This window comes from Aureimonas glaciei, assembly GCF_014643375.1.
Lineage (GTDB): Bacteria > Pseudomonadota > Alphaproteobacteria > Rhizobiales > Rhizobiaceae > Plantimonas > Plantimonas glaciei.
Genome location: NZ_BMJJ01000016.1, coordinates 1 through 112,951, shown reverse-complemented (window position 1 = coordinate 112,951; position 112,951 = coordinate 1). Strand labels below are relative to the sequence as shown.

At 64.5% G+C, this 112,951-nt stretch carries 99 protein-coding genes, 1 tRNA gene and 12 pseudogenes (1 of these 112 cut by a window edge); 65 read left to right on the top strand and 47 right to left on the bottom strand.

The genetic code is table 11. From position 1 onward, the window contains the following. Positions 1–450, bottom strand: the 5' portion of a protein-coding gene (locus IEX88_RS24310) for a UxaA family hydrolase (protein WP_188855066.1). The gene continues 1,083 nt to the left of window position 1, outside the view; the window shows 450 of its 1,533 coding nt (coding positions 1–450); its start codon is at positions 448–450; its stop codon lies beyond the left edge, outside the window. 242 nt (positions 451–692) lie between these two features. Here IEX88_RS24310 and IEX88_RS24305 point away from each other — a divergent pair, with 242 nt between their 5' ends. The 4 genes from IEX88_RS24305 to IEX88_RS24290 are packed head-to-tail and all read left to right on the top strand — an operon-like array spanning position 693 to position 3,699. Then, complete coding sequence (locus IEX88_RS24305; RefSeq protein WP_188855065.1) at positions 693–1,376, top strand: amino acid ABC transporter permease; 684 nt, start codon at positions 693–695, stop codon at positions 1,374–1,376. A 49-nt stretch (positions 1,377–1,425) separates the two neighbouring features. Continuing rightward, a complete protein-coding gene (locus IEX88_RS24300) occupies positions 1,426–2,076 on the top strand; it encodes an amino acid ABC transporter permease (protein ID WP_188855064.1) in 651 nt (216 codons plus the stop codon). Beyond that, complete coding sequence (locus tag IEX88_RS24295; protein WP_373289662.1) at positions 2,076–2,849, top strand: amino acid ABC transporter ATP-binding protein; 774 nt, start codon at positions 2,076–2,078, stop codon at positions 2,847–2,849. The genes IEX88_RS24300 and IEX88_RS24295 overlap by 1 nt, the downstream gene beginning before the upstream one ends. 46 nt (positions 2,850–2,895) lie before the next feature. Then, complete coding sequence (locus IEX88_RS24290; protein WP_188855062.1) at positions 2,896–3,699, top strand: transporter substrate-binding domain-containing protein; 804 nt, start codon at positions 2,896–2,898, stop codon at positions 3,697–3,699. Positions 3,700–4,083: 384 nt separating this feature from the next. On the opposite strand, the gene IEX88_RS24285 is transcribed toward IEX88_RS24290, so the two are convergent. The 5 genes from IEX88_RS24285 to IEX88_RS24265 form a co-directional block, all read right to left on the bottom strand. Beyond that, complete coding sequence (locus tag IEX88_RS24285; protein WP_188855061.1) at positions 4,084–5,088, bottom strand: ABC transporter substrate-binding protein; 1,005 nt, start codon at positions 5,086–5,088, stop codon at positions 4,084–4,086. A gap of 69 nt (positions 5,089–5,157) precedes the next feature. Then, positions 5,158–5,889 carry a GntR family transcriptional regulator gene (locus tag IEX88_RS24280; protein ID WP_188855060.1) on the bottom strand — a complete coding sequence of 244 codons (732 nt, stop codon included), beginning with the start codon at positions 5,887–5,889 and terminating at the stop codon, positions 5,158–5,160. A gap of 31 nt (positions 5,890–5,920) precedes the next feature. Further along, positions 5,921–6,778, bottom strand: a complete 858-nt coding sequence (locus tag IEX88_RS24275) for an ABC transporter permease (RefSeq protein WP_188855059.1) — start codon at positions 6,776–6,778, stop codon at positions 5,921–5,923. Continuing rightward, entirely contained in the window at positions 6,775–7,590 is an 816-nt protein-coding gene (locus IEX88_RS24270; protein WP_188855058.1) for an ABC transporter ATP-binding protein, read from the bottom strand. The genes IEX88_RS24275 and IEX88_RS24270 overlap by 4 nt, the downstream gene beginning before the upstream one ends. Continuing rightward, positions 7,587–8,615: an ABC transporter substrate-binding protein gene (locus tag IEX88_RS24265; RefSeq protein WP_188855057.1), complete on the bottom strand. Its 1,029-nt coding sequence runs from the start codon at positions 8,613–8,615 to the stop codon at positions 7,587–7,589. The genes IEX88_RS24270 and IEX88_RS24265 overlap by 4 nt, the downstream gene beginning before the upstream one ends. 295 nt (positions 8,616–8,910) lie before the next feature. On the opposite strand from IEX88_RS24265, the gene IEX88_RS24260 reads away from it, so the two are divergent. Together IEX88_RS24260 and IEX88_RS24255 are read left to right on the top strand one after the other, a co-directional pair. Next, positions 8,911–9,600: a fumarylacetoacetate hydrolase family protein gene (locus tag IEX88_RS24260; RefSeq protein ID WP_188855056.1), complete on the top strand. Its 690-nt coding sequence runs from the start codon at positions 8,911–8,913 to the stop codon at positions 9,598–9,600. Between the two features lie 81 nt (positions 9,601–9,681). Then, complete coding sequence (locus IEX88_RS24255) at positions 9,682–10,356, top strand: RraA family protein (RefSeq protein ID WP_188855055.1); 675 nt, start codon at positions 9,682–9,684, stop codon at positions 10,354–10,356. 527 nt (positions 10,357–10,883) lie between these two features. Here IEX88_RS24255 and IEX88_RS24250 read toward each other — a convergent pair. The 3 genes from IEX88_RS24250 to IEX88_RS24240 form a co-directional block, all read right to left on the bottom strand. Continuing rightward, positions 10,884–11,762 (bottom strand): urea carboxylase-associated family protein, encoded by an 879-nt coding sequence (locus IEX88_RS24250; protein WP_210319334.1) that lies wholly within the window; start codon positions 11,760–11,762, stop codon positions 10,884–10,886. A 202-nt stretch (positions 11,763–11,964) separates the two neighbouring features. Continuing rightward, positions 11,965–12,693: a site-2 protease family protein gene (locus tag IEX88_RS24245; protein ID WP_188855054.1), complete on the bottom strand. Its 729-nt coding sequence runs from the start codon at positions 12,691–12,693 to the stop codon at positions 11,965–11,967. Positions 12,694–12,790: 97 nt separating this feature from the next. Further along, complete coding sequence (locus tag IEX88_RS24240; protein WP_188855053.1) at positions 12,791–13,258, bottom strand: Ros/MucR family transcriptional regulator; 468 nt, start codon at positions 13,256–13,258, stop codon at positions 12,791–12,793. A 230-nt stretch (positions 13,259–13,488) separates the two neighbouring features. Here IEX88_RS24240 and IEX88_RS24235 point away from each other — a divergent pair. From IEX88_RS24235 to IEX88_RS24225, 4 genes and pseudogenes are all read left to right on the top strand, one after another. After that, positions 13,489–14,657 (top strand): IS3 family transposase gene (locus tag IEX88_RS24235; RefSeq protein ID WP_188855052.1). Its coding sequence is split into 2 segments (ribosomal slippage): positions 13,489–13,753 and positions 13,753–14,657, totalling 1,170 coding nucleotides; the frame shifts between segments, so codons are not numbered across the junction. A gap of 547 nt (positions 14,658–15,204) precedes the next feature. Further along, positions 15,205–15,870, top strand: a complete 666-nt coding sequence (locus IEX88_RS24230) for an aldo/keto reductase (protein WP_244640475.1) — start codon at positions 15,205–15,207, stop codon at positions 15,868–15,870. Continuing rightward, the gene (locus IEX88_RS26975; RefSeq protein WP_244640481.1) at positions 15,785–16,204 is read left to right on the top strand and encodes an aldo/keto reductase; all 420 of its coding nucleotides are present in this window, start codon (positions 15,785–15,787) and stop codon (positions 16,202–16,204) included. The genes IEX88_RS24230 and IEX88_RS26975 overlap by 86 nt, the downstream gene beginning before the upstream one ends. Before the next feature lie 471 nt (positions 16,205–16,675). After that, positions 16,676–17,026, top strand: a pseudogene (locus tag IEX88_RS24225) (transposase); the annotation flags it as partial. 436 nt (positions 17,027–17,462) lie between these two features. Here IEX88_RS24225 and IEX88_RS24220 read toward each other — a convergent pair. Together IEX88_RS24220 and IEX88_RS24215 are read right to left on the bottom strand one after the other, a co-directional pair. After that, positions 17,463–18,212, bottom strand: a complete 750-nt coding sequence (locus IEX88_RS24220) for a PspA/IM30 family protein (protein ID WP_188855051.1) — start codon at positions 18,210–18,212, stop codon at positions 17,463–17,465. Beyond that, positions 18,209–18,640, bottom strand: a complete 432-nt coding sequence (locus IEX88_RS24215; protein ID WP_188855050.1) for a YjfI family protein — start codon at positions 18,638–18,640, stop codon at positions 18,209–18,211. Before IEX88_RS24215 ends, IEX88_RS24220 begins: the two co-directional genes overlap by 4 nt. Positions 18,641–18,736: 96 nt before the next feature. On the opposite strand from IEX88_RS24215, the gene IEX88_RS24210 reads away from it, so the two are divergent. From IEX88_RS24210 to IEX88_RS24195, 4 genes and pseudogenes are all read left to right on the top strand, one after another. Beyond that, a complete protein-coding gene (locus IEX88_RS24210; protein ID WP_188855049.1) occupies positions 18,737–19,414 on the top strand; it encodes a DUF2491 family protein in 678 nt (225 codons plus the stop codon). A gap of 114 nt (positions 19,415–19,528) precedes the next feature. Further along, a complete protein-coding gene (locus IEX88_RS24205; RefSeq protein WP_188855048.1) occupies positions 19,529–19,930 on the top strand; it encodes a DUF350 domain-containing protein in 402 nt (133 codons plus the stop codon). 11 nt (positions 19,931–19,941) lie between these two features. Further along, positions 19,942–20,514 carry a DUF1190 domain-containing protein gene (locus IEX88_RS24200; protein ID WP_188855047.1) on the top strand — a complete coding sequence of 191 codons (573 nt, stop codon included), beginning with the start codon at positions 19,942–19,944 and terminating at the stop codon, positions 20,512–20,514. A 2-nt stretch (positions 20,515–20,516) separates the two neighbouring features. Continuing rightward, positions 20,517–21,981, top strand: a pseudogene (locus IEX88_RS24195) (glutathionylspermidine synthase family protein); the annotation flags it as partial. 13 nt (positions 21,982–21,994) lie between these two features. On the opposite strand, the pseudogene IEX88_RS24185 reads toward IEX88_RS24195, so the two are convergent. Then, positions 21,995–22,156: pseudogene (locus tag IEX88_RS24185) on the bottom strand (4-hydroxythreonine-4-phosphate dehydrogenase PdxA); the annotation flags it as partial. A 528-nt stretch (positions 22,157–22,684) separates the two neighbouring features. On the opposite strand from IEX88_RS24185, the gene IEX88_RS24180 reads away from it, so the two are divergent. From IEX88_RS24180 to IEX88_RS24130, 11 genes are all read left to right on the top strand, one after another. Beyond that, a complete protein-coding gene (locus IEX88_RS24180; protein WP_188855045.1) occupies positions 22,685–24,307 on the top strand; it encodes an ABC transporter ATP-binding protein in 1,623 nt (540 codons plus the stop codon). A gap of 197 nt (positions 24,308–24,504) precedes the next feature. Then, entirely contained in the window at positions 24,505–25,032 is a 528-nt protein-coding gene (locus IEX88_RS24175; RefSeq protein ID WP_244640474.1) for a MarR family winged helix-turn-helix transcriptional regulator, read from the top strand. Beyond that, complete coding sequence (locus tag IEX88_RS24170; protein ID WP_188855044.1) at positions 25,029–25,724, top strand: SDR family NAD(P)-dependent oxidoreductase; 696 nt, start codon at positions 25,029–25,031, stop codon at positions 25,722–25,724. Before IEX88_RS24175 ends, IEX88_RS24170 begins: the two co-directional genes overlap by 4 nt. A gap of 1 nt (position 25,725) precedes the next feature. Further along, positions 25,726–27,057: an NAD(P)/FAD-dependent oxidoreductase gene (locus IEX88_RS24165; protein ID WP_188855043.1), complete on the top strand. Its 1,332-nt coding sequence runs from the start codon at positions 25,726–25,728 to the stop codon at positions 27,055–27,057. 62 nt (positions 27,058–27,119) lie between these two features. Further along, positions 27,120–28,781, top strand: coding sequence for a peptide ABC transporter substrate-binding protein (locus IEX88_RS24160; RefSeq protein ID WP_188855042.1), 1,662 nt, complete (start codon positions 27,120–27,122; stop codon positions 28,779–28,781). A gap of 83 nt (positions 28,782–28,864) precedes the next feature. Continuing rightward, positions 28,865–29,815 (top strand): ABC transporter permease, encoded by a 951-nt coding sequence (locus tag IEX88_RS24155; RefSeq protein WP_188855041.1) that lies wholly within the window; start codon positions 28,865–28,867, stop codon positions 29,813–29,815. A gap of 13 nt (positions 29,816–29,828) precedes the next feature. Beyond that, the gene (locus IEX88_RS24150; RefSeq protein ID WP_188855040.1) at positions 29,829–30,716 is read left to right on the top strand and encodes an ABC transporter permease; all 888 of its coding nucleotides are present in this window, start codon (positions 29,829–29,831) and stop codon (positions 30,714–30,716) included. Between the two features lie 8 nt (positions 30,717–30,724). After that, positions 30,725–32,047 (top strand): NAD(P)/FAD-dependent oxidoreductase, encoded by a 1,323-nt coding sequence (locus IEX88_RS24145; protein ID WP_188855039.1) that lies wholly within the window; start codon positions 30,725–30,727, stop codon positions 32,045–32,047. A 543-nt stretch (positions 32,048–32,590) separates the two neighbouring features. Beyond that, positions 32,591–33,496: a tyrosine-type recombinase/integrase gene (locus IEX88_RS24140; RefSeq protein ID WP_188855038.1), complete on the top strand. Its 906-nt coding sequence runs from the start codon at positions 32,591–32,593 to the stop codon at positions 33,494–33,496. 5 nt (positions 33,497–33,501) lie between these two features. Beyond that, a complete protein-coding gene (locus tag IEX88_RS24135) occupies positions 33,502–34,740 on the top strand; it encodes an IS91 family transposase (RefSeq protein WP_188855037.1) in 1,239 nt (412 codons plus the stop codon). 737 nt (positions 34,741–35,477) lie between these two features. After that, entirely contained in the window at positions 35,478–36,329 is an 852-nt protein-coding gene (locus IEX88_RS24130) for a pirin family protein (protein WP_188855036.1), read from the top strand. A 23-nt stretch (positions 36,330–36,352) separates the two neighbouring features. On the opposite strand, the gene IEX88_RS24125 is transcribed toward IEX88_RS24130, so the two are convergent. Then, positions 36,353–37,252, bottom strand: a complete 900-nt coding sequence (locus IEX88_RS24125; RefSeq protein WP_188855035.1) for a LysR family transcriptional regulator — start codon at positions 37,250–37,252, stop codon at positions 36,353–36,355. A gap of 157 nt (positions 37,253–37,409) precedes the next feature. On the opposite strand from IEX88_RS24125, the gene IEX88_RS24120 reads away from it, so the two are divergent. The 5 genes and pseudogenes from IEX88_RS24120 to IEX88_RS24105 all read left to right on the top strand — a co-directional run bounded on the left by IEX88_RS24120 (position 37,410) and on the right by IEX88_RS24105 (position 41,480). Beyond that, complete coding sequence (locus IEX88_RS24120) at positions 37,410–38,528, top strand: NAD(P)-dependent alcohol dehydrogenase (protein WP_188855034.1); 1,119 nt, start codon at positions 37,410–37,412, stop codon at positions 38,526–38,528. A 33-nt stretch (positions 38,529–38,561) separates the two neighbouring features. Beyond that, positions 38,562–39,641, top strand: a complete 1,080-nt coding sequence (locus tag IEX88_RS24115; RefSeq protein ID WP_188855033.1) for an MBL fold metallo-hydrolase — start codon at positions 38,562–38,564, stop codon at positions 39,639–39,641. A gap of 125 nt (positions 39,642–39,766) precedes the next feature. Next, positions 39,767–40,186, top strand: coding sequence for an aldehyde dehydrogenase family protein (locus IEX88_RS27120; protein ID WP_274604641.1), 420 nt, complete (start codon positions 39,767–39,769; stop codon positions 40,184–40,186). Between the two features lie 35 nt (positions 40,187–40,221). Continuing rightward, positions 40,222–41,193, top strand: a pseudogene (locus IEX88_RS24110) (aldehyde dehydrogenase family protein); the annotation flags it as partial. Next, positions 41,190–41,480 carry a putative antibiotic biosynthesis monooxygenase gene (locus IEX88_RS24105; RefSeq protein WP_188855032.1) on the top strand — a complete coding sequence of 97 codons (291 nt, stop codon included), beginning with the start codon at positions 41,190–41,192 and terminating at the stop codon, positions 41,478–41,480. The pseudogene IEX88_RS24110 and the gene IEX88_RS24105, both read left to right, overlap by 4 nt. Before the next feature lie 15 nt (positions 41,481–41,495). Here IEX88_RS24105 and IEX88_RS24100 read toward each other — a convergent pair whose 3' ends face one another. From IEX88_RS24100 to IEX88_RS24085, 5 genes are all read right to left on the bottom strand, one after another. After that, on the bottom strand, positions 41,496–41,870 hold the full coding sequence (locus IEX88_RS24100) for an MDR/zinc-dependent alcohol dehydrogenase-like family protein (protein WP_188855031.1): 375 nt from the start codon (positions 41,868–41,870) through the stop codon (positions 41,496–41,498). A gap of 610 nt (positions 41,871–42,480) precedes the next feature. Further along, entirely contained in the window at positions 42,481–44,232 is a 1,752-nt protein-coding gene (locus tag IEX88_RS24095; protein ID WP_188855030.1) for a monovalent cation:proton antiporter-2 (CPA2) family protein, read from the bottom strand. A 292-nt stretch (positions 44,233–44,524) separates the two neighbouring features. Further along, the gene (locus tag IEX88_RS26675; RefSeq protein ID WP_373289665.1) at positions 44,525–44,758 is read right to left on the bottom strand and encodes a CPBP family glutamic-type intramembrane protease; all 234 of its coding nucleotides are present in this window, start codon (positions 44,756–44,758) and stop codon (positions 44,525–44,527) included. A 48-nt stretch (positions 44,759–44,806) separates the two neighbouring features. Continuing rightward, positions 44,807–45,142: a hypothetical protein gene (locus IEX88_RS26670; protein ID WP_210319331.1), complete on the bottom strand. Its 336-nt coding sequence runs from the start codon at positions 45,140–45,142 to the stop codon at positions 44,807–44,809. Positions 45,143–45,271: 129 nt separating this feature from the next. Then, a complete protein-coding gene (locus tag IEX88_RS24085; protein WP_244640473.1) occupies positions 45,272–45,733 on the bottom strand; it encodes a nuclear transport factor 2 family protein in 462 nt (153 codons plus the stop codon). A 213-nt stretch (positions 45,734–45,946) separates the two neighbouring features. Between IEX88_RS24085 and IEX88_RS24080 the strand changes: the two genes are divergently transcribed. The 3 genes from IEX88_RS24080 to IEX88_RS24070 all read left to right on the top strand — a co-directional run bounded on the left by IEX88_RS24080 (position 45,947) and on the right by IEX88_RS24070 (position 49,139). Next, entirely contained in the window at positions 45,947–46,855 is a 909-nt protein-coding gene (locus tag IEX88_RS24080; protein ID WP_244640479.1) for a LysR family transcriptional regulator, read from the top strand. Positions 46,856–47,488: 633 nt separating this feature from the next. Beyond that, positions 47,489–48,493: a zinc-dependent alcohol dehydrogenase family protein gene (locus IEX88_RS24075; RefSeq protein WP_188855029.1), complete on the top strand. Its 1,005-nt coding sequence runs from the start codon at positions 47,489–47,491 to the stop codon at positions 48,491–48,493. 235 nt (positions 48,494–48,728) lie between these two features. Beyond that, a complete protein-coding gene (locus IEX88_RS24070) occupies positions 48,729–49,139 on the top strand; it encodes an FMN-dependent NADH-azoreductase (RefSeq protein ID WP_210319330.1) in 411 nt (136 codons plus the stop codon). A gap of 324 nt (positions 49,140–49,463) precedes the next feature. Here the strand turns inward: IEX88_RS24070 and IEX88_RS26965 are convergent, their stop codons facing one another. From IEX88_RS26965 to IEX88_RS24045, 6 genes and pseudogenes are all read right to left on the bottom strand, one after another. Then, positions 49,464–49,709, bottom strand: a complete 246-nt coding sequence (locus IEX88_RS26965) for a pirin-like C-terminal cupin domain-containing protein (RefSeq protein ID WP_244640472.1) — start codon at positions 49,707–49,709, stop codon at positions 49,464–49,466. A gap of 50 nt (positions 49,710–49,759) precedes the next feature. After that, positions 49,760–50,224 carry a pirin family protein gene (locus tag IEX88_RS26960; RefSeq protein ID WP_244640471.1) on the bottom strand — a complete coding sequence of 155 codons (465 nt, stop codon included), beginning with the start codon at positions 50,222–50,224 and terminating at the stop codon, positions 49,760–49,762. Positions 50,225–50,353: 129 nt separating this feature from the next. Then, positions 50,354–50,617, bottom strand: coding sequence for a GNAT family N-acetyltransferase (locus IEX88_RS24060; protein ID WP_188855027.1), 264 nt, complete (start codon positions 50,615–50,617; stop codon positions 50,354–50,356). 5 nt (positions 50,618–50,622) lie between these two features. After that, positions 50,623–51,453, bottom strand: a pseudogene (locus tag IEX88_RS24055) (alpha/beta fold hydrolase). Between the two features lie 62 nt (positions 51,454–51,515). After that, positions 51,516–51,812, bottom strand: coding sequence for a putative quinol monooxygenase (locus IEX88_RS24050; protein WP_188855026.1), 297 nt, complete (start codon positions 51,810–51,812; stop codon positions 51,516–51,518). 75 nt (positions 51,813–51,887) lie between these two features. Beyond that, positions 51,888–52,529: a hydrolase gene (locus tag IEX88_RS24045; protein WP_188855025.1), complete on the bottom strand. Its 642-nt coding sequence runs from the start codon at positions 52,527–52,529 to the stop codon at positions 51,888–51,890. A 361-nt stretch (positions 52,530–52,890) separates the two neighbouring features. On the opposite strand from IEX88_RS24045, the gene IEX88_RS24040 reads away from it, so the two are divergent. Continuing rightward, entirely contained in the window at positions 52,891–53,160 is a 270-nt protein-coding gene (locus tag IEX88_RS24040) for a hypothetical protein (RefSeq protein WP_188855024.1), read from the top strand. A gap of 69 nt (positions 53,161–53,229) precedes the next feature. On the opposite strand, the pseudogene IEX88_RS24030 reads toward IEX88_RS24040, so the two are convergent. After that, positions 53,230–53,787: pseudogene (locus IEX88_RS24030) on the bottom strand (IS630 family transposase); the annotation flags it as partial. A gap of 583 nt (positions 53,788–54,370) precedes the next feature. Continuing rightward, positions 54,371–54,499 (bottom strand): annotated as a pseudogene (locus IEX88_RS24025) (IS3 family transposase); the annotation flags it as partial. Positions 54,500–54,620: 121 nt separating this feature from the next. On the opposite strand from IEX88_RS24025, the gene IEX88_RS24020 reads away from it, so the two are divergent. Continuing rightward, positions 54,621–55,043, top strand: a complete 423-nt coding sequence (locus IEX88_RS24020) for a hypothetical protein (protein ID WP_188855021.1) — start codon at positions 54,621–54,623, stop codon at positions 55,041–55,043. Between the two features lie 295 nt (positions 55,044–55,338). Here the strand turns inward: IEX88_RS24020 and IEX88_RS26955 are convergent. Then, positions 55,339–55,689: pseudogene (locus tag IEX88_RS26955) on the bottom strand (IS3 family transposase); the annotation flags it as partial. Between the two features lie 472 nt (positions 55,690–56,161). Between IEX88_RS26955 and IEX88_RS24015 the strand changes: the two are divergent. The 3 genes from IEX88_RS24015 to IEX88_RS24005 are packed head-to-tail and all read left to right on the top strand — an operon-like array spanning position 56,162 to position 57,777. Continuing rightward, positions 56,162–56,446 carry a hypothetical protein gene (locus IEX88_RS24015; RefSeq protein WP_188855020.1) on the top strand — a complete coding sequence of 95 codons (285 nt, stop codon included), beginning with the start codon at positions 56,162–56,164 and terminating at the stop codon, positions 56,444–56,446. Positions 56,447–56,450: 4 nt separating this feature from the next. Next, positions 56,451–57,176, top strand: coding sequence for a P-loop NTPase family protein (locus IEX88_RS24010; protein WP_188855019.1), 726 nt, complete (start codon positions 56,451–56,453; stop codon positions 57,174–57,176). A 10-nt stretch (positions 57,177–57,186) separates the two neighbouring features. After that, positions 57,187–57,777, top strand: coding sequence for a hypothetical protein (locus tag IEX88_RS24005; RefSeq protein WP_188855018.1), 591 nt, complete (start codon positions 57,187–57,189; stop codon positions 57,775–57,777). A 24-nt stretch (positions 57,778–57,801) separates the two neighbouring features. Here the strand turns inward: IEX88_RS24005 and IEX88_RS24000 are convergent, their stop codons facing one another. The 4 genes and pseudogenes from IEX88_RS24000 to IEX88_RS23985 all read right to left on the bottom strand — a co-directional run. Beyond that, positions 57,802–59,490, bottom strand: coding sequence for a type IV secretory system conjugative DNA transfer family protein (locus IEX88_RS24000; protein WP_188855017.1), 1,689 nt, complete (start codon positions 59,488–59,490; stop codon positions 57,802–57,804). A gap of 137 nt (positions 59,491–59,627) precedes the next feature. Next, a protein-coding gene (locus IEX88_RS23995; RefSeq protein WP_373289659.1) for an IS5 family transposase occupies positions 59,628–60,385 on the bottom strand; the annotation gives its coding sequence in 2 pieces (ribosomal slippage) (positions 59,628–60,064 and positions 60,064–60,385; 759 coding nt in all). Between the two features lie 112 nt (positions 60,386–60,497). Continuing rightward, the gene (gene mobF / locus IEX88_RS23990; protein ID WP_188855015.1) at positions 60,498–63,167 is read right to left on the bottom strand and encodes a MobF family relaxase; all 2,670 of its coding nucleotides are present in this window, start codon (positions 63,165–63,167) and stop codon (positions 60,498–60,500) included. A gap of 132 nt (positions 63,168–63,299) precedes the next feature. Then, a pseudogene (locus tag IEX88_RS23985) lies at positions 63,300–63,458 on the bottom strand (IS110 family transposase); the annotation flags it as partial. A gap of 246 nt (positions 63,459–63,704) precedes the next feature. On the opposite strand from IEX88_RS23985, the pseudogene IEX88_RS23980 reads away from it, so the two are divergent. After that, a pseudogene (locus IEX88_RS23980) lies at positions 63,705–63,983 on the top strand (7-cyano-7-deazaguanine synthase); the annotation flags it as partial. Between the two features lie 33 nt (positions 63,984–64,016). On the opposite strand, the gene IEX88_RS23975 reads toward IEX88_RS23980, so the two are convergent. Then, entirely contained in the window at positions 64,017–64,889 is an 873-nt protein-coding gene (locus IEX88_RS23975) for a LysR family transcriptional regulator (RefSeq protein WP_188855014.1), read from the bottom strand. 92 nt (positions 64,890–64,981) lie between these two features. Here IEX88_RS23975 and IEX88_RS23970 point away from each other — a divergent pair, with 92 nt between their 5' ends. The 6 genes from IEX88_RS23970 to IEX88_RS23945 are packed head-to-tail and all read left to right on the top strand — an operon-like array spanning position 64,982 to position 71,294. After that, the gene (locus IEX88_RS23970; protein WP_188855013.1) at positions 64,982–65,962 is read left to right on the top strand and encodes a 2-hydroxyacid dehydrogenase; all 981 of its coding nucleotides are present in this window, start codon (positions 64,982–64,984) and stop codon (positions 65,960–65,962) included. Between the two features lie 10 nt (positions 65,963–65,972). Then, positions 65,973–67,160, top strand: coding sequence for an enolase C-terminal domain-like protein (locus IEX88_RS23965; protein ID WP_244640470.1), 1,188 nt, complete (start codon positions 65,973–65,975; stop codon positions 67,158–67,160). An 11-nt stretch (positions 67,161–67,171) separates the two neighbouring features. Beyond that, entirely contained in the window at positions 67,172–68,266 is a 1,095-nt protein-coding gene (locus tag IEX88_RS23960) for a maleylacetate reductase (RefSeq protein WP_188855012.1), read from the top strand. Positions 68,267–68,305: 39 nt separating this feature from the next. Then, on the top strand, positions 68,306–69,382 hold the full coding sequence (locus IEX88_RS23955; RefSeq protein WP_188855011.1) for a TRAP transporter substrate-binding protein: 1,077 nt from the start codon (positions 68,306–68,308) through the stop codon (positions 69,380–69,382). Between the two features lie 11 nt (positions 69,383–69,393). Then, positions 69,394–70,011, top strand: a complete 618-nt coding sequence (locus IEX88_RS23950) for a TRAP transporter small permease subunit (RefSeq protein ID WP_188855010.1) — start codon at positions 69,394–69,396, stop codon at positions 70,009–70,011. Continuing rightward, the gene (locus IEX88_RS23945; RefSeq protein WP_188855009.1) at positions 70,008–71,294 is read left to right on the top strand and encodes a TRAP transporter large permease; all 1,287 of its coding nucleotides are present in this window, start codon (positions 70,008–70,010) and stop codon (positions 71,292–71,294) included. The genes IEX88_RS23950 and IEX88_RS23945 overlap by 4 nt, the downstream gene beginning before the upstream one ends. A 231-nt stretch (positions 71,295–71,525) precedes the next feature. On the opposite strand, the gene IEX88_RS23940 is transcribed toward IEX88_RS23945, so the two are convergent. Both IEX88_RS23940 and IEX88_RS23935 read right to left on the bottom strand, forming a co-directional pair. After that, positions 71,526–73,334, bottom strand: a complete 1,809-nt coding sequence (locus IEX88_RS23940) for a DUF6538 domain-containing protein (protein WP_188855008.1) — start codon at positions 73,332–73,334, stop codon at positions 71,526–71,528. A gap of 85 nt (positions 73,335–73,419) precedes the next feature. Further along, positions 73,420–73,496 (bottom strand) — tRNA-Ile (locus IEX88_RS23935). A gap of 154 nt (positions 73,497–73,650) precedes the next feature. Between IEX88_RS23935 and IEX88_RS23930 the strand changes: the two genes are divergently transcribed. Then, on the top strand, positions 73,651–74,382 hold the full coding sequence (locus IEX88_RS23930) for an SIMPL domain-containing protein (protein ID WP_188855007.1): 732 nt from the start codon (positions 73,651–73,653) through the stop codon (positions 74,380–74,382). 243 nt (positions 74,383–74,625) lie between these two features. Here IEX88_RS23930 and IEX88_RS23925 read toward each other — a convergent pair whose 3' ends face one another. After that, a complete protein-coding gene (locus IEX88_RS23925) occupies positions 74,626–74,952 on the bottom strand; it encodes a hypothetical protein (RefSeq protein WP_188855006.1) in 327 nt (108 codons plus the stop codon). Positions 74,953–75,250: 298 nt separating this feature from the next. Here IEX88_RS23925 and IEX88_RS23920 point away from each other — a divergent pair, with 298 nt between their 5' ends. Beyond that, positions 75,251–76,768: a putative bifunctional diguanylate cyclase/phosphodiesterase gene (locus IEX88_RS23920; RefSeq protein ID WP_188855005.1), complete on the top strand. Its 1,518-nt coding sequence runs from the start codon at positions 75,251–75,253 to the stop codon at positions 76,766–76,768. A 100-nt stretch (positions 76,769–76,868) separates the two neighbouring features. On the opposite strand, the gene IEX88_RS23915 is transcribed toward IEX88_RS23920, so the two are convergent. The 6 genes and pseudogenes from IEX88_RS23915 to IEX88_RS23895 all read right to left on the bottom strand — a co-directional run bounded on the left by IEX88_RS23915 (position 76,869) and on the right by IEX88_RS23895 (position 82,481). Further along, positions 76,869–77,357: a hypothetical protein gene (locus IEX88_RS23915; protein WP_188855004.1), complete on the bottom strand. Its 489-nt coding sequence runs from the start codon at positions 77,355–77,357 to the stop codon at positions 76,869–76,871. 163 nt (positions 77,358–77,520) lie between these two features. Then, on the bottom strand, positions 77,521–79,509 hold the full coding sequence (gene rpoD / locus IEX88_RS23910; protein ID WP_188855003.1) for an RNA polymerase sigma factor RpoD: 1,989 nt from the start codon (positions 79,507–79,509) through the stop codon (positions 77,521–77,523). Between the two features lie 348 nt (positions 79,510–79,857). Further along, positions 79,858–81,813: a DNA primase gene (dnaG, locus tag IEX88_RS23905; RefSeq protein ID WP_188855002.1), complete on the bottom strand. Its 1,956-nt coding sequence runs from the start codon at positions 81,811–81,813 to the stop codon at positions 79,858–79,860. A 100-nt stretch (positions 81,814–81,913) separates the two neighbouring features. After that, positions 81,914–82,051: pseudogene (locus IEX88_RS27355) on the bottom strand (type II toxin-antitoxin system RelE/ParE family toxin); the annotation flags it as partial. A gap of 107 nt (positions 82,052–82,158) precedes the next feature. After that, a pseudogene (locus IEX88_RS27350) lies at positions 82,159–82,209 on the bottom strand (hypothetical protein); the annotation flags it as partial. After that, positions 82,206–82,481, bottom strand: coding sequence for a ribbon-helix-helix domain-containing protein (locus tag IEX88_RS23895; protein ID WP_188855001.1), 276 nt, complete (start codon positions 82,479–82,481; stop codon positions 82,206–82,208). The pseudogene IEX88_RS27350 and the gene IEX88_RS23895, both read right to left, overlap by 4 nt. A gap of 160 nt (positions 82,482–82,641) precedes the next feature. On the opposite strand from IEX88_RS23895, the gene IEX88_RS23890 reads away from it, so the two are divergent. Both IEX88_RS23890 and IEX88_RS23885 read left to right on the top strand, forming a co-directional pair. Continuing rightward, a complete protein-coding gene (locus IEX88_RS23890) occupies positions 82,642–82,998 on the top strand; it encodes a CidA/LrgA family protein (protein ID WP_188855000.1) in 357 nt (118 codons plus the stop codon). Then, the gene (locus IEX88_RS23885; RefSeq protein ID WP_188854999.1) at positions 82,988–83,710 is read left to right on the top strand and encodes an LrgB family protein; all 723 of its coding nucleotides are present in this window, start codon (positions 82,988–82,990) and stop codon (positions 83,708–83,710) included. Before IEX88_RS23890 ends, IEX88_RS23885 begins: the two co-directional genes overlap by 11 nt. Positions 83,711–84,042: 332 nt before the next feature. Here IEX88_RS23885 and IEX88_RS23880 read toward each other — a convergent pair whose 3' ends face one another. Further along, positions 84,043–84,498 carry a GatB/YqeY domain-containing protein gene (locus tag IEX88_RS23880; RefSeq protein WP_188854998.1) on the bottom strand — a complete coding sequence of 152 codons (456 nt, stop codon included), beginning with the start codon at positions 84,496–84,498 and terminating at the stop codon, positions 84,043–84,045. A 293-nt stretch (positions 84,499–84,791) separates the two neighbouring features. On the opposite strand from IEX88_RS23880, the gene carA reads away from it, so the two are divergent. Continuing rightward, the gene (gene carA, locus IEX88_RS23875; RefSeq protein ID WP_188854997.1) at positions 84,792–85,973 is read left to right on the top strand and encodes a glutamine-hydrolyzing carbamoyl-phosphate synthase small subunit; all 1,182 of its coding nucleotides are present in this window, start codon (positions 84,792–84,794) and stop codon (positions 85,971–85,973) included. A gap of 100 nt (positions 85,974–86,073) precedes the next feature. Here the strand turns inward: carA and IEX88_RS27115 are convergent, their stop codons facing one another. Beyond that, complete coding sequence (locus IEX88_RS27115; RefSeq protein WP_274604640.1) at positions 86,074–86,208, bottom strand: hypothetical protein; 135 nt, start codon at positions 86,206–86,208, stop codon at positions 86,074–86,076. Between the two features lie 271 nt (positions 86,209–86,479). On the opposite strand from IEX88_RS27115, the gene IEX88_RS23870 reads away from it, so the two are divergent. The 4 genes from IEX88_RS23870 to IEX88_RS23855 all read left to right on the top strand — a co-directional run bounded on the left by IEX88_RS23870 (position 86,480) and on the right by IEX88_RS23855 (position 92,416). Further along, on the top strand, positions 86,480–86,785 hold the full coding sequence (locus tag IEX88_RS23870) for a helix-turn-helix domain-containing protein (protein WP_188854996.1): 306 nt from the start codon (positions 86,480–86,482) through the stop codon (positions 86,783–86,785). A 163-nt stretch (positions 86,786–86,948) separates the two neighbouring features. After that, entirely contained in the window at positions 86,949–90,380 is a 3,432-nt protein-coding gene (carB, locus tag IEX88_RS23865) for a carbamoyl-phosphate synthase large subunit (RefSeq protein WP_188854995.1), read from the top strand. A 284-nt stretch (positions 90,381–90,664) separates the two neighbouring features. Continuing rightward, a complete protein-coding gene (gene greA / locus IEX88_RS23860) occupies positions 90,665–91,138 on the top strand; it encodes a transcription elongation factor GreA (protein WP_188854994.1) in 474 nt (157 codons plus the stop codon). A 195-nt stretch (positions 91,139–91,333) separates the two neighbouring features. Next, the gene (locus IEX88_RS23855; protein ID WP_188855083.1) at positions 91,334–92,416 is read left to right on the top strand and encodes a glycosyltransferase family 4 protein; all 1,083 of its coding nucleotides are present in this window, start codon (positions 91,334–91,336) and stop codon (positions 92,414–92,416) included. Here the strand turns inward: IEX88_RS23855 and IEX88_RS23850 are convergent. Then, positions 92,356–93,171 (bottom strand): glycosyltransferase family 25 protein, encoded by an 816-nt coding sequence (locus IEX88_RS23850; protein ID WP_188854993.1) that lies wholly within the window; start codon positions 93,169–93,171, stop codon positions 92,356–92,358. The two genes, IEX88_RS23855 and IEX88_RS23850, sit on opposite strands and share 61 nt — an antisense overlap. Before the next feature lie 232 nt (positions 93,172–93,403). Here IEX88_RS23850 and trxB point away from each other — a divergent pair, with 232 nt between their 5' ends. The 4 genes from trxB to IEX88_RS23830 all read left to right on the top strand — a co-directional run bounded on the left by trxB (position 93,404) and on the right by IEX88_RS23830 (position 99,947). Next, positions 93,404–94,387 carry a thioredoxin-disulfide reductase gene (trxB, locus tag IEX88_RS23845; protein ID WP_188854992.1) on the top strand — a complete coding sequence of 328 codons (984 nt, stop codon included), beginning with the start codon at positions 93,404–93,406 and terminating at the stop codon, positions 94,385–94,387. A 314-nt stretch (positions 94,388–94,701) separates the two neighbouring features. Next, complete coding sequence (gene mprF, locus IEX88_RS23840) at positions 94,702–97,341, top strand: bifunctional lysylphosphatidylglycerol flippase/synthetase MprF (RefSeq protein WP_188854991.1); 2,640 nt, start codon at positions 94,702–94,704, stop codon at positions 97,339–97,341. Positions 97,342–97,388: 47 nt separating this feature from the next. Continuing rightward, on the top strand, positions 97,389–98,744 hold the full coding sequence (locus tag IEX88_RS23835; RefSeq protein WP_244640469.1) for a virulence factor family protein: 1,356 nt from the start codon (positions 97,389–97,391) through the stop codon (positions 98,742–98,744). 306 nt (positions 98,745–99,050) lie between these two features. Continuing rightward, the gene (locus tag IEX88_RS23830; RefSeq protein ID WP_188854989.1) at positions 99,051–99,947 is read left to right on the top strand and encodes a LysR family transcriptional regulator; all 897 of its coding nucleotides are present in this window, start codon (positions 99,051–99,053) and stop codon (positions 99,945–99,947) included. 395 nt (positions 99,948–100,342) lie between these two features. Here the strand turns inward: IEX88_RS23830 and IEX88_RS23825 are convergent, their stop codons facing one another. Further along, positions 100,343–101,548 (bottom strand): pyridoxal phosphate-dependent aminotransferase, encoded by a 1,206-nt coding sequence (locus IEX88_RS23825; protein ID WP_188854988.1) that lies wholly within the window; start codon positions 101,546–101,548, stop codon positions 100,343–100,345. Between the two features lie 235 nt (positions 101,549–101,783). Here IEX88_RS23825 and IEX88_RS23820 point away from each other — a divergent pair, with 235 nt between their 5' ends. The 4 genes from IEX88_RS23820 (at position 101,784) to IEX88_RS23805 (ending at position 104,559) form a co-directional block, all read left to right on the top strand. After that, complete coding sequence (locus IEX88_RS23820; protein ID WP_188854987.1) at positions 101,784–102,410, top strand: glutathione S-transferase family protein; 627 nt, start codon at positions 101,784–101,786, stop codon at positions 102,408–102,410. A 117-nt stretch (positions 102,411–102,527) separates the two neighbouring features. Then, positions 102,528–103,067 carry a DUF1499 domain-containing protein gene (locus IEX88_RS23815; protein WP_188854986.1) on the top strand — a complete coding sequence of 180 codons (540 nt, stop codon included), beginning with the start codon at positions 102,528–102,530 and terminating at the stop codon, positions 103,065–103,067. A gap of 147 nt (positions 103,068–103,214) precedes the next feature. Continuing rightward, positions 103,215–104,105 carry a DMT family transporter gene (locus IEX88_RS23810; RefSeq protein WP_188854985.1) on the top strand — a complete coding sequence of 297 codons (891 nt, stop codon included), beginning with the start codon at positions 103,215–103,217 and terminating at the stop codon, positions 104,103–104,105. A gap of 70 nt (positions 104,106–104,175) precedes the next feature. Continuing rightward, positions 104,176–104,559, top strand: a complete 384-nt coding sequence (locus tag IEX88_RS23805; protein ID WP_188854984.1) for an acyl-CoA thioesterase — start codon at positions 104,176–104,178, stop codon at positions 104,557–104,559. A 63-nt stretch (positions 104,560–104,622) separates the two neighbouring features. Here the strand turns inward: IEX88_RS23805 and IEX88_RS26950 are convergent, their stop codons facing one another. Then, on the bottom strand, positions 104,623–106,017 hold the full coding sequence (locus IEX88_RS26950) for an extensin family protein (RefSeq protein WP_244640468.1): 1,395 nt from the start codon (positions 106,015–106,017) through the stop codon (positions 104,623–104,625). Positions 106,018–106,250: 233 nt separating this feature from the next. On the opposite strand from IEX88_RS26950, the gene IEX88_RS23795 reads away from it, so the two are divergent. Continuing rightward, a complete protein-coding gene (locus IEX88_RS23795) occupies positions 106,251–107,228 on the top strand; it encodes a LysM peptidoglycan-binding domain-containing protein (RefSeq protein ID WP_188854983.1) in 978 nt (325 codons plus the stop codon). A 237-nt stretch (positions 107,229–107,465) separates the two neighbouring features. Here IEX88_RS23795 and IEX88_RS23790 read toward each other — a convergent pair whose 3' ends face one another. Continuing rightward, the gene (locus IEX88_RS23790) at positions 107,466–107,999 is read right to left on the bottom strand and encodes a DUF1097 domain-containing protein (protein WP_188854982.1); all 534 of its coding nucleotides are present in this window, start codon (positions 107,997–107,999) and stop codon (positions 107,466–107,468) included. Between the two features lie 665 nt (positions 108,000–108,664). Here IEX88_RS23790 and IEX88_RS23785 point away from each other — a divergent pair. Both IEX88_RS23785 and uvrB read left to right on the top strand, forming a co-directional pair. Next, positions 108,665–109,561: a LysR substrate-binding domain-containing protein gene (locus IEX88_RS23785; protein ID WP_188854981.1), complete on the top strand. Its 897-nt coding sequence runs from the start codon at positions 108,665–108,667 to the stop codon at positions 109,559–109,561. 86 nt (positions 109,562–109,647) lie between these two features. Then, the gene (uvrB, locus tag IEX88_RS23780; protein WP_188854980.1) at positions 109,648–112,665 is read left to right on the top strand and encodes an excinuclease ABC subunit UvrB; all 3,018 of its coding nucleotides are present in this window, start codon (positions 109,648–109,650) and stop codon (positions 112,663–112,665) included. Positions 112,666–112,951 lie beyond the last annotated feature (286 nt).

Genomic DNA, 112,951 nt, shown 5'->3' with positions numbered 1-112,951 from the left:
GCGGTTGTAATGGTCAGCGATCGCCTTCGACACCGTCGCCGAGCAGTTCACCGACGAGATGATGCCGATGTAGTTCCGCGTGCCGACCTGGCCGTCCGTCCGCTTGTAACCCATGAAGGTCCGGCGCTCGGGCTCCGGCAGCAGAGGGGTCGGGTGGGAATCGACGGCGAACTGATGGACCACCGCGCTGTCGTGCATCGCCATGTTCTGGAGGTGGACATGCTCGCCCGGCGCGATGTCGCATGTCGCGAACCCGATCACCTGGCCGTACTTCACGATGTCGCTGCCCGAAGCGATCGGTCCCAGCGCCAGCTTGTGTCCGGCCGGGACATCGGTGGTGACGAAGACGTCCCCCGCAGTCTCACCTGCGGAGATGGCCGATCGCGCGACGGCGACGTTGTCCTTCAAGTTGAGGCGGATGGCAGGTAGCGAAGCTGTGATGGCAGACATCGGGCATCTCCTCGGGGGTCGCTTGGATGCGTTAAAATGGCTATTGCAAGCAATAGCCATCGATGTTAGCCATGGATTTGTCAAGTCGAATTGCTTTCCGGTGACAAGCCTTTGGGAGGAGGTTTCATGTTTCACAAAAAAGAAATGGGCTTTTAGGCGTCATCGCCAAGTCGCCGTGATGGGATCCCATCTACACCGTAGACTATAGCGACGTTGGATTGCATCCCGCGTAAGGAATCGCCTTGTCTTACGTTTTTGATTTCAGCTTTCTGCCCGAATATTACAGCGAATTGGCCAACGGCGTGTGGTTGACCATCTGGATGACGGTCATATCGATCGTCCCGGGCTTCGCTCTCGGCACCGCCTGCGCGGTCGGTCGGCTCTACGGGCCCAAGTGGGTCCAGCGCATCGTCACCGTATACGTCGAGGGCATCCGCAACACGCCCCTCATCATCCAGGTCTTCTGGCTGTTCTTTGGCCTCGCCATCCTCGGTGCCCGCATCGGCCCGACGAACGCGGCGGTGGTTGCCCTGGTGATCAACGTCGGCGCCTACACCGCCGAGATCATGCGGGCGGGGTTCCAGAGCGTGCACGGCGGCCAGCTCGAGGCGGGCTCCTGCCTCGCGATGAGCCGCAGCCAGCTCTTCTGGAACATCCAGCTTCCACAGGCCGCCGAGCGCGTCTACCCGGCCCTCGTCAGCCAGTTCATCCTGATGATGCTCGCCACCTCGATCATGTCGCAGATCTCGGCCGAGGAACTGACGGGCGTCGCCTACCAGATCCAGTCCTTCACGTTCCGCGGCTTCGAGGTCTACCTCGTTATTGCAGTGCTCTACCTGATCATGGCGACCGCCCTGCGGTTCCTGCTGCATGGCGCGGCCAACCTGGCGTTCCCCCGGCTCCGCCGGCTCGGGACGCCGCTATGACCGCCTTCCAAGCCTTTGCCCGTCCCGCAACCTGCAAGGGGAACCTCCCATGTTCGGGCTGACGATCGACCAGATCCTCTACATCTTTCAAGGCGCCATCTGGACCATTGTCCTGTCGCTCCTCGGCTTCGTCGGCGGCACCGTCCTCGGCCTGCCGCTCGCCATGGCCCGCGCCGCGCGCAAGCGCTGGGTATCCCGCACCGCCAGCCTCTACGTACAGCTCATCCAGGGCATCCCGCTCCCGGTGATCATGTTCGTCGTCTACTTCGGCATGAGCATCTATGGCTACAACGTCTCGGCGCTGGTCGCCGCAGGCATGGCGATGACGCTCTACTCCAGCGCCTTTCTCGGCGAGATCTGGAAGGGCTGCCTCCAGTCGGTGCCGAAGACCCAGTGGGAGGCGGGCGAGTGCCTCGCGCTGACCTCGTACCAGCGCTTCGTCTTTGTCATCCTGCCGCAGGCACTGCGCATCGCGGTCCCGCCTACCGTCGGCTTCATGGTCCAGATCGTGAAGAATACTTCCTACTCGGTGGTGATCGGCTTCATCGACCTCACCTACTCGGCAAAGGTCATCAACAACTCGACGTTCAACCCGTTCGTCGTGTTCACCCTCGCCGCCCTCATCTATTTCGCGATCTGCTTCCCGATGTCGGTCTTCGCCCGGCGGTTCGAGCGTCGCCTTCATCGAGTCCCGGAGTGATGGATATGCAGACCCAGACCTCGAAAGACCCCCTCGTATCGGCAGGGACCCCGCTCGTCAGGTTCGACGAGGTCCGCAAGAGCTTCGGCGCGCTCGAGGTGCTGAAGGGCATCACGCTCGACATCACGGAAGGGCAGGTCGTCGCCCTGATCGGCAAGAGCGGGTCCGGCAAGAGTACGGCGCTCCGCTGCATAAACGGCCTCGAGAAGATCAACGCGGGCCAGCTCTCCGTCTGCGGGCGCGACCTGCTCGCCCGCAATTTCGACCTGAGGGACCTGCGCAAGGAGGTCGGCATCGTCTTCCAGAGCTACAACCTTTTCCCGCACCTGACCGTCGAGCAGAACGTCACGCTTGCGCCCAGGAAGGTGAACGGGCTGAAGGGCGCTGCCGTGAGCGAGCTTGCCGCGGAGGTGCTCGAGCAGGTCGGGCTTTCCGAGAAGGCGAAGAACTATCCGGAGCAGCTCTCGGGCGGCCAGCAGCAGCGCGTCGCGATCGCGCGGTCGCTGGCGATGCGGCCACGACTGATGCTTTTCGACGAAATCACCTCGGCGCTCGACCCGGAACTGACGGGCGAGGTGTTGCGGGTGATCGCCAAGCTCGCGGCGGGCGGCATGACCATGGTTCTGGTGACCCACGAGATGGCGTTCGCCGCCAAGGTCGCCGACCAGATCGTGTTCATGCACGAGGGTCGTGTTTGGGAGAAGGGCAACGGCGACATGCTGGCCGACCCTACGACGCCGGAGCTTCGGCAGTTCGTCGGCAACGGCCTGTGACAAATTCCGCGTCCATTTCGGGCGCGGCAAATTGAGAGGAAACACCATGCGCAAGTCATCACTTCTGGCGGGCGTCGCGCTTGCGGCCAGCCTCGTCGCCTCGATGGGCAGCGCCCTTGCGGACACGCTTTCCGACATCAAGGAGCGCGGCAAGATCATCGTGGCCGTCGACGTCAGCCATCCTCCCTACGGCATGTTGGACGGCTCCGCCAAGGAGACCGGCTCGGACGTGGAGACCGCCAAGCTGCTCGCCGAGGACCTAGGGGTCCAGCTCGAAATCGTCCCCGTGTCCGGCGCGAACCGCGTGCCGTTCCTGATCTCGAACCGGGCCGACGTCGTGATAGCCTCGTTCTCTGTCACCGAGGAGCGTAAGAAGGTCATCGACTACTCCAAGCCCTACGGCGTCATCCCCGTCGTCATCTCCGGCCCAAAGGACACCAACATCAAGGCCGCTGCCGACCTCGCTGGGACTGAAGTTGCCGTCGCGCGCGGCACCACCGCCGACATAGAGCTGACCAAGCTGATCAAAACCAGCGGCAGCGACGCGAGCATCGTCCGCTATGAGGACGAGTCGACCACCAACACGGCGATGGCCACTGGCCAGCAGAAGATCTTCGCAGCCGCGCTCTCCACCGCCCAGGCGGTTGCCGACCAGAGCCCCGGCCTCGGTCTTGAGATTAAGATGGAGCTGAACAATTACCCGATGGCCATGGGCCTCCGGAAGGGCGACGCAGCCTTCCAGGCAACGCTCGACGGTTTCGTGGACACCAACCTCAAGAATGGCAAGCTGAACACGATCTACAAGAAGTACTTCGGGCAGGACCTACCCGCAGAGATGACCACCAAATAGCAGAGCCTCAGCTTATTACAGGCGGCCGAGCGACCAATCTTGCGCGCGTATCACTCGCTAGTGGTTCGCGCGCTTTCCATTAGAATGCGTTTCCTGGAACGGCGGAGATTTGTTGTTCGTTGGGCATCAAAGCGGGCCGGCTTGGGTGGCGAACGGAACGGCAGCTGTCGGCGAAGGCGCACTCGAAGCAGACGGTCCGGTATCGGCCATAGTGGCGTCGGAAAATGTCCCTAGCTCTGCCGACTGGCGGCAGCGGGATCAGGTAACGTGATTAGGTCACATGCGAAATGGCGCCGCGCAGTCGCCCCAGAAGGGCGGAAGTAACTTTCGGGCCCGGCCCTTCTGGGGCTTCCCTCCAGGGCACGCCCGATCTGCCCGTTACGATCAGCGGGCCTTGAACCACGCCTCCACGAAGTCATTGGTGTAGGCGGCTTCGAGATCCGGCAGCGGCTTCGCCAGATCGCCGGAGGCCAGCAGGCTGTCGTGCCAGGCTTTCCAGGCAGCCGGATCATTCTCGCCGAGGAGCTTGCCTTCCGGCGGCGTCTGGCGAGCGATGATCGCCTCCGTCAAGGCTCGTGCGAAATCCGGGTCCTCGCCTTCCTGCGGATTGCCGGAAGTCGTGTGCCGCAGCACGGTTTCGATATTGGCTTTATCCATCGCAAAGATCGAACCGCGCGCCACAGCCCGGCCGAAGCCTTCGATGACCTGAGGGTTTGCGGCGATGAAAGGCGCTAGCGCCACGAACCCGTTGCCGAAGAAGGTGCGGAACTTGTCCGGGGTAATGTTCAGCATCGCCAGGCCCCGCTGGTTGAGGATCGCCCCGTCGCTGGTCGCCGCCGCATAAGCGTCGATATCGCCGCGGCTGAACCCGGCGACCGCCAGACCGCCATCGCCGACCACCAAGAACTCGTAGTCTGCGCCCTCCTTCAAGCCAGCGTCGGTCATGATGGTGCGCGCAAAGGCCGTCTCGGCGCCGTCCGCGGTACCGACCCCGATCACCTTGCCGCGCAGGTCATTGGGCGAGGCGATGCCCGAATCGGCCGCAACGAGCACGCCGAAGGCGCTTTGCGGATTGAGGTTGTAGAAGAACTGCACGTCGAGCCCGCCGGCACGCGCGTTGATGGTCGGCCCGGCCCCCGGTTGGCCGATCTCGGCTTGGCCTGCGGCCACCGCCTGGAGAACGGCAGCAGAGCCATTCACCGCCTGGATCGTGACCTCAAGTCCTTCATCTGCAAAATAGCCCTCGCCGATGGCGGTCCAGACCGGCGTGATGTTGATTGCTGAGGGATTGGCGAGCACCACGGTGATCTCGCGCGGTGCCGGCTTGTCCTGGGCTGCCGCGAAGCCCGTCGTTACGAGACCGGCCAGAGCCGCCGTGACGGTGACCATCAAATTTGTACGCATATGGTTTCCTCCGGTTTGTCTGTTGCCGCAGCCGTCCATTGCGAGGACGGCGTATCATTCCGTAGCCGCGGTTGCCGGCTCCGTTTCGCCCGGCACGGGCGCGCTGGTCTGTTCCTCGAGCTGTCTGAGGGTAAGCCTGTAGTGTGAGGTCAGACGCTCGGTGGCACGGGCAATATCTCCGTCGATCGTCGCCTCCATGATGGCGCGGTGCTCCTCGCGCGAGTCGCGGCGCGGATAGGAACCGGACATCGAGGCGAAGCGGTAACGCTCAGCATGGTCCATCATGTCGTGGCAGAAGCTGGTGATCCACGACGAGCCGCTGTTGCCGATCAGCGCATTGTGAAAGGCACGATGACGTTCCTCCCATGCAGAATTGTCGCCATCCTCACCGGCGAGGCGAACCGGCTCCCTGTCCAGCCGGTAGTGGGTTGTGATCAACTCGTTTTCCCAGGCCTGCGTGCGATTGAGGATCGACTGCTCAAGCGCCAGCGCCTCGATCCAGCAGCGCGACTGCACCAGTTCGCGGAATGCTTTGAGGGTCAGGGGCGGCACGAAGAAGCCGCGCTGGTCGCGGCGGTCGACCAGCCGCTCGGCAGAAAGCCGGTTCAGCGCTTCCCGGACCGGGTTGATGCCGGAATCGTAGCGCTGCGCCACCTGGTCGATCTGCAGCTTCTGTCCCGGCTTCATCGTGCCGTTGAGGATGTCGCGCCGCAGTTTCTGATAGACAAGCGTTGCCGATGTCGTCTTGTCGGAAGGCTTCTGAAGCGGCTGCTCGGATACCAGCAATATCATGACGCTCGTCTTTTCTCAGCGGTCCTCAGAGGCCGGGACCGCCTGCCACCGACGACTTATGCCAAAAGACGAAGCGGCGCTCGACCCATACGACGGTCCAAAACAGCGTCAACCCCAGCAGCGACAGGAAGACGATCAGGGAAAAGATGCGCGGCGTGTTGAGCTGCGATGCGGCGACGCGGATGAGCTCGCCGAAACCCTTGCCGCCGCCAAGGAATTCGCCGGTGATTGCGCCCGCCATGACGCCCACCGAGGCAATCTTCAACCCGGTGAAGATCTGCGGAAGGCCGGTCGGCAGCTTCATGCGGAACAGCGTCTGCCACCGGCTGGCCCCGAGCGTCTTGAAGAGCATGCGGGAATTGTCGTTGGCGACATGCAGCGCCGCGGCGGTGGCGACGACGATCGGAAAGGTGGCTATGAAGGCCGCCAGCGCCACCTTGGAGGAGATGCCAAACCCAAGCCAGGCGACGAAAAGCGGCGCGAAGGCGACCTTCGGCATAGTGTCGATGGCGACGAGGTAGGGCAGAACCACCCGCTCGCCAAAACTGGTCTCGCCGACCAGAAGCCCGAGCGAGAAGCCGATCGCCATGGCGATAATGAAGCCGTAGATGACCTCCTTGACGGTGATCCACAGCGCGCCGAGCATGTAGCCGCCCGACAACAGGTTGGTGCCGACAAAGATGATGTCCTCTGCCACCTCGATAGGAGACGGCAGAATGATCGGCGAGACCAACTCGAAGAGGTGGATGAGCTGCCATACACCGATGAAAGCCGCGAAGAGCAGCGCCATAGCGACGGGCCGGGGCACCTGGTCGATGACCGAGCCCCGCTCCGTCCAGACCGTGTCAGGCTCCGTCGCCTCGATGGCAGAATATTCGCTCATTGGGAGGCTCCTTCGTCGAGAAGCGACCGGATGCGGCGGACATAGGCAGCAAGCTGAGGATCGGTCAGCATGTCGAGAGTGCGGGGCCGCGGCAGGTCAATCGTGATGATCTCGACAAAGCGGCCTGGCCGCGGCGACATCACATAGACGACGTCCGACAAAATAACGGCCTCTGGGATCGAGTGGGTGACGAGAAAAGCGGTCGCGTTCTTTTCCAAGCAGATGCGCTGAAGCTCCATGTTCATGAAATCGCGCGACAACTCGTCGAGCGCACTAAATGGCTCGTCGAGCAGCAGCATGGAGGGCTCCGTCACCAGCATGCGGCAGATTGCGGCCCGCTGGGCCATGCCGCCCGACAGTTTGTCCGGATAGACGCTCTCGAATCCCGAAAGTCCGACGAGGTCAAGCAAGGAGCGGGCTTTGGCATGGCTGGCCTTGGCTGCCGCAGCGCCGTCCCGGATCTCGATCGGCAGGACGACGTTCTCAAGTGTGGTGCGCCAGGGAAACAGCGTCGCCTGCTGGAACATCATACCAATGTCACGCCGGGGCCCCATGACTGGCGTGCCGTTGAGCACGACGCGGCCGCTGGTCGGGGATACGAGACCTGCCATGATCTTGAGCAGCGTCGACTTACCGCAACCCGATGGCCCGATGATGGCGGAAAAGCTGCCGCGCTCCAGTGTCAGGTCGACCATGTCGATCGCGCGGATCGCACCCCGCCCGTAAGTCTTCGTGACGCGCGACAGCTCGTACACGACAGGGCGGCCGGCGTCGGCGACCACGCGATCAGTTACGCCGGCCGCCGCGTTCATTGCGCGTTCCAGCCGTCTACGAACTTGTTCGTGTAGGCGGCCTCGAGATCGGCCAGCGGAGCCTTCAGCGCTCCGGTCTCAACTTGTGCCTCGTGCCACAGCTTCCAGTGCTCAGGCGGTTGGAATCCGTAGCCCTTGCCGCGCATCTGCTCCTGTGGGTTGATCCGGGTCTGAGCCGCTTCCAGAAGCAGAGTCGCGAGAGCCGTATCCTCGCCTTCCTGCGGGTTGGCCGCCGCGGCATGGGCCAGCGTCTTTTCGTTGTTGGCGGGATCCAGACCGAAGCGTGTGCCCTTCACCAGAGCGCGGCCGAACCGTTCAATGACGCTCTCGTTCGCGTCCAGATAGGCCTGCGTGACCGCCCAGCCGTTGCCGAAATAGCTGAGGAAGCCGCCTGGCGTGATCTCGCGCAGGGGAATGCCGCGGGCCTGGATGATGGCAGCATCGCTGGCCGCAGCGGCATAGGCCGCCACTTCCTTGCCAAGGATCGCCGCCGCGGCCGTGCCGCCGTCGCCGATCGCCAGGAACTGGTAGCCGGTATTCTCCATCAGCCCGGAGGCGGCCATGATCGCACGGGTGAAGCCCACTTCGGCGCCGTCTGCCGTCCCGACGCCGATCGTCTGGTCCTTCAACTCGGCAGGATCTTTGACCGGCGATTCCTCGGGAACGACGAGGCCGAAGATCGAATTGGGATACTGGTTGTAGATGAAGACGATCTCCTCGCCGCGTTCGCGCGCCGCCAGAACCGGTCCGGGGCCGGGATTGCCGATCTGCGCCTGGCCGGAGGCGAGCGCCTGCAGGACCGAGGCGGAGCCGTTGACCGCTTCCACCGTGACGGTCAGGCCCTCCTCTTCGAAGTAGCCCTCGCCGATCGCGTTGTGCAGCGGGAAATTGTTCAGCGCCGAGGGGTTGGGGACAACGATGGTGAGGGCGACGGACTCCTGCGCCCATGGTGCGCCGCTGGACAGTGCCAGCGCGGCGAGGCCGGCCAGGATGCCGATGGGGGTCGATGACCTGCGATATGCCATGATTTTTCCTCCCTGATGAGCGCACCCCCGCTCTTGTCGGCGTATGTGCGAAAGGGAGGATAGCATCAGAAAAAACGTTTTCGGAAGTGACAACCTGTATTGCACCTGCGAGCACAATCGCGAAATGGCCGCAGAACAAGGCGAAGAAGAGCAAAAAAACTCCTATTCGCTCTTGTAAGACGGCGTTTTCGCCGACCGAAAGAGGGTCGACTTCGGCAGCGCAAAATGTTTTTTTATTGTCTACGCCAATTTTCATGTGCTTTCCTCTCGTCATTGAATGATGGGAGGAAGAGTCATGAGTCAGTACGTCGTCAATGCCCCTCAGATACCGGCGATCCCGGTGCAGGGGTCGGATGCCCAGTTTCCGGTGCGTCGGATCTACTGCGTCGGCCGCAACTATGTTGCCCACGTCAGGGAGATGGGCGGCAACGAGGAGCGCGACGCGCCGCTGTTCTTCCAGAAGCCGGCTGACTCCCTCGTTCTCGATGGCGGGGTCGTCCCCTACCCGACGATGACCAAGGATTTCCATTTCGAGGTCGAGTTGGTCCTGGCGTTGAAAGGCGGCGGGCTGAACATCCCGCAGGAGGAAGCGTTGGACCAGATCTACGGCTATGCCGTCGGGATCGACATGACGCGGCGCGACATTCAGGGCGGCGGACGCCCCTGGGAGATTGCCAAGTCCTTCGACCATTCCTTCCCCTGCGGCCCGATCGTGCCGGCGACGGAAGTGGGCCACATCCAGTCGGGCCGCATCGAGCTGACGGTGAACGGCGAGACCCGTCAGGAGTCGGATGTGGACCTGTTAATCTGGAAGATTCCGGAGATCATCACGAACCTGTCGACCTATTTCGAGCTGATGCCGGGGGACGTCATCATGACGGGGACCCCGCATGGTGTCGGGCCGGTCAAGCCGGGCGACCGTATCGAGGCACGCGTGGACAAGCTCCCCGCGCTTCACGTCACGATCGGCGAGACCCTCGTCTGATTAAAGGCGGCCGCGGCGCCGGGCTTTGGCGGCGGTGCGGCGGCCGACGGAGGCCGAGATCCCGGGAGCGAAGCAACGACGATGGGTTTTACGATCTATCCCCGCCGTGGCGGCATCGACCCGATCTGGATCGAGCGCTTCAAGGCGCTCCCGGTGTCCACCATCAGCGACTCGATGGAACGTCTGCACGGCATCGGAGAGCCGCTTCGCGCCATGCACGGCGGCGCCCGTATGGTGGGCAGCGCCTTCACGGTGAAGACACGGCCGGGCGACAACCTCATCGTCCACAAGGCGCTTGATCTCGCCGCGCCGGGCGACGTGGTGGTCGTCGACGCGGGCGGCGCGTTGGAGAACGCCATCGTCGGCGAGATGATGGCCGCCCATGCCGAGCAGCGCGGCCTTGCGGGCCTCGTCATTTACGGAGCGATCCGAGACAGCGCCGAGCTGAGGCGCGGGACCTTTCCTGTCTTCGCCATGGGCGTTACCCATCGCGGCCCGTACAAGAACGGTCCGGGCACGATCAACATGCCGATCGCTGTCGCGGGCCTGCCGATCTCACCAGGCGACCTTATCTGCGGCGACACGGACGGGCTGCTCGCCATCGCCCATGACGAGATCGAACCGATCCATGATCGCGCCGTTCGAAAACACCTGGCGGAGCAGCGGATGCTGGAAGCAATTCGTTCTGGCGCAGATGACCGGTCCTGGATTGACCAAGCACTGTATGAAGCCGGTTGCGAGTATCCAGGCGTCTGATTTCCAAAGCGTGGCCTGCTCCCGGCCTGACGGGAACGAGGTGCGGCGCCGGCTTGATGGTGCAGGTGCAGTGGTGCAAGCTCCCACGAATCGAGCGGTTCAATCTACATAACTGGCAGAATGCTGCAAAAGTGCTGGATGAATGCCCGCTCCATGCGTGAAGGGGATCGACGCTGCGACTGCAAAGCGAACTGGCGTCGACATACTATTCGCAAATCAAGCACCGTGCCTGCACGTGCCTCCACGTGGCTGGGAGGGAAACATCAGCTTCCGGCCCGTTCTGCCCGAAAGCTGCCGGTCCGCTTTCCTGAAGAGTTTCGGGCGCCGCGAGGCGTACGAAAGTCGCGGAAGAACGAACCCGCGGGATGCCTTTCGCTGGCCTATGGGTTTTTCGTCTGACGATGGTGCGGGAACGAGAGGCGTCGGCCGCCGGACGATACGGAATGCCGATCGCGCCCTTTTATCAAAGCCTGGGATCAAACATCTAGGCACAAAATAGGCCCTTACTTCGCGCGACGCGCCAGCAACTAAAGCCCATGAGAGCGATCGTAGGGGTTTTGACGCGGCGGAGCCCACCCTTCAGGCAGTCGCCTCGGCTTGTAGACCTCAACCTGCAATGGGTGACAAGTGGCGGCATCGGAGGAATGCTCGAACGAGCAGTCTCCCCCTGGGCAGGCCGACAAGCAGCCCAGTAGATCGACTTCCGCGAAGAACTCCAGATAATCTCCCCGCCTCACCGGGCTCGCCTTCATGAAGTACTGGCCTGTGTCCCGGGTGAAGCCGGTGCACATGAAAACGTTCAGGACGTCGTGAACATGACTTTCCGCCTTCTCCAACTCCATTCCGGTGCTGGCAGCGAGAGCCCGGGTAAGATTGGAGTGGCAGCAATGGTGGTATTGGCCTCCGTGGCTTAGCAGATTGTGTGTATAGGGATCACACCGCGTGCCGATGACGTCATGCACAGCGCCGCCGAACTCGTCAAAGCCGTACCAGTCGAGCGTATCATGCGTGATGGTGGCGAGTGGGCGCAGATAGGGGAAGTTGGAATAGAGTTGATCTCCACGGCCGACGTGCGTTCCATGTAAAGCGCGTGTCTTGCCGCTGTAGAAGCGCTCATCCAGATTGTGTAGATTAAACAGATTCAGATCGCCCACCTGAGGGCCTTCCGAACAAACGATCCGGCAGAAATGGGCTGCCGGCACCTTCCAAGCAGCGGCGTCCCTTGGAGGCACGACAATCGTCTCGATGAGGTCCAGATCGTGGCGAAGGGCCTGGTAAGACGAGAGATCCGGCCGCGGCAAGGTCTCGACCGAGTAGCAGATCGTCGGCTCGATTGCGCGGCGCGAAGCGGCATCGACGGGGGTAGAAGTTAAAGGAAGAGGCTTCAAAGGTTTCTCCTGAGGCATGGCCTCGACACGGTTCTTTTCAGCGGCGGAGACGACCAGCGGCCTTCGCTGATGGCGCCCTGGGACATCCCGTCCGGCGCCCTCGAGGCGAAGCAGCATGGTGGCAATGCCACGATCGACGATCTACGCCGCGGCGGCTCCGCCCCGCACCTGTGCGCCGCTATGTCTTCAATTCGGACTCGACGTCTGCTGAGACTACTTGTCAGCTGGGGACACCGGCAATACGCAGGAAGATGGGCGTGAGCCACGATAACGGAACTCCGATGATCCAGCGGAAGAAGTAGAGATCCATCCCCATCTGCCTCCCCAGCATTGGCAGCAGGATCACCACGCCGATCAGAATAAGGAAGCCGAAGCGCTCGAGCTTCGCATACTGACGGGCCAGCACAGCCGGCAGAAAGCTCATCAGGATCCGGCTACCGTCGAGCGGCGGCAGAGGGATCATGTTGAAGACGGCCAGAACCAGGTTCAGCAATATCGACTGGTAGAGCATCTGCAGTGCCCATGGGGCGACGGATACCGGCAGCAGCCCTCCTGCATGGATCAGCAAGGCCGACACCAGAGCCAGAACGATGTTGGTAAGCGGCCCCGCCACGGCGACCAGGGCCATGTCGCGACGTGGGTGCCGAAGCCGGCCGAAGGCGACAGGCACCGGCTTCGCCCAACCAAACAGGAAAGGCGCACCGGTGATGAAGAGGATGCCGGGCAGCAGTACCGTGCCAACGGGATCGATATGCCTCAGCGGGTTGAAGGTAACCCGCCCCAGCCGATAAGCGGTATGGTCCCCAAGACGCCATGCTGCGAAGGCGTGCGCAGCCTCGTGAAACGTGACCGCGATAAGGATCGGAAGGATCCAAGTGGAGGCCTTGTAGAATAGGTCGGTATCCAGAAGTCTTCCCCATGCTGCCTGCGTCAGCTCGCCCAGGGCCATGCGTATCGGCCTGAGCTCCGCGTGTCTACGATCAGCGGGATGACCACGCGGAGATGCGCGGGTGGCGGCGCCCGATTTGACCGGGCGCCACCAACTGTCAGGCAGCCTCAGAAGCCTTCTTTGCCCTGGTCCGCTTTGCGACGACAGGCGCCTGCTCGGCCCTTTTGCGGCCCAGTCCGAAGCTCAGCGCCATCTCGGAGCGCTTGGCGGCATAGGTCGCTGCAACCATCGGATAATCCGACGGCAGGCCCCACTTGCGGCGGTACTCCTCAGGCGTCATGCCCAACTGGGTCAGGTGCCGCCTCAACGACTTGAACTGTTTGCCGTCATCGAGACAGATGATGTAGTCTGGCGTGATCGACTTCTTGATCGGCACTGCAGGAACCAGTGGTGCCTCTATGACATCGGCAGGTCTCTCGCGTCCCAGTCCGGCCAGCGTCGCGTAGACGCTCGCGATCACGTCAGGGAGTTCTGACGCCGGGATCCGGTTGTTGGCGACATAAGCGGCTACCACCTCAGCTGTCAGCTCTGTCAAAGCAGAAGTATCCTGGTTCTCGATTTCCATCTTTTTCCTTCGAAATCACGGTTTGACTTCAGTTGCGAATGAGAGGCTACGTATCATTGACGTTGAATTTTTCAATCCGTCGTCGTACAAATATTTGCTGCTCCAAAATCGCGAAAATGTCCGCTTGTGTCACTAAACTTGTTAATCCAATTCCGGTCGACTGATTGGTCTGCCCCCTGAAAAGTGGTCCTCCCTGAAGTAGGCTTTTTAGCCTTTGGAGGATGCCAGGAATGCCGCAGAAGAAGCACCAACCTGAAGAGATCGTCGCCAAGCTGAGGCAGGTCGACGTGCTGTTGTCGCAGGGCCGATCGGTGTCGGAGGCGATCCGCACGATCAGTGTGACGCCGTTCACCTACTATCGATGGCGCAAGGAGTTTGGCGGGCTGAAGTCCGACCAGGTGAAGCGACTGAAGGAACTGGAGAAGGAGAACGAGCGGCTGCGCAAGGCGGTCTCCGATCTCACCCTCGAGAAGCTGATCCTGAAGGAAGCAGCCTCGGGAAACTGGTGAGCCCCGCCCGCCGTCGCCAATGCATCGACCACGCCGTGATGAAGTTCGGCGTGTCGGAGCGGTTGGCGTGCCGGGTTCTGGGGCAGCATCGGTCGACACAGCGCAAGGTGCCGAGGGGCCGTCTCGACGACGCAGCACTGACAGCGGACATCGTTGAGCTTGCCACCCGGTATGGCCGCTACGGATACCGACGGATCACGGCACTGCTGCAAGAGGCGGGCTGGCTGGTCAACCGGAAGCGCGTCGAGCGGATCTGGCGTCAGGAAGGCCTCAAGGTGCCGTTGCGTCAGCCAAAGCGAGGCCGGCTTTGGCTGAATGACGGTTCGTGCATCCGGCTGCGACCGCAATATCCCAACCATGTCTGGTCCTATGACTTCGTCGAGGATCGCACCCACAATGGCCGGAAGTTCCGAATGCTGAATGTCATCGACGAGTTTACCCGGGAATGCATCGCGATCCGGATCGACCGGAAGCTCAAGTCCACGGACGTCATTGACGTCCTGTCCGACCTCTTCATCCTGCGCGGTGTGCCCGGGCATGTTCGGTCGGACAACGGACCGGAGTTCGTCGCGAAAGCGGTGCGGGAATGGATCACAGCGGTCGGCGCCAAGACCGCCTTCATTGAGCCGGGCAGCCCCTGGGAGAATGGCTACTGCGAGAGCTTTAACGCCAGGCTCCGCGACGAGCTTCTGAACGGCGAACTGTTCTACAGCCTGGCCGAGGCGCGGATCATCATCGAGGGCTGGAGGCAGCACTACAATACCCGGCGCCCGCACTCCTCGCTCGGCTACCGCCCGCCCGCACCCAACGCCGTGCTGTGGCCGGCTGCGCCGACCCAACCCGCTGCGCCGGCCACCTCAAACGTGGCCGGCAAGCCCACAATGCATTAGATTTGAACCGGACCACCTAATGGGGGCAGGCCATGATGATCGACCAATGATAAATTTCCTTTCCGTGCCAGATCATTACAGGACCATGACTGCCCAGCTCTTCCTGAATGGCGCCAGGGTTACGTCTGGCCTCCGCGTCGCTCCTGGAGGAACACGCCATATACAGGGAAACTAGACATCCGCCGACGGAGGGTTCCAGACGTGGAATGTCGGTGGAGCGCCATCATCAAATCGCCCGACTCAATTCGTGCGGCCAAGAGGTTGTCCAGGCCGAATCGAGCACACATTGCGTCGGCGGGAAGGCCCCCAAGGGGTGGACAGGCCAAGCTGAAGCCGGCGACACTGCGTTGCTCGATCCTGCCATTTTCTGTCCCCGTGGCGCACAGGTCGAGTTCCTGTCATCCCGTCCCTTCGCGCGGTCCTGGCGCGGGGGAGTTGCAGGACTGAGGCGACGAAAGGATCGAACTTCGCGGCGGCCGTTGGCGTTGCCCGCAAAGCTGCGGCGAAGGCCGCAATCCGAACCGACAATCCAGCGAGAGAGTCCGAAATGAAATACGCCCCCTTCGGCAATTGCGGCATGATGGTCTCGCCCTTCGTGCTCGGCACCGTCACCTTCGGCGGTACCCACGGCTTCGAAAAGACCGGCAATGTCGGCGTCGAGGAGGCGAAGCGCTTCATCGCCATCGCCCGCGACGCCGGCGTCAATGCCGTCGACACCGCCAACATCTATTCGAAGGGCGATTCTGAAAAGGTCGTCGGCGAGGCGGTGAAGGGCCGGCGGAACGACCTTCTGATCTTCTCGAAAGTTCGCACCACCATGGGCGAAGGGCCGAACATGGCCGGCGCATCCCGCGCCCACATCATGGGCCAGATCGACGAGAGCCTGAAGCGGCTCCAGACCGACTGGATCGACCACTACTGGATCCACCAGCNCTGGGGCGTCTCCAACTATGGCGGCTGGCAGGTGGCCAAGACCGTGCTGACGGCGAAGATGCTCGGCGCGACGCCGCCGGTCGCCCACCAGCTCAACTACACGCCCGAGGCCCGCGAGGCCGAATACGAGATCATCCCGGCCGGCCGCGATCTTGGGGTTGCGACGCAGGTCTGGAGCCCGCTCGGGGAGCGGTATCCTCACCGGCAAGATCGACCGCAACAACGGCCCGCAGCCGGGCACCCGCCAGGGCAACGACTGGCCGGAGCCGCACATAGTTGACACCGAGCGGCTCTACCGGGTGATCGACGTGCTCAAGGAAGTCTCCGCTGAGGTCGGCCGCAGCGTACCGCAGGTGGTGCTCGCCTGGCTGCGCGAGCGCCCTGGCGTCCACTCGATCGCACTCGGCGCGCGCAGCGAAGAGCATCCGCGCGACAATCTCGGCTCGATCGAGCTGACGCTTTCGGAGGAACAGGCAAAGCGCATCGAGAGGGCCGGAAGGCCGCCGGCGATCGTGCCGCTCTGGCACCGGGCGATGAACGGCATGGACCGGGTGAGCAAGGCCGAGCGGGAGTATCTGGAGGGGTATCGGGAGACGATGGGGCTGTTGGGGTGAAGGCAGCGGCGCTTTCGTGTTGTTGAGATCGATCTCACGCTGGCATCCGGGCCGGTTAGCGCCGCGCCGGAAGTGAGTGCCGAGTTCACTACGCGCCCTTTGTCGCCATTCGGAGTACGTCGATTTTCTCCAGAAACCGCCATTCATTTAATCTAAGAAGCCTGCCCAAAAATCGGTTGAGTAATTGGGCGAGTGTCAACGCCGTAGAGATTTTGGGCCGTTGCGGCGGAGTAAAAGCAGGCCAGGCGGAACGTGAGAATGTTCTGCGGATCAAGAGTCTGTGATTTCGTCGGTCTGGGCATCCACGGTTCCGGCAGTGGCTTGATTTTTACTCCGTCCGTCCGTGCTGCGACGCGGCGTCGTCCGGCGGATTGGTTGAGACGATAACTGTCGCCGTTCATCCTCCGAATGTGGTGCGTCTGCCGATCGAGCAGCCCGCCTTTTTAACCGCGCGAGCCGGGCGCTAACTGGACCACCAAGAACGGCAAGTCGGTCTTCGGCCACAAGATCCATATTGGCGTCGACGAAGGATCGCACCTCATCCGCCGGATCGCCGTTACCTCGGCACGGACTACTGTCGCTGAAATGGGCGACGCGCTGATCTCCCGCGACGAGGCGGCGGTCTATCGCGATCGCGCCTACCATGGCAACGCGCGACGGCCCGGATTCAAGGAATGCGGCGTCAAGGACCGCATCATGCACCGCCACACCGAGCACATGCCGGTGCTGCCGCCTTGGCTGAAGGCACGCAACCCTCTCATCTCAAGGCACCGCGCTCCGGTCGAGAGCGTCTTCAACGCGATGAAGCGCATTTATGGATAGGGCCGGATCTGATGTCATTCGCTTGTCGCCAACGCCGCCGACTTCCTAGCGTTCGCCACAGTCCTCAACCTTCGCCGCGCCGCAAACGTCCTCACCCGGAAGCCACGACCCACGCTCTGTGCCAACCCAAGCGGCGAACAACCTGAGCAACTCGAAAGACAACTCGTCAAAGCTAGAATATTGCCCACAATAACCGGTGAGACCTTTCGCAGAGAAATCCCACGGGTGGGGAGATTAGCAGCTTGAACGACACTGCCTAGTCTCCCTCCGCGCGGGAGAGGTGCCCGGCCGGGCAGAGGAGGCAACAAAGGAAATAGCGAGAGTTTTTGCGCTTTACCTCGCTCGCCTAAGTCCCGCGCCGCCGACTATTTTAATAGATCAGCATATCCCGGGAACCTTCAATACCGCCTGGGATGCACGCGCGGTCTCATCGTCGTCACCGATCCCGATTGTGGCCGATCTGGAGGTTCTGCCCGGCCGAACCGGGAAGCGCCGGAGTGCGGTCGATGCGGGTGAGTTCAGCAAAGACGTCGTCGGAGGAGGCGCGGTTGCCGCCGATGCCGGCTTCGAGAAGGGCGCGGTCGAGGTCGCTTCCCGATTCCAGCGCCTGCATTTCGGCGCCGGCCTGGATGCGGCCGGCCGTCATCTCCTGGCGCTTCTTCACCCGCTCGAGTGATTCCATCGCGCTGCCGAGGCGTGAATTGACGCCGGCATGGCTGGACGCGATGGCGGACTGGGCCTTCAGCAACGACTCGTTGGCCTTCACGCCGTCGACCTCGCGCCGCATCGTCTGGATGCGCGTCTCTGTGTCCTGGACGGCGCGGATCATTTGGCCCTGCTGTGCCTGCAGACGGTCGTGCTCGGCCTGATCGCGGCCGATTTCGGCGCGGGCAGCGGAAATGCGGTCGGCAAGACCCCGCGCCAGATCCTCGCGGCCGGCCGACATCGCGGCGCGGGCGCTGTCCATGTCCTTGGCTTCCTTGGCCTTCGCCTCCTCGATCCGGCGGGCCAGCACCTTCGTCGTCGCCATAATGCCGGCAAGGTCGGAGCGCGCGCGCCGGAGCGCCGTATCGGCGTCGCGAATCTCCTGGTCCAGGATGCGCAGCGCCTGCGTGTCGGCAGCGCTCTCGGCCACCTCATTGACGCCACCGCGGACGGCGGAAAACAGTTTGCCCCAGACGCTCATGCCGCGATCTCCCCGTTCTTCCATTCCTCGATGAGATGTGCCGCGTCCTCCGCATTGGAGACGAGCACGGCGACTTCCTCGATCACGACCTCGGCCGAGGACTGGGCCGATAGAGAACCGAAGAGCTCGTACCACTCCTCGCCGTTGATGATCGAGATGCCGAAGGTCGAAAGCGGGACCAGCTTGTGCGTCTTGAGGATCAGTCGCTCGAACGCCTCGCGGTTCGGGACGGACGAAGCGGGCGCCAGCATGACGCTCGCCATCACCTGATCGCCGCCAGCGGTGACGAAGACGTCGAGAAAGCCCTTCTCCTTGATCGTGACGCACAGTACGTCGCCTTCCGGCGGAATCGTCACGTCGAGATCGCCGAGCGCTGCGGGGTCGGAGGCGAAGAGCTCCGTCAATGTATTGAGGTTCCAGACTGTCAAGCGATCAACTCCCCCTGTGTTTCGACGCGCCCACCTTCAAAAGGTCCCGGCGCGCGATATCTAGTAGCGGACGGTTACAGAACCAAGGCGGGAAACATGATCGGACGGCTCTTCGGCTGGGGATCGGGTTCGAAAGGCGAGGCAGCAGGCGCGCTGGCGCCCGAGCGCGGCCCGCTCGGCGTCGTGCTGGGCGGCGGGATCGAGATCGACACGTTGGGGCTGCAGGCCGACACCGCGGGGTCGTCGCCAGCGATGCCGGTGCCGGCGGGCGGCATGATGATCGTTGCGGCCTATGGCGAGGCGCGTCTCGACGCCACCACCGTCCTGTCGCGCTACTACGACGACGGCGACACGATTCTGCAGGTAATGTCGGCATCGGCCCGCCCCGGCGAGGAGATCTTTGACGTCAGCCTCTATCGGCCCTGGGACAGCGTCGTGCCCGCGAACGCCGCCGAATGGGCGGAATGGCGCGGGCCTCGCGGCATGATCGGCCAGCCGCGCTACGACGCCGACGGCATCATGTTCGACCGTTTCTGGGGCGAGGGAAACGGACGGGCCGGCCTCGTGGAATTCGTCGAGGAGATCGACGACGGGCGGGTCCGGCGCTCCATCCACCAATCGTGCATGCTCTATGCACGCATGCTCGGCACACGACAGGAGATGTTGCTCATCAATATAGAGCGCGACCTCGCCGACCGCGACGCACGGCAGGGGGCGTCGATCGAATTCATCCTCGGCTACGGCCTTCTGCCCGGCGACATCCGCCGGCTCTGACGACCAGCCGGCACCTTTTAAGGGGTGGCGCCGGGCTCCAATTTCTTCCGCTGGCGGCGCCGGCTTCTCATTTCTTCCGCCGGCGCTGCCGGCTTCGTTCGGAGTTCGCCCATCATGTTCGGATATGTTGCCGGCCTGCCGGCTTTCCTGGCCTACTTCGCGACGGGTCTTGCCGCGCTCGCGCTCTTTGCCGTCGCCTACTCCGCCGCGACCCCGCATCACGAGCTGCGTCTCATCCGGACCGGCAATGCTGCGGCCGTCGTCGCCTTTCTGGGCGCGATCCTTGGCTTCTCGCTACCGCTCGCGTCGGCTGCGGCCAATTCCGTCAGCATCATCGACTTCCTGATCTGGGCCGTCGTCGGCGGTCTTGTCCAGGGCGTCGCGTTCCTCCTCGCTTCGCTCACCATGTCCGGCCTCCCCGCGCGCATCACGGCAGGCGAGATGGCGGGCGGCACTTGGGCGGCAGGTATTGCGGTTGCAGTCGGCATGCTAAACGCCGCCTGCATGACCTATTGAGGAGGCCTTGCATGACCAGACGCTTCACCGGGCGCCGGCCGCCCATCCTGGTTCTCGGCACAATCGCCGTGAGCGGGCTGGCGCTCTCCTCCTGCGGCGAGACACCGCCTGCCGAAATCGTATACAATTCTGCGGCACAATGCATTGAGGCCGGCGTCGACAGCGACATCTGCAACGCCGAGTACCAGCAGGCGCTGCAGCAGCATGTCCAGAACGCGCCGAAGTTCAACGCGATGGCCGTCTGCGAAGCCGAATACGGCGAGGGCCGCTGCATGGAGGCGGCCGCGCAGGGCAGCACGGGAACCGGGACCGGCGGCTTCTTCGTCCCCTTCATGACCGGCTATCTCGTCTCCTCGGCGATCTCGAACCTCACGAACTACGGCGCCTACCGGAACTACCGGCGCGACACCGGCTATAATTCCGCGCCGATCTATACCGGGCGCGGCGGGCAGACCTACCGTAGCGATCCGCCGGCGATCGGCCAGCCGCCGCAGCCGAGGCCCTACAACGTCAACACGCGGACGGTGTCGCGGCAGGGTTTCGGCGGGCTGTCGTCGAACCGCGGCTTCTCCTTCGGCGGCTGAGGATGCGCCGGGTCGCGATCCCCGAGCGCGAAGGCTGGCGGGAAAAGGCGGAGGCCGTGGGTTTCGGCTTCCACGAGATGTATGGCGAGCCCTATTGGCTCGACGACGTCGCCTACCTCTTCACCATGGAGGAGATCGAAACGCATATCGAGGCGCCGAGCGAGGAGCTTCACGCGCTGTGCATGGACCTCGTCGGCGATGTCGTCGCCACCGAGCGGGACCTCGAGCGCCTTGCCATCCCGCCGGAGCTGTTCGACGCCGTGCGGTCATCCTTCGAGAGCCGGCAGCGCCATCTCTACGGCCGCTTCGACCTCGCCTATACCGGGACAGGCCCGGCAAAGCTGCTGGAATACAACGCCGACACGCCGACCGGTGTCTTCGAAAGCGCCTACTTCCAGTACAACTGGCTGACCGACCAGATCGCGCTCGGCCGCTTGCCCGGCAGCGCCGACCAGTTCAATCTATTGCAGGAAAGCCTGATCGAGACCTTCGCGACATTCCCGAAAGGGCCGATCTTCCATTTCGCCGTGGTGACGGAAAACGAGGAGGACCGCGGCACCGTCGCCTATCTCATGGACTGCGCGATCCAGGCCGGGCACGCGACAGAGCTGATCGATATCTCCGACATCGGCATCGACCCCGTCGGCCGCTTCACCGACCCCGCCGATCGCGTCATCGACCGCTGCTTCAAGCTCTACCCATGGGAGGACATGCTGCGCGAGCCTTTCGCCAAGCACCTCTCGATGTCGGGAACCGAATTCGTTGAGCCAGCCTGGAAGGCGGTCCTCTCGAACAAGGGCATCCTGCCGCTCCTCTGGGAGCGGCATCGGGGTCATCCGAACCTGTTGCCTGCCTTCTTCTCGGACGACCCCCGCGCCTCGAACCTTGTCGCCGCCGTACGCAAGCCGCTGCATTCGCGCGAGGGCGAGAACATCGCCATCACCGAAGGAGGCGCGGAAACCGACCGCACCGACGGCGACTACGGCGACGGCCCGACCATCCTGCAGGAGCTGACACCGCTCTTCGAAGCGGAAGGGCAATACGCCGTGCTAGGCCCTTGGATCGTCGGTGACAAGGCGGCAGGCCTCGGCATCCGCGAGGACCGCTCGCGCATCACCCGCAACCTCTCCCGATTCGTGCCACACGCCATCCTCGACGAGGCGGACTATGCTGCGTTCGAGTGATGCTTTGAAGTGCAACCATGTCTGGTCCTATGACTTCGTCGAAGATCGCACCCACAACGGCCGGAAGTTCCGAATGCTGAATGTCATCGACTAGGTCACCCGGGAATGCATTGCGATCCGGATTGACCGGAAGCTGAAGTCCACGGATGTCATCGACGTCCTGTCCGACCTCTTCATCCTGCGCGGTGTGCCTGGGCATGTTCGGTCGGACAACGGCCCGGAGTTTGTCGCGAAAGCGGTGCGGGAATGGAGCACAGCGGTCGGCGCCAAGACCGCCAGCGTCAGGTCGAGGCGCGGCGCATGCGCTCGGGCGTCGCGCGCTTCGGCACGTCCTCCAGGGCGATGTGGGTGGTGACGTGGCTGACGCGGAAATCCCCGTGCGCCAGTATCATCACGCTGTCGCGCGCGCCCGTCAGCTTGGCCAGGAGTTCCGTGTGGCCGGCGAAATGATGCCCGGCGACACAACCACCATTTCGAAATCCGGGGATTTGTAAATCCAAACTTCCTCTCCGCCCTGTTTTTTCCTTCCAGCAAATTTTTTCACCTAACTAAAGCGACGCCCGCCAGGGATTTCGCTTCGCAAACGCCATGCTCCAATACCTCAGCAAGTTCCATCGTCAGCGGGCTCTCGTCAAAAGCACCAAGGCTCTTCTGTATAGCGACGAGCCACATAAGCGCGTCGCCGCACTTCGAGATCTGGCCATATATAACTGGCTCACCTGACTGGTATAGCTTCGGCGTAAGCCCATAATGGGCACGGGCGCCCGGCTTGTTCAACGTCAGCGCCGACCACAACGCAATGTATGCTAGAATTCAGCGACTGCTTGCTTGAATGACGCGACGGCGCTGAGGCCGCATATGCGGGTTCTGACTGCAGCGCGTTCAAAGGGGAGACAGGCCAGTAAAAATAGGCTTCATTCCTCTTTGCGATGTAAGACGGCACCAATCTTGCGTCTTGCTAGAGGTTACCGTTCAGGAGCGTTATAATGTCGACAATCGCCTCCCAACCTCTTCTTTCGGTGGAAAACCTGTCGGTAGCGCTGCCGCGGGGTATGGACCGCTCCCATGCAGTGAAAGAAATTTCGTTTACCCTGACTGCAGGCGAGATCCTTTGCATCATCGGGGAATCGGGATCTGGCAAGTCAGTCACCGCGAGTGCCGTGATGGGTCTGTTGCCGCCGACGCTTGCTATCGAGAGCGGTTGCATCGCGCTGAAGGGAGAGGATCTCCTGAAGACGTCCCAAGCCAAACTGCGGTCTCTCCGCGGCCGGATCGTTTCCATCATCTTCCAAGATCCGCTTTCGGCGCTAAACCCGTTGATGACGATTGGTGACCAGATCGCCGAGGTGATGGACTCGCATCCGGCGCACGCGCCCAAAGACCGCGCGGCGCGGGTTGTGGAACTGCTTGGTGAGGTCGGCCTGCCCGATCCCGCCGCGATCAAGGACCAGTACCCGTTCCGCCTTTCCGGCGGACAGCGCCAGCGGGTGATGATTGCGATGGCGTTGGCGCTCGATCCCGACATCCTAATCGCCGACGAGCCTACCACGGCGCTTGACGTTACGACGCAGGCGCAGATCCTCGAGCTCATCGCCTCGATCCAAAAGCGCAAGTCAATGGGCGTGATGTTCATCACCCATGATTTCGGCGTAGTTGCCGACATCGCCGACCGAGTTATCGTCATGGAGAAGGGCGTGATGGTCGAGCAGGGACCGGCGGAGACCGTGCTCGGCGATCCAAGGCATCCATACACGCAACGCCTGATGGCGGCGGTGCCGCGGATGAAGACGGCGGACCGAGCGGTGACCGCCGACGTACCCACCGTGCTGGAGGTGCGAGACCTAGCCAAGACCTACCGGCTCGGCTCGCTGTTTGGAACGGCACGTGAAATCAAGGCCGTGGACGCGGTCTCTTTCAAGGTGCACAAAGGGCAGACGGTCGGCATCGTTGGGGAATCCGGCTCCGGCAAATCGACGCTTGGTCGGCTAGTTATGAAGCTGCTCGACAGCGACGGCGGCGAGATTCTGTTTGATGGGCGAAACATCGCCGGCATGTCCGAGGCGGAATTCCGGGCCATGCGCCCCTATATCCAGATGATCTTTCAGGATCCCTTTGCCTCGCTGAACCCGCGCATGACGGTCGGCCGTATCCTCACCGTCGGCCCGATGGCGCATGGCATCTCCGCCGCCGACGCCCAAGCCAAGGCAGTTCGGCTGATGGACCTCGTCGGCCTCGATGTAGGGGCGCTTGACCGCTACCCGCACGAGTTCTCCGGCGGCCAGCGCCAGCGGGTCGGCATCGCTCGGGCACTGATGTTCGATCCCGTCCTGCTCGTCGCCGACGAGGCGGTGTCGGCGCTCGACGTCTCAATCCAGGCACAGATCCTCGACCTTTTGGAGAAGGTACAGGTTGAGACCGGCGTCGCAATGATCTTTATCACCCACGACCTACGCGTCGCCAGCCGCCTCTGCGATGAGGTCGGCGTGATGCATCGGGGCAAGATGGTTGAGTTCGGTCCGCCCTCTCAGATCTTTCATGCGCCGCAGCACGCCTACACGCAGCAGCTGGTCGCCGCTATCCCCGGCGCTGACTGGGAAAAGGTGGCCTGAACCGCGCATCTCGTCGCCCTCGGCTGTGTCTTCACGCGAGTAATGTTGCAGCAGCTTGCACATTTTGTGCACAGCAACAGGGGGCGCCGAAAATTCGTACATCTGCCCCCAATAAATAGTTGTACTTGTCCACTATCCGGCGGATAGTTCTGTGATGTACCGCGCACTTCTCACGTTATCCCAGGTCGACCCCCATCTTGTACCTGCTCCGGCGCAAGGGGGGCGGCATGGCTGAGACAATGGAGACCCGCACGGCGCTGCGGGCCGATGACGTCGACCTCGGTGTGCTCGACGAGACGCTGAGCTTCTTCATCCGCTCGATCAACATTGCCGTCACCCGCGACCTCAACGACCGGCTCGGTGCGCTCGACCTCGCCCGCGGCACCGGCAAGATCACCACCTTGTTCTTGGTGGAGAACCATCCTGGCATCCGCCCGTCGGTGATCGCCGATGTGATCTTGAAAGACCGCTCGGCCATGGGCCGCATAGTCGACGACATGACCGGGGCCGGCCTGATCCGGCGCGAGGTGGCCGAGAGTGACCAGCGCGCCCAGGCATTGTTTCTGACCGACAAGGGTGCCGAGCTTGCCATCACCGTCCGCCGCATCGTCCGGCAGTCGCGCGACTTCTTTGCCGGGACCGACGATGCAGACTACGCCGAGGTGTTGCGCCTTCTGCGCAAGATCTATTGGCGAGTCGTCACCAACAAGGGGATTGCCGCATGACCAGCGCCCCCGTCGCTTTAATCTCCGGCGCGTCGCGCGGCATCGGCCTCGCCATTGCGAGTAAGCTGGCTTCGCAGGGCTGGGTCCTGTCGCTCGGCATGCGCACGCCGGTCATGCCGGCCTTCGCCGAACCCGCGCGCACGCACCTGGAGCGATACGACGCGGCCGAGGGCGGCGAGGCGGAATGGGTGGAGCATGCGCTCGCACGCTTCGGCCGGATCGACGCCATCGTGGCAAATGCAGGCATCATGATCCCAAAAAGCGTCATAGACGCCGAGGACGAAGACCTTGACGCCATGTTCGCCGTCAACGTCAAGGCGCCCCGGCGGCTGGTGAAAGCAGCATTCGAACCGCTCGCGGCCACGGGACGGGGCCGCGTCATCATCCTCGCCTCTCTGTCCGGCAAGCGGGTGAAGTCCTCCGATTCCGGGCTCTACGCCATGACCAAGTTCGCCGCCGTCGCACTGTCGCACGGCATCCGCCAGAGCGGCTATCACCTCGGCATCCGGGCCACCGCCGTCTGCCCCGGCTTTGTCGGCACCGACATGGCGCGCGCCATCACCGACCGACCCGAAGAGACAATGACGCGCCCCGAAGAACTCGCCGATGTCGTCGCCATGCTGATCGGCCTCTCCAATACCGCGAGCGTCGCGGAATTCGCCGTGAGCTGCGCGCTCGAAGAAAGCTACTGACATGCCAGGACCTTACGTCGATCCTTTTCATGGCGATGCCGACCTGCCGGGAAAGGTGGACGTCGTCATCATCGGCGGCGGCATCATCGGCGCCTCCACCGCGCTTGAACTCGCTGAGCGGGGCGTCTCGGTGGCGCTCTGCGAAAAGGGCGGGATTGGCCACGAGCAGTCGAGCCGCAACTGGGGCTGGGTGCGCATCTCCCGCCGCGATCCCCGCGAAGTCGCTCTGATGGCCGAAGCGCTGCGCATTTGGTCAGGGCTCGACGAGCGGATCGGCCGGCCCACCGGCTATACCCGCGCCGGCATCATCTTCACCTGCACCGACGACAAGTCCTATGAAGAGCACGAGCGCTGGGGCCAGAACCTTGAGCCCTACCAGATCGAGCACCGCATGCTCTCCGGCAACGAGTTGAACGATCTCCTGCCGGGCTCGCGGATGAAGGTGAAGGGCGCTCTCTACACGCCGACCGACGGCCGTGCAGAGCCGCAGAAGGCCGCCCCCGCCATCGCCGAGGCGGCACGCGATAAAGGAGCGTATGTCCTCACCGAATGCGCCGTGCGTGGCATCGAGCTGGCAGCCGGCGCCGTCTGCGGCGTCGTTACCGAGCGCGGCTCCATCGCCTGCTCGCAGGTGGTGCTTGCGGGTGGCGCTTGGTCGAACCTCTTCTCCGGCCGCTTCGGCATCGACCTGCCGCAGCTCAAGGTGATGAACACGGTGCTGCGCACCAAGCCGCTGGAAGGTGGCCCGGACCAGGCGATCTGGGCTGAGGATTTCGCCATACGCAAGCGACGCGACGGCGGCTATACCGTCGCCTCAGGCCACGAAAACATCGTCGACATCGTGCCTGCCTCGTTCCGCTATGCCCGCGACTTCCTGCCCTCGCTGCGATCTGAATGGCGGTCGCTGTCGTTCCGGCTCGGCGGACGCTTTCTCGACGAGGCGCGCCTGTCGCGAAACTGGGAGATGGATGAGGCCTCTCCTTTTGAATACAATAGGGTGCTCGACCCAAAGCCCTCCAGCCGGATTTCCGATGGCGCCTTCAAGGCGCTGCGCAAGAGCTTCCCGGTGTTCGAGAAAGCCGAAATAGCTCAGAAATGGGCCGGTTACATCGATGTGACGCCGGACGCGGTGCCGGTGATTTCGCCGGTCGACGCGATACCCGGCTTCCACATCGCCACCGGCTTTTCCGGCCACGGCTTCGGCATCGGACCGGCCGCCGGCAGGCTAATGGCGGACATCGTAACCGGCCGGCCGCCTCTGGTTGACCCGCACCATTTCCGCTTCTCCCGCTTTTCCGACGGATCGAAGATCGAGCTGATCAGCGGTTTCTAAGCCCGTCGCCGGTCGGCAAGGGTTCCCGCATAGCGTTTAACCCGTTCTCAAAGAGGTGTGGCATGAGCAGCGAACCGACTACCTTCCGCCCCAACCGGCGGCAAACCCTGACGATGCTGGGGCTGAGCGCCGCCGGCCTCACTGCACCGGGCCTGCTGCGCCTTGGCGAGGCCCATGCCGCTGGCGCGACGCCGCCGAAAGGCCAGGTGGTGATCGGCTTTTCGCAGGAGCCGACGGTGTTCAACCCTCATCTCCTGCACATCGAGGTCGACGAGGGCGTGCATTTCGCCGTCTTTGACCCGCTGTTCGGCGTCGATCCGGACGGGAAGTTCTATCCCGGCCTGGCAGCCGAGGTGCCGACGGTCGAGAACGGCGGCATTTCCGCTGATGGCCTTCAGTGGAAGCTCAAACTGCGCGAAGGCGTCACCTGGCACGACGGTAAGCCGTTCACCGCCGAGGACGTGAAGTTCACCATCGAACTTCTGGTCGATCCCGACTTCCGCTCCTGGCGCCGCGGCGGCCACGAACTGGTACGCGATCTCACCGTCGTCTCGCCGACGGAGATCACTTGGCGGATGGACAAGCCCTACGCGCCCTACCCGTCGATCCTCGCCTCGACCTTCATCGTGCCGAAGCACGGGTTCGACGGCGTCGCGGACAAGAACACCGCGCCGTTCAACAACGCGCCGATCGGCACCGGCCCGTTCAAATGGGTCGAGCGCGTCGCCGGCGATCATATCGAACTCGCCGCCAACACGGCTTATTTCGGCGACGGCCCCTACCTCGAGCGCTTCATCTTCAAGTACATTCCGGACCTCAACGTGCTGTATACCCAGTTCAAGTCGGGCGACATCGACGTCGTCGGCCTGCAGTGGATCACCCCGGACCACTACGAGGAGGCCAAGGGCCTCGCCGACAAGGAGATCATGCTTCTGCCTCGCGGCACGGTGGAATCAGTCACCTTCAACATGGAGAAGCCGCAGTTTAAGGACCTTGCCGTCCGGCAGGCGCTCTACCATGCGCTAGACAAGCAGGCGATCATCGACGCGCTCTACTACGGCCTGCCGAAGCCGACCGAGAGCTACGTGCCGCAGCAGTCCTTCTACTTCAACCCGGACCTGCCGAAGCACGAGTTCAGTCTCGACAAGGCTAAGGAACTGCTCTACGGGGCCGGCTGGGTGCCGGGCGATGACGGCATCCGCGCCAAGGATGGCGTGCGGCTGTCCTTCTCGAACTCAACCACCGCCGGCAACCATCTCCGCGAGCAGGTGCAGCAGTTCATGCAGCAATCCTTTGCCCAGATCGGCGTCGAAATGACGATTTCCAACCTGCCACCGGCGGTAATGTGGGGCGAGTACTGGATGATGTCGCAGTTCGACTCAGTGGTAGTCGGGCTCGATTTTCTCACGGGGCCGGACCCGGACACCTCTGACTACTTCATGTCGACCTCGATCGGCGCCAAGGGCGGCGCCGGCCAGAACAACTGGCAATATGTCAGCCCCGAAGTGGATGCGCTGCTTGCGGCCGGTGGCAAGGCATTCGTGCCGGAAGAGCGCAAGGCGGCCTACCTCAAGCAGCAAGAGGTGATCCGTCACGACTTGCCCTTCCTGCCGATGTATCAGTACGTCTCGGTCGGCGGCTTCAAGAAGGGCGTCGAGCAGTACCTGCCGAACGTCAACGTGCGCATCGACACCTGGAACGTCGCCGCCTGGCGCTGGGCCTAATTCCGTGGGGCGGCTCCTGCCGCCCCACTCCTTCCGCGATGCCGCCGGGGTCGACCCGGCGAACCGATACGGAGGCGACCGTCATGGGACGATATCTGGCTGGCCGGCTGGGCCAGAGCCTGATCCTTCTGCTGCTGGTCTCGATGATCGGCTATTGCGTGTTGCTGCTCGCACCCGGTGGGCCGATGTCGCAGTTCGCGCTGACCCCCGGCATCTCCAAGGCCGAGCTCGACAAGATTGCCGCCCAGATGGGCCTCGACCGACCCGTCCTCGTCCAGTACGGCGACTGGCTCTGGCGCCTCCTCCACGGCGACTGGGGACGTTCCTTCCGCGACGGCCAGCCAGTCTTGAAAATCATTTTCAGCCACCTGCCGGCGACGCTGCTGCTGATGGGCACCTCGACGGTCATTGCGATCTGCCTCGGCACCTTCATCGGCATACGCGGCGCGGTTAAGCGCTATTCGGCTTTCGATTATGCCGCGACGGTCGGTGCTATGGTGGCGCTGTCGATCCCAACCTTCTGGTTCGGCCTGATTGCCATCTACGTCTTCACGCTGCAGCTGAAATGGTTTCCCGCTGGCAACATGTACACGATCGGTGACGGCTCGTTCCTCGACGTGGCTTGGCATCTAGTGATGCCGGCCTTGGTATTGGCGCTCGTCGACGTGGCGATCTGGAGCCGCTACATGCGCACAGCGACGCTCGACGTGATCAACCAGGATTTCGTCCGCACCGCCCGCGCCAAGGGCGTCAGCCCGCAGCGGGTACTGATGAAGCACGTCGTCGGTAATGCGCTGTTGCCGATGATCACGCTTGCTGGCCTGCAGGTGCCGGCCATTCTGGGCGGCGCGCTCGTTACCGAGACGGTGTTCACCTGGCCCGGAATGGGCCGGCTGTTTCTGGATAGCCTCGGCTACAACGACTATCCCGTGGTGATGGGCCTTTTGATCTTCTCGGCAATCCTGGTGTTGATCGGTAGCCTGCTCGCCGACATCATCACCGCCTTCGTCGATCCGCGCATCCGTCTCGCCTGAACTGGAGCTGCCGATGTCCGCCGCCATCCCAACGATTCCCGCCAGGGCTGGCCGCGGCCTCTACCAGAACCGCACGTTGCGTCGCTTCCTCCGCCATCGGCTCGCCGTGGTCGGGCTCGGCATTGTCCTGGTGCTGACGCTCGCCTGCGTAATCGGCCCTTATGTCCTCCCCTACGATCAGTTGCACATCGACCTCGCCCGCCGGTTCGCTCCCCCCTTCAGCGGCGCCCACATCTTCGGGACTGACCCGCTCGGCCGGGACATCGCCGCGCGGCTGTTCATGGCGGGACGTATCTCGCTGCTGGTCGGCGTCTGCGCCATGATGGTCTCGATCGCCATTGGCGCGACAATCGGCATCGTCGCCGGGTATCGCCGAGGGCTGGTCGGAACAGTGCTGATGCGTATCGTGGACGCCTTCCTAGCCTTCCCCTCGATCTTCCTCCTTTTGGCACTTGCCTCCTTCATCAAGCCTAGCCCGATCATGATCACGCTGATCATTGCGGTGACGAGCTGGATGGAGATCGCCCGCATCGTCGAAGCCGAAGTGCGCTCGCTGCGGGAACGCGACTTCGTGCTGGCGGCCCGCATGCTCGGCCTATCGAACTCCTGGATTATGTTCCGCGAGATTCTGCCGAACGTCGCAGGACCCATCATCGTCGCGGCGACGCTGACCATCGCACGCGCCATCCTGCTCGAAGCCTATGTCAGCTTCCTCGGTTACGGCATCCAGCCGCCGCTGCCGAGTTGGGGCAACATGCTGAACGGCGCCCAGCAGTACCTCGCCAACGCGCCCTGGCTGGCGATCATGCCTGGCATTGCAATCACGCTTGCCGTCACAGGCTTCAACTTCGTCGGCGACGGCCTGCGCGATGCGCTCGACGCCCGCAGCGACCATAGCTGAGGCAAGGCATGGCACGATTCTCACCATTCGATGCCTCGCTCTGGTACGCGACGGCGGCACCTGCCCCAAAGACGGAGCCGCTCGATAGCAACGTTCGCGCCGACGTCTGCATCGTCGGCGCCGGCTATGCAGGCCTCACCACCGCGCTGGAGCTTGCGAAGGCCGGCGTCCGCGTCGTTGTGCTGGAGGCACAGGAGGCTGGCTTTGGCGGTTCCGGCCGCAATGCTGGCCATTGCACGCCGACCTTCACACACTACAGTCTGCCGCAGCTGCGAAAGATGCTCGGCGAGCCATGGGCCGAGCGGCTGATCGCCCGCCAGACTCGTGCCAACGACCGCGTCAGCTCGATGATCCGCGACTACCAGATCTCCTGCGAATGGGTGCAGAACGGTTATGTCATGGGCGCGCTGCATCCCGGCGCGCTGCAGGTGGCACGCCAGCGTGTCGATGAGTACGCAGCTGTCGGCGCCTCCGTGCGGCTGCTGGAAGCCGTCGAAATAGAAGCCGTAACCGGCTCGCCTCGCTTTATAGGCGGCTGGCGGCACCAGGAGGCCGGCCATCTTAACCCGCTTAGTTATGCCCGCGGCCTTGCACATGCCGCCATGCAGGAAGGCGTCACCCTCCACACCGCCTCGCCCGTAATCTCGGCTGCACCAGAAGGTGGCGGCTGGCGGATTGGCACCGCGACAGGTAGCGTCCTCGCCGAAAAGGCGATCTTCGCCAGCGGCGCTTACACGGTCGGCGGTTGGCCAAAGTTAGACAGGACCTTCCACATCATGCGCGTTTTCGTCGCCGCGACACAGCCGCTGTCGGACGAGACGCGGCGTACCGTGCTTCCGGAGAATACGACGATCCACGACGGCCGCGGCGACATCTACGTCTACAAGTACAATGCGGAAGGCCGGATCGTCGCCTCCATGTTCCCTATGGGGCGGCGCGGCAAAGATCTCGCATATACCCGGCAGGTGATGAGCGATCGTCTGCGATGGCTGCACCCGCAAATCACTGAGGGGATCCGCTGGGATTATTTCTGGTTTGGCGAACTCGACATGCAGGTCAAGACAGTGCCGCGACTATACGCCCTCGCGCCCGGCGTAGTCGCTCTCACGGGTTTGTCCGGCCGTGGCGTACCAACCGGCTCGATGCTTGGCGGCATCCTCGCAGAGTGGGCGCTCGGCGTGCCAGACAAGGATCTTTCGCTGCGGCTCGAGCCGCTACGGTCGGCGCCCTTCTACATGCGCTTCGGACCGAAGCTATCGCTACGCTGTCAACGCACCTTCGACAATATCGCCACTCGCCGCGCCGGCTCGCTGCTGCCGCCGCATGCGTGAGGCGGCATCGTTGGTACGCTTAATAGCTTGATAGCTTGCGGCGATTGGGGGAAATGATCGTCGAGGAAGTAGGCCGACCGCGTCTGCGCCTGGGAACGCCGGGCAGATTGGAGATAAGAAGGAGGCCTCACGGGACTTGAACCCCTAACCAAAAAACCGTTATCCTGCAAACACTTAACCTACGCCACCTTTTGCATGTTATGCAGTTTTCTCTGCAGCGCAAGGCCGATTAAGATGGTCCCACCCCCGTCTTCGCAACCGCCGTAGATGAAAGGTGTGTCGAACTACGAACTCCCAGGTTGCGCCTGCAAGAACGAAACTCGAAACACCTGACTAACTGAAACGCTGCAAAAAAAATGAAGGTGAAACCATCAAAGACGGGTTTCAGGGCTATGGCAGCTTTGCGCCCATGCACGAACCGCTACCGCGGAATGGCGGCAGCGTAGCGGTTGGCGTGTAGAGGTGCAGGCGTGATCGGCGGTTGAACGGGCGCGGCGATCGCCATGAGCATGAGGGGTTCCCCTCGTCTCATGGAGAGATCCGATGCCGCATCCTTCCGTCGAACGCCCCGCCAGCGCGCTTCGCCTGCGCATGTTGGAGGACATGGCCATGCGCGGCCTGTGCGAGGCCACGCAGCGTGACTACATCCGTTTTGTCAGTGCTTTTGCCGCGTTCCTCGGCCGTTCGCCCGACGCCGCGAGCGCCGAGGACATCCGCCGTTTCCAGGTCCACCAGACCAAGACCGGCGTGCAGGCGCCGACGATCAACGGCTCGGTCTCGGCACTGCGCTTCCTATTCACCGTCACGCTCGACCGCCCCGATCTGGCGCGGCGTCTCGTCCTCGCCCGCTACCAGCGCAAGCTGCCGACGGTCTTGAGCGCCGAGGAGGTCGGACGGCTCCTGGAGGCCGCGCCGGGTGCGAAGTATCGCGCCGCGCTCGGCACCGCCTATGGCGCGGGGCTGCGGGTCTCGGAGGTCGCGACGCTGAAGATCGACGACATCGACTCCACCCGCATGCTGATACGCATCGAGGAGGGCAAGGGGCGCAAGGACCGCAACGCAATGCTTTCGCCCCAGCTCCTGGAACTCCTGCGCTTGTGGTGGCGCGAGGGACGACGGCGCGGCGTGATGCTGCCGCATGGCTGGCTGTTTCCCGGGCGCAGCCGCCTGGAGCCTGTCTCCACACGCCAGCTCAACCGCGCCGTCCACGAAGCCGCGGAGGCTGCCGGCATCACCAAGCGCGTCAGCCCGCACACGCTGCGTCATTCCTTCGCCACGCACCTGCTCGAGCAGAACGTCGACATCCGCGTCATCCAGGTCCTGCTCGGCCATTCCAAGCTCGACACCACGGCGCTCTACGCCCGCGTCGCCACACGCACGATCCGCGCCGTGACAAGCCCAATCGAACAGCTCAAGGTCTTGATGGAGGCAGACGGCACCGACGGGTGAAGGGCGTGGCGTCCATCGAGGTCGCCGACATCTTCCGTGACCAGGGTCCAGCTTTCCGGGCTTCCCGCGCCGGGCACCTGAGCCTGGCCGAGCTGAAGGTCATGTCGGCGATCGAGCATTGCCGCACCGCCGCGCTTGGCGGCCATGTCGAGGGCTGCGACGCGTGCGGCCACCTTCGCGTCGCCTACAACTCCTGCCGCAACCGGCACTGCCCAAGGTGCCAGGGCGCGGCCGCACGCGACTGGCTGGCCGATCGGGAAGCCGATCTCCTGCCGGTCGGATACTTCCACGTCGTCTTCACGCTGCCCGCCGAGATCGCCGCGGTCGCCTTCCAGAACAAGGCCGTGGTCTACGACCTCCTGTTCCGCGCCTCCGTCGAGACCATGACAAGGATCGCCGCCGACCCGAAGCACCTGGGCGCCCGCATCGGCCTTACTGCCGTCCTCCACACCTGGGGCTCGGCCATGACCCACCATCCCCACGTTCACATGATCGTGCCGGGCGGCGGCCTTGCGCCGGATGGAACGCGATGGATCTCGTCGCGTCCTGCCTTCCTCCTGCCCGTGCGGGTGCTCGGAGCCCTGTTCCGCCGTCTCTTCCTCGAAGGGCTTGTCGCCTTGCACGCCGGCGGCAAGCTCGCCTTTCACGGAACGCTCGCGAACCTCGCAGATCCCCGTGCCTTTGCCCGCCATCTCGCCCCGGTGCGGCGCAAGCGCTGGGTCGTCTACGCCAAGCCGCCCTTCGCGGGGCCGCAGGCGGTTCTTGCCTACCTGTCGCGCTACACCCACCGGGTCGCCATCTCGTCCCGGCGCATCACCGCTTTCGACGGGGAACGCGTCACCTTCCGCGTCAAGGACTATCGCAAGGACGGTGCCGCCCGCCACCGCACCCTGACGCTCGAGGCGGGCGAGTTCATTCGCCGCTTTCTCCTCCACGTCCTGCCACGCGGCTTCCACCGCATCCGGCACTACGGCTTCCTGACGGGGCCAAACCGCAAGGCTGGCATCGAACGGCTCCGCAGGCTGATCGGTGAACCCTGGACAGCACCGAGCCGTGAGCATTCGACGGGGCCGACATCCACCGAGACATCAGGACGTGCCGAACCAGAGAAGACCAGTCCGCCAGCGCCGCAACCCTGCCCATGCTGCGGAGGACCCATGCGGCGCCTCCTGATCCTGCCGAGCCTAGCCCGGGCGCGGGCGTCGCCCTTCGGCGAACCGCCGACCGGAGGCCCCTCTCCATGATGGGCCGCCGTGGATCCCATCGCTCGCTCGACATGACGCCATCCAGGCGAAGTCCTGAACGCGCCCGCCGCATCGCCAAAACGCCGAAGGCCGTTCCATCAGGTATCGACAGCGCCGGCACGATCGCTACCGGTGTTATTACGCAGCCTGATCGAGCCCTCTGCATCCAACATCGGGCGGCCCGGTTCGCACCTTCGGGTCGTCGTCGGCCGAGATCCGGCCAGACCCGATCACCGAAATCTCCATAGACGAAGGCAACGCACGCCCGCTCGTTCGTGCATGGGCGGTTCTCGGACGCCGGCTCACCGCCCGGCCGAAACCTCACGCCCGCCGGCATCCGAAAACCTTCACCATCTTCGCCCTTGCGCGACTACTCTGCCGACCGTGATACCTGCCATTCCTTCGCCGCCTCTGAGCGGCATCCGGAATGACCGGCATCGGTGACTTTGTTGCCGAGCAGCTACGGGGGCTGCCGAACGGAGAGGTGTCGCTCCCCGTGCCAGCGGCTGGCCCGGAACAATCATATTCCGGAGAACAATGTCAGACATCTAAAACCATCTCCGCAGGCGCCGGCAGGAAGGACGCGCCGCCGATACCCGCGGAACGGGTGTTCAGGATTCAGGAACACTGAGGTGCATGAGCCGATCACTGGCTGAAGCGTCTTTCGGACCCAAGATTGGACGCACTCCCTCAGACTCACGTTCCCCCAGCAACCCTTCACACAGGACATCCAGCAGATGCATGACAGAAAGATCAACGAGACAAGCGCCATTCCCCCGCTCGGGCCGGGCTTCGGCGGCGACCGTCACAGGGCCGCCCTTGTGGTGGAGCCGGGCCATCTGTCGAGAACGGATCCCTTCTTCCTCATGGCGGACGACAACATCACAACGGCCGGTCCGTTCGGCGAGGCGCATCCGCACGCCGGATTGGAGACGGTCACCTTCATGCTTAGCGGCTTCATGGAGGATGGCACTGGCCGGGTCGAAGAAGGCGACGTCGAGTGGATGACCGCCGGCAGCGGTATAATCCACAACGATGGCACGGTGGTCTCGAGCGGTATGCGCCTATTCCAGCTGTGGCTGATCCTTCCCGAGCGCGAGCGGAACATGGCGCCGCGCGTCCAGATTCTGAAGCGCGACGACATGCCCACAAGGCGCGAAAACGGCGTAGAGGCGCGAGTCTACAGTGGCCGCTCGGGTGCCGCGATCTCGACCACCTTGAACGCGGTCCCGGTGACACTCGTCGATATCCGTCTCGATCCGGGCGCGACGTTTGCGCAGGAGCTACCGGCCGCGTTCAACGCGTTCGTCGTGGGCATCGCGGGCGACGTCTCTGCGGGGGAAGGTGCTTCAGTGATCTCAACCGGCTCAACAGGTTGGACCTACCCGGTCGCGGAACACGGCGACAGTCGACTGCGCTTCAAGGCAGGCCAATCCGGCGCGCGCATCCTCTTCTACGCGGGGCTGCCTCAAAACATCGAGGTCGTAGCCCGAGGCCCCTTCATCGCCGGTTCGCCGCAAGAGTTGGAAGGTTACTACCGCAGCTACCGACATGGGCAGTTTCCGCACGCTGATGCGCTCACCGGCTGATCGAGCCCCGGCCGACGTTACCTTCAGACGACAGGCCCAAATCTGTCGGAAAGAAAGGCGACCAGAGCCCTAACACGGGCGATACTCACGCGCGCGGGCGGCATCAGAAGATGCAGGCCGGCGCCCTCATGGGGGTGCTGGGGCAGGACATGCTCCAGCTCCCGCCTCTCGATAGCCTCGTGCGCCATGAACCAAGGAAGGATGATGACGCCGAGGCCCGACCGCGCGGCGGCGAGCATCATCTGCCCGTTGTCGGTCCGCAGGCGTGGAGTGACGCGGACATACTCCCAGCCATCGGGACCCTCGAAACGCCACTGATTGCCGGCGTTCGTGTAGATGATCGCGTCGTGGCCCGTCAGTTCGGAGGGCGTGGCCGGTCTTCCCTTGCTATCCAGATAGGCGGGACTTGCCAGCACCGCCGCGCGGACGGTCGCCAGGCGGCGCGTTATCAAACCGGAGTCTGGCAGGTTGCCGATGCGCACCGCCAGATCGTAGCCATCACTGACTAAGTCAGCCCTGCGGTCCTCGAAGCTGACCTCGAGCTGGATCTTGGGATGATGCGCCGCAAATTCGGCCAGCAGTGGCGCCAGACAGTATTCGCCGAAGGCGAGCGGCACGGAGATCCGCATCTGGCCTGAAATCTCTGAGGTCAGTTCGCCGACGGCTTCCTGTGCGGCCTCCAGTTCCATCAAGGCGGCGGCGGCTCGCAGATAGTAGGTCCTGCCCGCATCCGTAACCGAGGTGCCGCGCGCCGTCCGGGTCAGCATCACTGCGCCCACGGTTTTTTCAAGCTGGCTGATGCGGCGACTGACAATCGACTTGGCGACCCCCAAGCGGATCGCCGCCTGGGACATGCTGCCGGTCTCCACAACGGTGGCAAACGCGCGAACATCGATGAGGTCGACGGTTTGGCGTTCTGACATTTGCAACCCTCCATTCCGAGCTGGCTAACTTCCGCAACGACGGCGAGCGCGCGTATGTAGATGAGGTCGAAGAACAATCCCAGCCCCTGCGTCATCCCGGACTGGCCGAGGAGAGCCTCATGAAGCACCTGATCAGAATTCCGGACGAGGTCGCTGTATGACCGTCTCAGCCGTCGCGGCCGTCGTTGAGGAAAAGGACGCCGCCTTCACCTTCCGTAATATCGTCATCGACGAGCCTCGCGCCGATGAAGTTCTGGTCCGGATGGTCGCGACCGGCATCTGCGCCACTGACGCTCACGTCCAGCATCAGCATCTGCCCGCGCCGCTGCCAGCGATCCTCGGCCATGAGGGGGCGGGCGTTGTTGAGCGCGTCGGCTCCGCCGTCAGCCATCTGAACCCAGGCGATCATGTCGTGCTGTCCTACCATTCTTGCGGACAATGCAAACCATGCCTGTCTGCCCATCCTGCCTACTGCGACCATGTGTGGGAAACCAACTTCGCCGGGGCGCGGATGGACGGTACGGTCGGCGTGAAATCCGAAGAGGTCGCGGATCTGCACGCGCACTTCTTCGGCCAATCCTCTTTTTCGACTTACGCGCTGGCGCACTCCCGCAACACGGTGAAGGTACCGGACGACGTTCCTTTGGAAATCCTCGGCCCACTCGGCTGCGGCTTCCAGACCGGCGCGGGCGCGGTTCTCAAGGCGCTCGCGGTCCCGGTCGGCGCGTCCATAGTCGTGTTCGGTGTCGGCGCCGTTGGACTGGCGGCGATCATGGCCGCGAAGGTGGCCGACGCCGCCATTATTATCGCCGTCGACGTCAACGCAGAACGGTTGGGTTTGGCCCTCGAGTTGGGCGCGACCGACGCGATCAATGCCCACGACGTCCCCGACCTCAGCGACGCAATCCGGGCAATCACGCACCGGGGCGCCGAGTACGTACTGGACACCTCCGGTCGAAAAGAGAACCTCGACGCCGGCGTGTCAGTCCTCGCGCCCATGGGACGTTTCGGATTTGTCGCGTTTGGTCCGCACTCTGGAGCGGTGCTGGACGCCTCGCGCCTGTCCGTCGGCCAGCAGTTGGTGGGGATCATTCAGGGCGATGCCACATCCGCGCTGATGATCCCTGAGTTGATCGGCCTGTACCGCGCCGGCCGCTTTCCCTTCGATCGACTGATCCGCTTCTACGAATTTTCCGACATCAACACGGCGTTCGAGGACGCCGGTGCCGGTCGGGCCATCAAGGCAGTCCTCCGGTTCGACCCTCCGTCCCCCTGACGAACACCCCTACTCTGAACGAGGAGAATGACTATGTGCGACGACCACCAGAAGCCGATCGCGGCTTCGGACACGCCGGCGTTTTTCGGCGTCGATCGATACGGCTTTCCGGAGGCCGGGGAGCACCCGCTCGACCCGCCAGAATACTACCCGCCCTACTTCTGGAGCGAGCGCTTCCAGAAGCTCGGCTACCACGTCGAAGAGCTTCGTGACGGTTTCTACTGGGTAACGAGCGGCGGCTACGACGCCGCCTTCGTCGTCACCTCGGAGGGCGTCATCGCCATCGACGCCCCGCCGACTCTGGGCGAGAACATGCTGGCCGCCATCGAAGACGTGACTGAGAAGAAGGTCACTCACGTTATCTACAGCCACTGGCACACCGATCATATCGGAGCTGCAGTGATTTTTGGGCCGGATGTGGAAATCATAGCCCATGACATCACCATGGAGCTACTGGAACGCTTCCCGGATCCGTTCCGACCGCTGCCCACAATCACCTTCGCCGACCACTACAGTCTGACCGTCGGCGGGGTGACGCTCGAGCTGGACTACAAGGGCGAGAACCACTGCCCCGGCAACATCTTCATCTATGCACCGGCCCAGAAAGTGTTGACCGTAATCGACATTCTGAGCCCCGGCAGCGCCACCTTCATGCACTGCGACGCCTCACAGAACATCACGGCTTGGTATGAAGCCCAGCACCAGATCATGGAGTACGACTTCGACTTCCTTGTTGCCGGCCACCACATGAAGTACGGCACGCCCGAGCTCGTGAAGGAGGGCATTGAATACTTCGGCGACGTCCTGGAAGGTGCGCAACTTGCAATCGACAAATACTCTCCGTCCGACCGGCTGATTGATATCCTGCTAAAGCCGGGCCTCGACCGCTTTTGGGTCGGGACCGAGAACTGGATCAACTCAATGGCCAACTATGCGACCAAGCATGTGCTGGAGAAGAAGACCAGCAACGGCAAGCTCTGGTCCGAGCGGCTCGCAGGCGTGACCACCCAGACGAAGTACCACGCCTACACGGTGCTGGAGTCGATCCGTCTGGAACGTCCGCGCCCGAACTACCGCAAGCGCGGTGAAAACCCGCCGCCGTTCCACGCCTGACGCTCATGCCCGGCCCGGCGCCCTTTTTTGGGGCTACGCGGCCGGGCCTTAGCCTGATCTTTTGGATTTGGAGAAACAACATAGCAGACGGCGCAGCCACCGGCCACTGGATCGGCGGACAATGGATGTCCACCGGAGACCCCGGCCGCAGCCTAAACCCGGCAACGGGCGCGTTTCTCGGGGCCTATGTGACGGCCGGAACGGCTGAGGCCGAAGATGCGATCTTGGCGGTCCGGCGTGCGTTTGAGATGACAGCCTGGAAAAGCGACCGGGCGCTACGGGCCCGTGTCCTCTATCAGATCGCCGACGCTTTCGACGCCCACGCTGAGGAGATGGCCGAGCTGATCGCTGCTGAGAACGGAAAGATCCTGCCGCAGGCGCGGATGGAGAGCTATTCCTGCGCCTCCACCTTTCGCTACAATGCCGCGCTCGCCCGAACACGGGCGGGCCGCGCAGACCAGCGGCGACGGGCTGTCCCTGATGATCCGCCAGCCGGCGGGCGTTGCCGCGGTAATCGCCCCCTTGGAACGCGCCGCTCGCCTTAACCGCCCGGTCCCTCGCTCCCGCTCTTGCGGCCGGGGCGACCGTAGTGGCGATGTTGCCCGGCCCTGCTGCCCAAGTGAATGGGCTAATCAGCCGCATCCTGGCCGGCGTGGAAGATCTGCCAAATGGCGTCGTCAATATCATCACTGGCGGCCGCGACGCTGGCGCCACTTTGATCGCGTCGCCGGACGTGCCGGTGATTAGCTTCACAGGAAGCACGGCCACGGGCCGCACGATCTCCGCCAGTGCCGCGCCGAGACTGAAACGACTGGGTTTGGAACTGGGCGGTAAGACGCCGATGATCGTCTTCGACGATGCCGACCTCGATGCGGTCGTTCCCGCGCTCGTGCAGGCCATCACCGTTTTCGCCGGGCAGTTCTGCATGGCGGGCAGGCGTTTGATCGTTCAGAACGGCATCGCCGACGCGGTGCGCGACGCGCTGGCCCGGGCCCTCGAAGCCGTAAAGGTCGGCCCGGCGAGCGATCTTTCCAGCGAAATGGGACCTCTGATCGACAAGGCGAACGTCTCGCGTGTGGACCGCATGGTTCAGGAGGCGGTCGACGCTGGCGCCGAAGCCGTGGTGCGGGGCGGCCCCGTGACGGATCCTGCGCTGCAGGCCGGCGCCTTCTATCGTCCGACGTTACTGGAGGTAGCGTCCTCCCGACTTCCCATCGTCCAGCAGGAAGTATTCGGGCCGGTATTGACGATGCAGCGGTTCAACACGGAAGCGGAGGCGCTGAAAATAGCCAACGATAGCGAATACGGGCTCGCCGCTAGCGTTTGGTCGCGAGACATCGACCGCCCGTTACGCATCGCTATGGCGCTCGAATGCGGCACGGTCTGGGTCAACCAGTGGGCGGTCATTTCGGACCAGTTCGAAGAGGGTGGCTTCAAGCAGAGCGGCCAGGGCCGTATGCGCGGAAGCGCCGTGATGGACGACTTTCTGGAGTTCAAGCATATCGCGCTAAAGCACGGTGCAGTTCCTTCCGCAGGCGGCGATCCGGCATGATCGATCCTGCTCCCGTGGCCAAGAAGCGTCATCGGACCCGCCACGGTTCGATCCCAATTCACGGCATAGAAGCCTGTTTTCCGCCGGCGACGCCCGCTCCGGCGGGGCAACCACCCAAATGGAAGATGGCCATCATCGGCTTCATGGCAATCTATCCGCTCGTGCTTCTGGTGCCCCCGCTTGTGGTGCCTCTACTTCCGCCGGAGCCGCGATGGCTGCACATCCTGATCCAGATGATGTTCATCACCCCAATGATGACCTGGATGAAGGTGGCGCCCCCGGACTGAGGATTTCGATCACAGTCAGGACCTTAGGGGCCGGTGCGTAGATGAAGATGTTACCCGGGCAGCGGTTCTCGCCCTTTTAGGCCAGCTCCAGTCGTAGAAGGTGATCAGGCAGTCGAACGGGAACCCGCCGCTGCGGTAGAGGCCGATCAGCTCCGGAATCATGAGGGCGGACACTGCGTCGCCCTGGATGATCCCCTGCAACTGCTGTCCGACCATCAGCCGGAACGCGTCCACGACCGCGCCCGAATGATCGTTGAAGGCGACGAAGCCGAAACGTCTCATCCGAGCCGTGGCGGCTAGGCCGGCGTCGAGGTTCTCCTTAGGGCCGCTCGTATCGAGGACGTACTCGACGCCCCCCGGGCGCCACGTCTCGGATAGCCGCCGCGACATCGGTGATCTCGCGTGTATTGATCGCATGAGTGGCCCCGAGTTCGACGGTCAGCCCAATTGTCGGCGTTGACGCCGACGGCGATAACCGTCGCAGCGTCAGCGAGCCTGACGGCCATGCTGGCGGCCAAATCCAACAGCCCCGACCCCGAAGAGGACGAAAGACGCCCCCCACCGTGACGGCCAGCGCCTTCAGCACCGCACCGCGCCGGTCTGGAAGACGCAGCCCAGCGGCCCGAGCAGCTCCAGAGGGATGTCGTAAGAACTTTCGCGTGTTCCGGGCATGCGCCAGCGCATGGATCGCGAAGGACGACTGGCAGAAGAAGTGGGCGTGCAGGCCGTTCACATGGTGAGACTTGAGGCTGACGGAACCGTCCAGACGCGCACCACGAAGTTCGCCTCCCAGACGTGGTCGCAATAGGCGGCATGGGAGGAGAGGCAGGGCTTTCCCTGGCCGCAGGAGTGATAGGACAGCACGACGTGGGGGGCTTCAGGTGGGTGACGGCGGATCCGATACGCTCCACGAGACCCGCGCCCTCGTGTCCGAGGAGGCATTTACGCTAAATGCCCTGAGGCGGTGCTGACGGAGCGCCTTCCTTGCCTTCCCGGTGGATCACCGCCCGGTCAGCGGCTCCGGTACAGGTTGAAGAAGCAGACGATCCCGGCCCGACATATCGTCTCCCTGCACCTGTTCCGAAAGACGTTCAGTGTCGCGACGACGGATGTCTTCCGCCACCTCTTCGATATCCCCCTCGGCAAAGCCAAGAATTCGAAGGCCTTCTGCACCCATCAAATAGGCCGATTCGACGGTTTCCCGAATCTGATACTCCACGCCGGCGCGGATCAGTTCGACCGCATGTCTACGGTCATGACTTCGAACCAGAAGCTGCGCTTGAGGAAACTCGTGCTGAGCGAGTTCCACGATCTGCATCGCAGCCTTGGAATCGTCGATGCAGACCATGATTGCATCGGCGGAACTCGCGCCGGAATGATGCAACACATCAAGTCGCGCGCCGTCTCCGAAGAACACCTTGAATCCAAATCGTCCAGCGTCGCGAATCCGGTCCGGATCGTTGTCGATCACGCTCAAGTCGACCCTCTTGGCCAGCAGCGGCTGTGATACGATCTGGCCGAAGCGACCGAAGCCGACGATAAGCACGCGACCCTTCAGGTCGCGAGCAGCATCAACCCCTTCCATCGACGGACCTGTGTTAAGGAGCCGGTCGGCAACGATCATGAGCAGCGGCGTAAGCGCCATGGACAGGATAACGACGGTCGAGAACAACGCATTCTGCCGCGCGTCGATCACGCCGCCTGCGGCCGCGGCCGTGTAGAGCACAAAGGCGAACTCGCCGCCCTGCAGGAACATCGACGCGCGATGAAAGCCCTGACCGCTGGAGCTGCCAAACAGGCGCGCGACGGCATAGACAACGATACCCTTGACGATCGAGAATGCCACCAGCATGGCAATCAGAACTCGCCATTCAGCGGCAACGATGGCGAGATCGAGCGACATGCCCACCGCCAGGAAGAAAAGCCCCATCAGGAGGCCGCGAAACGGTTCCACATCGCTCTCGATCTGGTGGCGATAGCTCGAGCTGGACAGCATGACCCCGGCGAGGAAGGCACCCATCGCCATCGATAGGCCGGCGACGTCCATCAGCAATGCCGCGCCAAGCGCGACGAGCAGTGCGCCGGCTGTCAGCACTTCGCGTGTCCTTGCCCTCGCCAGAAGCGCAAAAAACGGGTTTAGACCCCAACGCGCTACGCCAAGCAACGCCAGCAATGCCGCGCATGCAATCAGTATGTCCGTCCAGCCGGCTTGTCCTGCAGACAGCGGTGACAGAAAGGCGACGACCGCGAGTAGCGGCACTATCATCAGATCCTCGAAGAGGAGGATTGCCACCGATTTCTGGCCCTCGCCGGTCGAAATCTCTCCACGGTCCTGCAGAACCGACATGATAACGGCGGTCGAGGAAAGGACGAAGCCAGCACCCGCGACGAAAGCTACGGGTCCCGGTAGCCCGAATGCCAACGCACTCGCCAAGGAAAGAGCGGCGGTGGCGACGGCCACCTGCGCGAGCCCCAGACCGAAGATCTGACTGCGCATTGCCCACAGCTTGTAGGGGCGCAGCTCCAGCCCGATCACGAAAAGGAACATCACCACGCCGAGCTCGGCGAAATGAAGGATGGATTGAGGCTCGGTGAAAAGACCGAGCACCGATGGCCCGACCAATATCCCGGCCGCGAAATAGCCCAAAACCGAACCTAGTCCGAGCCGCTTGAACAGCGGCACTGCCACCACGGCAGCCCCCATCAACGCGACTGCAGGCCCGATTGTCTGCCCAAGGCTTAGATCAGCCATGATTCTTCCTACAGCAGCATGTTCTCAGTTGGGATATCCATTTTGCATCCCTGGCACGAGGCAAGTGCGAAAGTGTCATGTGACGAATACCCCAAGGAGCGATTTTTCTGTTTTCATGCTGGCCACGGGAGAGCTCTCCATTATCCGCTGGATCGGGAACCTAGACGTAATGTCGATGAGCCGCGCGTTGGCCATCATAGAGCTGGGGCCGGCGTCGGCGCTGCTGCTCATCAGCCCGCGCCAGCGAGCACCATGATCGGGATGGTCGGAAGGTTAACAACCAGGTGCACGATCACGGCAGGCCAGATGGAGCCACTTCTGCGCAGCGCCTCTCGGCGATTAACCCGATGACGAGCGCAGCAGGAAAGATCATGTTCATGCCGTGCAACGTCGCGAACACTAGAGCGCCGCCGACCACACCGCAGAAGGCGCCGTAGCGAAGCAGGGCGGTGGTCACCACGCCGCGAAACAGGAATTCTTCTCCCATCGGCGTCACAACGCTCAGGAAGAAGGTGGCCGCACCGATCGCCCAAATCCCGCCGCTCGCTCCTGTCGCATAAACGTCCTGAATCGTTTATTCGTCACCGGTGACTTGGACGTAGGCTAGGATGGCCGCGCCTTTTGCGAGAAAGGCGAGAATCCCCAGCAATATGCCTCTGCGAACCCAACGCCCTGATGTACGGCGCACGCCGAAGGCTGCCCACGACCGGATGCGCAGGAGATGTGCGCCCGCGAAGCCGGCCATGCCGCCGATACCCGAGAGAGACGTGAGTATTATACCGCGGATGACCGGATCGATGTCCAGCCGCATCACGGCAAAAGCGCCACCAATTCCGACAACGGCAAGCAGGACGAGCCCGACAATGACCTCGGGCATGCCAGGCGCGCTGGGCGCCGGATCATTGGTCATCGGATTCTCCTCTGGAGGTTGTCGCCGCGGAATGAGCACTGGTCTGCGGCGCAATTTGAGGTCGTGGTGCGCAGTCGGGACGCTCACCATGTGCTTGGGGCAGGCGCTGCCTGAGCTCGCGACGGTTGATCAGATCGCGATCTCGCCGCCATCGGGATCGCTGTGGATCGTCCATTCCCCACCTGTCCGGAAGGACTCGGTCGTCGCCAGCGTATCTTCCATGAACTGCAAGTAGCTGCATTTGCCCGCAACCACCTTGGCGAATACCGCGAAAGGCGACGTGACCTGCTTCCCGAGTACGGCGGAGCGGTACGTGAAGCTGCCGAACATTGCAGCATTGGTGCCATCGCCAAACGCGGCTTCGGGTTCGAATGCCTCAATCGACCAGAACCGCTCAACATCGACGAAGGTCTTGACGATCGCTTCTGGACCGTGGGCGGTGCCGCACCATGGCATCACGCGCTTAAGCTCCGGGTTGCTGTAGTTTAGCGACACATAGACGACATCGTGCGTCGTCAGATTGCTCACGTTGTCGATGTCTTTCGGATTACCCAGAATCGCCTTCATCACTTCGACGGCAGTCATGGTCATGATATTTCTCCTCGAATCAGTGCTGTCGCGACGGCGGCGCGGCGGCGGCCGATTCCGGCCCAGCTGCCTCGCGCTAGGCGACCCGGCGGCGGGCGCCAACGACCCAGGTTGAGGGAGGTTGGTGTCACCCAGGTACGCAGCATTGCGTCCACAGCCCTTTCGCCAAGAGTATCGGTTCTATAGGGAGTGGGTAGCTGTCGAATTGCGAACTTGGTGTTGCTAATGCCGGAACCGGCGCAGGTTGACCTCTTGGATATAATCTCGTTCGTCCGGGTGGTCGAAACGGGCAGTATCGTAAGTGCAGCGATACGCCTGGGGCTGGCCAAGTCCATAGTAAGTCGTCGCATCAGCCGCTTGGAGGCGGTGCTCGGCGCTCAGCTGCTGATCCGTACGCCGAGGGGTACCACGCTGACCGACGTCGGACGTGAGTATTACGCGCGAGCGGGAGGCGGTCTGGCGGAACTGGAGTCAGCAAGAGAAGTCGTTAACAAGCTCACAAGCGAAATTTCAGGGCTGCTCCGGGTCCAGGTCCAGACGGCCTTCGGCGAGTACGTAATCGCACCCCTTCTCGCTGAATTCGCACAGCTTCATCCGCGCATTCAGTTCGACATATGGTTCGAGGATCGTCGGGTCGACATGAACGCCGAGGCTTACGACCTCGTAATCAAGCCGGGGAGTGATCCGGATCTGACACTCATTACGCGCAAACTTGCGAAAATCGGCTGGGTGGTTGTCGCCAGCCCGGCTTACCTTGATGCGCAGGGGCGCCCGGTCCACCCCTCAGATATGAACGCTCACAGAGCCATGCTCCACGTCACAGACACAGGAAACTGGCGTTTCCAGGGCGCACACGGGTCGGAGCATGTGCAGATGAGTTCGGAACTGCGCACGGACAACGGGCAGATGCTCTTGGCTGCCGCGCGCGCGGGCCTGGGTGTGGCTCGCGTCCCAAAGTTCATGGTCGAGGACCCGCTGATGCGGGGTGAGTTGGAAGTCGTCCTTCCGGCCTTTCCACATGAAAGTGACGATTTACAAATCTTCATACCTCCGACACGGACGAGCATTGCGAGAGTACGTGCACTGGTAAACTTTCTCTACGAGAAGACCGACCGCGAAGTTTGAGTGGTCGGCTGGTAAAGAGTTCGGTCAGGAGCTCCAGCAAAGAAGAGCGGCGCACGCCGGCAATCGAGCCGTCACAAACGCCGTTCCGGCAGCGTAGCACAAGGCATGCATTACCCTGCGGGCTGACGGTGCCGCCTTCGGTCGGCGCGGGGCGCCTCATTGCCTATAGGAGCGTCGGTGGACGGCCTCCGAGCGTCCTCCCCGGCGTTGGCTACCGCATAATATTCTGAGCCGAACCGGGGGTGAGTGCCTGATCTTCCGGAGCTTCGTTTTGTGGTCTCAAGACGCGTCAAGCAGATCGCGTCCGATTGGATAGGGTGCCGCATGAAGCTGCCCGATGTCGACGGCAGCGGATATTATCCGCCGCCGGACCGGACCTCCGGCGTCGACACGGGATGGCCTGACCGGCGCTGTTCCACCTTCGGCAACACAGCTGCGCGATTCCTGGGACTAAGCAGAGCCGAAGGCCGGCTCTAGTTGAGTCTATCGCATCATCACCGGTGCAGTCCTTAACGCCGACGCGGGCGCTTTGGCGTGAGAATGCGTGGCCGCATAGGCCGATCGTGTCTGACTCGGCCGGCGCGGCCATGAGACTGAACTATCATCAGCTGAGTTCGAGGAAGGTTGAAGAGCATGACCAACACTATGAAGGCGATCGTACTTAGCAAGTTCGGCGGTTTCGATGCTTTCGAGCTGCGCGATGTTGCCGTGCCGGTCGTCGGGCCTCGGCAAGTCCGGGTGCGCGTTCACGCCACCGCCCTTAACCCACTGGATTATCAGATCCGTCGGGGTGACTATGTAGACTTCGTGCCGCTCCCCGCCATCATCGGTCATGACATCTCCGGTGTCGTGGAAGAGAAGGGTTCACATGTGACCGAGTTCGAGATCGGTGATGACGTCTACTACACGCCCAAGATCTTTGGTGGCCGCGGTTCCTATGCTGAACAACACGTCGCCGACGTCGAACTGGTCGCCCGCAAGCCTCACAACATCAGCCATATGGAGGCTGCCAGCCTGACGCTGGTTGGCGGCACGGTTTGGGAGGCCTTAGTGTCCCGCGCCCAGCTTGCCGTTCACGAAACGATCTTGATCCACGGTGGCGCCGGCGGAGTGGGTACCATAGCGATCCAGCTCTCCAAGGCGATGGGTGCGCGGGTCATCACCACCGCGCGCCGCAGCAACCATGAATTCTTGCGTTCGCTCGGAGCGGACGAGGTGATCGACCATACCTCCGACGACTATGTCTCAGCCGTGGCCGCCCTGACGCAGGGGCAAGGGGTGAACGTCGTGTTCGATACTATCGGCGGCGACACCCTGACCAGAAGCGCGCTCGCGCTCGCCGACTCGGGACGGGTGGTCAGCATCGTTGACATCGCACAGCCGCAGAACCTGATCGAGGCGTGGGGGAAGAACGCCGCCTACCATTTCGTGTTCACTCGTCAGAACCGAGGCAAGCTCGACGCGCTGACGACCCTCATCGAGCGCGGCCTGATCAAGCCGGTGGTCGGCGCGGTGCTTCCCCTGGCCCGCCTCGGCGAAGCGCACGAGTTGCTGGAAAACGGTCGCGCGCGCGGGCTGCGGGGCAAGGTGGTGATCGATGTCGTGGGACAGACCGTCACGCTTCCCGCGCCAAGCTAGATGCCTGGGTTGGTCACCGCGCCCTGGCCGCCTGAACGGGCGGCTCAGCGTCGCGGGATTCTGATGACGCGCGTTTCGGCCAGCGGCGCAACTGGCCTCGAACGCGAGAGAACCGCACAGGCGTTCCTGCTTGTGCAACACAGTGGCACAGTTCGCGTCGCAACTGAAACATCGATCGTGATGCTAACGCGTCGCCGGTCAGCATGTGGAGTATCGAGTGCGTAACATCCTAGTCGTGAACGGCAGCGTCTCCGGCGATGCCTCCGTGTCTCGTGCGCTCGTCGAGGTCGCGGTGCAACGGCTGCTGGGAATCAACCCGGACGCATCGGTGACGCACCGCGACCTCAGCCATGGCGCGGTTCCGCACCTCACGCCTGCAACGGTTGCCGGTGTCCGTGCAGTGGCGAACACGGATCACGAGCTTTCCACGCAGGCTCTTTCCGACGAACTGATCGCGGAACTGCAGGCCGCCGACGTGGTCGTGATCGGCGCGCCTATGCACAATTTCAGCATTCCGTCCTCGCTGCGCGCCTGGTTCGACCATGTGCTTCGCCGGCGCGTCACCTTCTCCTACAGCGAAGCCGGTCCCAAGGGGCTCCTCACCAGCAAGCGCCGACACATGCGTTCGTTCGATCCGCCATGGTGACGATCACGGAGCCGCCCTCCAGCACCCGCTGCACCGGGCACTTGCCGGCAACATCGAGCAGGCAAAAGCGTTGGTTGTTGGTGAGCAGGGGCCCTCAGATCAAGACCGTCTTCTCGAACACGCCACGTGCCGGGGCGCCGTCCACCGATCTCCTCGCACGGTCGACGCAAACCTCCACATGCTCGAGCGGCCGGCCGTGCTGACGTGCGAGCCAGCGCACCGTCATCGCGGTGCATTTGGCAAGCGACGCCGCCAGACGCAGCCACGGTCGGCCGCGCACGGTCGCGGCCTGGGGCCGCCATGGGGTGTTGATCGGGGCGACGCTCACGACATGGCCGGCGCGGGGCGCGCGGGCTCTTCGGACAGCGGGATGAACTCGGCGTCGTCGGCATCCGGGAGCTTCATGCGCCCCGCCTTCCAGTCCGCCGCCGCCTGCGCCCGACGGTCCTTTGACGAGGACACGAAGTTCCAGTGGATGAAGCGCTCGCCGACCGGCTCGCCGCCGAGCACCATCACCGACGACCGCTCCAGCGCCCGCACCCGCGACGCGGCCGCGCCGAGCACCAGCATCCGGCCGCCTCATAGCGCCTGACGTCCATCTCCACAGCGCCGGTTGCGACTTAGAACGCGCGTTCGCTGTGGCCATGCGGCACCTCGGCGGTCGCGCCGGGCCCCATGTCGAGATGGGCGTAAAAGAGCGGCGAATGCGTCTGGGTGCCTGCGGTGAGGCCATAGGCGCTGCCCGCGATCAACTGTCCAACCAGACCCGCTTCGTTCCACTGCGGTAGGTCGCCTCCGGAATGATGTGAAAAGGCGGGGTCGACTTCCTCCTGCCCGTCGGGTAGCGCGACCCAGGCCTGGACGCCGTGCAGGTGGTCGCCATGCGCCCGCGCGCGCTCGAACCGCTCGCTGTGCGTGATCCCGCTGCCTGCGGTCATCCAGTTGACCTCCTGCGGCCGGATCGCCTGCTCATAGCCGAGGCTGTCGCGGTGCATGATCTCGCCGGCGAACAAGTAGGTCACGGTGGACAGGCCGATATGCGGGTGGGGACGTACGTCCACGTCGCGATCGAGTGCCGGGCGCAAGATCGAGCGGTCCCATATGGTCGAAGAACACGAATGGCCCGATCATGCGCCGCTTCGCGAAGGGCAGGACGCGGCCGACCTCGAAGCTGCCGCCGAGGTTCCGTCGCCGCTGCTCAAGTACCAGTTCGATCATGCCGGCTCTCCGGGTGTCGCCTCGGCGGCGACGCCGTCGCCATATTCGGGGTGGCGCGCGTTGCTGGCGCGGACCTCGTCGAAGACCCCTCGCGCAAGCTGGGAGCCGATCCCCTGCCCGGAGAAGCGCTCCAGGACGATGGTGTGGGTGAGGACGATCCGGTCGCCCCGCATCCGGTAATAGGCTGCCGCGATTTCCGGGCTGCCGTCGATCGCCAGTTCGAAGCGGCTCTCGGCGAGGTTTTCCTCAACTCCACTCATCTCGATCACTCCTCGAAAAAGGCCAGCAGATCGGCGTTGACGACGTCGGGGTGCGTGGCGAACAAGCCGTGCGAGAGCCCGGGGTACGTCTTGAGTGTGCCGTTCGACAGCAGCCCGGCCGCGATGCGGGCCGACGCTTCGATCGGTACCGCTTGGTCATCTTCCCCGTGCAGCACCAGCACCGGCAGGGACACATTCTGCAGGTCTTCGGTAAAGTCCGTTTCGGAAAAGGCCTTGATGCAGTCGTAGTGCGCCTTGGCGCTGCCCATCATGCCCTGCCGCCACCAGTTACGAGTCAGGCCCTCGCTGACGTCGGCACCCTCTCCAGTGAACCCGTAGAAAAGACCGGCGGCGACATCGAGGAAGAACTGCGCCCGGTTGTGCCGGAGCGCCGCACGGAACCCGTCGAAGACCTCCCTTGGCAGGCCGCCGGGAAAGCGCTCCGTCGCCAGCATGATCGGCGGAACCGCGCTGATCAAGACGGCTTTGTTCACCCGGCCGGGCTCGCTGCGCGCAACCTACCGGATCACCTCGCCGCCGCCGGTCGAGCGGCCAACGTGGATGGCGTCCTTGAGGTCGAGCTCCCGCACCAGGTCCGCGACGTCGGACGCGTAGGTGTCGATCTCGTTGCCTGTATCGGTCTGGTCAGAGCGCCCGTGTCCGCGCCGGTCGTGCGCGATGACGCGGTAGCCCTTCTCCAGAAAGAACAGCATCTGATTGTCCCAGTCGTCCCCGCTCTGCGGCCAGCCGTGATGGAACACGATGGGCTGCGCGTCCTTCGGACCCCAGTCCTTGTAGAAGATGCCTGTCCCATCCTTGGTCTTGAGTATCGACATGCCTCTGATCTCCTTGTACGGGGTCCTGCCGCCTGTGGGCGACCTGCTGAATGCAGACTCGTTCAGACGACGCGCTTCAGGATGCGCGCGAACTCCGTCTTCTCAACATTTGCGACGCCGTTCGCGTGGAAGTGCTGGATATGCGGACCCTGCTCGTGATGTAGGGCGCGGGCTTCCGCGGACGCCCAGGTCTCCACGAACACGAAGTGTCCGGGCTCGTCCCGGTCCTCGAACAGATCATAGCGGATGTTGCCGTCCTCGCCCCGCGACGGCTCCACGAGCCCGGCCAGGTCGCGGCGAAGCTCGTCCTCCTTGCCTGCCTTGGCCTGGAGCCCGACGACGATGTGCAGTTCGCTCATTCTATCCTCCTTGCGGGGCATGGCGGCGCCTTCGTGATTGCCGCCATGCCTCGGATGTCAGTCGTTCGGCTACGCTCAGGCTGCGCTCGCGGCCGCGGCCTTCTCCGGGTTGAAGCCGTCGAAGCTCTCGAACACGTCCATGAAGCCGGGCACTGTGGCTTCACGGGCCCAGTCGCGCTGGAGTTCGCAATAGAGTTGCACGCGGCTGATCAGCTTCGCGCCCGCCTGCTCGATGCGCCGCAGCGCCGCCTCATGCGCCGCGACCGAGGTGCCGCCGACCGCATCTACCGGCACATAGACCTCATAGCCTTCCTGGATCGCGTCGAGCGCAGGGAAGGTCAGGCACGCTTCAGTCCAGAGCGCGGTCATGATGAGCTTGCGGCGGCCGAGCGCCTTGACGGCCTCCTTGAACTCGGTGTCCTCCCAGCTGTTGATCGAGGTGCGGTCATAGGTCGGCAGATGGCCGATGACGTTCTGCAGTTCCTGGATCGGCGGCTTGTTGCGGCCGGTCGCGACGTTTACGGTCGAATGGACGATCGGGAGGTTGAAATTCACCGCCGCCTTGGCGACGCCGGTAATGTTGAAGACGAGTTCGTCGCGCGCGATCGATCGGATCGAGGAAACCTGGATCGGCTGATAGTCGATGATGATGAGCGCCGCGTTTTCGGGCGACAGCAGCTGGTCGGTGTGGGGGTTGCGTATCGTTTCGCTGGTCATGAGATCGGTTCCTCTTCGTGGTGAAATGATATTCGCGGCAGCCGAAAGTCTCGGGCGGAGGGGCCGCACCAAGTGGCGTCAAATCAGATGGTTGGTCGACGTTACTTGGGGAGCGCTCCGGCCTATCGGGCCAGTGGAGCATACCTCTACGGCGAGGAAGATCGCCGACTGGGCATGAACGCCGCGTTATGCGGCACGCGACTGGTACAAAAGGCCAAGGCTCTCCCGGTTCTGCGATGCGGAAGGCACGGGTGTCAGAACCATCCGTCGCCTCTCTGTGTGTGGTGATATTGCCCCCGTGGAGGGGCCCGTGATAGTCATCCCACCTGATACGCTGCGTTGCGCAACCCGGAACGCAGACTTGGACATCGAAGTACTGCGGGCCTTCGTCGCAACCAGGATTTCGGCGGAGACGCTCCTGCCGCAGCTCGGTTCCCGGGTATCCCAGAGTCAATCGTCGACCAGCGGCCCCGAGCTGACGCAAGCTGGCGCGGTGTTTCGCGTTCAGCGCCTTAGGGCAGCTAAACCCGTCGTTGAGCCTAAAGCTGCCGGTCCGTTTTCGGCCCATAATGGCGTCGAAAATTATTCCCTAGCTCTGCCTACCGGCGGGCAGCGGGATTTGGCGACGTGATTGGGTCACAAGCGAAATGGCACCGCGCGGTCGCCCCAGAAGGGCGGAAGTTATACCAACGAGCGCTGATCAGAACCAATGCGCCCAATCTCTCATGCCGATGGAGATGATTTTCCAGGGTTTGTCGACGAGGTTGTTCCAGGCCTCGCAACAGTGGGCGACGATGTCGTCGTAGTCGATGAAGACGCGGTTGGAGAGCCAGTTGTCGCGCATGAACTGCCACACGTTCTAGACTGGGTTCAAATCGGGTGCACGGGGCGGCAGGAACAGCAGCGTGATGTTGGCAGGCACAACGAGCTTGGGCGTCATGTGCCAGCCGGCGCGATCGAGGATCAGCACGGCATGGGCGCCAGGATCGACAGTCCTTGAGATCTCCGCCAGGTGCTGGTTCATCGCGCCGGTATCGCAGTAGGGCAGGACAAGGCCGGCACCTTTGCCCTTCTGCGGGCAGACGGCGCCGAAGATGTACGCCCACATGGTGCGTTGGTCGTGCGGCGCGCACAGTCTCGTGCCACGCCTGGCCCAGCGGCGGGTGATCTTGTTCTTTTGCCCTATGCGGGCTTCGTCAGCCCACCAGAGCTCGATTTCGGTGCCCCTCGGGAGCTTGGCCTGGATGGCCGCCAACTCGGTTGGAAAACTCCTCGTGCTGAGATATGAGAAAGGGTAAAGCGGCCAATAGGCCAACTTGCGATAAGATTCGCTTCAGGTTCGGGTTTCGCTCGAGTTCAAGTGCCGGCGTTCCGGCCGATATCTCGCCGAAAATTCCGGAGACACCACTCGAAAGCTGGCTGTCGCATGCATTCATGAAACGTTTTTTCGAATGACGCGGTCGGGAACCGACCCGCTGAACGAGTGGGTAAACGAGCTTCGGGAGCGACGTGGCTTCAACCGAGCAACGGTTGCTGTCGCCAATAAGAACGCACGGATCATTAGGGCCGTGCCTTGAACGAGGCGAGCCTTACCGCGCCGTTGCCTAAAGAGTCTGCTCTTGTGATTGCGAGCTAACGGAGAAATGAAACGCACAGGTCAGACCGACGCGCAAAGAGCCTGAGCATTATCGAGGCCTCTGAGGCCTACCAGCTGGATAGGCGTGCGCGAGCGGATTTGCCATTTGAGCGTCCCAGACCCGGGTGACGCCGGATAGGTGTTTGCGACAGACCAAAGCGGATCAGTTCAAGACCGGCTTGCGCCGGGAGAGCCGTCCATAGAGGTAATACGTGAACGCCGTCACGCCGATCGCACGGATCGCCTCCGCCACCGGGCGGCCCTGTGACAACATCACGTCTACCCGCCTCAGCTTAGCGACGATCTCTTCGGGCTTGTGCTTCTTCCTCGGCATTCCTGGCGTCCTCCAGAGGCTCAAAAGCCTACTCTACGGAAGGCCACGAGGAGCATGAGTTTCACACGAATTTAACTTTTCTAGTATGTTGTCTAAGAAAGATGGGTATGAAGGTTGTAATATGCCGAAAGAGAAGTTCGAATTTGATACGATAGGATTTCTTTTGAACGCCAAGTCCGAGGAGCTCATGGCGAGCCCGCATGGGCGCGTTAACATAAGCTCTTTAGTTACGATATTCCAGCGGCTAAACGCCCCGGAAACGCGCGATTCAGACGAACTTAAAACCACGATAGAGTCCAATAATCTTCAGTACATAGTCGGCCTTATACCAAGCAAGCGCTATAACTCTCTTTCACAATCCGAAAGACTTCACGATTATATAACTTATATGCGGAATACATCACGCAACGAGGAGATTTCTCAGCTTGAGATGTCGATGCACCTTAAAATTTTCTCCGTACTTTTGGCTCTTCTTGGAACTTCCAAACTTCAAGAACTCACCTTAAATGTCGCCGAGCTACCAACGGCTGTACCTGCCAAATGATTAAGATCGGGAACCGAAGCTAAGCACGAACTGACCATCACGTCACCAACATTGCGTCAGACTCAATCTTGCACGACGAGTAACAGTCGCCCGCCGCATGAGAGTCCACCTTGACGAGTACGCCCCAGAGGATATCGGTCTTGCCCTCATCGAAGACGGTGTAGCTCCAATCACTGAGATCACCCGGCGCGATGTCGCCAAAGGCTTCGGAGACAATTTGGGTGGCGAGCAGGACCTAATCGCGCTTGTCGGCCGGCTTTTCCCGATCCAGACCGTCGCGGCCGACTTCGCTGCTGTCGTCGACCATCGCCAGAATACGGAAGTGACGCCCGTCCGTGGAACGATCAGGATAGGAAGTCCAGACTCCAGCGTTGGTTGGGTGGGACCGGCACCTCGATCGGTCGGCGCGTGCCCATCTCCCGCCGCGCCCGCGGACGGTCAGCTTTTCCTTTCGGTAAAGTCGCTGGAAGCGCTTACGACTGACGGCATGGCACTCCCGCTTTAGCAGGACGTGCAGCCGCCTGTAGGCGACGCGCCAGCGTTTGCCCGCCAACTGCTTCAACCGCGCTCGGAGCAACCCATCGTCGGAACGCGTGCCCTCGTAGCGCATGCTCGCTCGGTCTGCCCCAATCATGCGCTCGGAACGAGCACCCTTGGCGTGAGCCGCGTTTGCAACAGCCTCGCCCCGCATGATCTCGGTCCGATCACCACGCCGTTAGGAAATCGCAACGACCGGTCATTGATGATTTGCAGCTTCAGTGCGTATGGTGTGATACCCAAAATTTCCTAGTACGAGCCTAGCTAGCTCCTAGCCAAGCTAGCTCGTCCTAGTCAACGTTGTCGGCGTCAGCTATGGTCGCGGTTTGCTGCTGTCAGCGTCGCGGTGACAAACGTCAATGCCTGCTCCTCCAACTCCGTCATCGATCGATTTAAAACGCCTCACCCGCGATGCCAAGCGGGGACGTGACAAGCGAGACGTGGCAAAAATGCCAAGCGCCTTCTCTCTGGTGAGAACTGCCCTCCCAACGATCCATGCGCTTCGGGCCGAAGGTGTCGCTTGGGCCGAAATTGCCGCGGCTCTTGGACAGCAGGGTGTAACGGAAGGGTCTGGCGAGACGATGAAGCCGATCACCCGTTCGCGTCTCACGGCGATCGTCACTCAGATCGAGCAGTCCAATATTGCGAATGTGAAGAAGTCAGCGGCCCGGCTTGAACGGTCGGACCTCCCTCTTCACGTGCGGGTCCCGGCACGCCGGCCAAGCATTTCGCTGGCCCCTGAACTTACCGTTAAGCCGCAGGATGCTACGCCACAGGCCGGCGAACTGGACGACGAAGAAGCGATCCGGCGTGAAGCGCTCGAAAGGCTCCGGCGGGACTATATGAAACCAGATCAAAAGGAATGAATAGATGGTTCGAGTTCTGATCGTCGGACAGGACAAGGGTGGCGTCGGGAAAAGTCTGCTCGTCCGAGCCCTTGCCGAAGCTGTGCCTGCCGCACCGATCATCGAAGTCGATTCGACACGACGCTTGGTCGAGCTCGAAGATCGCGTTATGTTCTTTTCCATGAGGGCTGAGCGCATCGATATCGAAAGGTCCGGCGGCAAGGCGGCGCGAGCAGAATTCGATGGCGTCATCAACGCGATGTGGACAGCAACGGTGCCGACCATCGTCGATGTCGGTGCGAACACAGCCAGATCGCTTCTTACGGTCTTGTCGGGCATGACCGAGGACTTCGCCGAGCGAAACGTTGAACTCGGCGTTCTCGTGATCGTCACGGCGGAACCGGGTGCGATGGCAGAGGCGCCTCGCATCATGAAGATCGCCAAAGACGCCGGCGCGACGCGCTTCTTGCTGGAGAACCGCCTGCAAGGCCCAGTCAACGCTGCCGACCTGAAGAAGATCGCCGATGGAGCGCCGACGAGCGCCCTCGACGAACATGTTATGGAAGACGAGGCTGTCCGGCTGCTCCAGATCGGTGGTCTTGCGTCGATCCCGAACCTGGACTCCGCGCGACTGAACGAGGCGCATGGCGTTGCTGCCGGTTCGCGGATCCGGCGTGATTTGACCCGGCTGCGAGCGGCTGCGATGGAAGCCGCACGCCGCCCGGCAAGCTGGCTTGTCGGAGAAGCGTGATCCGGCATTCATGACCGACCAACCGCCTCAGCCAGTTGCCCGACCACTGGAACGAAACGGCGACAACGTCGGCTCGCGTGTCGACGAAGCGAAGAAGACGGCGGCCCTAGCGGAGGCGAGCTTGGCTGCTGTCAGCGCGAAGAAGCTTGCGCTGCTCAAGCAAATGCCGATCGGTCGGCTTGCGCGCCTTGGACCCGATGCCGACCTGACCAAGGCGGACGCTGCCGATCTGCGCCATTGGATCGCGGACCGGACAGGCCGCCGTCAGTCGAAGACCGGTGCCATCAAAACCCGGCTGGGCCTCGTCAGGGGATCCCGTCGCCGTCGTCCATCTTTCGGGATCTGGACGACCGGGATTGCTGTCGTGGTCTTGGGCACGGCACTGGTCCTGGCCGTTCTCCGCACGCCGGAGCGCTTCTTCAAGCTCCCGTCTTCGACATCCTACTATGTCCGGCTGAGCGATGGTTCAACAAGACTTATCTTGTTGCCTGAAGGAACCGTCGTCATCCAGGACCAAGCGGCTAGTCGGCCGGGAATGATCGAAGGACGGTATTGGGTCGCAAGCCAGGGTTACCGAACCGAGTTGTTCGTCCTTCGATAGTAAGCGCGTCCTATTGCATGTTGATCATCCTTTTCGCCCGGCAGGCTTGATGAACGTTGCAAGGCCCTTGAACCTCGACTCCTCGAAGTATCGGATCTTGTCCAAGCAGACGGGTCGACGTGCATAACGACGACTATTGGGAATGAGAATCAATCGGTCGTCTGTGAACTGGCTCATATCGCCGGGAGGAACGAGCCGCGTTGCCTGTTTGCCTGTGCTGCTCGTGAAGCTCGATTTCCCCTCCGCCTTTTGCTCGCTCGTTCCCGGAACATCGACGGTGATATCGCCGAGGAGCTTGGAAAAGAACTCAGGCGAACCGGTGTCCAGTCCTCCGACATCAGAGAACGTCGAAAACTCCGCCGTTGTCCCAAACAGATCTGCGCCGGCCTCGCCATAAGCTTTCACGATTTGCGAACGGCTTTGCCAAAATGTCCAGATGGACAGTCCAAGCCCGGGCAATTCGCCGAGCGCCACCGGCAGCTGAGAAAAACCTCCCAAGCTTGCCGCTTCGTCGATGAGGAGGAGGATCCGGCGATCGTCTGGCTTTCGCAGGCGCCGGACCGCGGTGAAGAGGTCGGACAACAGCCATCGCAGCACGGGTGAGATGGTCTCGAAGTGCTCGGTCGGCACGATGACAAAGAGGTCGGCCTGACCACGCGCGACCGCCTCGAGGTTCAATGTCGATTCCTCGGTCAGTGCTCGCAAGTAAGGGTCAAGTAGCCACTGCGTCCCCAGCTTGGCGGTGGAGATGATCGAGCCGCGAATGCGCTCGTCAAGTGTTAGGTCCCGAGCAAGCGAACGCAGGAGAGGAACGTCTTGTCCTGCCACGAGAGCCAGCGTCGCCTCTTCGTCGTTGAGAAGACGCTCGACGTCAGCGGGAGATGCCCTGCGCCCCTCCGTTTTGGCTTCGTGAACGGCAGCGGCGATGACTCCGGCGAGCAGCGAGACCGCACGTTCCCGGAAGTAGAGGCTTTCGCCGGACATCTCGGGTATCAACGCCCGCGCGACCCGCATAAGACCCAAGACGTCATTAGTGTCAGCCGAAGCAAGCGGATTCCATTGCGAAGACTTTTTGCTGCCCTGGCGCATATCCAGCACGAAGATCTCTCGCCCGAAATGAGCGCGGCGTTTGCGAACCGCTTTGTAGACCTCGCCCTTCGGATCGATCACGATAGCAGATCCGTTCCAGGACAGGTTGTCATCCTGCGCCAAAAGGTTGTTGATGATGAGCCCGGATGTCTTACCGCTCCGCGGCGGCGCGATCGAGAGGAGATTGCCTTCGACTTCAACACGGACGATCTGGTCGGGATCATCGGCGTGACCGATCTCGATGCCATTCTTCATGCCGGCGATCTCGGCCGGATTGGCAAAGCGGGCGCCGCCGAAAATCGTCGCCGGATCCCGCCATGGACGGTCGATCTTCGGGCTGGCTAGGAGGACGGCGACAACCAGCCAAGCCGGAAGAAGGGACCAGAACACCCAAGCGCCGCCATTTGCAAAGGCGGGATGGGTCGAGGTCGCCAACCGATGGAAGGTGCGCGAGATCTCGAGGACGTTCGAGCCGACGAAATGCGCGAACCATGTCGTCGGAAGCACCGTCTCGGGCGGCCAGGCGTCGGTGTCGAAACCATGCACGACTGCCTCGCAAAACGGTAAACCGATCGCCATGAAGCCGACGAGGAGCGGAATGCCGATCATCAAAAACCGGATCATCTTCGAAGGACCCCTTGCAGCGTTCATCCCAATCACGCCCGAAATGCGGGTCGACGGCAATTGCCGACGCCTGGGGTTCAGCGATGATTAGCCCAGTAAGCTTGGTGAAAGATGACCGGCGGCCACTAGGAGCGGACTCATTTCGCGTTGATCCAGATACGGACGGCTGCGAGCTTGATAGCAGCGAGAAAGTTATCGGCGCGTCGATCGTAACGGGTTGCAATTCCTCGCATCTGCTTGAGGCGATAGAAGAAGCGCTCGATCAGGTTGCGTTGCCGGTAGACCCAGCGTGAAAAGCTGAAGGTGGCTTTGCGTGTCGAGCGCGGTGGGATGTTGGGCCAGGCACCGCGGTCGGTGAGAAAGGCACGGATGCCGTCGGTGTCGTAGGCCTTGTCGGCAAGTACGGTGGTGCCCGACACCACCGCTTCGAGCAATCTGGTTGCGATCGGCGCGTCGCCGTCTTGTCCGGCCGTGAGTTCGATCCGCAACGGACGGCCCTCGGCATCGACGAGGGCATGGATCTTTGTCGTCAGGCCGCCACGGGAGCGTCCCATGCAAGGATCGGCAGAGCCCCCTTTTTAGCGCCGGCACCGTGCTGGTGGACGCGGACGCAGGAACTGTCGATCATAACGATGCCGCCGTCATAGGCCTTTGATACGCCTTCCAGCAGGCGGTCCCAAACACCGGCGCCCCGCCACCGGCTGAAGCGGTTGTAGAGCGTCGTTCGCGGCCCGTACCGCTCGGGAACATCCCGCCAGGACGATCCGGTCCGGAACCGCCAGAGGATCCCGTTGATCACCCGACGATCGTCGACGCGGGCGACCCCGCGGCTGTTGTTCGGCAGAAGCCGTGCAATGATTGACCACTCCTCATCGCTCAATTCGTGACGACGCATCGCAACCTCCCTCGCGAGAGAGATTGAATCAGCCAACGATTCCCAAGGGAAGCTCGCCTATGGGGACGCTCCCTAGGCGGCTTCTCGAACCTGAACTTCACTGAGCCGGCGATCACCACTCGAGGCCGCGGTCCCGTGTTCGGCTTGGCTCGGCAGGCAACGCCATGACCGAATACACGTTGGCCTTCTCGTCGAGGCGAGTTGCTTCGTCTTGGAGGGCGAGCAGTCGTGGGTCCGATCGCTCGGCCACGTCACTCAATGCGCGGGCCTCGTCAGCGGCAACATCGAAGTCCTGCTCGAAGGCTTTGACCAACCGGCTCCCGTCGACGATCACAGCCGCGTCGTGGCGATGGCGCGTCATGGCCACGTACGCCTCGCGTGCGTCGGTGCGCGAGCCGATGTGGAACACAGCGGCGTCGACGGTCCGGCCCTGCACCGCATAGGTCGTCCCGGCATAGGCATGCACGACGCGGGGGATCGGATCCGTCTTTGCCCTTGGCGGGCGCGGATTGGTGAGGGCCATCCAGGGCGATGTCAGGGTACTTCCGTCACCCAGCCGCAGCGTCACCACGGCATCACCGCCCTCTCCCACAGCAAGGCCGGTGACCACCGCTCTTGTGCCGTTGCGGATTGCGAGCCGCGAGATGTTCTCACGGAACCGGATCTTGTCGCCGACCGACAAAGCGAGCTGCATGCGTTTGCCGTCCCGGTCGATCGTCGGCAGTTGCACCTCTGCGGTCGGCAAGGCGCCCTCTTGCCTGAGTGACTGTCGGGCTGCCGCATTCAGGACCGAGACATCTCTATTAGTCCGCGTGATCATCGCCACTTCGTCGTGCTCGGCGCGCATTTTCGCCCACGTCGCGATTGTCTGATCGATGGCTTGGCAGGCGTTGTCCGCAAAGCGGACAGCGCCTTTCCGCCAATAATCGTCCAGCGCTCCCGCAATATCGCCTTCGAACATCTTCACCGAGGCGGTGCGCTGCCAGGCTTCGCTCTGACGCCTGATGGCCTTCAAGGTCGCGACCCGCGACAACTGGTCGGAAACGGCGGATAGCGCGCTCCCCTGAGCGACGGATGCGAGCTGACGTCGATCGCCGAAGGCGATGATCTTGGCTCCCGCTTTCTTGGCCGCAACGAGCACGGCCGACATGTCGAGCGTGCCCAGCATGCCGGCTTCGTCGAGAAGGATCACAGTCTTCGCGTCGAGCTTGAACGCATCGTCGGTTTGCTGCCGTCGGCTGGCCGCCCGGAACTTCGCGACAACCTGCGCTGGAACGCCGGTTGAAGTACTAAGCTCATCGGCAGCGACGTAGGTCGGCGCAAGCGCGATGACGCGAAGCCCGGAGCGCTCAGCGGCGTCCTTAATCACCCGGGCGATCGTGGTCTTCCCCGTTCCAGCTCCGGCCTCGACAAGCGACACCCCGTCACGATCTGCAACGTCGGCTACGGCAGTCCGTTGCTCCTCGGTCAAATGCGGTGCCGCCACGAGGGCCGCGTCGAGCGCTTCCGATGACAAGTAGAGACGTTCGTCAGGACGAGCCGCGGCCTTCCTCATGGCCGCTTCGGCCTCGGCGATGTAGAGCGTCGTCCAAAGCGCCTCGCGTCCATCGCGGAGAATCAGAAGGTCCTTCTGCTCCTGATGCGCTTGGAGATCGGCTTCCACCGCATCGATGCCGAGGCCTCGGAGACTTGCCTCGACCATCGCGCCCTGTGTTAGGGCTCGTCGTGTGATCACGCTCTCATGGTTGAGGAGCCTCGAGGCCGCAACGGCGACCGGGCCGTCACCAAAGACCGGCACCGGGTCTAGCCGGAGCAATATCCTGTCGACGTCGGCCGGAGGGACGACGGACGGTTGCAACGCTCGCCCGGCCTCACGCACGCTCTCTCGAATGCACGGCTCGCGTCCGGCGAAGTCATCGCACCAGCGTGCTTCGAGAGTGGCGCCGGTCGGGACCTCGGCCTTGGCCGCTCGTGTCGCCAATGCGGCGATCTGCTTTTGCGCGCCGGTCGCCGTTCGTCGATCGCCGACAAGCTCTTCGATCTGACGGCTGCGTTCGGAGAACGTTTCTAGTATCGCCTCGTCGATACCGGCGATCTCAACCTGATCCTTCCCAGCTTGTCGTAAGCGAAAGCCGCGCTCGACCAGGTGCCGAGACAATTCCGCTCGATAAGCCGCGCCGATCGCGAGGGTCCACCGAAAAGCTGTATCGGGCTCCAACGTGCGATGTTTTCCGTCGGCGCTGCCCGCGACGTTCATTATGACGCAGTGGGTGTGCAACTGAGGATCACCCGCCCGCGACGTGTAATGCTGAAATCTACCGATGATGAGATCGCTCGGCTGCTCCCGGATCGTTCCGCCGGCACCGAGGCGGACCTCGAGGAGTTGTTGTCGCTGGACAAACGCGAGGGCTGCATCGACGGCCTGATTATGAACGCCTTCGAAATCGGCGCGCTCAGCCTCGCTGCCCATCGCCCACAGCACCGACAATGCTTTGGGTGCGGAGAAGGTGAGGTCCCAGCCGGCACGGTGGGTCTCTCCGGCACCACGAACAAGCGAAGCGCCTGTTGCAGGACTCCTCCCAGCACAAAGGTCGCGAAATGACGCCTTCACGATCGGCGCGCCGTGAGCAACAATGGTCTCGCCGCTCGACCACCAGATGCCGCCGCCGTCGCCCACATAGTATTCGTCGCGGCTGCGCGGATGAGCTTCGCGTCGTCCGTCGTTGACGTAGTAGAGACCGGCGTCGGAGCCGTGGCCAAGGGCGTGGAACGTGGCTGTCATCTAATCCATTTATAGTGTGTTCATTGGAAGCTGATCAAAACGAAAGACTACGGCCCATTTCGCCTTTTAGTTCAATAAAAAAGCGGTGGATTGATGATTTTCGTCTAGAAATTGATTTTGTGTCCCTAGGTGTTTAGTCCGGTGCAGCGTCTGCATATCGAACTTCTCGTCACTCTTCAGATCGACGAAGTGCATCGCCGGGCGAGTCGCAGCTTCCGCAATCGCCTTGGCATCCCGGTCGTCGTTCTTCTGAGCTTTCACGTAGGCACGAACATACTCCGGCGACCTCAGGGCACTTACCGCGGAAGAAAATGAGGATCGTATGCGACAGCGTGCGCGGCAAAGAATGCACGGCCGACTCTGATTTGGAAGAAGGTCATCGCGCAGAACCTTTGCTAAGCTTGGTTGAAGAAGTACTAGATGGCGGCAAATTCGGCTGGGTGGCGGCACCATGTACGACGCGGTTGCGAAATGTGGGGGCAAATCGGACGAATAGCGCTTGTCGTCTTCGGTTGGCTTTAAACCCCATTTTAGAAGATGACCCTAACGTTACGGTTGGATGTCCGTCCGCGCATACTAGACAGACTGCGCCGCGAATTTCCAGAAAGGTGGGGCACGAAGATTGGCAAGGATCACCTCATCGACATGGGCGTCCTCGGCCAGATAAGCGATACGGCGCTAACCAAGACCTCCGAGATTGCGATGCAGGCCAATGGCCTGCCGAACACTTTCGTACCGGGACGAAATCTTCTCTTCCTCGGCTTTGCAGGCGCAGTCGCCTACCGGCGCGGAGCTAAGCACCTTGTCACCGGCGTATGCGAAACTCAAAGAAATCGATTGGCGGAGGTTTTATGTCGTGGCCAGGGCTACGAATTCTTCGACCGTCGTCGTCACTCCTTGAGGAAGATGGGCGATACCCATTGTGAAGAAGGGCGCTGGTCCTTCCAGGCGGCGATAGGCCACCAGCGGTCGCTGGAAATGCTGGAGCCGCGATGCGACGAACCCGACGCCGACATTGCAAGCGGCAAGTCCGACGATGGCTTGCGCCGGCGTCGCCTCGACGATGGTCCGCGGGCTGAAGCCCTCCTGAAGGCAGAGCCCGATCACGCTGTCATAGAGTTGCGGCCCGATCTGTCGGGGAAAGAGGATGAAGTTTTCGCCCGCCAGATCCTTGAGGCGCAGGCGAGAAACTCCGGCGAGGGGGTTCTCGCTGGAGAGCACCACGTCGAACGGCATGGTCATCATCTCTCGGCAAGCCAGCGTCTTGTCCTCGATGGGCGTGTGGACGATGCCGACGTCGATATCTCCCCGGTGCAGGGCGATCTCCTGTTCGGCCGTTGTCATCGGATGGACCGACACAGACACCCTTGGCGCCTTCACTCGGAAGGCACGTACCAGTTCCGGTAGCGCGATGAAGAGGGCCGGTGTCGTCGTCCCTATTCGCAGGCGGCCGATCATTCCCGCCTCCGCCTGCTTGGCCATCACGGCCGCGCCGTCCATGGAGCGCAGGATCTTGCGCGCTTCGTGCAGAAAGACCTCGCCGGCGCGGGTGAGGGAGACGTGCCGCTTGGTTCGGCTCAACAACTGCACGCCGAGGCCTTCTTCCAACTGCGCGAGCTGCTGGCTGAGAGCCGATTGGCTGATGTGACAGCGCACGGCCGCACGGTTGAAATGCAGCTCTTCGGCAACGGCCACGAAACTGGTGAGACGACGGCGGTCCATGCCCCAGTAATTCGAAATCCTGATTAAAAGATCAAGATAAATAATTGGACTTTGCGGTGATGCGGCGGCCTCCTGAGGCGGGAGGAGCAGCTATGAAAATCGTCATGATCGGCGAAGCCGGCAATCATCGGGGGCGGCTGGAGGCGGCGCTGGGCCCGACGCAGGAGATCATCTGCCTGCCGCGCGAAGCCGCCAGCGATCCCGCTTGGGACGCTGCGATCGCAAGCGACGACGCAGTCATCTCGCTGCGGCTGCGCCGCGAGAAGGCGCCGAGCTTTCGTCTCCTGCACGTGCCGGGCGCCGGTCTCGACGGCATCGATTTCGAGGCGCTGGCACCGGAAACCGCCGTCTGCAACGTCTTCGAGCATGAGATTCCGATCGCCGAATTCGTGCTCGGGTCGCTGCTGAACTGGGAGATCCGTCTCGATGCGCTACGCGCCAGCATGTCGCCGGCGCTCTGGTCCGATACCTACCGCAACCGTGTCCCGCACGGCGAACTGTTCGGCAAGACGATGGGCATTGTCGGCTTTGGCCGGATCGGCCGGGCGATCGCGACGCGGGCCAAGGCTTTCGGTCTGCGCATCGTCGCCCTCGACGTGCTCGATCCCGGTGATGGCCTCGCCGACCGGATCGTGCGCCCCGACCAGCTCGGAATCCTCTTGGCCGAGGCGGACTACTGCATTGTCACCTGTCCGCTTCTACCCTCCACGCGCGGTATGATCGGCAGGGACGAACTCGCCGCAATGAAGCCATCGGCCGTCCTCGTGAATGTGTCGCGCGCCGAATTGGTCGAGCAGGACGCGCTTTATGAGGCGCTCGCCGAAAACCGTATCGGCGGGGCCGTGCTGGATGTCTGGTACCGCTATCCGCTCGGCGCCGACGATCAGGTGGCGCCGTCGCAGTTCGACTTCTCGGCACTGCCCAACGCGGTCTGCACACCTCATTCCTCCGCCTGGACGAGCGAGCTTCCGGCCCGTCGCTACGGCTTCATCGCGGCCAATCTCGGCCGGCTGCTCCGCGGCGAGCCGCTCCTCAACCTCGTGCGGCCCGCGGCCGCCACTCTTCATGCATAAAGGTTTGACCATGTTCGCTGACACCATCCGCATCACTGCGGTCAAGACCCTCGTGGTCAATGCCGAGATGCGCAACTGGATCTTCGTCAAGGTCGAGACGGACCAGGACGGTCTGGTCGGCTGGGGCGAGGCCAGCCTCAACTGGAAGACCCGCGCCGTCACGGGCGCGGTCGAGGATCTCGAACCTCTGCTTCTGGGCAAGGATCCTCGCGACATCGAACAGATCCTGCGCACCCTCAACAAGCATTCGTACTATCGTCTCGGCATCATCGGCGCGACGGCGGTCAGCGGCATCGAGCACGCGCTGTGGGACATCTTCGGGAAGAGCGTCAACCTGCCGGTCTGGCGCCTGATCGGCGGCAAGGTGCGCGACGAGGTGCGCGTCTACACCCATCTTGGCCTCGGCGACATGAAGTCGGTCTACGAGACCTTCGACCCGAGCGCGCTGCGCGACAAGGCGCTTCAGGTGGTGGAGATGGGCTACGACGCCCTGAAGGTCGTGTTCATCCCCTATTCGCACTACACCGTCGACATTCCCTCGCGCCGCCATGTCGGGCGGATGATGGAGACCCTGCGCGACGCGGTAGGCGAGGGCGTTGACATCATGATCGACTTCCACGGCCGGCCGGCCTCCGTCTCGGCGGCGCTTCAATATATCGAGGAACTCATTCCCTACCGGCCTATGTTCTGCGAGGAGCCGGTCCAGCCCGGCGACACCGAAGCGCTGCGGATGGTCTCGGAACGGGCGGGCTGTCCGATTGCCTCCGGCGAGCGCCTCGTCGGCTTCAAGGAATTCGAGCCTTTGTTCCAGCAGAAGGCGCTGAACATCATCCAGCCCGACCTCAACCATACCGGCGGCATCCTCGAGGGCAAGCGCATCGCCGCGGCGGCCGAGCAGGCCTTCATGGGCGTCGCCCCGCACAATCCCAACGGGCCGCTTGCCGGTGCCGCCGCGCTTCACTTCGACATCTCGACGCCGAACTTCGTCATCCAGGAAGAGATGTCCGGGGCTGTCCCCTGGTACGACGACGTCGTGTCGACGCCGATGCGCCGGGTCGGCAGCGCCTGGCAGGTGCCCTACACGCCGGGGCTCGGTGTCGAGATCAACGAGAAGGAGGCGGCCAAGCATCCGTTCAAGCCCGAGGTCATGCACACGCTGGGGGCCGTCCTTGCCGATGGCACCGTGGTCGACTGGTAGGAGCGGCAGGCATGACTGAGATGACGGGTCCCGCGCCCCTTTCCTTCGAACTGCCCGGCGGCGTCTACAACGCGACGCCGCCGCGCATCGTGTTCGGCCTCGGCACGCGCAAGCGGATCGGTGCGGAGATCGACCGGCTGGGTTGCCGGCGTGCCGTCATCGTCTCGACGCCGGGCCGCGCTGAGATGGCAAGGGCCATCGCTACGGAAATCGGGCCTTCCTGTGTCGGCGTCCTGGCAGAGGCGGTATCGCAGGTGCCCATCGAGCTGGCGCAGAGGGCACGTCTTGCCGTCCGCGAGCTCGGGGCGGACTGCATCGTCTCCATTGGCGGCGGCGCATCGGTCGGTCTCGGCAAGGCGATCGCCCTCGAGCTGGCGCTGCCGATCATCGCCGTTCCCACTACCTATTCCGGCTCCGAGATGACCGGATTCTGCGGTATCACGATCGACGGCATCAAGCGGATGCATACCAGCCTCGACATGCTCGCCGCGACGGTCGTCTACGACGCCGAGCTGTCGCTAGGCCTGCCAACGCGCGTCAGCGCCGCCAGCGCGATGAATGCCTTGGCGCACTGCGTCGACGCCGTCTATGTTGCGACCGCGAGCCCCGTGATCAAGCAGTCGGCCATCCTCGGTGCCGGAGCGGTGATGAGCGGCCTGCGCCGCGTGCTGCGGTCTCCCTCCGACCCTGCGGCCCGGTCGGAACTTCTGTATGGGGCCTACCTCGCAGGTGCCGCGCTGACGGGCGGCTTCGCGCTTCAGCACGGCCTCGCCCACACCCTGGGCGGCTCCTACGGGATCGAGCACGGCCTGTCGCATGCGCTCGTGCTGCCGCATGTGGCGGCCTACAACGGCCGCTTCGCGCCGGAAGTGACGATGATCGCTGAAGCGATCGGTGCCAAGGAACTCGGCGGAGCGATCTTCGACCTTCTGTCGGAGACGGGCCTGCCGACGAGCCTGGCCGCCATCGACTTTAGCCCCGGCGAGCTTGACCGAGCCGCGCGTATCACGGTTGAGACCGACAACGGCCTCAATCCCGCACCCGTCACGCACGACGTAGTGCGGAAAATCCTCGATCAGGCTTTTGCTGGGAGGCGTCCGGCCTGAGAGACGACGACGCCAAAAAACAACAATGGGAGAGAGACAATGAAGATCACATTCGCCAAGACCGGACGCGCGAGACTCGCCGCCCTCACTCTGGCCGCGCTGGCGGCAGGCGCCGCCCATGCCGATCCGTTGCCGGAGACCAATCTGCGTGTCATTGGCAATTTCAGCTCCGGCGTTCAGGTGCAGCGCGTCGAAAAGCCGTTCTGGACGCAGGACATTCCCGCTCGCTCGGATGGCAAGATCACTGTCGAGTACAACAACTACGACGTGATGGGCATCAAGGAGCAGCAGATGATCCGCCTGTCCGAGGCGGGCATCGCAGATTTCGCCTCGACCGACATCGTCAAGCTCGCCGGTGACGATCCAATCTTCGAGGGTTGCGACCTGACCGGCGTCTCGCCCGACATCGCCACCGTACACAAGGCCTGCGACGCCTGGCTGCCGGTCGTCGCCCGGGTCCTGGAGACGAAGTTCAACACCAAACTGCTCGGCCTGTCGCCCAATCAGGGTCTGGTGTTCTGGTGCCGCGACGAGATCGCCGGCCTGTCGGACATTTCGGGCAAGAAGGTCCGCGTGAACAGCCGCACCATGGGCGACATGATCGTCGCGCTCGGCGGCACGCCTGTCACGACGCCGTTCGCGGACGTCGTGCCGAGCCTTCAGCGGGGCGTCTTCGACTGCGCCATCACCGGCAGCATGAGCGGCAACACCAGCGGCTGGGCCGAGGTTTCGAAGTACATGTTCCCCTTGCCCGTCAACTGGAGCATCTCCTACCAGTCGGCCAATCTCGCCTCCTGGAACGGCTTCGCCCCGGAAGTGCGGACTTTCCTTGAAGAGCAGTTCAAGGACCTTGACACGCGGCTGTGGGCCATCGGCGAGCAGGCGCATGACGAAGGCGTCAACTGCAACACCGGTCAGGATCCGTGCACCCTCGGCAAGAAGGCCGCAATGACCCTCGTTCCCGTTTCCGACGCCGACAAGGAGACCATCAAGACGATCGCGCGCGACAAGATCGTGCTGGAATGGGCCAAGCGCTGCGGCAAGGAATGCGCCCAGGAGTGGAACGACACCGTCGGCAAGGTCGTCGATATCCAGATTCCCCTCGAGCAGATCTGACCGGCGCCGGGATGAGCACGCACACCGCCTCCCTGAAGCCACTGGCGCTGCTGGCGCCGGTGGCGGTCTTTGCGACCCGCGTCTGCGGGCTAGCCGTGCTCGCCATGGCGGTTCTAATCACGGTCGACATTCTGGTCAGGAGCACGCTCAACACGACGCTCCTGTCCGGCGGCATCGGCGAAATCTCGGGCTATGTGCTCGCGATCATCACAGCGTGGGGGGCCTCCTCGGCCCTCCTCGCCCGCGCCCATGTGCGCATCGACACGCTGCAATTGTTGCTGCCGCGGCGCCTCGGCCGGCTGGCCGACGTCATCGCCATCCTCGCCTTCTTTGTCGCCAGCGCCCTCCTGACCTACGTCGCCTGGTCGACCTTCAGCCGCACCGCTTCGCTCGGCTCGCATTCCATGTCGCCGCTGGCGGTGCCGATGGTCATTCCCCAGGGCCTGTGGTTCGCCGGGCTGGTCTTCCTGACTCTTGTTTCTGCGGCGGTGGCGTTGGCCGGCTGCGCGGCCGTATTGCGCCGCGACAACAGCGCGGCGCACGGTCTCATTGGCCCGCGCTCGATTGAGGAAGAGGTCGAGGAGCAGACCGCCGCGCTTGGCCCGCTGGGCAGCGGGGTTTCCCGATGATCGGCACCTCGCTCGGCCTCTTGCTGGCGTTGCTGGCGATCGGCATTCCGGTCGCGGTGACTCTGGTGCTGCTGGCGCTCATTCTCGGCACGGTGTTCTCCCCGATGTCGCTGTGGTCGGTGTTTGGCGAACTATCGTGGAGCGCGTCGAGCGAATTCACCCTATTCGCGATCCCGCTTTACATTCTCTTGGGCGAAATCCTCCTGCGCAGCGGCATCAGCGAGAAGATGTACCACGCCATCTCGCTGTACCTGTCGCGCCTGCCGGGCGGGCTGATGCACGCCAATCTCGGCTTTTCGACCGTATTTGCCGCGATGAGCGGTTCGAGCGTCGCCTGCGCGGCGACCCTCGGCAAGGTCGCCAATCCCTTGATCGGCCGCTATGGCTACAATGAGCGGCTGTTCCTCGGCACCATTGCCGCCGGAGGTACCCTCGGGATCCTGATCCCGCCCTCGATTCCGCTCATCCTCTACGGCGTCCTCACTGAGACCTCGATCCCGCAGCTCTACCTCGCCGGCATCATTCCGGGGCTGCTGCTTGCGGCCCTCTTCATGCTCACCGTGGTGATCGCCTGCTGGTGGCGTCCGGCCTGGGGCGGGACCCCTGTCGTCTCGACCTGGCGCATGCGTATCGCGGTCCTGCCCGATCTCATCCCGCCGCTGATCATCGTCGTTGCCGTGATCGGTGCGATCTATGCGGGGATCGCGACACCGACGGAATCGGCCGCCCTCGGCGTGGTCATGGCCATCCTCCTGTCGGCATGGCGGCGCAGCCTGTCCTGGCGGATGATCGTGGCCGCCGGCGAGGCGACGGTCATTACCACCGCCATGCTGACGCTCATCGTCATCGCCGCGTTCCTGCTCAACTTCGTCCTCAGCGCCATCGGGCTGTCGCAGGTCGTGACGAACCTCTTCACCGCGTCCGGGCTGTCACCCACAGGCCTGATCATCACCGCCATCGTCTTCTATCTAGTGCTGGGCATGTTCCTGGAATCGCTGTCGATGCTGATCGCCACCGTGCCCCTGATCGTCCCGGCCCTGCGCATGGCTGGGATCGATACGGTCTGGTTCGGCATCCTGATGATGGTGCTCATGGAGGTGGCTCTGTTGACCCCACCCGTCGGCATGAATCTCTTCGTTGTCCAGGGTACGCGCGACAAAGGCGATGTGCGTGACGTGATCATCGGCGCGCTGCCGTTCGTGGCGATCATGTTCGTCTTCATCGCCCTTCTGGTGGCCTTCCCGGACATCGCGCTCTGGCTGCCGAGGGTGCTTTCCGTCTAGCCCTCAGAGGTTTCGTTGGAGCCAGCGTGAAAGCGCTGGCTGCAACGTCTTTTCTTGTCCCATGAGTCAGACCCCTTTTCAGCGGCGATGCTGTGAGATCGCCCCACCCGGAAATCATTTCCATCGAGTGGTCCGGTCTTTTCCCAAACTCACCATCGTCGACGTTGGCCCCAACCATGGCACAAAACTGATGCCCAATGTGACGGCAAAAGCTGAAACCAAAAGTGTTTACTAAGACTTAGCTTTCGTCTGGCTGGGGATCCAGGTTCCCCAGCCATCTATCTGAGGTCGCTTTACGTCGGACAAGAAATTCCACTCCAACGAGTCGATCGTGTTCTTCAGCTTCGCGATGTCTACGTGGCGAGGGCGACTCTTAGTTCCGTATCGTCCCGTCGTCCCGATGTCGGAATGCCCCAAAAGTGCCTGCTTTATCTCAAGGGAAACTTTCATCCGATCGAGTTCGTCTTTGAAAGAGTGGCGGAAAGAGTAAAGTGACTTTTTAACCGGCGCCTCACCGAGTTGCTTTAGCGCAAAAGCACTCCAGTAGGCCGAAAAATAGGTCGAGACATTCGAGACTGTTCGACCCGGCTGCTCCATGGCTTCCCAGATCGTCGACCACCCTTTTCGCCGGGCTTTCTCAGCTTCGGCCAGCAGGCCGATATCGATCAGTTCCGCCCGGATCGGGACGTAGCGCTCTCGCGAGAAGGCCTTGATGCTCCGGCCGCCGGCGTTCGTCACGCGAAAGCACCAGACATCGGAGTCAGGATGCTTGACGATCGTGTCCGGGCCGAGTTGCAGGATTTCCGACGAGATCAGCCCGTGACAGCACGAGATGAGCGGCAGCCAGAACTGCAGATCACCGCCGGCCTTCACGGCCGCCGACCGTTTGCCGAGAGTGAAGGTCGGGCTTGCGAAAAGGGTCGCAAGCTCGTCCGGCGAGTATGAGTCCCGCTTGTCCTCATCGCTGGGGATTTCGATGTAGATGCCGCCCTCGATGGCGCTCTCGACCCAGCCTTTGCCGGCGGACAGCGACATCATGGTGGTGAGATAGCCGACCTTCTTGTTGATGGTCGCAGCCTTGTAAGAACCTTTGTCGAAAAGATGATCGCGGAAGGCGATGATGTGCCGCCGACGCACTTCCGTCACGACCGAAACCTTCGTGAATTTCGTGAACCAGACGATCGTGGTGCGCATGTCGTTAACGAGATGGCTGTCGACCTTCTTTCGAAGCCGGATACGCTCCTTGATCCATTCGTCGATGCAGTCGCCAAGCGTCTGCGTGCATCCGTCGGCCTCGATCGCTTTCGCCGCAACGACCGCTTTTGCGGCGACGTCCGTGGCGGCTGGCGACGGCGATGGTGACCTTGATGTCGGCACGACCCTGGAAGTGGCCCAGGGACCCTTGATCGTGTCGGGGTGAGGATGGTCGATCTGTTCCCCACCCTCTCGTTTGAAGACGACCTCGAGAGACTCGATTTCGGCTTCGAGGCAGGCCGCCATGAACTCGGTTCGATAAGGGTCCGCGCTTGGAGGCAAGACGCTGATCTTGCTGAGACCGCGAGCGAGGAACGCGCCTCGTTCGGCCGCATATCCCGGGACGTCCGTGTTCGAAAGTAGCTCCCGCAGGTCGAGCTGTTCTCGCAGTCTCTTATCCGGCAGCCATGCTGCTCTTCCGCGGTAGTCGGGAGAAAAGTGAGCACCCTTGATGTTGCCGAGCCTTGCGACTCGGTCTTCGTGAAGCCAATGAGCCTTCAGCCAGGAGACAACCTTGCTCCAGTCGTTCCAGGTCCATCCTGCCGTGGGTATGATCTCGAAGGATATGCCCTTCCCTCGACGAGCGTCAGCAAATTGCCGTTCGAGATCTTCATCGAGCTTGGTGGCACGCAGGCGCGCCTCGCTAGGAAGTCTCGTCTTCAACGAAAGCTGGATCCGGCTTTTCGCGAAGGAGTCTGCGACGTCGTCCGGCACGCGCCGAACGTACTGATAGACGCCATCGCGGCAGGTGACATGGTTGGGCAGGGGCATCGAATCGTCATCCATGTTATGCATTTTGTTATGCACTGAGGTCTCTGTCGAGCCCGAATGGTGACGATTTATAAGCGACTGCAGATACTTACGGCGTTTTTGGTAGGCCCGGAGGGACTCGAACCCCCAACCAAGCGGTTATGAGCCGCCGGCTCTAACCAATTGAGCTACAGGCCCGCCGGTCGAAACAGGTAGCGGAAACCACGGGGCGTCTCAAGCGGCGGGTGGGGCGGGGGGCGAGAAAGCGGTGGGGAGAAGGAACCGCGGCGGCCAATTCTCCTCTTGGCCACAATCGCGTGAGAGATCAGGCGGCCCTTTTTGGAGAATCTTCATGCTGATCCGCGCCGCTTTTCTTTCCGCCTCGATGCTGTGCCTTTCCCTCGCCTCGGCGGCGGCCGAGGAGGCGCGGCCGCCGCGCCAGATCGTCGTCACCGGCATCGGCGAAGCCAGTGCCAAGCCCGACATCGCGGTGACCGATCTCACCGTGCTGCGCGTCGGCGAGACGGCGCGGGCCGCGCTCGACGAGGCCAATGCCGCCATGGCCGATGTCGTCGCCGCGATGAAAGCGCTGTCGATCGAAGACCGCGACCTGCGCACCTCGGGCTTTTCCATCGCGCCACAGTATCGCTACGAAAACCGGACCGACGGCACCCAGGCTCCCCCCATCCTGACCGGTTACGAGGTGCGCAACACGCTGTCGGTTCGCATCCGCGACATCGCGGCCGTCGGGGCCTTGCTTGACAAGGCGGTCAGCCTCGGTATCAACCAGGGCGGCGATATTGCTTTCGTCCTGTCCGATCCGGCGCCCGTCCGCACCGAGGCCCGCCGCGAGGCCGTGGCCGACGCCATGGCGACGGCGAAGACGCTGGCGGAAGCGTCCGGCGTCGAACTCGGTCCGGTCGTCTCGATTGCGGCCGGCGACGATGCCGCGCCGCCCCGTCCCATGGCGATGGAGCGCATGGCGCTCGCCGCCGCGCCGATGGACAAGAGCGTTCCGGTGGAAGCGGGCGAGAGCACGTTGCGGACCACGGTGACCATGGTCTTCGATCTCACCGGCGGCTGAGCGCTCATTCTGCGGCGGTCCGATCCCGAGAGGCGTCGAGAGCCATCGTCGGGCCGGGCTGCCTTGCGCGCCGGCGACGGCGCGCCGTCGGCAGGGAGGCAAATGCGCCCGGTTCGCGTCGACCGGTCCGCGTGGGTGGTGATCCGCGCGGAGCCGGAAGGGTCAGCCGGAGGGGAGGCCCTATTGCGGGCCGGGAAGAGAGAGCGGGCGGCTGGGCAAAAAGCCCGCCGCCCGCTGCAGCCGTCAGCGGACCCGAAGGACCGGGCACCCGCGCTCCTGGGCGAAGCGGATGGTCACCAGACGGCCGCGCTTGCGGCCGTCGACCACGACGGCGCGGCGGTTGTCGCGCACGATTACCGGACGGTTCAGGCCCAGACGATAGGCCTTGCGCAGCGCCTGGCGCGCATCGCAGCCCCGGCGCTCGTAGCGCTGTGCCAGGAGCACCGTCGGCGCGGACGACGCGGCGACGGCCGGCGATCCCGAAGGCGCGGCGGAGGCCTGGCCCATGCCCAGACCGAGCCCGGCCAGACAGGCGGTGGCCAGCACCACGCGAGCAAGTTTCAACAGCATCTGTTTTTCTCCATTGTTCTGCCGGTTGCGAAAAGCGGCCGAGCCGACCTTGGTTCGGCGATACGAGCTCACTCTGCCCCCGCGTCCCTGAACGGCGGGGGAAGGCGCCGTTCATTCCCCGTTCACATGGCCGCCGGCCGCCGGAATCGCTGCCATGGACCCCCTTGGAGCGACGCCGTGCGGCCACCAGAAGCACCGCGTGCGCTCCCGGGGGAAAAGCATCGCCTGCCCTGGTAAAATTAAGGGATTGTTAGGAACTGGAGGCCAGAAGCTGCCAGGGTTGGCGCACGAGGGGGCTATGGGCGTGAACGCATTCGGCAGGACTCCACGGCAGGTCATCGGCCTCAGCTATCGCCTGGCGATGCTGTGTCTGCTGGCCAGTATCGCCCTGGCCGCGGCCGACATGGCGAGCTCCGCCGGCACCGGCATTCGTCCCTTTCTGGCCTTCGGCGCTGCCGGGCTCGCTCTGCTGGTGCTGATGCGGCTGCACCGGCAGGTGCTTCGGCTGGTGTCCGACGTGGCGCGCCTCGGCAGCCAGCGCGCTGCGGAGATGACCGAGGACGAGATCACCGGGGCGCTGACCCGTCGCGCCTTCCTCTCGGTCTGCAGCGAGGAGATCCAGCGGATCGGTCCGCACCGGACGCACGCCTTCCTCGCCTTCGACATGGACTATCTGAAGGCGCTGAACGACAGCCTCGGCCACACCACCGGCGACTTCGCCCTGCGCCACCTCGTCAAGGTCATCCGGCGCAGCTTTCCCGGTGCCATCGTCGGGCGGCTGGGCGGCGACGAGTTCGGCGTATTCGCGGCGGTCAGCGGGCCGGAGGAGGCCGAGACGGCCAGCCGTCGGTGCCTGGAAAACCTGCGCCGCACCGAATTCTTCGACGGCCGGCCGATGAGCCTCTCGGCCTCCGTGGGCATCGCCCTCACCCCGACCCACAGCCCGTTCTTCACCGAACTGATGGAATATGCCGACCTCGCCCTCTACGAGAGCAAGCGCGCCGGGCGCAATCAGGCCTGCCTGTTCGACGAAAATTTCCTGCGCGGGCAGAAGCAGCAGCGGTTTATCGAGCGCGAACTGCGGGCCGCCATCCTGCTTGACGAACTGCACCTCGTCTACCAGCCCATCGTCGACGGTACCGGAGACCTCAGGGGCTGCGAGGCGCTGCTGCGCTGGCGGCACCCGGTGCGGGGCGACATCGCGCCGGCCGAGTTCATCCCCGTCGCCGAGCGGTCGCTGCTCATCGATCTTCTGGGCAAATGGATGTTTCGCCAGGCGCTGGCCGACGCGCGCGACTTCGAAAACCTGCCCATCTGGCTCAATCTCTCGCTCAACCAGCTGAAGCGCGACGATGTCGTCGAGATGATCACGGCAGCCCTCGCCGAGACCGGGATCGCGGCGGAACGGCTGGTGCTGGAACTGCCCGAAACTGTCGCGGTAAGCGCCACGCCCGACATGTTGCGGCGGCTGGGTGCCCTGCGCGACCTCGGACTGAAGATCGCCCTCGATAATTTCGGCACGGGCTTCTGCGGCTTCGGTTATCTGCGCAGCCATGCGGTGCAGATCGTCAAGCTCGACCGCAGCTATATCGCAAGGCTTGGCCAGAGCCACGCCGACGACGTCCTCGTCGCGGCGCTCGCCAGTGTCGGAATGGCCCTGGATCTCGACATCGTAGCGGACGGGATCGAGAGCGAGGACCAGCACGTCATGGCCCGGAGCTCGGGCTGCGGCCTGTTCCAGGGAGCCGGTGTCGCCAGCCCGATGCGCCGCGCCGAGCTGGTCGAATGGCAGAGCGCCCGGCGCATCGCGGCGTGAGCCCATCGCGGCCTGAGGCCGACCCGGCTTCCATTTTGTCTGAACATCTGGAAATGCCGGACGCCCGGACGGGCGGGGGCGGCGCCTGGCCGGCGAACCGTCAGGCGTCGGGCTTGAATAGCTCGCCACAGCGCGAGAAGCTCAATCCCTCGCCGTCGGTATCGCCGGTCGCGCCGATCGAGCGGATGATCCCGTCGGCGTCCGCGGTGATCTGCGCTTCGCAGTAGAGGCTTTCGCTGCGCGGCGGCGCTGTCATGATACGCTGCGGCTCCTCGGAGCGGGTGCGCGTCTCGACGACGCTGTTGCCGTCGGCATCGGTAACGACGATCGTGCTCTTGCGCTCGCGCCCCTCGCCCACCGTCGTGAACTGGGCCGGCACGAAGCGCTCCGTCTCGCCGCCGCGCCAGGAATAGATCGTGCCACCGTCCTGGCGGTCGTAGCGCTGGTAGGGAGGGCCGTAGGCCGAGAAGAAATCGTCGCTGCTGCGCCCGATCCAGTCGGCCCGCATGGCGACGTTCGCCTCCTCGGTCGTCGTACAGCCACAAAGCGCCAGCACCGCGGCCAGCGCCGCCCAAACGCGCACACCCATCCATCGCCTCCCCCGGCCGACGATTCGGCCGGGACCATTCTGGCGAAGAAGCTGACGCGGGAGCAACTGTATTTCACGCGGGCGTGAACGGGGGGCGCCGCACCGTGGGGGGGGTGAAGCGCCGCCCGTCACACTGCGGATGGCGGCCGCCTTTATAGTGCGGTCAGCTGTCGAGGAAGGAGCGCAGCTTGCGCGACCGCGAGGGGTGCTTCAGCTTGCGCAGGGCCTTGGCCTCGATCTGGCGGATGCGCTCGCGCGTCACCGAGAACTGCTGGCCGACCTCTTCCAGCGTGTGGTCGGTGTTCATGCCGATGCCGAAGCGCATGCGCAGCACGCGTTCCTCGCGCGGGGTGAGCGAAGCGAGCACGCGCGTCGTGGTCTCGCGCAGATTGGCCTGGATCGCCGCGTCGATCGGCAGGATGGCGTTCTTGTCCTCGATGAAGTCGCCGAGATGCGAATCCTCCTCGTCGCCGACCGGCGTTTCGAGGGAGATCGGCTCCTTGGCGATCTTCAGGACCTTGCGCACCTTCTCCAGCGGCATGGCGAGCTTTTCGGCCAGCTCCTCCGGGGTCGGCTCGCGGCCGATCTCGTGCAGCATCTGGCGGCTCGTGCGCACGATCTTGTTGATCGTCTCGATCATGTGCACCGGAATGCGGATCGTGCGGGCCTGATCGGCGATCGAGCGGGTGATCGCCTGGCGGATCCACCAGGTCGCATAGGTCGAGAACTTGTAGCCGCGGCGATACTCGAACTTGTCCACCGCCTTCATCAGGCCGATATTGCCCTCCTGGATGAGATCCAGGAACTGCAGGCCGCGGTTGGTGTACTTCTTGGCGATGGAGATGACGAGGCGCAGGTTTGCCTCGACCATTTCCTTCTTCGCCTGCCGGGCCTCGCGCTCGCCCTTCTGCACCATGTGGACGATGCGGCGGAATTCGGTGATCTCGAGGCCGGTTTCGGACGCCAGGTTCTGGATGTCCTGGCGCAGCGCGCGGATCGAGTCCTTCTCGCTCTGGACGAACTTCAGCCAGCCCTTGCCGGCGAGATTGGCGATGTGCCGCGTCCAGTTCGGGTCGAGTTCGGAGCCCTGGTAGCTCTTCAGGAACTCCTCGCGCTTGACGCCGTAGCTTTCGGCGAGGCGCAGCAGCTTGCCCTCGTTGCCGACCAGCCGCTTGTTGATGTCGTAGAGCTGGGCGACCAGGGCATCGATGCGGTTCTGGTTGAGCGACAGGCCCTTGACGGCCGTGATCAGCTCTTCCTTCAGCTTCTTGTAGCTGCGCTCCTGGCTGGGCGACAGCGTGCCGGTCGCGGCCAGGCGGTTCTCGACCTGCTGGTCCTGGAGCTTGCGCAGACGCTTGTAGCTGTCGGCGATGATGTCGAAGGTCTCGATGACCTGCGGCCGGATCTCGGCCTCCATGGCGGCCAGCGACAGCGAGTTCTCGAACTCGTCGTCGTCGTCGTCGTCATCGTCGCCGCGTTCGCCGGCGGGCAGTCCCGCGGCGGGGGCCTCGGGCGCGGCGCCATCCGGCGCCACGGCCGGCACGTCGGGCAGCTTGGCCTCGGGGCCGGCATAGGTCGCCTCGAGGTCGACGACCTCGCGCAGCATGATGTTGCCTTCGTTCAGCTCGTCACGCCAGATGATGATGGCCTGGAAGGTCAGTGGGCTCTCGCAGAGGCCCGCGATCATCGTCTCGCGGCCGGCCTCGATGCGCTTGGCGATGGCGATTTCGCCCTCGCGCGACAGAAGCTCGACCGAGCCCATCTCGCGCAGATACATCCGCACAGGATCGTCGGTGCGGTCGGTGGCTTCCTTCTTCGTCGTGGTGGCGACCGCAGAGGGGCCGGCCTCCATGACTTCGGTGGAGCCCTCCTTTTCCTCGGACTCCTTCTCCTCGGCGTCCTCGCTCTCCTCTTCCTCGACGACGTTGATGCCCATGTCGTTCAACATGGCCATCGTGTCCTCGATCTGCTCGGAGGTCACGTCGTCGGCGGTGAGGACGGAATTCAGCTTGTCCATGGTCACGAAGCCGCGCTTCTTGGCGGCCTTGATCATCTTCTTGACGGCATCATCGGACAGATCGAGCAGAGGACCGTCTTGCGTCTCCGGACGCTCTTCGACGACCGCTTCGCTTTCTTTGGCCTTGGTTGCCATGCGTATCTCTCCAGTTCGCGCGCCGTGCCTGGCATGATCGGAACGGATCGCACTGGTGGCGGTGTCGTTCCTACCCATAGGCTTGAGACCGTAAACGTTCGCTTAACCGTGTCGGCGAGCGTCCCGGTCGATGGACGCAGTGGTCTGCTATCCCGTGTAAAGGGCGCAGCGTGTTGCATTTTCAAGTTCGTAGGCGACAAATCATCGCCGCATTTCGTCTTCCTGCGCCCTGATCCGGAACGGGGCGACCGGCTGGCCTTCACCCATTCGCGGAAATCCGACTATGCCGCTGAATTGGCTGGCCATAGCGGAAATTCACGCGCAAGGCGATTCATAATTGCGACCGGGTCAATAGGACTTTGCGCCGCGTCCCGAAAGAATGCCGAAACCATCGATCAACGCCTCGGTCCCGGCGAGCGCCTCGATCTCCCGCTTGACCTCGACGACGTGGGCATAGGCTGTTTCTGAGGGTTGCTGGCCCAGAACCTCTTCGGCGCTGCGCAACTCCCTATTTAGGGAGCGGAATCGGTGGTGCAAGTGAAGCGCCTGCCGGACGGCTTCGCGCGCGTCCTCCGGCGCGGCATCCTCCAGAAAGGTCCACAGCCTGAGTTCGCGCAGGCGCTGCTGAAAACCCTCATAGACGCTGCGCGCGCCCTCCGGCGGAAGATGCTGCAACAATTCCTCGCGCGAGGCCGGGTGGTGTTCGGCATAGACGTCGAGCACCGCCGAGCGCAGTTGCGACAGCCCGCCCTGTGGCAGTTCCAGCTCGGCGAAATAGTCGAAGGCCTCGTGGAAGAGCAGCGGGTGGTTGATGAAGCCGATGACGATGGCGACTTCGCGCAGGGAGGATTCCTGGAGGCTCGCGCGCTTCATCAGGCTCGACCGCGCGAGCCGGTCGGAGACCACGGAGCGCTGGGGACCCGCACCCGGCTTGCCGCCGCGCTTGGCCCCGGCCTCGCCGTCGCGGCGGTTGCCGTAGGGCGCCCGCCCACCCTCGCCCCGCCGGGCCTGCGCGGTGCCGGCGCCGAAGAAGCTCTTTAGCCGGCCGTCGACATCCTGCAGATAATGGCGGCGGACGTTCTCGTCGCCGATCTGCCGCGTCATCGCCTTCAGCCGGTGCTCGAGATCGGCGCGGCGCTCGGGCGTGTCGAACTGGCCGCCGGCCGTCTCGCGCATCCACAGGAGATCGGCCAGCGGGCGGGCGGCCGAAAGCACCTCGCGAAAGGCTTCGGCACCGCTGTCGCGCACGAGATCGTCCGGGTCCTTGCCGTCCGGAAGCAAGGCAAAGCGCAGAGAGCGGCCGGGCTTCAGGAGCGGCAGCGCGAGGTCGGCCGCCCGGTTCGCCGCCTTAAGGCCGGCCGCATCGCCGTCGAAGCACAGGATCGGCTCGTCGGCATTGCGCCAGAGAAGCTCGAGCTGCCGGTCGGTCAGCGCCGTTCCAAGAGGGGCGACGACATGGCCGAAACCCGCCTGGTGAAGAGCGATCGTGTCCATGTAGCCCTCGACGACGACCAGCGTTCCCGCCGCCTTTGCCGCCCGCCGGGCGCGGGCGAGATTGAACAGCGTCGCGCCCTTGTGGAAGACGTCGGTCTCCGGCGAATTCAAATATTTCGCGGAAACGTCGGGCGAGAGCGCCCGGCCGCCGAAGGCGATGATCCGCTCCTGCGCGTCCTGGATCGGAAACATGATCCGATCGCGAAAACGGTCGTAGGAAACGGCAATGCCCTCGCCGTGCACGACCATGCCCGAGGCCTCGATCTCGGCCTTGCCGACGCCCTTGCGCGCCAGGAACTCCTTCAGCCGGTTGCGGCTGTCCGGCCCGTAGCCGAGGCCAAAAGTCTTCTGCGTCACCGGGTTCAGCCCGCGGTCGCGCAGATAGGCGCGGGCCTTGGCGCCGTCGGCCTCCTGGAGCAAGCCGGAAAAGAACTCGGCTGAAAACTTCAGCGCGTCCAGAATGGTCGAGCGCTGCTCGTCGCGGCGCTCGGCATCGGCATCGCGCGCCGGGAGGGCCAGGCCCGCCTCAGCGGCCAGCCGCTCGACTGCCTCCGGGAAGGACAGGCCCTCCGCCTCGACAAGAAAGCGGAAATGATCCCCGGACACGCCGCAGCCAAAACAGTGGTAGCGGCCCTTCTGGTCCTCGCAGTGGAAGGACGGCGACTTCTCGCTGTGGAAGGGGCAGCAGGCCCAATAGTCGCCCTTGGCCGTCTGCGACTTCTTGCGATCCCAGGTGACGCGCCGCCCGATGACGTCGGAGATCGGCACACGGTCGCGGATATCGTCGAGAAAACTCGGGGAAAAGCGCATGGGACTTTCACGGGATCGCTGGATCGGAAGCGTTAGCACGGATTGCTTCTAAAAAAGGACCGTGCTGAATCAATTCCCGTCATTCACAGGGCGAATTGCGTCAGGATGCGACAATGGTCGCGGGATCGACACTGCGCTTCCCATGCAGGACTCGAAGCACGTCCACCGCCTCTCCGCGGATCCGGTAGAAGGCGATATACTGGCCGGAGACGACGTGACGGATGCCGGGTCCGATGTCTTCCCGCGACGGCCCTGAAAAGGATAATTCAAGAGCTGCGCGAAGCGCTGCTCGATCGCGTCGAGGACGTTCAGGGCTGCCTGGGGGTTCTCCGCCGCAATATAGAGGATGATGTCCTCGATATCGGTTGCAGCCAACGGAGAGACCCGGAGCTTCACGGGCGCGCGGGGAGCCGGGCGCGCACCTTTTGCCTCAGATCAGCGAACACCTCGTTCGCATCGAGCGTCGGGCCGCTGTCGATGCCCTCCCCGACGAGCGTCCGCAACTCTTCCAGGCTGTATCCCAGAAGTTCGCGTCGTTCCCGCCATTCGAGCATCGCCTCATGGATCGCCTCGCCGGCGGAAGCATACTGGCCGGCTCCAACGACCTCACGGACATACCCCGCCATGTCGGCTGTCATCGAGATGGTGACTTTTTCGACCGGTGCCATGAACCCCTTCCTCACTCGGCGCCGAGAATATGCGATCAGGGAAGCGCACGCAATTTGGCATCGCCGGCGCGGCCTTGCCGATCATCGCTTCAGCCTATTCTCTCATCAGAAGGTGTCGACGTCGAACGCGAGCGTCGCGCGCCCCGTCACAGGACCGCCCATGCTCCCTGCCCTCACCGCCATTTTCCTCTGCCAACTTGTCGGCGAGATGATCACCGCCTGGTTCGCGCTGCCGCTGCCGGGGCCCGTCATCGGCATGGCGCTGCTGTTTGCCGGCCTGATGCTGAAGGGAGAGGTGCCAGAGGCGATCGGAAAGGTCGGCGACGGGCTGCTGCAGCACCTGTCGCTGCTGTTCGTGCCGGCGGGGGCCGGCATCATGATGCATGTCCATCGGCTGGAAGCGGACGCGTTGGGGCTCGGCACGGCGCTGATCGTGTCGACGCTCGCCACCATCGCCGTGACAGGCCTAGCCATGCGCTTCCTCACAGCGCGCGGGAGCGATACTGATGCCGGCTGAATCGCTGCGCGAGGTCTGGGTCTATCTCGCGGCGACGCCGCTGTTGTCCCTGACCCTGACGCTCGTCCTCTACCAGATCGCCTTCGCCCTCTATCGCCGCGCCCGTTTTCTGGCGCTGCTGAACCCGGTGCTTCTGACGGTGGCGATGGTCGTCACACTGCTGACGCTGACCGGCACGTCCTACGACACCTATTTCGAGGGCGCGCAGTTCATCCATTTCCTGCTCGGCCCCGCCACCGTCGCCCTGGCGATCCCGCTCTACCGGCAGTTCGACAAGGTCCGCCGCCATGCCGGGGCGCTGGCCGCGAGCCTTGCCGCGGGATCGCTCACCGCCATGGCGACGGCGGTCGGCATCGGCGCGCTGTTCGGGGTCGACCGCGCCGGGCTCGTCGCGCTGGCGCCGAAATCGGTGACCGCGCCGGTCGCCATGGGCATCGCCGAAAAGCTCGGCGGCGTGCCGTCGCTGACCGCCGTCCTCGTCATCGCCACCGGCATCATCGGCGCCTCGCTCGGGCCTGCCGTTCTCGACCTCTGCGGCATCCGCGGCAAGGCAGCGCGCGGCTTTGCCATGGGCACCGCCGCGCACGGCATCGGCACCGCCCGCGCTCTGCAGGAAAGCGAGATTGCCGGCGCCTTCTCCGGCCTCGCCATGGGCCTCAACGCGCTGGCGACGGCGATCGCCTTGCCGCTCTTGTGGTCGCTGCTGTTTTGAGGGGATGCGCACGTTTTCGCGGAAGTGGCAGCGCGTGGCCGAAACGCGCCTCCCTCTCCGGATAGTCATGCTCGGGCTTGACCCGAGCACCCATGCCGCGAGCGTTCTCGTTGCAAATTCGGCCCCGAACAGCCGCTCGCATCAGAAAGGAAGGTCGACCGTTCTCGATCTCGTTCAGCGATTTGGCATGGGTCCCGGGTCAAGCCCGGGATGACTAATTATGGGATGTTGCGGCAACGGATTTGGAGCTTCGGGTCAACCGTCGCGGCAACCAGTGGCTTGCCTTACCCCGCAGACGCCTCTCGGAAAACGAGCCGCGCCACTGCCATCCCTCACCCCGCACTCAGCATCCTCTTCACCACGCCGTTCGCCTTGCCGAAATCCATCTGGCCGGCATGGCGCTCCTTAAGGGCCGTCATCACCCGGCCCATGTCCTTCATGCCAGCGGCGCCGAGATCGGCGATGCTGGCGGCGACAGCCGCCTCCATGCCGGCCTCGTCCATCTGCACCGGCAGGAAGCCGGCGATGATGGCGATCTCCTCGCGCTCCTTGGCGGCGAGCTCGGGACGGGCATTGTCCTCGTAGATCTTCGCCGATTCCTCGCGCTGCTTGGTCATCTTGCCGAGGATCTGGACGATCTCGTCGTCGCTGGCCGCATCGCGCCCCGAACCGCGGTTGAGGATGTCCTTGTCCTTGATCGCCGCGTTGACGAGGCGCAGGGTTCCGGTCCGGGTCTTGTCGCCGGCCTTCATGGCGTCTTTCAGGGCATTGGTGATGGCAGCGCGCATCGGGGCCTCCTCGGCTTCTTCTCTGGGCTTGTCTGATCGTCCGTGACGAGCCGGAACGCCGCGATCCGCCCGATCGACGGGCGGCGAGCGCGCGCCCGAAGGCGCCGGCTGTCGTTCACCGCGGCATGTAAAGCTGCGGGGAAAGCCGCGCAAGAGACTTGCAGTCCGCGCCGTTAAGGTCGATATGCCAACCAATGCACACTTTTCCCGCGCCTGACCCGCGCCTTGGCGCCCGCGCTTTGCCGCGGCGCCAAGGCGCGCGCCGGCAGGAAACGACCTTCGAAGGGCACGCCATGACCGCAGGCTGGACGACACGCAAACCGACCGCACTCCTGGTGCTCGCCGATGGCACGATCATCGAGGGCGACGGCATCGGCGCCGTCGGCGAGACGACCGGCGAGGTCTGCTTCAACACCGCGCTGACCGGCTACCAGGAGATCCTCACCGACCCCTCCTACGCCAAGCAGATCGTCACCTTCACCTTCCCGCACATCGGCAATGTCGGCGCCAATGACGAGGACACCGAGGACCTCGTCCCGGCCAACGCGCATGGCGCGGTCGGCGCGATCTTCCGGGCCGAGGTGTCGGCCCCCTCGAACTACCGTTCCTCCGGCCATCTCGACGCCTGGCTGAAGAAGCGCGGCATCATCGCGCTGTCGGGCATCGATACGCGAGCCCTCACCGCCCACATCCGCGAAAACGGCATGCCGAACGCCGTCATCGCGCACAATCCGGACGGCGTCTTCGACATCGAGGCGCTGAAGGCGAAGGCCAGGGCCTGGTCAGGCCTCGAAGGTCTCGACCTCGCCAAGGACGTCGCCACTCACCAGTCGGTGGTCTGGGACGAAAAACCCTGGGCCTGGAATGCCGGCTACGCCACCGAGAGCGAGCCGCGCTACACCGTTGTCGCCCTCGACTACGGCACCAAGCGCAACATCCTCCGGCTGATGACCGGCCGCGGCGCCCGCGTCGTCCTGATGCCGCCGACGTCGACCGCCGACGAAGTGATGGCGCACCATCCCGACGGCATCTTCCTGTCGAACGGCCCGGGTGATCCGGCTGCGACCGGCGTCTACGCCGTGCCGACCATCCAGAAGCTGATCGAGACCGGCGTGCCGATGTTCGGCATCTGCCTTGGCCACCAGATGCTGGCGCTGGCGCTCGGCGGCAAGACCTCGAAGATGCACCAGGGCCATCACGGCGCCAACCATCCGGTCAAGGATTTCACCACCGGCAAGGTCGAGATCGTTTCGATGAATCACGGCTTCGCCGTGGAATCCGGCACGCTGCCGGCGGATGTTGAGGAGACCCACATCTCGCTGTTCGACCAGTCGAACTGCGGTCTGAAGATGAAGGACGCGCCGGTCTTCTCCGTGCAGCACCATCCCGAGGCCTCGCCCGGCCCGCAGGACTCGCACTATCTCTTCGACCGGTTCTTCGAACTGATCGACAGCCGCAAGAATACCGCGGCCTGAACCTTTCCGGCGCGCCCGGAGGCAGGCGACGAGCCCAGAACGAAGAAGGCGCCGGAATTCCTCCGGCGCCTTCAGTGTTTCTGCGGGGCCTCTCCGGCCGTCACGCGCGAAAAACCCGCATCAGCCGGCGATAGAACCGCCGCATGCCGCAGGAAAAGGTGGCATGGCGGTGGAGATCGTCGCGGTCGCGATCGCCCCCGTAGGCACTGCGGGCAATGATGATGTCGGCAAGCACTGTCCTGGTCCTTCCATGGCTGCTCGAAGGCGGCAACAGACGCCCCGCCGCCCGAGGGGCACGGTGACGCACGAACCCGTGGTCATCCATCTCAAGATGCGCACTCGGTGCGCCGCAGTCAACTGTCGGTTGGCGCACCTCGTGCATTTATAGCACGACACGCCTGTGCGAGGCTTGCCAGACGGCCCCGCATCTGGAATGGCAGGAATGCCAAGCCCCGCAGGCTATTGGCGATCTGCCCCTCGCATCAGCCCCGCCTTTGGAGTGACCCATGCAGCCCGACGATTTCCGCAGCTGGCGCAAGGCCCTTGGCTGGAAGCAGAAGGACGCTGCCGAAAAGCTCGGCCTGAAGAAGCGCGTCATCCAGTATTACGAAAAGGGCGATCGGGACGGCAAGACGATCGAGATCCCGAAGACGGTCGAGCTCGCCTGCCTCGCCCTCACCCTCGGCTTCGAATCCTATGACGGCCAGGCCATGCCGCGGGCCAAAAATGCGCCGGCGCCAAGCCTGCCTGTCGCCGCCAAGGACGCTGCGCCGGCCAAGCGCGCCGCCAAGTCCGCCGGTGCCGGCGACTGATCGGTGGATTTGCCGGGACAGGGTCGTTTCTGCCCTTTCGCCCGGGCCGGCTTTTCCCTATACACCGGCCTTAGCCTGAAGAACCTTCCGAGCCCGAACCGGTCACGCCCGTAGCGCGACCGGATTTTCGCGCGGAAACAAGTATGTCGACGAAAGAAGAGCCATGCCGAAACGGACCGATATCCGCTCCATCCTGATCATCGGCGCCGGACCGATCATCATCGGCCAGGCCTGCGAGTTCGACTATTCGGGCACGCAGGCCTGCAAGGCGCTGAAGGAGGAGGGATACCGGATCATCCTGATCAACTCCAATCCGGCGACGATCATGACCGATCCCGACCTTGCCGACGCGACCTATATCGAGCCGATCACGCCCGAGGTGGTCGCCAAGATCATCGAGAAGGAGCGTCCGGACGCGCTGCTGCCGACCATGGGCGGCCAGACCGCGCTGAACACGGCGCTGTCGCTGCGCCGCATGGGCGTGCTCGACAAGTACAATGTGGAGATGATCGGCGCCGACGCCGCGGCGATCGACAAGGCCGAGGATCGCGCGCTCTTCCGCGAGGCCATGAAGAAGATCGGCCTGGAGACCCCGCGCTCGCTTCTCGCCAACGCCACCGAGGCCAAGAGCGCCGACAAGGCGGCCTTCGAAGCGAAGGCGGCGGAGATCCGCGCCACCATTACCGATGCGACGGCCCAGGCCGAGGCGCTCGCCGCCATCGAGGCCGAATGGGCCGCCGGCCGCTCCGACCGCAAGCAGCGCTACATGACCCGCGCACTCGCCGCGGCGGCCGAGGCGCTGGAGCAGATCGGCCTGCCCGCCATCATCCGCCCGTCCTTCACCATGGGCGGCACCGGCGGCGGCATCGCCTACAACCGCTCGGAATTTTTCGAGATCGCCGAAGGCGGCCTCGATGCCTCGCCGACGACGGAAGTGCTGATTGAGGAGAGCGTCCTCGGTTGGAAGGAATACGAGATGGAGGTCGTCCGCGACAAGGCGGACAACTGCATCATCGTCTGCTCGATCGAGAACATCGATCCGATGGGCGTCCACACCGGCGATTCGATCACCGTCGCCCCTGCCCTCACCTTGACCGACAAGGAATACCAGGTGATGCGCAACGCCTCGATCGCGGTCTTGCGCGAGATCGGCGTGGAGACCGGCGGCTCGAACGTGCAGTTCGCCGTCAATCCCGAGGACGGCCGCCTCGTCGTCATCGAGATGAACCCGCGCGTCTCGCGCTCCTCGGCGCTGGCTTCGAAGGCCACGGGCTTCCCGATCGCCAAGATCGCGGCGAAACTCGCCGTCGGCTATACGCTGGACGAACTCGACAACGACATCACCGGCGGCGCGACGCCCGCCTCCTTCGAGCCGTCGATCGACTATGTCGTCACCAAAATCCCGCGCTTCGCCTTCGAGAAGTTCCCCGGCGCCGACCCGCTGCTCACCACCGCGATGAAGTCGGTCGGCGAGGTCATGGCGATCGGCCGGACGTTCGAGGAATCGCTGCAGAAGGCGCTGCGGGGTCTTGAGACCGGCCTCGACGGGCTCGACGAGATCAAGATCCCCGGCATCGGCGAGGGGGACGACAAGAACGCCATCCGCGCCGCCTTGGGCAAGCCGACGCCCGACCGCCTGTTGATGGTGGCGCAGGCGCTGCGCATGGGCACGTCCGAGGAGCAGGTGCACCAGTCCTGCAAGATCGATCCCTGGTTCATCGCCCGCATCAAGGCAATCATCGATCTCGAGGCGCGCGTCAGCGAGCACGGCCTGCCGGACGACGCCGAAAACTTCCGCTTCCTGAAGTCCGTCGGCTTCTCCGATGCCCGCCTCGCCAAGCTCATCGGCGCCGACGAGGAGACCGTCGCTTCGGCGCGGGAGAAACTCGACGTGCATCCGGTGTTCAAGCGCATCGACACCTGCGCCGCCGAGTTCGCCTCGCCGACGCCCTACATGTACTCGACCTATGAGCGGCCCTTCGCCGGGTCCCTGCGCTCCGAGGACGAGGTTTCCGACCGCAAGAAAGTCGTCATCCTCGGCGGCGGGCCGAACCGCATCGGCCAGGGCATCGAGTTCGACTATTGCTGCTGCCATGCCGCCTTCGCGCTGAAGGACGCCGGCTACGAGGCGATCATGGTCAACTGCAACCCGGAGACCGTCTCCACCGACTACGACACCTCGGACCGGCTCTATTTCGAGCCGCTCACCGGCGAGGACGTGCTGGCCATCCTGCGCGTCGAGCAGTCCAAGGGCACCCTCCACGGCGTCATCGTGCAGCTCGGCGGTCAGACGCCGCTGAAGCTCGCCGAGACGCTGGAGAAGGCCGGCATCCCGATCCTCGGCACCTCGCCCGACGCGATCGACCTTGCCGAGGACCGCGACCGCTTCCAGCATTTTCTCAACGAGTTCCAGCTGCGCCAGCCGAACAACGGCATCGCCCGCTCGGCCGACGAGGCCCGCATCATCGTCGAGCGCATCGGCTATCCCGTGGTCATCCGCCCGTCCTACGTGCTCGGCGGCCGCGCCATGGAGATCGTGCGCAACGGCCCGCAGTTCGAGCGCTACATCACCGAGGCGGTGGTCGTCTCCGGCAAGTCGCCGGTCCTGATCGACAGCTATCTCTCCGATGCGATCGAGGTCGACGTCGACTGCCTGTCCGACGGCAAGGACACCTTCATCGCCGGCATCCTGGAGCATATCGAGGAAGCTGGCATCCATTCCGGCGACAGCGCCTGCTCGCTGCCGGTGCACTCGCTGTCGGACGCGATCGTGGACGAGCTGGAGCGCCAGACCCGCGTGATGGCGCTCGGCCTCAACGTCGTCGGCCTGATGAACGTGCAGTTCGCCATCAAGGGCGAGGACATCTACGTCCTCGAGGTCAATCCGCGGGCCTCGCGCACCGTGCCCTTCGTCGCCAAAACCATCGGCTCGCCGATCGCCAAGATCGCCGCCCGCATCATGGCCGGCGAGACGCTGGACGCAGCGTTTGCCGCCTATGGCGACAAGCCGAACTGGCGGACGCTGAAGCACATCGCGGTCAAGGAAGCGGTCTTCCCCTTCGCCCGCTTCCCCGGCGTCGACACGCTGCTCGGCCCGGAAATGCGCTCGACCGGCGAGGTCATGGGCCTCGACACCAGCTTTGCCGTCGCCTTCGCCAAGTCGCAACTCGGCTCTTCGATCGACCTGCCGACGGCGGGCAGCGTCTTCGTCTCGGTGCGCGACGGCGACAAGGCCCGCGCTTTGCCGGCGATCCGCAAGCTGCACGAACTCGGCTTCAAGATCGTCGCAACGGGCGGGACGCAGCGTTTCCTGATCGAGCAGGGCATTCCCGCCGAGAAGATCAACAAGGTGCTGGAAGGCCGGCCGCATATCGAGGACGCGATCCGCAACCGGCAGATCCAGCTGGTGCTGAACACCTCGGAAGGCGCCAAGGCGCTGTCCGACTCGCGCTCGCTGCGCCGCGCCGCGCTGATCCACAAGGTGCCCTACTACACCACGCTCTCCGGCATGGCCGCGGCGGCCGAGGCGATCGAGGCGCTGAAGCGCGGTGGCCTTGAAGTCCGGTCCCTGCAGTCCTACTTCACAGCCGCGTGAACAAACGCGCCGAAACCGATCGCGCGCCCGCTGGCGGACGATCTGGGCGCGGGGTGTGAGGGACGGCGGCAAGCGGCCTTGTCAGGGGAGACAGGGTTTGACAGCGGAATTTTGCCGCAGCATCATCGGCTGATCCCCGGGTCTCGTCGACCCGGGTTGCGACGGTTTGCTGGTTCCGGTCGGATTTCCGTCCGGAGCCGGTTTGTTTTGTGCGCCGGCATCATCCGGCGGGAACGAAAACGACCTTCGGCCGCTTCGGCCGACGGTTTGGAAAGGTTGAGGGCATGGACAAGGTCCCAATGACAAGCGCCGGGTTCGAGTCGCTCAAGGAAGAGCTGCGTCGGCGCCAGCAGGAGGAGCGTCCGCGCATCATCGCGGCGATCTCGGAAGCGCGGGCGCACGGCGACCTGTCGGAGAACGCCGAATATCACGCGGCCAAGGAATCGCAGAGCCTCAACGAGGGCCGGATCTCCGAACTCGAGGACTATACCGCCCGCGCCGAGGTCATCGACGTGTCGAAACTGTCGGGCGAGAAGGTGAAGTTTGGGGCGACCGTCAAGCTGATCGATGAGGACACCGAGGAGGAGAAGGTCTACCAGATCGTCGGCGACCAGGAAGCCGACGTGAAGCAGGGCCGCATCTCGATCTCCTCCCCCATCGCCCGCGCCCTGATCGGCAAGGAAGAAGGCGATACGGTCGAGGTCGCCGCGCCGGGCGGCGCACGGTCCTACGAGATCATCGAGCTGCGCTGGGGCTGAGCGGCATTCGCCGGAAGTTGGGCCGACGCCCTTATCCTGGTTAGCCAAGCAGCCTGCGGTTCCGCCTCTCTCTGCGAGCCGCGCCATATCCCTGTCCCTCATGCTGAGCTTGTCGAAGCACGAGGGACATCGCCGCTACCGTCGTGCCGCCCCTCGTGCTTCGACAGGGCTCAGCATGAGGGGTCAGGGGTAGCCATCATGCACATCCGCGACGTCGAGGTGATCGCGCCCAACTTCAAGCGCCGCCTCTCCGGCGTCACCTCGACGATCGTCCAGCTGGTGCCGCTGCAGGCCCGGACGCTCGGAATCGCCGCACTCGGCCCCGGCCTTCCCTCGCACCTTCCCAAACTGCGTTGGCGCCAGTTCTTCGGCCTGTGGACCCGGCCCGCCGGGCGCCCCTTCCGCCTCTGGCACGCGCGCCGCAATACCGAAATGTTGGCCGGCCTCGTCCTGCGCGACGTCCTGCGCATGCGGCTGAAGCTCGTCTTCACCTCCGCCGCACAGCGCCGGCACACCGCCTGGACGCGGTTCCTCATCCGCCGCATGGATGCCGTCATCGCCACCAGCCAGCGCAGCGCCGCCTTCCTCGAAGTGCCGGCGACCGTCATCCTGCACGGCATCGACCTCGACGCGTTTTCGCCCGAGCGCATCGGTGCGCCCTCCCCGGCCATGCAGGCGCTGGCGGGCCGAAAGATCGTCGGCTGTTCCGGCCGCATCCGGCACCAGAAGGGCACGGACCTCTTCGTGGCTGCGATGATCGACCTCTTGCCGCGCCATCCCGATTGGACCGCGGTGATCACCGGCCGCACCACGGCCGAGCACACCGGCTTCGAAGCCGCGATGCGCGAGAGCATTGGCGCAGCCGGGCTGGCCGACCGCATCGTCTTCCTCGGCGAGGTCGACGACATCGCCGCGTGGTTCCGCCGCTTCGACCTCTATGTCGCCCCGCCGCGCAACGAGGGTTTTGGTTTGACGCCGCTGGAGGCCATGGCCTCTCGAAAACCCGTGGTGGCGAGCGATGCCGGCGCCTTCGCCGAGATGATCGTCGAGGGCGTCACCGGCCATGTCGTCCCCGTCGACGACGCAGCGGCGCTGGCCTCCGCGATCGCGCCTTTGCTCGGCGACGACGCACGCCGGCAAGCGGCGGGTGCGGCGGCGCTCGATCATGTCCGCCGACATTTCCCCCTGGCACGCGAGGCGGCCGAGATCGGCGCGGTCTACACGCGGCTGTGGGCGTCCGGCAAGAAGTCGTCCGGATCGACGCGCACCTCGCGATAGGCGACGCCGCCGAGCCGGCTGAGGTGATGTGGCAACAGCCGAACCTGCGCGGCCGCGCGGCGGGCGAAGAAGCGCCAGTGGCGCGGCACCGGCCTCAGGCGCCGGCGCGGGACCTGGATCGAGGTCGGCGGCACGTCGCCCCGCATCGGGTCGCGGCGGGCCAGGACCTCCGCCTGGATGGCGAGCGCCGGCTGGCACTGCCAGGAGACGAGTTCGCCGCAGGCGTGGATGAAGGCGTCGGCCGGTGCGGCGCCCTGCCGCTCAGCCCTGGCCAGAAGTTTTTGCGCGCCGGCCGGCCAGAGCACGTAGGCCGCCGCGCCCGCCTTGTCCCGAAACACGCGCAGCCGCTGGAGATCGCCGGCAAGCGGACGAGGCGCCGGCGCGAGGAAGCGCCGTCGGCCAAAATCTTCGAGATTCAGAAGATCCATATCGGCAGACTCCTGCCATGCCGAAGCGGCACAGAGAGACGCCAGCCGCGGCGACAGCCGCACGTCGTCCTCCAGGATCAGCATCGGCTGGCCCGTCTCGGCGACGCGCTGCCACAGCGTGCGGTGGGACAGGAAGCAGGCCAGTTCCGCCTTCGACAGCGGCCGCTCCCAGCGGCGGTCGAGCGCGCCGACCGTGGCCTCGTCGACCGCGTCGGCCGAGACCGCCGGGAAACGCTCGAAGGCGAGCCCGAGCCGGTCGGCTTCGGTCTCCATCTGCTGCCGCCGGAGCGTCGCGCGGTCCAGATTGATGTAGCAAATCCGCATCATCGCCCCTCTTACGGCGAACGTCGGGGCGAGGCTAGCTGCCGCGCCGACGGACATTCCGACGACACGGGGACAACCCAACCAGGCGGGCCTCCGCGTGTTGTCAGCCTCGCGAGGGTCCGGTATGGAAACCCCACATCGCCTTGAAAACAAGCCGCCGGGCCGCCACCTCCAAGGGCGTCGGCACCCCGCCTTCGTCCGCCCCGCGCGAGCCTTGACACGAGCGAGCCTTGAGATGACCGAGCCCCACACCGTCCGCCACGCCCCCGTGCTGATCATCGGCTCGGGTCCCGCCGGCTATACCGCGGCGATCTATGCGGCGCGGGCGATGCTGAAGCCGCTGCTGGTCGCCGGCCTGCAGGAAGGCGGACAGCTCACCATCACGACCGATGTCGAGAACTATCCGGGCTTCGCCGATCCCATCCAGGGGCCCTGGCTGATGGAGCAGATGAAGGCGCAGGCCCTGCATGTCGGCACCGAGTTCGCCAGCGACCTGATCGTCGAGGCCGACCTCTCCTCGCGCCCCTTCCGGCTGCGCGGCGACAGCGGCACGCAGTACAGCTGCGACGCGCTGATCATCGCTACCGGCGCCCAGGCGAAATGGCTGGGTCTCGATTCCGAGCAGCATTTCCAGGGTTTCGGCGTTTCCGCCTGCGCCACCTGCGACGGCTTCTTCTACCGCGGCAAGGACGTCGTGGTCGTCGGCGGCGGCAATACGGCGGTCGAGGAAGCGCTCTACCTCTCGCACATCGCCAAATCCGTGACCGTCGTCCACCGCCGCGACGCCTTCCGGGCCGAGCGCATCCTGCGCGAACGCCTCGCCGCCAAGGACAACGTCAAGGTGATCTGGAACGCCGAGGTCGACGAGATCACCGGGCTGTCCAAGCCGATGAAGTCGGTCACCGGCATTCGCCTGCGCGACCGCCTCACCGGCGAGACGAGCGAGCATGCGACCGACGGCGTCTTCGTTGCCATCGGCCACGCGCCGGCCGTCCAGCTGTTCGAGGGCAAGCTGAAGCAGAAGCCCTCGGGCTATCTCTGGGTCGAGCCCGGGACGACGCAGACCTCGGTTCCCGGCGTCTTCGCCGCCGGCGACGTCGCCGACGACGTCTACCGCCAGGCGGTGACCGCCGCGGGTCTCGGCTGCATGGCCGCGCTCGAAGCCGAGAAATGGCTGGCGAACGCCGCGGCGGACGAGACCCGGCAGGCCGCCGAGTAGGCCGAGAGGCCCGCCGCGGCCCTCGGTCTGACGGATAGTTCCTCTGCCGGATGACCGGCGTATAGCCGCGGTCAGGTCACGCTTGGCTGGCCCTGTGCTGTGCCCCAAGCGTCCCGCCCCGTTCCGACGGCGTGCCTCTCCCCATAGTCCGGTGCTTGCGGTGTCTTCCGTATGGCACGGCAAGCACCGGGCATCGCCTCCCCATGCAGCGATACCGGCTTCCGCGACGGACCGAGACGTGGCAGATGCTAGCGCCGCGGCTCTGGCGCACGGTCACGCCATTGAGCCGCGAGAAGCCGGCCCCCGGGGGAAGCATGGACGCCATTGGGACGGGCAGCTCGCCGGAGGGGGAATGGCGAAAGCAGGGTGAGGCGTCGCGCGGGGTAAGTCTCATCTCACGCGTTGGTGCCTGGATCTCCGCCAATCGCTCGATCCTCGGCATTCTCGCGATCGTCGCCGTCCTTGCCATCGCCGCGATCGCCTTGAGAAACCTCACCGCGGAGGTGCGCTACGACGCCGTCATGGCCGCCTTCGACGCCACCGGCACGACGTCGATCGCGCTGGCGGTGCTGTTCACCCTGATCAGCTTCGTCGGCCTCACCTTCTACGATGTCGGGGCCCTGTCCTATATCGGCCGCAAGCTCTCCTACGGGGCCGTCGCGGCCACCGCGTTCTGCGCCTATGCCGTCGGCAACACCGCCGGCTTCGGGCCGCTGTCGGGCGGCGCCATCCGCTATCGCGGCTACAGCCGACTCGGCCTCTCGCCGGAAGAGATCGCCAAGGTCATCGCCTTCGTCACCCTGGCCTTCGGACTGGGGCTGGCAACGCTCGCCTGCCTCGGCATCCTGGCGGTCGGCCCCGAACTGGCGCCGCAGCTAGGCCTTTCCCCGCTGCTCCTGCAGGCCATCGCCTTCGTCGGCCTGTTACCGGTTGCGGCCTTACTCGTCGCCGGCCGAAGCGGCCGCCCGCTGCGGTTCGGCCGGTTTGCCGTCCGGCTTCCCGGAAGCGCCCTGATCGTCCGGCAATTCCTGGCCACGGCGGTCGACGTCGGCGCCTCGGCGGCGGTCCTCTACGTTCTGCTGCCGCCCGGCGAGATCGGCTTTGCGAGCTTTGCCTGCATCTACGCCGTCGCCATCGGCATCGGCGTCCTCAGCCATGTGCCCGCCGGCCTCGGCGTGTTCGAGACGGTGATCGTCGCCGCCCTCGGCCGAACCGTCGATGTCGACCAGGTGCTCGGCGCCCTCGTTCTCTACCGCGTCATCTACTACCTGCTTCCCCTCCTGTGCGCGGCGGTCTTCGTCAGCCTGGCCGAACTGCGGGGCGCCCTCGCCGGCCGGATGGGAACCGAGGTCAGGTCGGCAGGCCGCCGTCTGGCGCCGCCGGTCCTGGCGACGCTGGCGCTGCTGCTCGGCATGATGCTGATCCTGTCCAGCGTGACGCCGACGCCGACGGAACGGCTGGACGCGCTGCAGGCCTTCGTCCCGCTGTTCATCGTCGAAGGCGCGCACTTCCTCACCAGCCTCTTGGGCCTTGCCCTTCTCGTCATGGCGCGCGGCCTGTCGCAGCGCCTGGATGGCGCCTGGCTCGGCACGATCCTGGTGACGCTCGCCACCATCGTCATGTCCCTGGTTCAGGCGATCGCGATCCACGAGGCGGCGCTGCTCGTCTTCTTCGCGCTGGCTCTTGCCGCCTCGCGCCGCGAATTCGACCGCCCGGCCTCGATGCTGCGGCAGGCGCTGACCGGTCCCCGGCTCGCGGCCATCACCACCATCTGCGTCAGCGCCGTCATCGTCCTTTTCTTCGTCTACCGCGACGTCGACTACAGCCACGAGCTCTGGTGGCAGTTCGAGTTCGCCTCGGAAGCGCCCCGCAGTCTTCGGGCCATGCTCGGCATCACCATCTTCGCCAGTGCCGTGGCGATGTGGAGCCTGGTGCGACCGGCCGTCGGCCGCGTCGCGCCACCCAGCGCGCCCGAACTCGCCCGCGCCGTCGCCATCGTCGGCACCCAGGACGATGCCGACGGCAATCTCGTGCGGTCCGGCGACAAGAGCCTGTTGTTTTCCGAGGATGGCCGGGCCTTCGTCATGTACGCCCGCCGCAACCGCTCGATGATCGCTTTGTTCGATCCGATCGGCGCCCGCGACGCCTGGCCGGCGCTGATCTGGCAGTTCATCGAAATGTCCAGGGCCAATGGCTGCCGCGCGGTATTCTACCAGGTCGGCCCGGACGCTCTCTCGCTCTACGCCGATGCCGGCATGCGCGCCTTCCGCCTCGGTGAACTCGCGATGATCGACCTCGCCCGTTTCGACCTGGCCGGCGGCAAGCGCGCCGGCCTTCGCCAGGCCAAGGCGCGGGGCCAGCGCGACGGGCTGACCTTCGCCATAGTGGACACAGCGGACGTCCCGTCGACCTATGGTGAGATCGCGGCGGTTTCCGATGCCTGGCTCGCCGGCCATCGGACCGGCGAGAAGGCCTTCTCCCTCGGCGCCTTCGACCGGGACTACGTCTGCAGCCAGCCGGTGGCCGTCCTGCGCCGCGAGGGCCGGATCGTCGCCTTCGCCAATCTTCTCGTCACCGCGACCGGCGTGGAAGCCTCCGTCGACCTGATGCGCTTCCACCCGGAGGCGCCGGGCGGCGCCATGGATTTCCTCTTCGTGCAGCTGCTCGAGCATCTGAAGGCGCAGGGCTTCAGGCGCTTCAACATGGGCATGGCACCGCTGTCGGGCATGTCCGGCCGCCACCATGCGCCGATCTGGGACCGGATCGGCACCGCGCTGTTCGAGCACGGCGAGAAATACTACAACTTCAAGGGCCTGAGAGCCTTCAAGGCCAAGTTCCACCCTGACTGGAGGCCGCGCTACATGACGACGTCTGGCGCGATCAGCCCCGCTCTGGCCCTAGTGGACGCGACGCTTCTGATCGGCGGTGGGTTGAAACGGGTGGTGCGGCGATGAGGCTCTTCTTGGTCCGATTGGTCCGACTTTTTCTGGCCAGTCTTGCCATGCTCGCGTTGCTGATCTCGCCGGCCGCGCAGGCGGCCACGCCCGACAATGCGCCGCCGGCCGGCTACGTCACCGGCACGATCCCCGCCCCGCACCTCTCGCCACCCGTCGGCGACAGCAAGGCCCTGGTCTTCCTTCTGTCCGATGCCGCCGGCTGGAGCAGCGCGGAAACCGCCGTGGCGACGACCCTGTCCGGCGCCGGCGCCTTCGTCGTCGGCATCGACCTGCCCGCCTATCTCCAGCAGCTCGAAAAGCAGGACGCGGACGAATGCGTCTACACGCTGTCCGACATCGAGCGCCTGAGCCAGCAGATCCAGCGCTCCACCGGCGGCAGCGTCTACCACCTGCCGATCGTCGCCGGCATCGGTGCCGGCGGCGCGATGGCGCTCGCCATCGCCGCGCAGACGCCCGACGCCACGGTCGGCCACACCGTGGCCGTCGACCCCGCCGCCGGCATCGCGCTGACGCGCCCGCTGTGCACCCCGGCGACGCGGGAAGAGGCCAAGGGCCTTGCCGTCTACGGGCTGACCGACGGCGCCCTGCCCGCGCCCATCACCGTCGCGCTGACGGCGAAGGCGTCGGCCGAGGGACGCCGTCACGTCGAGGCGCTTGCCGCGAAGCATCCCGACATCGCCACCCTGGAGAGCGACAGCCCGCAGACCGCCGCATTGGCCGATGCGGTCACGACCGTCATTGCGACCCCCGACGACGATGCGCTCGGCATGCCGCTCGCCGTGCTCGAGACGAAGCCGACGCGCGACACGATGGCGATCATCTATTCCGGCGACGGGGGATGGCGCGACATCGACAAGTCGATCGGCGAGCGCTTGCAGGAGAACGGCGTTCCGACGATTGGCGTCGATTCGCTGCGCTATTTCTGGAAGGAGATTTCACCGGAACAGACGGCCACCGATCTCGCCAGGATCATCAAGCTCTACACCAAGCGTTGGGGCGTGAAGAACGTCGTTCTCGTCGGTTTTTCCTTCGGGGCGGACATCCTGCCGACCACCTTCAACCTTCTGGCCGCGCCGGAGAAGGACAGGGTCAAGGAGTTGTCGCTTCTGGCGGTGTCGAAGTCGGCGGATTTCGAGATCTCGGTCATGGGCTGGCTCGGGGCCACCGGCAACAGCGAGAACCTGACGCAGTTGGCGCGCATCGACCCCCGGCTGGTGCAATGTTTCTACGGCACCGAAGACGACGATTCGGTCTGCCCGGCCGTCAAGAACCTCGGCTTTGAGTTCATCGCCGTCGAGGGCGGCCATCATTTCGACGGCGATTACGACGCCCTTGCGGACAGAATTCTGGCCGGCCTGACGCAGCGGCTGCCGGCGCCAGCGGCACCGGCCAAGCCCTGATCGGCCGGCCCGGCGGCCGGGACCAAGGCCTCGAAGCCAGGATCGGGAGCCGGAGGCGGACCGACGCAAATCAAGCCTTGCCCGAACGCCGACGATGCGGTTTACGAAGACGCGCCGATCTGTGCAACACTGGGACGCAGAAGCTGCGATTGCACGCTGCGCCCGGCGCCCTTGGGTGCCATGCGGAAGAGCGATGCCCCGCGGCGGGCACGGCCCCTTCCGCTCACGGCGGAGCGGGAACATCAGGCAGCGCCGTTTGCACCGAGCGGACCGCGGATTGGCAACAGCAGGCAGGGGAATCAGGCAATGGCGCTCGACTGGGATAAGCTGCGGATCTTCCATGCCGCAGCCGAGGCCGGCTCGTTCACCCACGCCGCCGATGTCCTCAACCTCAGCCAGTCGGCGATTTCGCGCCAGGTCGCCTCGCTCGAGCAGGAGATCGGCGCGCCGCTGTTCCACCGCCATGCCCGCGGCCTCGTCCTGTCTGAACAGGGCGAGCTCCTGTTCCAGACGGCCAGCGACGTGTTGAAGCGCCTCGAAATGGTCCGCATGCAGCTGACCGAAACGCGCGAAAAACCGACCGGCAAGCTGCGCGTCACCACCACGGTCGGCCTCGGCTCCGGCTGGCTGACGGAGCGCGCCAAGGAGTTTCTCGAGCTCTACCCCGAGCTGGAGCTGCAGCTCGTCCTCGACAACGAAGAGATCGACCTGACCATGCGCAAGGCGGATGCGGCGATCCGGCTGCGCCAGCCGCAGCAGCCGGACCTCATCCAGCGCCGCCTGTTCACCGTGCATCTCCACGTCTACGCCGCGCCGAGCTATCTCCAGCGCTTCGGCACGCCGGAAACCATCCAGGACCTCGACCAGCACCGCATCATCACCTTCGGCGAACCGGCCCCACCCTATCTGCGCAACCTCAACACGCTGGAGACGGTGGGCCTTGCCGACGGCCAGACCCGGCCGACCATCCTCCAGATCAACAATCTGATGTCGATCAAGGCCGCCATCGAGCGCGGCATCGGCATCGGCCTCCTGCCCGACTACATGATCGACAAAAATTCCAAGCTGGTGCAAGTGCTGCCGGAGATGGAGATGCCGACCTTCGACACCTATCTCTGCTACCCCGAGCAGCTGCGCAATTCGGCCAAGCTGAAGGTGTTTCGTGACTTTTTGATCTCGAAGGCAAGGACCTGGTCTTACTGACAGGCGGTATGGGGTGGCGTCATCGGCACGCCCCACCCGCCAACGACAGGCTCTATGCTATTATAAGATGCAGATAGAGTAGACGCCCACTATCTATGCAGATAGCGCATGGCAGTCATGCCGATTTTGCAATGGTGCCCGGTCGGCAAAATGATAGCTTTGATTCAGCCGTACCGTGGAAGGATACCTCCTCCCGTCTTTTCGCCCCGGCTGTTTCCTCCCAAGGGTTTGCCTCACGTAGGCCCTTCTTGTGCCGGGTTCTCGCGAGCCCGGCTTTTTTTTTGGCCTATCGCTAGTCGGGCAGCCGGCACAGGCAGGCGGGCAAAGGCAGGCGGCAAAAGCAAACGGCGGCCCGAAGGCCGCCGCTGTGCAGATCATCGATGGCTGGCGCCCGATCAGTCCTTCAGGCTGGCGCAGAAGCGCTGGATGCGCGAGCAGGCGTCTTCCAGAAGCTTTTCCGACGTCGCGTAGGAAATACGGAAATTCGGGCCGAGGCCAAAGGCCGAGCCCTGAACGACGGCGACGCCCTCGGCCTCGAGCAGCGCGGTGACGAAATCGACATCGGTCTCGATCACCTTGCCGGCCGGCGTCTTCTTGCCGATCAGCGCCTTGCACGAGGGATAGACGTAGAACGCCCCCTCCGGCGACGGGCATTCGAGGCCGGTCGCCTGGTTCAGCATCGACACCACGAGATCGCGCCGGGCCTCGAAGATCCGGCGGTTCTCCGGGATGAAGTCCTGCGTGCCGTTCAGCGCCTCGACCGCCGCCCACTGTGCGATCGAGCAGGCGCCCGAGGTCTGCTGGCCCTGGATCATGTCCATCGCCTTGATCAGCGGCAGCGGGCCGGCGGCATAGCCGATGCGCCAGCCGGTCATGGCATAGGCCTTGGACACGCCGTTCATCGTCAGCGTACGGTCGTAGAGGCCCGGCTCGACCTCGGCCGGCGTGGTGAAGACGAAGTCGCCATAGACGAGGTGCTCGTACATGTCGTCGGTCAGCACCCAGACATGCTCGTGGCGCATCAGGACGTCGGTCAGCGCCTTCAGTTCGTCGCGGCTGTAGGCGGCGCCCGACGGGTTCGACGGCGAGTTGAACAGGAACCACTTCGTCTTCGGCGTGATCGCCGTTTCCAGCGCCTCCGGCGTCAGCTTGAAGTTGGTCTCGATACCGGCCGTCACGAAGACCGGCGTGCCGCCGCAGATCGCCACCATCTCGGGATAGCTGACCCAGTAGGGCGCCGGGATGATCACCTCGTCGCCGGGGTTCAGCGTCGCCATGAAGGCGTTGAACAGGATCTGCTTGCCGCCGGTGCCGACGATCGTCTGCGCCGGGGTGTAGTCGAGATTGTTCTCGCGCTTGAATTTCTTGGCGATCGCCTCGCGCAGTTCCGGAATGCCGGAGACCGGCGTGTACTTCGTCTCGCCGCGGTTGATGGCGTCGATCGCCGCCGCCTTGATGTTGTCGGGCGTGTCGAAGTCGGGTTCGCCGGCGCCGAGGCCGATCACGTCCATGCCCTGCGCTTTCAGCTCCCGCGCCTTCTGCGAGACGGCGATGGTGGCGGAGGGCTTCACGCGGTCTAGGACGTCGGCAAGGAATGCCATGGGATGGGCTCCGGCTGTCATGGGTTCGTTGAACGAAGGGCGAGGCGGCCTATGCCGACCGGCTTCGACCTCCAAAAACCGGCGGACCGTAGTATCGGCGCGGCCGGGGCGCAAGCCGGTTCCGGGCTGCGCGTCCATCAATATCGCTGATGGCAGCATAGTCTTGATTTGAATTGGACGGACGAAGGCCGGACAGCCAAACTCGGCCTCCCCCGCTCCCCATGAGGCACAGGCGATGACGACGATCTACGGCATGCCGGACTCCGGCAACTGCTACAAGCCACGCCTCTTGATGGCGCTGCTCGGCCGCCCCTTCCGCCATGTCGAGGTCTCCTCGCGCGACGGCGGCACCCGGCAGGCGGATTTCCTCGCCAAGAACCCGAACGGCATGGTGCCCCTCCTGGAGCTGGACGATGGCCGCTTGCTCGCCGAGTCCAACGCCATCCTCTGCTACCTTGCCGACGGCACCCCGTTCGTCCCCGCCGATGCCTTCGACCGCGCCCAGATGCTGCAGTGGATGTTCTTCGAGCAATACAGCCACGAGCCGAACGTCGCGGTGCGCCGGGCGCTGTTGACGAACCCGGCCCGCCGCGACCAGGCGACGCCGGAAAAGCTCGCCACGACGCTGGCCGGCGGCAACCGCGCGCTTGCCGTCATGGAGGCGCAACTGGCCCGCACAGCCTATCTGGCCGGGTCGCAGCCGACGCTCGCCGATATCGCGCTCTACGCCTACACCCATTGTGCAGACGAGGGCGGTTTCGATCTGACCGGCTTTCCCGGCATCCGGCGCTGGCTCGGTGACGTCGCGGCCCTGCCGGGATTTCGCCCGATGTCCTGGCTCCCGGCCCCCTTGCCGGAATGACCGCCGTCTGTATTTCTGCAACCAGAGAACGGCCCACGGCAAGACCCGCCGCCACAGCGGCGGGTCTTGCGGCCAGCGGCAGACAGAGGAGCGGCGCGTCTGACGAAGAATGGTGTCTTGACGATCGCCCGTCGCATCCTGTTCGCGTTCGCCGGGCTGCTCCTGCTGGCCGGCGCCTGGTTCTTCGCTGTCGGCTCGCAACAGGTGTGGACCTGGTATGCCGGTTCGGCGGACCAGGGCCGCGTCGAAAAGCTCGGCGAGGAGCGGCGAAGCCAGCCAACCGACAGCCTCGCCTGCAGCCCCGCGACATGCCGCGCCCGCATCGACATCGCCCTCCCCGTCTATCGAGGGCCGCCGGCGGCACTGATGCAGCGGCTCGACCGCATCATTCTCGCCGACCGGGATCATCTGGTGCGTGTCGATGATCGGACATCGCCCGACTACCGGCGTTATGTCGCCCGGACCCCGTTGCTGCGCTTTCCCGACACGATCGAGGCGCTGGCTCTCCCCCGTGGCCAGGACAGCGCGCTGGTGCTCTACAGCCGCTCGCTGCTCGGCTCCAACGACTGGGGCGCCAACCACGCCCGCCTGGCCCTCTGGGCGGCCGAACTCGACGACGCCCGATCCGAGGCGGGCGAGGCGCCGCCGCCGCAGTGATGCGCGCGCAGGACTGCCGGCCGGGGCGTCGACCAAGGCCTGCCGCCGAAGGGCGCGGGCCGCGCTTGAGCATCGGCAACACGCCTTGCGGTCCCCGCTGCCTGCCTCTAGGCAGGAACCGTCTTTGCCCCTGCCATCGGAAATGCCATGACCCGCGCCCGCGCGAACCTGCTGCTGCTTCTGGCCGGCGCCATCTGGGGCATGGGCTTCGTCGCCCAGTCGAGCGCCATGGCGCATGTCGGCCCCTGGGCCTTCAATGCCGTAAAGTTCGCCCTTGCCGCCCTGGCCGTCGCGCCCTTCGCCTGGCGCGAGGCGCGCGGAACCGCGGCGCCCCTGTCCAAGGCCGACCTCGGCGGCTTCGGCTTCATCGGCGTGCTGCTCTTTCTAGCCGCGATCCTGCAGCAGATCGGCATCGTCACCACCTCGGTCACCAATACCGGCTTCCTCACCGGGCTCTACGTCGTCTTCACGCCCTTCTTCGGCGTCCTCCTGATGCGCAACCGCCCCCACTGGATCGTCTGGCCGGCAGCGCTTCTGGCCTTTGCCGGCATCGTCCTGGTCGGTGGCGGCTCGCTCGGCAGCCTGCGCTCGGGCGATTTCCTGGTGATCGGTTGCGCAGTGTTCTGGTCTCTCCAGATCGTCTACATCACGCGCTTCGCGCAAGGCAGCGGCCGTCCGCTGACGCTGTCGCTGGTGCAGTTCGGCGTCGCCGCCGTGCTGTCGGCGCTAGGCGCCGTGACGCTGGAAACCACGACGCTCGCCGCCCTCGGCAATGCCTGGATCGAGCTGGTCTATGGCGGCGTGTTTTCGATCGGCTTGGCCTTCTCGCTGCAGACGATCGGCCAGCGCTACACCACGGCACCGCAGGCCGCGATCTTCCTGTCCTCCGAGGCGCTCTTCGCGGCGCTGTTCGCCGCCCTCTTCATGGGCGAGCGGATTGCCGCCATCGGCCTGGTCGGCTGCGCCTGCATCTTCGCGGCGATGATGGCCGTCGAACTGGTACCGATGCTGCGCCGGCAGCGATCCGCCTCGGCCTGATCGCGCGGCGCACGCCTTTGCCAGAGCGCACCGGTTCGTCTAACCAGAGAAGGACAGCGGAGAAACCGACATGACCGACCCCTTGCCGACAGGCGAACTGACCATGCGGGTGCCGGCGATGCCGGCCGACGCCAATGCCGCCGGCGACGTCTTCGGCGGCTGGGTGATCGCGCAGATGGACCTGGCCGCCGGCCTGCGCGGCGCCGACCGCGCCGCCGGCCGCGTCGCCACCGTCGCGGTCAATGCGCTGACCTTCAAGAAGCCGGTGAAGATCGGCGACACGCTGTCGGTCTACTCGACCATCCAGAAGGTCGGCCGCACCTCGATCACCATCCTCATCGAGGCCTGGGCGCAGCGTCACCTGACGCGCGAGGTGGTGAAGGTCACCGAGGGCATCTTCGTCATGGTCGCCCTCGACCGGGCCGGCCTGCCGGTGGCGATCCCGGCCGAATAATCCAGCGCCGGGCGGGCCAAGGCGCTCCGCCGCAAGCCACCCGGCCAGCCCTTTTCAAGTCGGCTACTTGCACACCGCGCGGCGCCGCTGCCGAGTGTCGAGATGCAGATGGTCGGCATGGTCCTCGTTGTAGCCGGGGCCGAGCACCGTGCCGAAATAGCGGCAGGCGCTCTCGCGCACCGACCGCTGGAAAGCCTTTTCGCGGAACTCGAAGAACCCCTTCTTCTCGATCTCGACGGTCGATCCGTCGGCGAAGGCGAAGCCGCGCACATCCAGCGCGCTGCCGCTGGCATGCTCGCTGAGCGAGCCCGAGCCGGCGATGCGCGTGCAGCGGTAGGACGAGGCGTTGATCAGCGCCGTCGGCCGCCGCAGCAGCTTCCAGCGCGCCGCCGGGGCGACCTCGTCCTTCATCCATTGCGCCACGCGCAACGCCGCCATGCAGTTCAGCGTCGCCGGCGGCCGCATCGCGACGCCTTGCGAAAAGCCCGCGACCTTGACCGGGTGGTCGATGCCGCAGCGCCGGCTGCTGCGCACCGAGGTCGCGTCCACGAAGCGCACGCCGAGCTTCTGCAAGGCCCGGCGGCACATCGTCTCGGAACGGGGCAAGGCCTGGTAGCCGCTCGGCGCCTCGCTCTCCAGACCGCCGCGCCCGCGGTCGATGAGCGTGTCGCCATCGCCCGCCGAACGACGGCGGCTGAGCGCCGCCGGCTCGAGCGCGGCATGGTCTTCGCGGGGGACGGCCTCGCTGCGCCGTGCGGCAGAGGGCGGGACGGCGCCGGGCGTCACGTCCTTCAGCCCGTTCCACGGGTCGGGATCGTCCGCACCGAGACCCTCGGCCCCGTCCAGCCGCGAAAGCCCGGGCTCTTCCCCGATGTCGACGGGATCGGCGAGCGGCGGAAGGGCGGCGCGGTCCGGCTCCCGATCCATCGGCAGCCCCTCGTCGGCGTTCCCCGCCCCCGTGTCCTCGTCCTGGCCGGCATCGACGGCGCGATAGAGACGCCGGGTCGACGCCTCGGAACCATCGTCCAGCCGCGCGGCCGGCTGAATCGACGCCGGCGCGACAGCGACCGGCAGTTCGCCCGCGTCCGGCAGGCTCGCCTCCCCCGTATCGGCATCGGTCGCAGAGACGGCATCGGGAAGACTCGGCTCGATCGCGTCCGGATAGGGCTGCGGGTCGGCCGGATACGGCGGGGCATCGGTCGTCGGGGCATAGGCGCTCTGCGGCGGCGAGGCATCGTCGACGATCGACGGGCTCGGCCGATAGAGCGGCACCTCGCCGGGCCGCGGCGGGACGGGGATGGGGCCACCCCAGATCATCTTCGGCCCGACGCCCCCCGTCGTCACCGGGGCTTCCGGCGCGTTGCCCCAGTCCTGCGCCATCGCCACCGACATGGCGCCCGCCGCCACGCACAGGGCGGCGGGCGCAATGAGGTGCCATCCGACTCTACGCATACCCATGGACGGCCTCTCGTCATCCGCGAAACACGAGCGGATGGCGATCAGGATGGCACGCCTTGGTAAGCGAATGCTGAAGACCGGCCGGCATCACGATCCCGGCGAGAGCGCGAACGACGCAGCGGGACCGCCTCGGACCCCATGGACAGCAGGGGCGTCGCCGCAATATTGCCAGATAACCGCATGCTGCATGGTGCTGATCACCACGGGCGGGTTTCAATTGGGGAGGGGAAGACATGCAGATCGTCATCTGGCGCCATGTCGCGCTGGGCCTGGCCGTTGCCGCGCCCATGTTCGCCGCGTCACCGGCCGCGGCGCAGACACCGTGCGGACCGGAAATCAGGATCGCCACCGGCGACACGCTGAGCCGCCTCGCCCGCCGCTGCGGCGTGCCGGAAGAGGTGCTGCGCCGCGCCAATCCGGGCATCGACTGGAGCCTGCTGCGCATCGGCGCGCCCGTCTTTATTCCCGACGGCCCGCCCCCACGCGGCGGCGATCGCGCCTCCCCGCGGGGCGAGGCCGATCGCGATGGCGTCTATGTCATCCAGCGCGGCGATCGGCTCGACGACGTCGCCGACGCCCTGGGCGTCAGCGTCGAGATCCTCCTGGATGCCAATCCCGGCCTCAGCCAGCGCGATCTCGTGCCCGGCCGCGAGATCCGACTCGGCGAGTCCCGCCGCGGGCGCGACGACCGGCGGGGCCCGCCCTCCCGGCTCGACGTCACGATGGCGGAAGACCGCGTCGATCCCGGCGACGTGGCCACCGTCGACATCGACGGCCTGCCTCCGCGCGCCCGCGTCGTCGTCAGGGCCGGACCGGAGGGCGGCCGCCTGCGCGTCGAGGCCCGCGGCCGCGCCGACCGCAGCGGCGCCGCCAGCGTCGACATCCCCGTGCCCGACCGCGCCCGCCCCGGCGAGCGCTGGATCGCCGAAGTGCTGGGACCCGATGGAAGGCCGATCGGCCGCGACGGCTTTCGCATCGCCGGACGCGACCGCGGACCGAGCCGCGGCATCACCGTGCGCGGCCTGATGACGCGCGAGGGCGTGGAATGCCCGGCCTTGCGCAGCGACGATGGCGAACTCTACACGCTCACGGGCCGGACGCGCGATTTCGGCCCCGGCGACGTCGTCACCGTGACGGGACGCCCCGTCGAGCGCTCGATCTGCCAGCAGGGCACGACCATCGAGGTCGAGCGGATGGAAGCCGGCCGCTGAGGCCAGATCCGGCGCACCACGGCCGGGCGCGACGTCCCGGCAGTGGTGCGCCGCTTGCTGCCGAAGCCCACGGCGGCAAAAGCCGCCGTGGCAAGAGATGACGCCAAGAAAGGCTGGCCCCTGAGAGGACCCGCTGCAGCGGGCTGAGTTTCGGCGGTGCCTTGCCACAGGCCGTCCCGCTGTAGGGGTCTGAGGCTCTCCCAGGCCCCGGCCCGGACGACCGGGGCCGTTGACGCCTCAGGCCGCGGCAGAAGTCCGCGGCTTGGCCGCGACCGCGAGGCCGATCGCCTGCGACAGGTAGCCGAGCAGCGCGCCGACGATCATCGACGCCGCGATGTTCAGGAACGGATTGTCGACCAGCGTCGCGGCATAGAGGGTGCCGAGCTTGCCGGCGAGCAGCGCATAGGCGGCGACGCAGGCAAAGCCGTAGACGGTCGACGGGATCGAGGCGAACAGCGGCACGTTGGCGAAGAAGACCATCGCCGCCGCGCCGATGCCGACGCAGATCCCTGCCGCCACCGGAACACCCAGCCCGCCGGCGAGCGAGGTGGTTCCGACCAGCGCCAGCCAGCCGATGAAGGCGCCCAGAAGATGGGCGGGAATGTTGGTCTTCAGCGCGGCGCTGGTTCCGCCGGAGTGGTAGAACGCCGCCCAGGCGACGAAGGCGGCCCATATCTGCAGGGACAGGGCGGCCGCGGGGCCGACAAAGGCCCAGGTGGCGAGCCCTCCGAGAATTCCGATGCTGAGGGCGAGTGCTGTCAGAACTGGCATGTCATTTTCCTCCCTAACACCCCGGTTGTCGGAAAAATGGTGCCCTCCCCCGCCGCCGTGACCGCCGGCGGGCGAATTCTTCCAGTTGAGGCACGAGAAGTCTACACCGATTGACGCAATACAGAATAGACCCGGCAGCCGAATCTATCTGCACTAGACACAAAATCTTCATGTAAATATCCATCTCGATGCTGCCATGCACAATTTTTGTCAAAAATTCCCGAGAGGAAGCGGAAGTTTTACTGCGGCGCAAGAGATGATCCGATGGCGATGCCACGCCCGCGGGCCCCGAGGCGACTGCCCATCGCTGTCGTTCGCGCCGGAGCAGCTACGCCCGTCGGTCTTGCCGTGCGCCGAGCGGGGACCGCGATCGCTCCAGAATGACGTCGCGGCCATCGAGTAGGCCTATGCCTTGAGGCCTTTCCCGCTCGGCCTCGTCGGCAAGACGGGGCGCGCGTCCTGCGGCTTTCCACAGCCGGCAGACGCCCTTTGCAAACCCTACCAGGAGCCTCGCCGTCTTGGACGGGGCACCCCGGTGAAGGCCATTGCGGTTCCGATCGATGACGGTCATGAAAGCTCTCCCAGCCACCCGGCCGGAAACGACATCACCGCATCTGGCCCGATCATACCAATCGAACCTCGAACCCGAGGCATAAGGAGAATCGATGTTTCGGACGCTGCCGCCGCTTGCCACCATCCGGGTTTTCGAGGCCGCCGCGCGGCACGGGAACTTCACCCGCGCCGCGGCCGAGCTCGGCATGACTCAGGCCTCGGTGAGCTATCAGATCAAGATCCTGGAAGAACGTGTGGGATCGCCGCTGTTCGTCCGCCGCCCGCGCGACGTGGCGCTCACCGGGGTCGGCGAGGGCCTGGCCAGGGCTTCCGGCGAGGCTCTTGACCGTCTGGCTACGGCTTTCGCCGAAGCGAAAGGGCAGACCGCCGGGGTTCTGTCGCTCAGCGTTTTCCAGACCTTCGCCTCCGTCTGGCTGGTCGAGCGGATCGGCAGCTTTCAGGTCGAGCATCCCGGCCTCGCCGTGCGGCTGGATACCAGCGACGCCGTCGTCGATCTCGCCCACGCCGACGTCGACATCGCCATTCGGGCCGGCCAGGGGGACTGGGCGGGCCTGACCTGCCATCGCCTGGTGCCCGGCCGCTTCACGCCGATGATGAGCCCGACCCTCGCCGCCCGGCTCGACCCTGAAGCCGGTCCGGCCGGCCTCCTGCACCTGCCGCTGGTCAGCCCGGACTACCGCTGGTGGGCCCTCTGGTTCGCGGCCGCCGGCGTCCATCTCCCCGCCGGTACGGGCGGGATCGGCAGCGATCTCGGAACGCAGGATCTGGAAGCGCGCGTGGCGCTGGCCGGTCAGGGCGTCGCCATGCTCAACCCGATCTTCTTCGCCGCCGAACTCGCCGCGGGTCGGCTCGTCCAGCCCTTCGACCTCGTCTGCGCCGACAGCCACGACTACTGGCTCTGCTACCGCACCGCGCGCCGCACCGCGCCGAAGATCCAGGCGTTTCGCGACTGGATCCTGCGCGAAATCGCGGCCGGGCCGAAGACCTGACAAGGCGGCGTACCGGCCGCGCGGCGCCGGGGAGAACATTCCCGCAACCCCTTCTCGAATCCCACGGCTTTCCCCATATTGTCGGCATGGCCGATCCCAAGCAGAAATCCCCGCGGCGCTCGCCGATCCTCGACTTCTCCGACGCCGCCGAGCGTCTTCATCCCGGTTTCGGCGAAGCGCCGCAGGCGGACTTTCAAGGCGAAGCGGTAGGGGGCCCGATTTCAGGCTGGGCCGACGAGATCGCGCGTCAGGCCGAAACCGAGTCCGAGCGCGCCGCCGACAAAGGCACCGTCGCGGCGGAAACGCAGCCGGACGAGGACAAGCCCGCGCGGAAACCCCGGGCTGCCGCCAAGGCCGACAAGACCGGCAAAGCCGAGGGCCCGGCCAAGCCCGGCCGGTCCGCCCGCGGCACCTCGATGGGCGGCACCACCGATCCGAAGAAGCGCGCCGCCGCCGGTCTCAACCCGGTCGCCGGCATGGATGTCAGCCTGGAAGACGCCGCGGCACTGCCGGAAGGCGGCGTCACCGCCACCGTCGAGGCGCTGTCGCGGCTGATCTCCGAGGGCAACCCGCTGATCAAGAATGGCGAGGTCTGGCTGCCGCACCGCCCGGCCCGGCCCGAAAAATCCGAGGGCGGCGTGCCGTTCCGGATCAAGTCCGACTTCGAGCCGGCCGGCGACCAGCCGACGGCCATCGCCGATCTCGTCTCCGGCATCAAGGACCACGACCAGACCCAGGTCCTGCTCGGCGTCACCGGCTCCGGCAAGACGTTTACCGTCGCCAAGGTGATCGAGGCGACGCAGCGCCCGGCGCTGATCCTCGCCCCGAACAAGACGCTCGCCGCCCAGCTCTACGGCGAGTTCAAGAACTTTTTTCCCGACAACGCGGTGGAGTATTTCGTCTCCTACTACGACTACTACCAGCCCGAGGCCTACGTGCCGCGCTCGGACACCTTCATCGAGAAGGAATCCTCGATCAACGAGCAGATCGACCGGATGCGCCATGCCGCCACCCGCTCGCTCCTGGAGCGCGACGACGTCATCATCGTCGCCTCGGTCTCCTGCATCTACGGTATCGGCTCGGTCGAGACCTATACGGAGATGACCTTCCAGATGGCGGTGGGCGACCGGCTCGACCAGCGCCAACTCCTCGCCGATCTCGTCGCCCAGCAGTACAAGCGGCGCGACATGGATTTCGTCCGCGGCTCCTTCCGGGTGCGCGGCGACACGATCGAGATCTTTCCGGCGCATCTGGAAGACCGGGCCTGGCGCATCTCCATGTTCGGCGACGAGATCGAATCCATTCAGGAATTTGATCCCCTCACCGGTTCCAAGACCGACGACCTGAAGAGCGTGAAGATCTACGCCTCCTCGCACTACGTCACGCCCCGGCCGACGCTGCAGCAGGCGGTGAAGCTGATCAAGATCGAGCTGAAGCAGCGGCTGGAAGAGCTGCAGCGCGCCGGCCGCCTCTTGGAAGCGCAGCGGCTGGAGCAGCGCGTCACCTTCGACGTCGAGATGATCGAGGCGACGGGCTCCTGCGCCGGCATCGAGAACTATTCGCGCTACCTCACCGGGCGCCAGCCCGGCCACCCGCCGCCGACCCTGTTCGAATACCTGCCCGACAACGCCCTCGTCTTCATCGACGAGAGCCATGTCACCATCCCGCAGATCGGCGCCATGTACCGCGGCGACTTTCGGCGCAAGGCGACGCTCGCCGAATACGGTTTCCGCCTGCCCTCCTGCATGGACAACCGGCCGCTGCGTTTCGAGGAGTGGAACGCCATGCGGCCGCAGACCGTCGCCGTCTCGGCGACGCCGGGCGCCTGGGAGATGGAGGATGCCGGCGGCGTCTTCGCCGAACAGGTCATCCGCCCGACCGGCCTCACCGATCCGCCGATCGAGATCCGCCCGGCGCGCAGCCAGGTCGACGACCTCCTCGGCGAGATCCGCGAGACCGTGGCCAAGGGCTACCGTGTCCTCGTCACGGTGCTGACCAAGCGCATGGCCGAGGACCTCACCGAATACCTGCACGAGCACGGCGTGCGCGTGCGCTACATGCATTCCGACATCGAGACGCTGGAGCGGATCGAGATCATCCGCGATCTCCGGCTCGGCGCCTTCGACGTGCTGGTCGGCATCAACCTCTTGCGCGAGGGCCTCGACATCCCGGAATGCGGGCTCGTTGCCATTCTCGACGCGGACAAGGAAGGATTCCTGCGCTCGGAGACCTCGCTGATCCAGACCATCGGCCGCGCGGCGCGCAATGTCGACGGCAAAGTGATCCTCTATGCCGACCGCACCACCGGCTCGATGGAGCGGGCGATCGCCGAGACCAACCGCCGCCGCGACAAGCAGGAGGCCTACAACGCCGAACACGGCATCACGCCGGCGAGCGTGAAGGCGCATATCGCCGACATTCTCGACTCCTATTACGAGAAGGACCATGTCCGCGTGCCCACCGGCGGCCTCGTGACCGAGGGCGCCATGGTCGGCAACAACCTGAAGAGCCATCTGGAATATCTGCAGAAGGAAATGCGCGACGCCGCCGCCAATCTCGACTTCGAGACCGCCGCGCGGCTGCGCGACGAAGTCAAGCGCCTGCAGGCGACGGAACTCGCCATCGGCAACGACCCGCTCGCCCGCGACCTCGAACTCGAAGGCCCCTCCTCCGGCCGCACCAAGCACGGCGGCAAGCTGAAGGGACCGCAGGGCCCGGCGCTCGCCCCCGGCTCCGTCGGCACCTTCGAGCGCACCGGCCCCTCGCTGATCAAGGCGGCCAAGGCGAAGGAGGCCGAAGCCAAGCCGTCCTACTTCCAGAAACCGTCGATCGACGACATGGGCCCGGGCACCGACACCGCCATCCCCTTGCGCGATCCCCTGTTTCGCAAGAACAGCCTCGACGAAATGACCGTCGGCCGCACCGAAAAACCGCTGCCGAAGGGCCCGCTGCCGAAGAAGCCGGTGCACGAGTCCTCCGCCACCCCCGACTCCCCCGCCCCGATCCGGCGGGAGAAGATCGGCATCGGCTCGTATGAGGATCCGGGGGACGTGAAGCGCAAGGGCGGACGACGGACAGGCAAGACGGGGCGCCCGGGGCGGTGATGCGCTGGTGCGGTAATGTGGTGATGTGACCCCTGGCACCGCGCAAGCGTTTCCAGGGACCTCATCCTGAGCCTGTCGAAGGACGGGTCCCCGCGCCACCGCCCTGCCGATCCCTCGTGCTTCGACAGGCTCAGCATGAGGGATTTAGGGATAGCGGCCTCCGACTAGGGGCAGCCAGCCAAAGCTGCTTCTTCTCCCCTCCGGGGAGAAGGTCGCGGCATGTCCTGCCCTGATAGAGTGGTGACATTTCAGCCCGGATGGATGGGTGACACTTTGTTGGCTGGGA

What these genes read in the sequence shown, in the direction of transcription:
- IEX88_RS23925 (WP_188855006.1), bottom strand. Translation starts at nt 74,952, where the DNA reads ATGCTGTTGAAACTTGCTCGCGTGGTGCTGGCCACCGCCTGTCTGGCC.
- IEX88_RS23930 (WP_188855007.1), top strand. Translation starts at nt 73,651, where the DNA reads ATGCTGATCCGCGCCGCTTTTCTTTCCGCCTCGATGCTGTGCCTTTCC.
- IEX88_RS23835 (WP_244640469.1), top strand. Translation starts at nt 97,389, where the DNA reads ATGCTCGCGTTGCTGATCTCGCCGGCCGCGCAGGCGGCCACGCCCGAC.
- IEX88_RS24095 (WP_188855030.1), bottom strand. Translation starts at nt 44,232, where the DNA reads ATGGCTGATCTAAGCCTTGGGCAGACAATCGGGCCTGCAGTCGCGTTG.
- IEX88_RS24045 (WP_188855025.1), bottom strand. Translation starts at nt 52,529, where the DNA reads ATGACCAGCGAAACGATACGCAACCCCCACACCGACCAGCTGCTGTCG.
- IEX88_RS24130 (WP_188855036.1), top strand. Translation starts at nt 35,478, where the DNA reads ATGCATGACAGAAAGATCAACGAGACAAGCGCCATTCCCCCGCTCGGG.
- rpoD (WP_188855003.1), bottom strand. Translation starts at nt 79,509, where the DNA reads ATGGCAACCAAGGCCAAAGAAAGCGAAGCGGTCGTCGAAGAGCGTCCG.
- IEX88_RS24105 (WP_188855032.1), top strand. Translation starts at nt 41,190, where the DNA reads ATGATCGATCCTGCTCCCGTGGCCAAGAAGCGTCATCGGACCCGCCAC.
- IEX88_RS24200 (WP_188855047.1), top strand. Translation starts at nt 19,942, where the DNA reads ATGACCAGACGCTTCACCGGGCGCCGGCCGCCCATCCTGGTTCTCGGC.
- IEX88_RS24155 (WP_188855041.1), top strand. Translation starts at nt 28,865, where the DNA reads ATGGGACGATATCTGGCTGGCCGGCTGGGCCAGAGCCTGATCCTTCTG.
- IEX88_RS24270 (WP_188855058.1), bottom strand. Translation starts at nt 7,590, where the DNA reads ATGAACGCGGCGGCCGGCGTAACTGATCGCGTGGTCGCCGACGCCGGC.
- IEX88_RS24285 (WP_188855061.1), bottom strand. Translation starts at nt 5,088, where the DNA reads ATGGTCACCGTCACGGCGGCTCTGGCCGGTCTCGTAACGACGGGCTTC.
- uvrB (WP_188854980.1), top strand. Translation starts at nt 109,648, where the DNA reads ATGGCCGATCCCAAGCAGAAATCCCCGCGGCGCTCGCCGATCCTCGAC.
- IEX88_RS23970 (WP_188855013.1), top strand. Translation starts at nt 64,982, where the DNA reads ATGAAAATCGTCATGATCGGCGAAGCCGGCAATCATCGGGGGCGGCTG.
- greA (WP_188854994.1), top strand. Translation starts at nt 90,665, where the DNA reads ATGGACAAGGTCCCAATGACAAGCGCCGGGTTCGAGTCGCTCAAGGAA.
- IEX88_RS23955 (WP_188855011.1), top strand. Translation starts at nt 68,306, where the DNA reads ATGAAGATCACATTCGCCAAGACCGGACGCGCGAGACTCGCCGCCCTC.
- IEX88_RS24020 (WP_188855021.1), top strand. Translation starts at nt 54,621, where the DNA reads ATGCCGAAAGAGAAGTTCGAATTTGATACGATAGGATTTCTTTTGAAC.
- IEX88_RS24115 (WP_188855033.1), top strand. Translation starts at nt 38,562, where the DNA reads ATGTGCGACGACCACCAGAAGCCGATCGCGGCTTCGGACACGCCGGCG.
- IEX88_RS24150 (WP_188855040.1), top strand. Translation starts at nt 29,829, where the DNA reads ATGTCCGCCGCCATCCCAACGATTCCCGCCAGGGCTGGCCGCGGCCTC.
- trxB (WP_188854992.1), top strand. Translation starts at nt 93,404, where the DNA reads ATGACCGAGCCCCACACCGTCCGCCACGCCCCCGTGCTGATCATCGGC.
- IEX88_RS24180 (WP_188855045.1), top strand. Translation starts at nt 22,685, where the DNA reads ATGTCGACAATCGCCTCCCAACCTCTTCTTTCGGTGGAAAACCTGTCG.
- IEX88_RS23785 (WP_188854981.1), top strand. Translation starts at nt 108,665, where the DNA reads ATGTTTCGGACGCTGCCGCCGCTTGCCACCATCCGGGTTTTCGAGGCC.
- IEX88_RS24050 (WP_188855026.1), bottom strand. Translation starts at nt 51,812, where the DNA reads ATGAGCGAACTGCACATCGTCGTCGGGCTCCAGGCCAAGGCAGGCAAG.
- IEX88_RS24145 (WP_188855039.1), top strand. Translation starts at nt 30,725, where the DNA reads ATGGCACGATTCTCACCATTCGATGCCTCGCTCTGGTACGCGACGGCG.
- IEX88_RS24120 (WP_188855034.1), top strand. Translation starts at nt 37,410, where the DNA reads ATGACCGTCTCAGCCGTCGCGGCCGTCGTTGAGGAAAAGGACGCCGCC.
- IEX88_RS23890 (WP_188855000.1), top strand. Translation starts at nt 82,642, where the DNA reads ATGCTCCCTGCCCTCACCGCCATTTTCCTCTGCCAACTTGTCGGCGAG.
- IEX88_RS23965 (WP_244640470.1), top strand. Translation starts at nt 65,973, where the DNA reads ATGTTCGCTGACACCATCCGCATCACTGCGGTCAAGACCCTCGTGGTC.
- IEX88_RS23820 (WP_188854987.1), top strand. Translation starts at nt 101,784, where the DNA reads ATGACGACGATCTACGGCATGCCGGACTCCGGCAACTGCTACAAGCCA.
- IEX88_RS23850 (WP_188854993.1), bottom strand. Translation starts at nt 93,171, where the DNA reads ATGATGCGGATTTGCTACATCAATCTGGACCGCGCGACGCTCCGGCGG.
- IEX88_RS24290 (WP_188855062.1), top strand. Translation starts at nt 2,896, where the DNA reads ATGCGCAAGTCATCACTTCTGGCGGGCGTCGCGCTTGCGGCCAGCCTC.
- IEX88_RS26950 (WP_244640468.1), bottom strand. Translation starts at nt 106,017, where the DNA reads ATGGGTATGCGTAGAGTCGGATGGCACCTCATTGCGCCCGCCGCCCTG.
- IEX88_RS26670 (WP_210319331.1), bottom strand. Translation starts at nt 45,142, where the DNA reads ATGACCAATGATCCGGCGCCCAGCGCGCCTGGCATGCCCGAGGTCATT.
- IEX88_RS23790 (WP_188854982.1), bottom strand. Translation starts at nt 107,999, where the DNA reads ATGCCAGTTCTGACAGCACTCGCCCTCAGCATCGGAATTCTCGGAGGG.
- IEX88_RS23915 (WP_188855004.1), bottom strand. Translation starts at nt 77,357, where the DNA reads ATGGGTGTGCGCGTTTGGGCGGCGCTGGCCGCGGTGCTGGCGCTTTGT.
- IEX88_RS23975 (WP_188855014.1), bottom strand. Translation starts at nt 64,889, where the DNA reads ATGGACCGCCGTCGTCTCACCAGTTTCGTGGCCGTTGCCGAAGAGCTG.
- IEX88_RS23880 (WP_188854998.1), bottom strand. Translation starts at nt 84,498, where the DNA reads ATGCGCGCTGCCATCACCAATGCCCTGAAAGACGCCATGAAGGCCGGC.
- IEX88_RS24170 (WP_188855044.1), top strand. Translation starts at nt 25,029, where the DNA reads ATGACCAGCGCCCCCGTCGCTTTAATCTCCGGCGCGTCGCGCGGCATC.
- IEX88_RS23885 (WP_188854999.1), top strand. Translation starts at nt 82,988, where the DNA reads ATGCCGGCTGAATCGCTGCGCGAGGTCTGGGTCTATCTCGCGGCGACG.
- carB (WP_188854995.1), top strand. Translation starts at nt 86,949, where the DNA reads ATGCCGAAACGGACCGATATCCGCTCCATCCTGATCATCGGCGCCGGA.
- IEX88_RS23830 (WP_188854989.1), top strand. Translation starts at nt 99,051, where the DNA reads ATGGCGCTCGACTGGGATAAGCTGCGGATCTTCCATGCCGCAGCCGAG.
- IEX88_RS24205 (WP_188855048.1), top strand. Translation starts at nt 19,529, where the DNA reads ATGTTCGGATATGTTGCCGGCCTGCCGGCTTTCCTGGCCTACTTCGCG.
- IEX88_RS24000 (WP_188855017.1), bottom strand. Translation starts at nt 59,490, where the DNA reads ATGATCCGGTTTTTGATGATCGGCATTCCGCTCCTCGTCGGCTTCATG.
- mobF (WP_188855015.1), bottom strand. Translation starts at nt 63,167, where the DNA reads ATGACAGCCACGTTCCACGCCCTTGGCCACGGCTCCGACGCCGGTCTC.
- IEX88_RS24260 (WP_188855056.1), top strand. Translation starts at nt 8,911, where the DNA reads ATGAGTCAGTACGTCGTCAATGCCCCTCAGATACCGGCGATCCCGGTG.
- IEX88_RS23870 (WP_188854996.1), top strand. Translation starts at nt 86,480, where the DNA reads ATGCAGCCCGACGATTTCCGCAGCTGGCGCAAGGCCCTTGGCTGGAAG.
- IEX88_RS27120 (WP_274604641.1), top strand. Translation starts at nt 39,767, where the DNA reads ATGTCCACCGGAGACCCCGGCCGCAGCCTAAACCCGGCAACGGGCGCG.
- IEX88_RS24075 (WP_188855029.1), top strand. Translation starts at nt 47,489, where the DNA reads ATGACCAACACTATGAAGGCGATCGTACTTAGCAAGTTCGGCGGTTTC.
- IEX88_RS24240 (WP_188855053.1), bottom strand. Translation starts at nt 13,258, where the DNA reads ATGGAAATCGAGAACCAGGATACTTCTGCTTTGACAGAGCTGACAGCT.
- IEX88_RS24010 (WP_188855019.1), top strand. Translation starts at nt 56,451, where the DNA reads ATGGTTCGAGTTCTGATCGTCGGACAGGACAAGGGTGGCGTCGGGAAA.
- IEX88_RS24275 (WP_188855059.1), bottom strand. Translation starts at nt 6,778, where the DNA reads ATGAGCGAATATTCTGCCATCGAGGCGACGGAGCCTGACACGGTCTGG.
- IEX88_RS24245 (WP_188855054.1), bottom strand. Translation starts at nt 12,693, where the DNA reads ATGGCCCTGGGCGAGCTGACGCAGGCAGCATGGGGAAGACTTCTGGAT.
- IEX88_RS23945 (WP_188855009.1), top strand. Translation starts at nt 70,008, where the DNA reads ATGATCGGCACCTCGCTCGGCCTCTTGCTGGCGTTGCTGGCGATCGGC.
- carA (WP_188854997.1), top strand. Translation starts at nt 84,792, where the DNA reads ATGACCGCAGGCTGGACGACACGCAAACCGACCGCACTCCTGGTGCTC.
- IEX88_RS23960 (WP_188855012.1), top strand. Translation starts at nt 67,172, where the DNA reads ATGACTGAGATGACGGGTCCCGCGCCCCTTTCCTTCGAACTGCCCGGC.
- IEX88_RS24160 (WP_188855042.1), top strand. Translation starts at nt 27,120, where the DNA reads ATGAGCAGCGAACCGACTACCTTCCGCCCCAACCGGCGGCAAACCCTG.
- mprF (WP_188854991.1), top strand. Translation starts at nt 94,702, where the DNA reads ATGGACGCCATTGGGACGGGCAGCTCGCCGGAGGGGGAATGGCGAAAG.
- IEX88_RS23895 (WP_188855001.1), bottom strand. Translation starts at nt 82,481, where the DNA reads ATGGCACCGGTCGAAAAAGTCACCATCTCGATGACAGCCGACATGGCG.
- IEX88_RS24060 (WP_188855027.1), bottom strand. Translation starts at nt 50,617, where the DNA reads ATGAGTGGAGTTGAGGAAAACCTCGCCGAGAGCCGCTTCGAACTGGCG.
- IEX88_RS24165 (WP_188855043.1), top strand. Translation starts at nt 25,726, where the DNA reads ATGCCAGGACCTTACGTCGATCCTTTTCATGGCGATGCCGACCTGCCG.
- IEX88_RS24295 (WP_373289662.1), top strand. Translation starts at nt 2,076, where the DNA reads ATGGATATGCAGACCCAGACCTCGAAAGACCCCCTCGTATCGGCAGGG.
- IEX88_RS23825 (WP_188854988.1), bottom strand. Translation starts at nt 101,548, where the DNA reads ATGGCATTCCTTGCCGACGTCCTAGACCGCGTGAAGCCCTCCGCCACC.
- IEX88_RS24265 (WP_188855057.1), bottom strand. Translation starts at nt 8,615, where the DNA reads ATGGCATATCGCAGGTCATCGACCCCCATCGGCATCCTGGCCGGCCTC.
- IEX88_RS24005 (WP_188855018.1), top strand. Translation starts at nt 57,187, where the DNA reads ATGACCGACCAACCGCCTCAGCCAGTTGCCCGACCACTGGAACGAAAC.
- IEX88_RS24100 (WP_188855031.1), bottom strand. Translation starts at nt 41,870, where the DNA reads ATGTCGCGGCGGCTATCCGAGACGTGGCGCCCGGGGGGCGTCGAGTAC.
- IEX88_RS23795 (WP_188854983.1), top strand. Translation starts at nt 106,251, where the DNA reads ATGCAGATCGTCATCTGGCGCCATGTCGCGCTGGGCCTGGCCGTTGCC.
- IEX88_RS24015 (WP_188855020.1), top strand. Translation starts at nt 56,162, where the DNA reads ATGAAGCCGATCACCCGTTCGCGTCTCACGGCGATCGTCACTCAGATC.
- IEX88_RS24250 (WP_210319334.1), bottom strand. Translation starts at nt 11,762, where the DNA reads ATGCCTCAGGAGAAACCTTTGAAGCCTCTTCCTTTAACTTCTACCCCC.
- IEX88_RS24140 (WP_188855038.1), top strand. Translation starts at nt 32,591, where the DNA reads ATGCCGCATCCTTCCGTCGAACGCCCCGCCAGCGCGCTTCGCCTGCGC.
- dnaG (WP_188855002.1), bottom strand. Translation starts at nt 81,813, where the DNA reads ATGCGCTTTTCCCCGAGTTTTCTCGACGATATCCGCGACCGTGTGCCG.
- IEX88_RS23950 (WP_188855010.1), top strand. Translation starts at nt 69,394, where the DNA reads ATGAGCACGCACACCGCCTCCCTGAAGCCACTGGCGCTGCTGGCGCCG.
- IEX88_RS23940 (WP_188855008.1), bottom strand. Translation starts at nt 73,334, where the DNA reads ATGGATGACGATTCGATGCCCCTGCCCAACCATGTCACCTGCCGCGAT.
- IEX88_RS24220 (WP_188855051.1), bottom strand. Translation starts at nt 18,212, where the DNA reads ATGAGCGTCTGGGGCAAACTGTTTTCCGCCGTCCGCGGTGGCGTCAAT.
- IEX88_RS24125 (WP_188855035.1), bottom strand. Translation starts at nt 37,252, where the DNA reads ATGTCAGAACGCCAAACCGTCGACCTCATCGATGTTCGCGCGTTTGCC.
- IEX88_RS24085 (WP_244640473.1), bottom strand. Translation starts at nt 45,733, where the DNA reads ATGACCATGACTGCCGTCGAAGTGATGAAGGCGATTCTGGGTAATCCG.
- IEX88_RS24255 (WP_188855055.1), top strand. Translation starts at nt 9,682, where the DNA reads ATGGGTTTTACGATCTATCCCCGCCGTGGCGGCATCGACCCGATCTGG.
- IEX88_RS26965 (WP_244640472.1), bottom strand. Translation starts at nt 49,709, where the DNA reads ATGCTGGTGCTCGGCGCGGCCGCGTCGCGGGTGCGGGCGCTGGAGCGG.
- IEX88_RS24210 (WP_188855049.1), top strand. Translation starts at nt 18,737, where the DNA reads ATGATCGGACGGCTCTTCGGCTGGGGATCGGGTTCGAAAGGCGAGGCA.
- IEX88_RS24300 (WP_188855064.1), top strand. Translation starts at nt 1,426, where the DNA reads ATGTTCGGGCTGACGATCGACCAGATCCTCTACATCTTTCAAGGCGCC.
- IEX88_RS23805 (WP_188854984.1), top strand. Translation starts at nt 104,176, where the DNA reads ATGACCGACCCCTTGCCGACAGGCGAACTGACCATGCGGGTGCCGGCG.
- IEX88_RS23810 (WP_188854985.1), top strand. Translation starts at nt 103,215, where the DNA reads ATGACCCGCGCCCGCGCGAACCTGCTGCTGCTTCTGGCCGGCGCCATC.
- IEX88_RS23920 (WP_188855005.1), top strand. Translation starts at nt 75,251, where the DNA reads ATGGGCGTGAACGCATTCGGCAGGACTCCACGGCAGGTCATCGGCCTC.